Below are 112,914 nucleotides of genomic sequence, written 5' to 3'. Positions count from 1 at the left end.
AGTGTCCGCTTAACGCCCCTAAGGTCCGTGCCGGTGGCCCTCTTGTTCGCCACCAAATGCTGAATGACGCGCTCAGCCTTCTGCGCGAGGTTCAATTGAACATTGTTACCTTTTTTGTTGGCCTCCCACATCGGCAGGCCCTCATCGGTCATATATTTCTCCACGGTATGTTGGAGAAAAGCGCGCAGAACAAACGCCGCCGACAGGGGTGTCTGCGCGAGGCGCAGACGAGAGGCCTCCCGCACGAGCGCCTGTCCCTTGGCGGTTTCCGGCTGGACAAAGCCATGCTTGGAGGGAGCCAATGTGGCGCGCGGGCCTTTGGTTCTGGTCGTTTTCTTCTTGCCCGTGCCCTTTCCCTTGCTGTCGCTTGATTTGGAAAGGCGCGGGCGCTTCTTGCCATCGTTGATCTTCACGTCGCGGAAGGCGGCACTGTTCTTGCTTGGCTTGCCAGAGGGGTGCAGCCGCTTGGGCAAGGCATCGAAATAGGTCTCGATCTCCGATGCCTTGTTGTGGCTCCGGGTGTCGATCTCCTTGTCGTGAATACCCTGGAATATGGTCGATAGGACATCCAGAACGAACTCAGCCTGGCGGTTGAATACAGGTATCTTCTGGCCATCCTTCTCAGTGGTGGACATACCCAACCAATCCCGGCCCTTCTTCGACTCCAAGAAGCGGGAGAGAACACTTGGTTTCGCTTCAACCTCCGCCCGAATTTGTGCCCAATCGTCATCGCTGAACGTCGAATTGCGCTCCACGAAGTCAATTACATCGAGGACCGTGCGGTCATTCTGGAAGCGCTGTATTTCCAGCGTGCCCCACGGGATGCGCGACTCGCCCTCCATGCCCCGTCCATGGCGACGCAAGATCCACTCGTTCGCATCGGCCCGGCTATCGAACTTGGCGCAGCTAATTAGTTCTGCCGAGGCCGCATCGAAATCTTCGGCGGCCTTCACGAGACGCTTTACGATGGTCTCGCCCAGCCCAGTGCCATTCAGGACCGCCGGTTCATGGAGCACCTTCAGCGCCGCGAGGCGGCGGTTGCCGTCCACAACAACCCACTCGTCACCATCACCCTCATCTACGATGTAGAATGAGTCGCCCGGATCGAGGCCATGCTCGCTGATGCTCAGCATCATCGTGCGGAAGTGGCCAGTATCCAGCCTGACTATAGCTTCAAGCGCCTCCGCTTGTGTCTCCACACGACCAATACGCGGATTTTCGAGGTCGAGTATAAGGTCATCAACAGACAACTCTTCTCTCGCCATAAGCCCCCCTGATTTCAGCTCAACTGTGCGCGTTGACCCGAATTAGGGGAGCGCCGCTCAAACTGATAGACGGCTCGGCCGAGCATTGTCTACCGCTACGACAGCCCGAATGCTCGGATGTAGCTTACACCTTTCGATTGCCTCTCCGCATGTTAAGCCCCATTGTGACCACGGAGCTGCCACGCACGGCTCTGGGGCGTAGTAACCCCGAACACAGCGGTTGGACTGCCCGTAGCAGTCCGACACATCCTTGACCCTATGGTCGGGGAGCCTGCGACGTATGTCCAGGGCTCTCGGGCCTAAAGGTCGTAGGGACCGACTGTGTTCGGTTTACTAACTCCCCGATCACCAGAGGATCAGGTGTGAAGTCGAAAGCGGGGGCGTACCGCCATCGACTTCCGGGGAGACGCACCATGCCAAGAGGTGCGAGACACATAGAGACCGGAACACTGCGCCCAGGGCGATGGGGATACTCGCTGGAAATGGATGGCGGCGGGGTATGGCAACTCGACATTACTAGGTCGGCTCGCCGCTATCTCGGTCAACGCGTAACCGTCGAAGGGGTCCGGTCAGGTTTTGACCTAATTGATGTTCACCGCATCCGACCAGTTGCAGGAAACAGAAAGCAACGAGGTTTCTGGCAAAGCCTGCTTGGCTCGCAATCAACATGATCGCGTTGCGTTGATTGTTATCCGACCATAGCCAACGCCTTGAGACTGCCCGCCGCCTTCATCGCCGGGGCCTGCCGGAGCTGCATGACCCTGCCGAACCGACCGGACAGCGCGTTGCCCGCGTTCATCACCTGCCGCAGCGCCGAGTCCGTGGCATCAAGCTGAGCGCTGTCCACCGGGGCGAACGTCGAGGCGGCGCGCTGGCGGATGGTGCCATGCGTCTCGTCATCAAGCCCGGACAGGAACGGTGGGGCATGGATGACCGCCGCGACGGTCGTGCGATCGTCGCGCGCGACGGCCTTGTGGATGAAGCTCAGTCGCTCCTCTGGCTTGGTCATGCCCTTGATGTGCGCGCGCACCTCCGCCGCGAGCGACAGGCCCTCCGGCGTCCGGCGGTGCGGATGGTCCAGCGCGCTCTCTACGCGGCTCGCCAGCTTGTCGCGATAGCCGCGCAGCTCGCGCACCCTGCGGTCGATGGCGGGCGCGATCCGGTCCATCGCCCTCTCGGCGGCCTTGATGAACTCCTCGGCATCGACGACGCGCGTGGGTGTGCCGTCGATCATGCGGACGTTGTCTGTCATCTGGCTGCGACCGCCCTTGGCCGCTGGGTGCTGGCGGCGCACGGCGGGATCGGCGATTGCCTGCAAGTCCCGCTCCGCGTCGGCAAGACGGCCGATGCCGTCGTATACGAGCCGCAACGCCTCACGCGCGGCGGCCAACGCGGACGTGCCGAGCGTGTCCGGCTCGTTCAGCGCCGATGCGACGCCCAAGAGGCTGTCGGGGTGGTAGTCGAGCGGAACGTCCGCCCGAACGGGTGTGCTGTCTTCGGTCATGTACTTCTCCTTTCAATAGAGGCCGGTGGTCCGGTTGAAGCGGGCAACTTGCAGGGGTGAGTTGACGAGGTATCGGACGGCGTCGGCGAAGTGGTCGTTGGCGGACGTATCCACGTCCTCCATGCGCACGTCGTCGCGCGGCAGCAGCGGCAATGTCTCAAGCGCCAGCCGGCATCGCTCCGAGAACCAGAGGCCAGGCGTGTCCGGGTCGTCCTCGCGCGCGGCGGCCATGAGTGACTTGACCTTCACCCAGCCGCTGATGCGGTCCTTCTGCGGCTTGGTCAGTGACAAGCCGTGCAGCGCTAGCTGCTCAAGCAGCGTGTCGTTTTGCAACCCCCGCGCGTCATCACCCACGCCGCGCGGACGGACGCCCCAGCGCTCGCAGGCGGCCAGCACCTCCTCCGCGACCATCTGCGGCGGCCAGCCCTTGCCGAGCGAGGGATCGTCGGAGCGGGCGGTGTGCACCTCGTCGACGATGATCCACGAACCCTTCGGATAGACCCGCCCGCCGGGGCCGATCAGGCCGGGCCGCATGGGATGAAGCGCGAGCACGGCGGCGGTCGGCGCGGTCCAGCCCCAGTCCAGCGAGACGCAGCTGTAAAAGCCATGCTGGCTTATCGACCCGGATGGGAGCCGGAAGGTGCTGTCCGGGATGATGCAGTGATCGCCGAATACGTCGGCAAAGAACGCCCCGGCCAGCTCCGCCCAGTTGTTCTCTAGCCACGCTGATGCCAGCGCCCGGTCGCCACCGGACGATGCGATGATGGACCGTGCGTAGCGCTCCGTGTCGATGGTCGGATTGTCTAGGTAGGTGGAGGGCGCGTAAACCCATCGCGATCCGTCATCCAGCTCGTAAGGCCGCCACGGCGCGCGCCCGGTTACATGCATTCGCGCGATGGTCGCGTGCAGCGGTCCGCCGGGGTTGCCGAGCACGATCATCCGCGTCGGGACGCCCGCCGGGCCGCGCAGGTTGGCCTGTAGCATGTTGATGTGCCGCAGCGTCGTGAAGTTGGTGATCTCATCGACCGCCAGCAGGTTCGCCTCCTGCCCCTGCCACTTCGCGACGTCCTTCGCACTGGACAGGTTGCCGAGCGTGACCACCGCTCCGTTCGGACAGCGAATGATGAAGTCGGCACGGTTGGAGTTGACCCCGCCGGGGAAGGCGTCCCGAAACAGCGCCTCAATATCATCCCAGAGATTGGCGAGGCTCTTATAGGTCGCGCGCAGAATGAGAACGCGGGCGTTGTCGGCGTGCTGAACGCAGTGGCGCAGCGCCAGCAGGGCGAGCGCCGTCGTCTTGCCTGATCCGCGACCGCCCAGCAGCGCTAGGTTCAGATGCTCCGGCACGGACAGAACGCGGGCCTGCCAAGGCGTCGGCTCGGTGAGCTTAGGCGTGTTCATCAGTGCCTCTCTCCGCCTCTAGGGGTCCCCGCCCGCCCTGACCGGGGGAGGGGCCAGAGGAACCCTCCCCCTCGATCATGGTCGCGTAGGCGCGCTCATCCATCGCGCCGGGCAGGTTGATCTGCACGGCGACCTTGGGCGCGGCGTCGGTCTGTCCGTTCTCGCGGTAGCCGTGGCGCGTCTTGAGCAGGAACATCGCGGCGGCGACGTTGCCCTTGCGCGACGCGGCCAGCAGGCTGTGCACCAGTTCATGCTCCAGTCCGCCCAGCCCGGCGGCCAGCGCCTCCTCCACCTCCACCTGCCGCCTGCGGCACTCACGGAAGACACGGCCCGACATGCCCAGCGAGGAGGCGATAGAGGCTATTGGATGGCCGCCGCGCGCCATCGTCTCGATCACCTCAAGGCCGGGCTGGTGGATCGTGACCTTCCCGTCCAGTCCGCGCGTTGTCGGCAATGTCTCGGCAGTATTGTTCATGTTATGTTCCATAGCTCATTTCGCGGTGCATGACCGTCTGTTTCACCGTCTTTTCTTGCTGACGCGGCGGCGGATGCAGCGGCTTTCCGGGGCGCGGCGTGGCGAGAGATACTGACTGTCCGTCAGCGGGTGGGGAATTGGGGCGTCGCGGTCCCCTTTTTAGGGCGCACGAGGGTGTGTCAGGCGGGTTTATTAGTCCCTCGGCGCAGTGATGGACGTTCCCCCCGTTCCGGGTGCCGTTCCGCCCAAGGGGGAACGTGAGATCGCTGGGAAGTCCTAGGCTACAGTAACCGTTCCCCCCGTTCCCCCTTATTCTGAAGCAAGGAGGTAGAGAGGCAGGGGATACGATAGCCCTCTGGGCAGTATAGCAAACCGGCCGGAACGGGAGGAACGGGGGAACGCTTGCCAGAAAGTGCTGGCAGCTCGGAGACTTAGGTGTTCCCCCTACCCCGTTCCCCCTGTGGGCGGTCATGCACATCAGCCCAGCTCCCGCCCCGTATCGGTGACCACGGCGCGCCCGCCATCAGGTCGTCGCACGAAGAGCTGGCGAGCCTGCTCCTCTGACGTGCCCTTCGCGTAGGCGTGCTCTGGCCCATCGCCGAACCGCAGCTTCTTCCGCGTCCAGCCCAGCTCCCGCATCGCCTCGCCAAGACGCGCGTTGTGCTCCTGCGTTCGCTGCCCAGACGGGATATCGAGAATGTCCCAGGCATCTGCCGCGCGCAGCTTCCCGGTTCGACCATCCAGCGCCCGCGCGAGGATATCCACGTAGGGGTCTTCAACCCGCCGATCCTCCTGCGCGGCGGCGGCCATCGGCCACAGCTCGGGATCGAGGCGGATCGCCTCCCCACCCTCCTCTATTGCCGCCGCCTCGGCCCACAGCTGATCGCGATCCCGGCGCAGCGCGTCGAGGTCGAAGGCCGCTATCCTCACCGGCCAGAACCGCCGGTTGCCGGTCGCATCTCGCAGGTAGCGCTCGCTGTTAGTCGAGCCGACGATTATACACTGGCGTGGCACCTCCTCCGCGAACCGAGCGTAGGCCGCTCTGGCCCGGTCGTTCTGCCGCGATAGGAGCGCCTTCAAGTGCTCGACGTCGCCCCGCCGCAATCCTTTCAACTCAGCGGCCTCGACTATCCAGCGCCCGGTGACACGCTCTATCACAATCTTGCTGTCGGCGTTCAGCGGCAGGTCGTCGGTGAACCAGTCGTCGCGCACCGCCATCACAGCCAGCGCCGACGACTTGTTCGTGCCCTGCTCGCTCTCGAAAACCACCATCTCGTCGAACTTGCAGCCCGGCTTTCGGATGCGCCGCACGGCGGCAACCAGCATCAATCGCCCAACCGCGCGCACATAGGTGCTGTCGTCCGCGCCGCCGTAGTCGATGAGCCATCGGTCGATGCGCGGCGTGCCGTCCCACACCAGCCCGTCGAGATAGTCCCGAACCGGGTGGAAGGCCGCGCGACGCGCGGCATCGACCACGACGTCACCGTAGAATTCCTTGCTTGGGAGGAAGCCAAAGCGCTCCTCGGTCAGAAGCCGTAGCCGCCGCACCGCTCCATCATCGAGCGCGGGGCCGAAGCCCTCCAGCCCCTCGACGAGGGTGCGGTCCTGAAACTGGTCATAACTCAGTCGGACGCCGAGGCGAGCGAGGGCGACGCGAATGTTCTGCTGATTGGCGAGCCGGACACCCTTCTCGGTTACGATGAACTCCGTGTTGTCTCGCGCCACCTCCTGGCGAGCGCGCGCAATCTGCCGGGCAGCGTAGCGCAGCGCCCCGCGCCCCTTGTCGAGAACACTCGCGGAGATGCCAAAGTCAGGGTCGGTGAGCACCGCCATTATGGTCTCGTCCGGCACCTCGCAGCGAACGAGCTGGCAGGCGACGTCGAAGAGCCATGCCGAGCGGCTGTCGTCGTGTTCCTTCGGATGGTCAGGATCGCGGCCCTGGACAACGACAACCTTCACCCGGTCGGGGACGCCCCAATCGTCCAGATCATCCACTGTCGCGAGCGGTGCAGCGGGCGACGGTATAGGCGCGTCAGACGCAGCACCTCCACCGCCCGGCGGCACGCTGTGCGGCAAGTTCTCCGGCGCGACAGTGCCCGGATCGTCGCGAAGGACCGTCGCCAGCGCGCCGGTCTTGCTGTTGCGCGTAAACGGCACGCGCGCGACCCGGTCGATGTTGTGACAATGATCGCCGCCGAGCATGTCGGCCAGCGCGTAGTTGATGGCCTCGACCTCGTCGGGCGGCGCGCGACGGTTCAGCCGCCACAGCGTCCAGAGGCCGCGCCCCGACGAGATGATGATGTGGGGCGATGGCGCATCGAGCTGGTCAATCCGGCGCAGCGTCTCCGTGCGCCACTCCTCCAGCTCATCCGCTGCGGTGACATCGCCCGGCGGGTCGATGTCTACCCACGCCCAGCGCGCTCCAAGGCAGTCACCCTTCTTTGGCTTGCCGGTTACCGCGTCGCGCAGCTCAGCCAAGGCAAAGTAGAGGTCGCCATGCGCGTTCGCCGCGAGGAAGTCGCGGGCCGCCTCTGTTGTGGGCAATGCGGGGTGGAGGCAGCGGCCATCGCGAAACGACATAACCGATGGCGGCGCGAAGTGGCGCGCAACGAAGTCGGCGGCGGCAGAGGCGTCGATGCGGGGCGGCTTTACATCGGCCATAAGCGCAGCATCCTCTCCGCCTCCCGGCGAACCACCGGGATGATACCGGGCGGCAAGTGCTGGGTGAGCGCGGCTGGCGGCGCGTCGCAGCGGTGTTGCACGCGGCTGGCCCAGTCCAATCCGGCGGCCTCAAGCTCGCCCTCGAACACAACCTCGGCAAAGGCGGCGGCCTGTCGGGCGGCATGGTCTACCGCGAACGGCAAGTTGCTGATTTCGGGTCGTGCCCAAGGCCGGTATTCAGGGTTCAGCTTCGTGGTCTTGGTCCGGCCCGGCTCGCCCGCCCCCTCATACGGGGCGGGCACATCTCTCTTAGCCATGCTCCTCTCCATCGGATCGAAGCCACGCGTCGAGATCGTCACGGTGGTAGCGGACGACGCGCGCGCCAACCTTGTGGAAGCGGGGGCCGGTGCCCTTTGCGCGCATGTCTTCCAGCCCGCGCACAGAGAGGCCGAGATAGGTAGCCGCGTCGTCGGGCGCGAACCATGGCGATAGGATGGGCGGATCAGCGCGAAGGCGCTCCGTCACGATCTCTGCGACGTGACCCGCGATCTTATTCCAGCTTTCGTCAATCTGTTGCACTTCACCCTCGTTCGCTTCGGCAGACGCCAAGATTTGGCTATGGGGCGGCAAGGGATTTGCCGCTGTTCTCCCTTTCTGCCGATGCGAACCGAACCCCCGCAGGTAGCTCTATTCGGGCATCGAGTGCGGCACGGAGTGGCCTGCAACTGAGAATGAATTTAGGTCGCCACGCCTCGCGCGGCAAGAGGTTTCACGAGGTCATACGTTAAAACTGATTAAGTGGACCGGAGAATACTTTCCTTTTATGTTGCCTTTTGTGTCGGCAACTATGCCGCTATTGCCTCCCAGCCGTCAGCGAGGAACCAACACGCAGTGCCAGCACTGTCGCACAGCACAGCATCGTGCCCCTCGGGCCACGAAATATCGTTCTCTGCATCCTCGACGATGGCAGCCGCCTCAGAGCGAGTCACGTGGGCACGGACGACGGTTGCATTACCGTCGCGCTCGGCGCGCAGCTCGAAGCGCTCGTCCTTTACCGGGACCTGCGCCATAATGTGCGCCGATATCCGCTCCTGCTCAGCGACAAGGCGGGGCCACATACGGTCACGGTCGCCGTAGCCCATCGTGACGTCCTGCGTCTTGTGGTTCAGGAGCCGCTTCAACGTGCGCTCGGATACATCGACCCACTCTGCCGCGATGGTATAGGTCTGGCGAAGCTGCTTGCCCCACTTCGCAAGCTCCGTCCTGTCCTCCTTCCACTCGCTCAGGTGGCCGCTGCGGCTCTTGTTCGCCGGGAAGATGAAGGTCGCCGACTGACGCGGGCACAGCTTTCTCCCAGCCTTCCGCGCTCGGATAAGGCAGGCAAGCATCGGGCGAGATAGTGGAATGTCGAAGGCACGATCCGGCCCGCCCTTAGGCTCAGTTATGCGCAAGGCACGCCGCCGAACGTTCAGGTCCGACCAGCGTGCCTTGCTCAAAGCGTCAGGGCGGGAGCCGGACAGCAGTGTGAACAGGTGAAACTCGCGCCGAACCTCATTGCTAAGGTTGCCGAGCTGAACGAACCAGTCGCGCAGCTCCTCCTCGCCCATCCCATCCTTCGACCGCTGCTCGCGGTTGAAGCTGATGACCTTACCCCATGCGATCAGCGGCAGGGTCGGGTCGAGCTTCGCCTGCGCATAGTTATAGAGCCGCCGAAACGCGCGCCCGAAGTGATTGGCGGCGTAGGGGCCGTTGTCGCGCGTGACGGCGCGGTGCCGCTCCACCACCAGCCTAGGATTGTCAGCGAACTTGCGCAGCGTCACGTCCCGCCAGTCGCCCATCAGCCGGTCGATCGTCTTCTGGTATCCCTCGACGGTGCGGGGGCGCGACCCCTTCGCGGGTAGCTCATAGTCTCGCATATGCTCCCATGCCTCGCGGACGGTCCACTGCTTGCGGCGCTCCTCGAAGCGCCCAGCGACTTGTAGCGCGCCCAGCTCGGCCTTCGCCCTCGCCCGCGCCTGCTTCACGGTCAGCTCGCCATGCCGACCGAGTGCGAGCTTCTTCGTCCGCCGACGGCCCAGCTCGTCGCGGACGTCGCACTGGACGGTGAAGGTCTTGGCGCGCTTGCCGACGACGACGTAGAAGCCGGGCAGCGTGTCGCGCTGGACATATGGCCCAGCGCTGGGCGGCGGCAGGCTGGATACAAGGCTATCGGTAAGTTCGATCCGCTCGGTCATGTGTGGCTCCATCAAGACGGTTTCTAAGACGGTCGAGACGGTCCACGGATCAGCGTGGCCATTCCCGGCCACGCCTCGTTATTGCCACTATGTGCATGAAAGACAATCGTTTTCTGCCGCATCGCGTGGTGATGCGTGCCAAGGCAGGGAGCCTGATTTCGTTCTCTTAATCAGCGGGTCCTAGGTTCGAGCCCTAGTGCGTCCACCATTTTTTCAAGCACTTACGGATGATTGCGCGGCTCGTTTCTCCGCGTGGGTCCCAGTGGGGTCACAGAGCCGGATCATACGCCCACCGCAGTACGCCCAGGTATCGGAAATCCAGATACCTCGGCCATTGAAGTGCCGGCGGGCACGAAGAATGCGCATCCTGGGTCCGGAATAGGTGTGCAGGCTCACTTGCTGCACAAGCTATCCGCCCTACGTAGTTCAAGCCGTTAGCGGCAAACCAACGCGCTCTCCGGGTCATCTAACCCCCTGCCAATATGTCCACGTCGCATCAGGGTGCCGACAAATATTGCAGAACATAGTTGGTCGAAGTGCTGACCCATCCCAGTTCGAGATGGTTGACCGCGACCGTGACGCTGCCGCCATGCGTCGTCATGCCCACGGTGTCGCGGCAGCTCGCGATGAAGACCACGCCGTCCGACGGTCCGGTATGCTCGTTGTGGAGCAGTGCGATGTCGGGCTGGTTGCCGCAGATGTTGTGGATACGCACATTGCTGGGCGATGGCGCCTGGCGGATCACGTCGACCAGCGAGCGCGACAGATAGGCCGACAAGCCCGGCCCCGAGCTGTAAAAGCCCTGGCCGCCATGAAAGGTCGTATACCAATCCTGTTCGTAGGTGGGCAGGCCATAGGTTCCGCTCCAGTCCTTCAGCAACTGGGCCGATCCCGGAAAATAGGCCGAGCTGTAAGTCCATTCCGGGCCCGAGCGCCACAGGCCGTAGCAGACCAGCTTGTCATGCGGTGTCGGCCCGTTGATGACCCCACCGCAGGCCGGATACACCGTCAGGCTGAATGTCCATCCGTGGCGGAAAGACAGATCGATGCCGTTGTTCGCCGACCCGAGCAGGATCAGGCGGCGGACGTCGCCGCGATAGGCCGTGCCCCAGGATTTGCGGACGCTGGAGACATACATCCGCGCATTCGACGCGGCTTTGGACCATGCGACGACGTCGACCTGGCCGGCACCCGTTCGGGATTTGATAATGGCGATCGCATCGGCAATCTGTTCGGACCAGAAATAGCCATCGCCATTCTTGTGCGGCAGGCCGAGCGCGAAGACGCGGTAGCCACTGCTCGACAAGTCCTGCATCAGGCCGGTGGAGGGGCAGCTTGAACGGCCACATCCGTAGCTGCCCGCTTCGTTGGGATCGGCCCAGGCGATATCGGCATCCTGATTGGCGCCATGTACGAGCAGGACCGGCACCTTCGTTCCCACATTCCAGTTGGGCGCGTAATAGAGCAGAAAGCGCGAACTGTGCGGCCGGGCGGTTCCGAAGAAGGTCGCACGCTGTCCGGATTGATCGCCCCGACCGTCGCTCGGGAAACTTTCCTGGGTGAAGGCCGTGAGATTATCGCGCCACCGTTCGACCCGTACCCATCCATTGTCGATCCCGTTGGAGAAGGTGGCTTCCAGGGTGGTCGATCCAGCGGTGGCGGGAAGCCCCCATGCGAGCGCACATAGGCTCAGCAGTAATGTCCATATCCGTTTCATCGTCGCTCTCCCTTTAAGATGTCCTACTGTGTCGGTGGCTCCATCATTCGATGCAGATAGTCGGCGATCATGCGGCGGGTGGCCTGCGCGATGTCGAGGACCCCGAACGACAGGAAGGCATGGATCGTGTCGCGGGCGCAGTGGTGGACACTGTCGATGCCGGCCGACCGTAGCTTTTCGTGATAGGCGATCGCTTCGTCCCGCAAGGGATCGAAGCCCGCCGTCACGATCATCGCGGGGACCAGATCGTCGGGAACCGGCGCCAATAGCGGCGAGATGCGGGGATCGTGTGGCTCGGCGACATTGCCGGCGAGGTAGTTCTCACGCGCAAATTCGATCGCTTCGGCCACGAGAAAGAAGTCGCCGCCGCCAAATCGGGCGCGAGACGGAAAATGGGTATGAGGGCTGGCGATATCGGTCATCGGATAGATCAGCACCTGGCAGGTCAGCTGCGGGCCGTTACCGAGAGCAGCTTCGCGCGCGAGCACCGCGGCAAGATTGCCTCCCGCGCTGTCGCCGATCACGGCCAAGCGGGCCGGATCTCCGCCCATCGATCCGCCTTCCCGATAGAGCCAGTCGAGCGCGCTTCGGGCATCGCGCAGCCCGGCGGGAAAAGGATGTTCGGGGGCGAGCCGGTAATCGAGGCTTAGGATCGCGACCCCACTGAGCGCAGCAAGCGACCCCACCAATCCGTCGTATGCGGATATCCCGCCCAACGACCAGCCACCGCCATGCAGGAACAGCGCCAGGGGCGTGGCTGCATCGGCGGGAACCGCCGGCCGGTACAGCCGGGCAGCCCGCTCACCGTCGCCGCCCGGCACTGCGAGATCGATAACGTCTCCCGGCGCGACGTCACGGTCAGGCCCGCGAAACCGATCGAAAACGGTATCGGCGAACGCGCGCGATGCCGCCATCCCCTCGGCGGCAATGCGATCGGTCCATTCGCTGCGCATGGCGTCGTAGCCACGCAGCAGCGCCCAGGATTGCCGATCGAGCGATCCCTGTTCGTCAGGACTGTTTTGCGACATCAGAATCGCAGGATAAAGCGCAGATCGTATGTGGCCGGCGCGCCGTAAAAGCCGAGCTGCACGCCCGGGAAATCCGCCAGGTTGAACCCCTGCACACGCACGGCGTTGTCGGTGAGATTTTCCACACCGGCGCGAAGTTCCCAGCGCTCGTCGCGGTCGCCAAGCGCCACGAATCCGTTGATGCGTTCATAGCCGGGCTGACGCAGCACCGGGGAATCGGTGATCTCCGTAGCAACCTCGGACCGGTAGGATCCGTCCACGTGGATAGTCAGCGCCAGGTTATCGGAGATCGGCCGCCGCCAGGTGGCGCCAAGGCTCGCGTTAGAATCGGGTGCATTCACCGGACGTCGATCGCTCACATCGGTGACCGCGCCGCCGACCAGAATATCGAATTCGCGATATTCGGCATCCAGCAGGCCGAGCGATCCGGTCAAGGTCAGTTCATCGGTCGGGCGCGCGGTTAGCTCGAATTCCGCGCCATAGGCGCGCGAGGAGGCAGCGTTCGTGAACAGGCTGACGAATACGCCGGTTACGGGATCGGACCCGAAGGATGTGACCTGCACATCGGTGTAGTCATTGTAGAAGAAGGCCGCGTTGAGGACGAGGCGCCCGTCGAGCCAGCTGGTCTTCGCGCCGCCCTCGTAGCTCCAGACATATTCGGGGCGGAAGGGACGGAACCCGAAATCGGTATTGGCACGCCCATCGAACCCACCGCTCTTGAACCCGCGCGAGGCGGACAGGTATACCATCGCATCGGGGCTCACCTCATAGCTGATCGAAGCGCGCGGCGTGAACGCCTCGAAGCTCGCCTCACCGGAGATCGGCGTTCCGGGCACGCCCACCCCGGTCAGGAAATCGGGCGTATTCTCGATCACCGAGACACTCGGATCGAAGAAATTCTCGAAGAGCCGGGCCGAACTGCGATCTTCCCAGGTATAACGGGCGCCCGCCGACAGATTGAGCCGCGGCGTCAACGCGTAAGTGAGATCGGCGAAGATAGCGTAGCTGTCGGTTACCTGGCGGGTCTCGGCAAGGCTGGAGGTCGGGAAACCGAAAGCGGTAACCGGAAAGCCGAACAAGGTTGCAGCCCCATTGTCGACGCCCGAAAATGTCGTGTCGTCATCATGGAAGTAGTAAAGGCCCGCGGTCAGGCTCAGCCCGCCCGGGTCCTCATAGGTAACACGCAGCTCCTGGCTGAACTGCTCCTGTTCCTGAAGCAGCAAGATATCCAGAATGGGCAGGGGCGAACCGTCGGTATCGAGATTCAGGTCGAAGTCGAACCACCGAAGGGCGGTGATCGACTCCAGAGTTACCTTGTCGCTAGCCTCGAACCGGCTGGTCAACGCAACCCCATAGCCGGTCTGATCGCTCAGACCGTTGGCATTGACGTCTACGCGATAGGGGTCGTTCGATGCCGGGAATGTCACATTACCGGTTCCGTCGAAGCCCGTGATGGACGTCTCGCGAACCGGGCTGCGCGAGGTATCCGGCCGGTCGATCCGGACATCGCCGCTGAGCAGGAACTCGATTCTGTCGGTGGGCTCGAACAACAGGCTGACACGCCCGGCGAGGGTTTCGACATCGCCGTCATCGCGTCCCGTTACGCTGTTTTCGGCATAACCGTCGCGCTTGGTATAGGCCGCTGCCAGCTTGCCTTTGAGCCCGTCACCCGCGAGCGGACCGCTGATCCGGCCCCTGGCCGTGACCATTCCGAAATTGCCGACACCCGCCTCCATATAGGCGGACAGATCGTCGGTCGGTCGGGTGGAAACGAACTTGATCGCGCCGCCGATGGTGTTGCGTCCGTAAAGCGTGCCCTGCGGCCCGCGCAGCACCTCGATCCGCTCGACGTCGAACACTTCGAGAAACGCCGCTTGCGACCGGGCGATGAACACGTCGTCGACATAGACGCCGACGCCCGGGTCGGCGAAAGCGAGGGAGTCGTTCTGGCCGACCCCGCGGATATAGATGACGGCATTGCCGGCATCCCCCTGATCCAGATAGAGATTGGGCGTGGCGTACTGGATACCCGACAGCGTGTCGGCCTGAAGATTGGCAAGGCTTTCCGCGTCGAACGCCGAAATTGCGATGGGCACGTCCTGGAGCGACTCCTCACGACGCCGTGCGGTTACGACGATAGTATGGCCTTCCTCGGCGCGCGGCTCGGCGGATTGCATCTCCTGCTGTGCCATGGCCGGCACCGCATGCGCCATTGCCGAAGTGGCGCACAGAGCGGCCAGCAGACGCGCGCGTCCTCTTGCGTTTTTCATCATGTCCTCCCCGTTCGGCCGCGCATGTCGGCGGCCGTTATCTCGTGGAGAAACTGCAGCGAGTATGGCTACCGAGTCGAGGACGCGCTCGCGCAATCATGCAGGACATTTTCGCTCAAGACGTCTGCCGCGAACCGCGCTGGAGTCGTTCCGGTCCATTGCTTGAAAGCGCGAGAAAAACTGCGACCATCGGCGAAGCCGAGGAGGTCGGCCACGGCCTCCGGCGACCGTCCCGCTTCCAGCAATCGCCTGGCCCGGCGATCGAGTGTTTCGGCCCGTAGTTGCCGGAAATTGCACCCGCTTTCGAACAGTCGTCGACGCAATGAGGCAACGCTCATGCCCAGGGCCCGTGCCACCTGGCTCTGGTCATCCATGCCGGTTTCGAGCTTGCTGCGGACGCGTGTTACGAGGTCGCGGCGCTTCGTGGTCACAGGCCCATCCGGCCTGGCGAGAACGGCCAGGATCCGATCGTAGACATCGATCGAGTTGAGCGTCTGGCCCCGAGCGGCGGGGGCGAGATCGGCTGCCGTGCCGACATATTCCAGCATATAGGCCGGTGCTCCCAACCGCACAGGTACCGACCAGTAACCGAGCATGCCATCCGCGCCGCGGCGCGCCCGGCGACTATGGACTGCGCGAAGATGCGGCGTCAGTTCACGCCCTGCCCATAGCGACAGCAATGTGTGAACGAAGATCATGACCCCTTCCATCACCGTTGCGCGCATCGAGGGGCCGTCGTCGAAGGCGAAGGGAAACTCGGCATCGTCGATCCGGTAGAGGATGCGGCTCCCCTGCCGCTCGATGCGATTGTAGTTCCCGCCATGAAGCAGGTTGTAGGTTTGCGCGGACAATCGCATGGCATCGCCGAGGCTGGCCGCGTCGCGAATGCGTTCACCGACAAGATTGGTGGCGCCCAGCAATAGCGGGCGAGTCGACAGGGCGCAGGTCTCGTCCTCGATTTCCGCCAGCCTGATCCGCATCATCTTGAAGTATTCATACGGCGTAAGATCGGGATCGATGGCCTGGCCATCATGCACCGGATCGTGATGCTTATCCTGAACCATCAAAGGTCGCCTCGACATCGCAAAAGGCTAAGTCAGCGCCTTGCAGGCGTCAATTGCCGACGAGCTCGACCGCATATGTCATGCCGGATCACGCTTCATTCCGGTATTTCAGGAAGTAAGCGGGGAAGCGCTGCGCAGGCCGATTTCATGGTGCCAGCGAAATGACCCATTTCCATCGGTATGGGAAAGCCTACGCGGCATGCCATATAGACGGTCAACAGGTTCGAGCCCGATTGCGTTGACCAACCGCCTTTCGTCTTCCTAGGCACAAAACTAGCGCCGGGAAGCGCTCGTCACATTCGATGTGAATCGCTATTGGAAATCACATTGTAATGTGATAGCGCTGGCGACATGAACACGATCGAAAAAGTACGCACGCTCGTTTCGCAAGGGCTTATGACCCGCGCCGGGCTCGCCCGTGCCGCGGGACTTCATGCCAATACCCTGCGCGATTGCAGCGAGGAAAGCTGGAACCCGACCGCCGAAACGCTCGCGAAACTCGAGGCCTTCCTTGAAGCCAACGACGAAACACCGGTCATCGTCGGCGCCGAGGAAATCATCGACGAAGCGCGCAACGGCCGCATGTATATTCTGGTCGACGACGAGGATCGCGAGAACGAAGGCGATCTCATCATCCCGGCGCAGATGGCTACGCCCAGCGCGATCAACTTCATGGCGACCCATGGTCGCGGACTGATCTGCCTGTCGCTCGACCGCAAGCGGGTCGAAGCTCTCGGCCTCGAGCCCATGAGCCGCGACAATCGGGAGAGCATGCAGACTGCCTTCACGACCTCGATCGAGGCGAAGGAAGGCGTTACCACCGGCATCAGCGCGGCCGACCGCTCGCGCACGGTTTCGGTCGCCATCGATTCCACCAAAGGCCCCGACGATATCGTCACCCCCGGCCACGTTTTCCCGCTCACCGCGCGCGATGGCGGCGTCCTGGTTCGCGCAGGTCATACCGAAGCCGCGGTCGATATCTCGCGGCTCGCCGGACTCAATCCCTCGGGCGTCATCTGCGAGATCATGAACGAGGACGGGACCATGGCCCGGCTCGAGGATCTGATCGGCTTCGCACGCAAGCACGACATGAAGATCGGCACGATCCGCGACCTGATCGAATACCGGATGCGCCATGACCACCTCGTCGAGCGGGTCGGCGAGGACAGCTTCGAATCCGATTATGGTGGCGACTGGCGCCTGCTGACCTATCGCAATACGGTCGATGGCAGCGAAAGCTATGTGCTGCAGAAGGGCCACGTGGTCGAAGGCAAACCCACCCTCGCCCGCGTGCATCCGATTTCGATCTTCGATGACGTCCTCGGCAAACCCGGGCCGCGCAAGCGCACGCTCCAGCGCGCCATGCAAGCGGTGGGCGAACATGGTGCAGGTGTCATCGTCATCATTACCGGGCGCCCGGCTTCGAACAGCGGGTACAGCGAGAACGATGCGCGGCGCAATGTGGGCATCGGCTCGCAGATTCTCGCCGATCTCGGGATCGAGGACATGATCCTGCTGAGCAATTCGCAACCCAATGTCGTGGCGATCGAGGGCTATGGCCTCAACATCGTCGACCACAAACCCATTCCGGAGTGACCTGCATGGCCCGTTTTCTCATCGTCGAAGCCCGTTTCTACGATCGTCTCAACGACATGCTGATCGCCGGCGCGCGCGCGGCGCTCGAAGCGAAAGGTCATGAGGTCGAGGTGCTCACCGTTCCCGGGGCGCTCGAAGTGCCGGGCGCGATCGCGCTCGCATCCGAGAGCGATCAGTACGACGGCTATGTCGGCATCGGCGTGGTCATCCGCGGCGAGACCTATCATTTCGAGATCGTCGCCGGCGAAAGCGCGCGCGGGATCATGGCGCTGACGATGGACGGCATGGCGATCGGCAACGGCATCCTCACGGTAGAGAACGAGGACCAGGCGCTTGTCCGTGCCGATCCCGAACAGAAGGACAAGGGCGGCGAGGCGGCACAGGCGGCGATGGCGCTGCTCGATTTGCAGGGCAAGTTCGCGGCCTAGGCAGCGCCGTCGAGAAACTCCTCGAGCCCCAGCGGCGCGAAGGGGCCGATAATCAGCTGTTCGAAGACGCCGATGCCTTCGGCGCCATCGCTGCCGGTCACACGCATCGGGACCTGGACGTGCAGATTCTCTGGGGCCAGCGGGTCGAGGTCGACAAGTTCGATGTCCTCGCGCTGCACCTTGAGCGGGCCGTGGTACATGCCGTGGCCCCATTCGGGATGGGTGTAGCCGAGACCGCGCATCTGGAACCGGCCGAGCGGTTCGAAGGTCACCTGTTCGGGCGCGCCGCGCAGCGCCAGCGAAAGCGTGCCGCCCGAGGGCCAGCGCGTACCCGCCTCGAGCCGCGTGCGCATGCTGCCGTGGCCTTCGGCGACATCTTCCGCCGCTGCGCCCTCCCCCGCCCAGGCCGCGCGCGTATTCCACGCATTGCCATGTTCATCATTGTTGACGTGGAAGAACAGGCTGCCTGCAGGAAAGTTGATCGGCGTCCATTGCCAGAAAAAACCCGGCATGGGCGCGCCGGGCATCGGTTGCATGTCACGCGCTCCAACCGGGCGGACGCCCCAGCTGCGATCGCGCGTACCCATCGTGCCGTCGGCCAGCTCCTGCTTGTCGCCATCGAGTTCGATCCAGCCCCGGTAGCGCCCGTTCTGCGTCAGCCGCGTATAATCCATGAAGGCGCGTGGACCGATCCGGTGCGTAAAGCGCGGTTCCTCGATCGGAAAGGCGCGGCCGGTAAAGGTGATGTCGGCCGCCATGCCATCGAATGGTTCGAGCCGGATGCGCAGGATATTGAGTGCCTCGATGATCTCGACCGAGATCGGCCCCGCCGCCATTGCCATGCGCTCCATCCCCAGCTCGGCGCTGGCATGGACGCAGTGCTGCACCCCGTCGCGTATGACCGTGAAATGCGCATCGATCACATCGAGATGGGGATAGATGCCGAGCGCCGCGGCAAAGAATCCGCTGCCGTCCGGCGCATAGCCGTTGAAGAAATAGCGGTCGTAGAAATTCCGATCGGTGCCGGCATAGGCCACCGGCTCCGGCGTCTGGTGGATCGGATAATCGTCACCCCGGCTCAGGACCACTAGGTCGCCTCCTTCAATGCCTGGATACTATCGCGTGCCAGGGCCAGCGAACAGGCCCCGCGCGCCATGGAGAGAAAATTGGCGTCGCCGCGCTCGGTCCGCTCGACGAATGCCGAGCTGAAAACGGCGGTCGAGACACCGTGCAGAATGCCGAGCCGATAATCCTGCTCGATCTCGTCATGCGACAGCGGGACACCGCGCGCCCGCATTTCCGCGCGCCACAGGTCGAGCAACTCGCGCTCGTGATTGCGCCACAGGCCCTCGCCCACGCCGCAGCCGAGGAAATAGCCGACATCGATCATCGGCCTACCGACCGCTACGGTCTGCCAGTCGAGGATGGCGATGGGCTCGGCACCGCCGCGAATGTCGAACAGCATGTTGTCGAGCCTGAAATCGCCGTGAACGAGGCATTGGGGCGGGTCATCGCGCTCGAACCAGTGCGCGCTTGCCTCGCCCAGTTGGTCGCAGATTGCCATGTATTCGGGCTCGAGCGTATCGGCATAGCGTTCGCGAAAGATCGCCTGAGCTTGCGGATACATGCTGCCGAGCCGCTCGCGCAGATCCGGCGGCGGGGCGAGCCATTGGGCGGCAAGCAGGTCCTCCCTCCCCCAGCTCGGTGCGTGGATGGCGGCGGCCTGGCGGATCGCCGCGCGCGCGTCACCGATCCCGCATCCCCTGATCTGATCGCCCTGCCGCGCCGGTCCGACATCCTCGAAGAGAAGGACGAACGCGCCTCCGGTTTCGTCGACCTCGGCGAAATGCACTTGCGGCACCCGCACGTGAAGGAGCGGCGCAGCCTGGCGATAGAATTCGACCTCCTTCCGATAGAGCCCGAACATCGCGGCGGTCCCGCGGCTGGTCGCATCGGCGGCGGGGAACTTGCCGGCTATCGTCTTCGGCACATCCTCCCCGGACAGGTGAAAGCGCACGCTGTCGCCCACCTGACCGGTGCCGATCGGCTCCCAGCGGACGTGAGACACTTTCGCGCCAAGCACACCGCCCAGCCACACTGCATCGACCTCGTCCGGATGTACCGGAAATCGTTCCAAGCCCCTCTCCCACAAAGAGCAATCGGCGGAACGCTAGCCGGCACAAAGCGTCGTGACAATCATGCAGGAAGAAACATCATGAACGGTCCCTTCGAATGGGCCGCATCGATCGGAACGGTGCTTGCCGCATCCATGATCGCCTTCGACATGGGACGCCGCGCGACCGCCTGGGGCTTCGTCCTGTTCTGCGTGGTCTCGACCCTGTGGATCTATATCGGACTGACCGAAAACGCGATACCACTCGCCGCGATGAACGGCGTCCTGCTGCTCATCAACGCCTGGGGCGTATGGCAATACTGGTTCCACCCGAAAAACAGGACTTGAACCTCCGCGGCGGCGGAAAGCTCAGGCTATCGGCGCGATCGGGAACGACGCCCCCACCTTCGTGGGGATTCGCGCGTTAGGCGCCAATCCGTCCGAAGCATTCACGCCCGGCAAAATGCGCGCTGTCGCCCAGCTCTTCCTCGATGCGGATCAGCTGGTTGTACTTGGCGAGCCGATCCGATCGCGCGAGGCTGCCGGTCTTGATCTGTCCGCAATTGGTCGCGACTGCCAGATCGGCGATCGTCGCATCCTCGGTCTCGCCCGAACGGTGCGACATGACCGTGGTGTAGCCCGCGCGGTTGGCGATGCTCACGGCATCGAGCGTCTCGGACAGCGTGCCGATCTGGTTGACCTTCACCAGCAGCGAATTGGCGAGACCCTGGTCGATGCCTTCGCGCAGTCGCTGCGGATTGGTGACGAACAGGTCGTCGCCGACCAGCTGGACGGTATTGCCGATGCGGTCGGTCAGCGCCTTCCACCCGTCGAAATCGTCCTCGGCCATGCCGTCCTCGATCGAGCGGATCGGATAGTCGCGGCACAGCTTGTCGAGGTATTCGGCCATCTCGTGACCGTCGAGCGATAGCTTCTCGCCCGAGATTTCGTATTTGCCGTCCGCGAAGAATTCAGTCGAGGCGCAATCGAGCGCGAGAGCGATGTCCTCGCCCGGCGTGAAGCCCGCCTGTTCAATCGAGGCCATGATGAAGTCGAGCGCATCGCGCGTGCTGGCGAGGTCGGGGGCAAAACCGCCCTCGTCCCCCACGGCCGTGGACAGGCCTTTTTCATGCAGCTTCTTCTTGAGCGTATGGAACACCTCCGCACCCCAGCGAACGGCTTCGGCGAGGCTGTCCGCGCCGATCGGCATGACCATGAACTCCTGGATGTCGATCGGGTTGTCGGCATGTTCGCCGCCGTTGATGATGTTCATCATCGGCACCGGGAGGACATGAGCCGAAACGCCGCCGATGTAACTGTAGAGCGGCAGGCCCCGCGCGTTGGCGGCCGCCTTGGCCACCGCCATGCTGGTGCCGAGAATGGCGTTGGCGCCGATGCGGCCCTTGTTGGGGGTGCCATCCAGAGCAATCATCGAGAGATCGATATCGCGCTGGTCTTCCGCATCGAAGGCGCCGATCAGCAGGTCACGGATTTCGGCATTCACCGCGTCGACTGCCTTGCTGACGCCCTTGCCGAGATAGCGTGCCTTGTCGCCATCGCGAAGCTCGACCGCTTCATGCGCGCCAGTCGAGGCGCCGCTCGGCACTGCCGCGCGACCGAAGCTGCCATCGTCGAGCAGCACGTCGACCTCGACAGTGGGATTGCCCCGGGAATCAAGAATTTCGCGGGCGTGGATGTCGATGATCGCGGTCATGGTTGCTGGCGCTCCGGGACAAAGGTGTTGTAATATGCTAAAACACCCCCAGGTGGGGAGTCGGCAGCGCTCTATGCGTCGGAACATTGCGGCGCAAGTTGCGTTGCAACATCGATGGCCAGTCAGGCGAACGAATACGAATTGAGGGCAAGGACGAGTACCATGGCAGAAACCACCGCAGGCGGCGCCTCGGGCAAGCGCAAGAGCGCAGCCGCCAAGAAACCCGCAGCCAAGAAATCGACAGCCGCCAAGACGCCGCGCAAGACCGTGGCGAAAAAAGGCGAAGCGAAGGAGACCGCCCCCGTGACCAATACCGCAAAAACTCCGCAAACCCCGGATCATCGTACCGAAGCCAAGTCGCGCTTCAATGCGGCCCTGGAAGAAGCCAAGGCCGGTGCCGCCGCGCTGAAGGCCGAAGGGAAGGACCGCGCGGTCGCCTATCGCGACCAGGCCAAGGGCAAGAGCGACGACTGGGTTGCCGATGCCAAGGCCTATGGCGACGAAGCCAAGGTCAAGGGCCGCGAACTGGCGACCGAAGGCAAGGTCAAGGCCGGTGAAGGCCTTCGTTCGCTGAGCAAGCTGGTGAACGAAAACGCTCATCAGGTCGATGAAAAGCTCGGCGCGAAATATGGCGATTATGCCCGCAGTGCCTCCAAGTCGCTCGATGGCTATGCCACCAGGCTGGACGAAAAAAGCGTCGACGACCTCGTCGAAGACGGTCGCCAACTCGTGCGCAAGAGCCCTGGCAAGGCGCTCGGCATCGCGGCGGTTGTCGGCTTCATGCTTTCACGTCTATTCCGCGGCTCACGCTGAGCGACTGTCGACGGGGGTATGAATGCGGGAAGACGAAAACGAGCGGGCCGACGACCATTCCGGTCCGCTCGATCTGCCTGACGAACATGAGCCCCCCGAGACGGAGGAGGATGACGACCAGCAATTTTCGCTGACCGATGACGTCCTCGCGCTGCTCGAAGACGGCAAGACCTATGCCGAGGCGGAGTTGCGTTACCAGAAGAGCAGAGCGGGCTTCATCGCCAATCGCGTGAAAGGCGCCGTAGCTTTCGGGCTCGGCGCCTTTGGCGTCTTACACCTCGCCCTGATTGCAGCGACCGTCGGTCTGGTTATCGCGCTGGCGCCCTTGATCGGTCCATGGGGCGCAACTGCCATCGTCACCCTCGCCCTCATTGTCGCCGGAGCGATCCTGTTGCGCCTGCTGAAAGGGCGTATCGACGATATCCGCGACGCCTTCGAGGAGGATGAGACGGAATGAGCTATCGGCGCACCCGCATGCTGGAAGACAAATATCTGCGCGATTCCGCGCGCGCCTTGGTCGAAGCCGATATCGAACATCTCAAATCCGATTTCGCGCACAAGGGATTGGCCGAACGTGCGCTCGACCGAATGAAGGAGGGTGCCACCGATCTCTATGAAGAGGCGGTTGACGTCGCCGAGGACAACAAAGGCGCGCTGGCGGCGCTCATTGCGGCAATCGTAGTCTGGTTCGCCCGCAACCCGATCATGGAATTGTTCGGACTGAATGCGGAAGCTGACGACGATTGCGATGAACTCGAAGGTGAGTCGGAACGTTAAGTCGACGAAAACCGTTGGTCTTGCGAACACGAATCCCGGAGGAAACCGATGGTCGATACAGCCGAAAACAATGTCACCCCGATCAGTGCCGACAGCAAGTTGAGCGATGAGGAAAAGCGCGAGCAACTGCGCGCGCGGATCGAAGCGGGCGAACAGCGCAACGAAGAACGCAGCCTTGCCGATCAGGCCAAGGATGCTGCCGACAGCGCCCTCGAATTCACCAAGGCGCATCCGTTCGCTGTCGTGGGCGGCGTATTGCTCGCCGGGCTTGCAATCGGCGCGATGACGCGCCGTGGGCGGCGCCTCGGGCGCCGTGGCGGCGTGTTGGCCGGCCTCGCGACCGACGCCGCAATGGCCTATGGTGCACGCATGATCGACGGCGTCCTGGACGGTGCGCAATATGCTGGAGACCGGATCGAAGATATCGGCGACAGCGCCTCGACCACCGCGCGCGGTCTGCGCCGCGACGCCGCCTACAAACTCGATGTCGCGGGTGATGCGCTACGCAGCTCGGGCCGTAAGGCCACTCGCAAAGGCAGCCGTGCCTATCGCGCTCTGCGAACCCGTATCACGCATTGAGCGAACGCATCCGACCGAATGCCATAGCGGCGCGACAGGCTTGCCTGTTGCGCCGCTTTCGCTATGTGGCGCAGCCAATCCTCCCTCCCCCAAGAGAAAGATATCCCGATGGAAGAAACCGAGAGCAAGCAGACGCTCTATCTGGTGATGGGTGGCCGGGTTGCCGACCCGCGCAGCGTTACCTTCGCCGATCCCGAAAGCATTCACGTGGCCGGCGTATTCAGCAGCTACGATGCAGCTGTCGACGCCTGGCGCTCGAATGCCCAGCGCACGGTCGACGATGCCGAGATGAAATACGTTATCGTCCACCTGCATAAGCTGCTCGACCCCGGCGCCTGAATAGCCCCATGGCCTATTCGATCAGGCCATATCGGGACGACGACGCCGAGGCGCTGGCCGAGGTAAATGCCGCCGCGATCGCGGAGATCGGCCCGCACGCCTATTCGACCGAGCAAGTCGCGGCATGGATGGCGCGCCATCCCGGTGCGGAACGGTACCGGGAACGTGTTGCCGCGGGCGATGTAATCTTCGTGGCCGCCGATCGGGACGATCGACCGGTAGCCTATGCGCTGATCGAGGCGAACGGCCATCTCGATCATCTCTACAACCATCCGGATCATACGCGCCTGGGTCTGGCCACGCAGTTGCTGGCAAGGGCCGAAATCTACGCGCGGGCGCATGGAATCGAGAGGCTCTACACGGAGGCGAGCGACCTCGCCCGCCCCGCATTCGAGCGGGCAGGTTATGTCGTGACCGATAAACGCGAATTCACCATCGCCCATGATGGCCGGGATGTCCCGATCCACAATTGGGCGATGGAAAAGGCGCTTAGATGAATTCGATCTTGTCGATGAGGTAGAACTTGTCGCCCGAGGGTACGGTCACCTCGACCTCTTCCTCGAGCTGCTTGCCGATCAGTGCACGACCGATGGGCGAGCTGTAGCTTATGCGGCCCTTGGCGGCATCCGCTTCGGTCTGGCCCACGATCTGGTACTTCACCGGCTTGTCGTCTTCGTCGAGCAGCGTGACGGTCGCACCGAAGATCACCTTATCACCGCTGAGCGTGGTCGGATCGATGATCTGCGCACGGCTGATCTTGTCCTCGAGCTCGCCGATCATCGCCTCCACCTGCCCCTGGCGTTCCTTGGCGGCGTGGTATTCGGCATTCTCCGACAGGTCGCCATGCGCCCGCGCTTCCTCGATCGCATCGACGATCTTCGGGCGCTCGGCACGCAGGGCTTTCAAGTCTGCCGTGAGCTTTTCGTAGCCCTCGGCCAGCATCGGCACTTTTTCCATCGGACCCCTTTTGTCCTTCCTGTTCCGGCCAACCTCCGGGACAATTCGAACCTGGTCCGCCGGAATGCGGAACCCAATCGGTTCGGATGTCGGGGGGTGAGCTGAGTGTTCGTCGTCAGCTATAATAGTCTTGCAACGAACGCACTTCAAGCTGGTCCGGCGAAACCTCTGCTATTGCTTGCGCGACGGCAAGCGATGCGGCGGCCGTCGTGTAGTAGGGAAGCTTCTTTTCCAACGCGGCCTCGCGGATCGATTTGCTGTCGAGCAGCGACTGCCAGCCCTCGGTGGTGTTGAAGATCAGCTGCACTTCGCCGTCGATGATGGCATCGACGATGTGTGGGCGCCCTTCGGCTACCTTGTTGACCGGTTCGACGTCGAGGCCCTGTTCGGCAAGGTAGGTCTGCGTGCCGCCGGTGGCGATGACCCGGAAGCCCTTGTCGAGCAGCGTCTTCACCGCGGGCACGATCAGCGGCTTGTCGCTATCCTTGACCGAGACGAACAGCGTGCCCGATTGCGGCGGCGTCATGCCCGCGCCCAGCTGCGATTTGAGGAAGGCTGCGGCAAAGCCGCGGTCGATGCCCATGACTTCGCCGGTCGACTTCATCTCGGGCGACAGCACCGGATCGGCGCCCGGGAAACGCGCGAAGGGGAACACTGCCTCCTTCACCGCCATGTGGTCGGGATAGAGGTCGAACGGCTCGAATGTGTGCAGCCCCTCGCCCGCCATAACGCGTGCGGCGACCTTGGCGATGGGCTGCCCGATGGCCTTGGCGACGAAGGGCACCGTGCGACTGGCGCGCGGGTTCACCTCGATGAGGTAGACCTCGCCGTCCTTCACCGCGAACTGCACGTTCATCAGGCCGCGCACCTTCAGCGCCTTGGCGAGCTCGGTCGCCTGGCGGGACATTTCCTCGATGATCTCGGCAGGCAGGCTGTAGGGCGGCAGCGTGCAGGCGCTGTCGCCCGAGTGCACCCCGGCCTCCTCGATGTGCTGCATGACGCCCGCGATGCGGACCTCGAAGCCGTCGGCGACGACATCGACATCGCACTCGATCGCATCGCGCAGATACTGGTCGACCAGCACCGGGCTGTCGCCCGAGACGTTCACCGCCGTGTTGATATAATCGTCGAGCTGCGCCTCGCTGTCGACGATTTCCATCGCCCGTCCGCCGAGCACGTAGCTCGGGCGCAGGAGTACCGGATAGCCAATCCGTGCAGCCACGGCGGCGGCCTCGTCGCGGCTCTTGGCGATACCGTTCATCGGCTGCATCAGCCTGAGCTTGTTGACCAGCTTGGCGAAACGTTCACGATCTTCGGCAAGGTCGATCGCGTCGGGGCTGGTGCCGAGGATCGGGATACCTTCGCGCTCGAGCGCGGCCGCCAGTTTGAGCGGTGTCTGCCCGCCGAACTGGACGATGGTGCCGACAACCTCGCCCTTCGACATTTCGACGCGCATGATTTCGAGCACGTCTTCTTCGGTCAGCGGCTCGAAATAGAGACGGTCGGAAGTGTCGTAATCGGTCGAGACGGTTTCCGGGTTGCAGTTGACCATGATCGTCTCGAACCCGGCTTCGGCGAGCGCGAAACAGGCATGGACGCAGCAGTAGTCGAACTCGATGCCCTGCCCGATGCGGTTGGGTCCGCCGCCGAGGATGACGATCTTCTTGCGGTCCGACGGCATCGCCTCGTCCTCGGGCTCGCCGAAGCTGGGCGCCTCGTAGGTCGAATACATGTAGGGCGTGATCGCCTCGAACTCGGCGGCGCAGCTGTCGATGCGCTTGTAGACCGGATAGACCCCGAGCTTGCGGCGCAGATCGCGCACTTCCTGTTCGCTGGTCGCGCCCGCCATGGCACGCAATGCGTCGTGTAGCAGGCCCGAGCGCTTAGCCTGGGTTTCGCCCAGACCGCCTGCGACGCCGACCGAGCGCACGGCCAGCGTGGCAAGGCGCTTGTCGGAGAAGCCCATGGCCTTGAGGCGGCGCATTTCGGCTGCATCATTGGGCAGGCCGTTGTGGCCGATCATCTTCTCTTCGTAGATGATTGCCTCGATCTGGCGCAGGAACCATGGATCGAACCCGGTGATGCGCGCCACCTCCTCCACCGTGAAATCCTCGCGGAAGGCCTGCGCGATCTTGAGGATGCGGTCTGGCGTGCGCTGCGATAGCGAAGCGGTGATGACCTCGCGGCTGACGCCCTCGAACTCGGCGATGCGGTTGAAGCCGTCGAGCCCGGTTTCGAGACCGCGCAGCGCCTTCTGCATGCTTTCCTGGAACGAGCGACCGATCGCCATGACTTCGCCGACCGACTTCATCGCGGTCGACAGTTCGTTCTTCGAACCCTTGAACTTCTCGAAAGCGAAGCGCGGGATCTTGGTGACGACATAGTCGATCGTCGGCTCGAAACTCGCGGGCGTCGCGCCGGTAATCTCGTTCTGGATCTCGTCGAGCGTGTAGCCAACCGCCAGCTTCGCCGCGACGCGGGCGATGGGGAAGCCGGTGGCCTTCGATGCCAGTGCCGAGGAGCGCGAGACGCGCGGGTTCATCTCGATCACGATCAGGCGGCCATCCTTGGGATTGACTGCGAACTGTACGTTCGAACCACCTGTTTCCACGCCGATTTCGCGCAGCACGTTGATGCTGGCGGTGCGCATGATCTGATATTCCTTGTCGGTCAGCGTCAGCGCCGGCGCGACGGTGATGGAATCGCCTGTATGCACACCCATCGGATCGACATTCTCGATCGAACAGATGATGATGCAATTGTCCGCGCGGTCGCGCACCACCTCCATCTCGTATTCTTTCCAACCGAGGAGCGATTCCTCGATCAGGACTTCGGTGGTGGGCGATGCATCGAGACCTTCACGCACGATGCGATCGAACTCGGCCTTGTTGTAGGCGATGCCGCCGCCCGTGCCGCCCAGCGTGAAGCTGGGGCGGATGATCGCAGGCAGGCCGGTGCGTTCGAGCACCGCAAAGGCCTCGTCGACCGTGTTCGCCACCCCGCTGCGCGCGCTTTCGAGGCCGATTTTGTCCATCGCTTCGCGAAAGCGCTGGCGATTCTCGGCTTTGTCGATGGCATCGGCATTGGCGCCGATCATCTGCACGCCGAATTTCTCAAGCACGCCCTGGTTTGCAAGGTCGAGCGCACAATTGAGCGCCGTCTGCCCGCCCATCGTCGGCAGCACCGCGTCGGGTCGCTCCTTCTCGATGATCTTGGCTACGATCTCGGGCGTGATCGGCTCGACATAAGTCGCGTCGGCCATTTCCGGATCGGTCATGATCGTGGCCGGGTTGGAATTGACCAGGATGACCCGGTAGCCCTCCTCCTTCAGCGCCTTGATCGCCTGCGTGCCCGAATAGTCGAACTCGCAGGCCTGGCCGATTATGATCGGACCGGCGCCGATGACGAGGATCGAGGAGATGTCGGTTCTTTTGGGCATCAGAGAGGAACTTCCGAAAGCGTTTCGAGACTGGGCGTATCCTGCGCCAGCGGCGAGGCGGGTGGCGGGAGGACGACGGTGAAATCGGTATGCAGCCGCGCGAGCCGGCGATAATCCGCCTTGCTCACGCCGCTGCGACGCGGAAAAACGCAATCGCGACGGATCGAGACGATATCGTCGCCCGTCCGCACTGCGATGTAGGTCAGCACATGATAGCGCAGCGGGCCGGTACCACGCATGGTGACGTCGAGCTGGCGCACCTGCTCGCCATCCTGTTCATGCCGCTCGATCTCGGTCAGTCCGCGTGAGGAGAGGCGGTCTTCCTGTGCCGCGTGAACCCCGTCGAGCGCAAATAGCGCTGCCGAGAAAGGCGACCATCCCGCGGTTGCGCGGCAATCCATGCGGCCGGCCACGGGCCCGGCGGCGGTTTCGTACTGCATCGGACGCCAGAAGGTTGCGATCACGGTGCCATCGACACCTTCGAGCCGCTCGATCCCGCCGTCGCCGGTGAAGGTGACGCCGGGCGTGAGCTGCACTTCATGTGGGTCGGGCTCTTGCGCGACGGCAGCCGTCGCCAGCCCCACCGCAAAAAGGGCCGCGACACGCATCAGACGCGGGCCTGCGTGCCCGAATAGTCGAACTCGCCGGCCTGGCCGATGGTGATCGGACCGGCACCGATGACGAGGATCGAGGAGATGTCAGTACGTTTCGGCATTAGGAATCCAGACCAATGAGAAGAGCGATTAGTCGGGTTGCTAGCTCGCCTATCGATTTATCAGCAAAAGTTTTTGCGAGGTAACGAAGTGTTGGGAGAACGAGTGCCCGCAATCGAGAAACCCGGACACGGCTCGCAGTCATCAGCGTATTGGCTGCTTCAATCTCACCCCGGATTAGATCGTCGTTTTCGGCTGTCTCTTCGGCGAATGAATTGCTTTTATCAATTTCACGCCCGAGCATTTTGAGGTTCTCAGCAACCGCCGAGAACTTCTCCGGCTCATGCAGCCGAGACAGGATCAAATCCGCATCTGGGGCAGGTTCGTAATCATCAATGTCCACCCCGCGCTCTTCGATCAAGCTCTCAGCCTTTGCGATCCCATGTTCAGTCAAAGCAAATAGATCTGATTTGAGAACGTCCGAACCGCCCTGCTCGACCAACTTTTCGGCTATCAACGCATCGAGTGACCTCTGCACAAACGCACCGGACGCCGAAGGCGGTAGCGCCTCCGTTATAGCTGGGATACTGAACCAAAAACCTTCATGATCAGAGGTCAGCATGTAATCATAGAGGATAAGTAGAATATCGTCCTTCAGTTTAGCGATGCGGATAGCCATCACCCCAACATCCCCACGAATCTCTCGAACAGGTAGAAGCTGTCCTGCGGGCCGGGGCTTGCTTCGGGGTGGTACTGGACGCCAAACGCCTTCTTGCCCTTGATCGCAATGCCGCAATTGGTGCCGTCGAAGAGCGAGACGTGGGTCTGTTCGACCGTTTCGGGCAGCGTCTCGCCGTCGACCGCGAAGCCGTGGTTCATGCTGGTAATCTCGACGAGCCCGGTGCTCTCGCCCCACCCTTCCCCGACGCGCTGGACGGGGTGGTTGGCGCCGCGGTGGCCCTGGAACATCTTGGCGGTCTTCGCACCCGCCGCGAGGCCGAGCATCTGGTGGCCGAGGCAGATGCCGAACAGCGGCACATCCGCCTCGAGCAGCGCCTTGATCACCGGCACGGCGTATTCACCCGTCGCCGCCGGATCGCCCGGACCGTTCGATAGGAACACGCCGTCGGGGCTCAAGGCCATGATTTCGTCGAAGGAGGTGCGCGCGGGCACGACCGTGACCTTCGCTCCCACCTTCACGAGATTGCGGAAGATATTGTCCTTCGCGCCGTAATCGATCGCGACGACATGCGGCTTCTCCGCCCCGCCCTCGGTATAACCGAAACCGAGTTGCCAGTGGCCGCCGGTCCAGTCTTCCTGTCCCTCGCGCGTCACGCCGGGGACGAGGTCGAGCCCTTCGAGCCCGCTCCATTCGGCGGCCTGCTTCTTCAGTGCCTTGAGATCGAATTCACCCCGCGGACTGTGCGCGATCACCGCATTGGGCGCGCCCGACAGCCGGATGCGGCGAGTCAGCGCACGGGTGTCGACCCCCGACAGGCCGATCTTGCCATGATCCTTCATCCATTCGACGAATTCGTTCTGCGCGCGGAAGTTCGAATGCGGGGTCACTTCCTGCCGCGTCACGCAGCCGACCGCACCCAGCCCCCGACTCTCATGGTCTTCCTCGTTCGCGCCGACATTGCCGATATGCGGGAAGGTGAAGGTGACGATCTGGCTGTCGTAGGAAGGATCGGTCATCACTTCCTGGTAACCTGTCATCGCGGTGTTGAAGCAGACCTCGCCCACCGCCGAGCCGCTGGCGCCGAAGCCCTTGCCCCAGATGACGGTGCCATCTCCCAGCACCAGGACTCCCGTGGCATCTTTAGGTTGCGCGTGCGAAGATGCGGACAGGGCCATGGGCGCTCCGGGTAAGAGGGTTTCCAGCGATGTTGCTAAGCCTCAGCCGCTAGAGCCGTGGACCGGTTCCGTCAAGCGGAACACTTGGCTTTGCGCCAGCTTCTTCTAAATGTGGCGCCAACCATCCACAGCTTAGCGCAAAGAGGCAGCATGCTCCGCGAAAAAATCCAGTCCGAGACCGTCACCGCCATGAAGGCCAAGGACAAGGACCGCACTGCCGCGCTCCGGCTGATCGGCGCGAAGATCAAGGATCGCGATATCGAACTGCGCACCGCCGACAAGAAACCCGAGGACGACGAGATGGTCACCGACGTGCTGCTCAAAATGGCCAAGCAGCGCCGCGAATCGATCGAAATGTACGAAAGCGGCGGCCGCACCGAACTTGCCGAGAAGGAAAAATCCGAACTGGCGGTGATCGAGGAATTCCTGCCCAAGCAGATGAGCGAGGAGGAAACCCGCGCCGCGATCGCCGCTATCAAGGAAGAGCTTGGCGCCGAAGGGATGAAGGACATGGGCCGGGTGATGGGGGAACTGAAAGCCCGCCATGGCGCTACCCTCGACATGAGCAAGGCCAGCGGCCTCGTAAAGGAAGCACTGTCATGACCAAGACGCCCGTCGCCCTCTCCTTCGCACTCGTGCTTGCCGCCTGCGGCTCCGGCGCGGACGATCCGCCGACCGACCTTGAAACGGCAGCGAGCGATGGCGAAGCGGAGGCGTTGGCGCGCAATATCGAAGCGGTCGACTTCCTCGATCTCGAGTTGGGTGCGAAGATCGTCGGCCCCCAGGGCACCGAAGTCGAAACCGCGCTATCCAATCCGGAAGGCAATTTCGCCGATATGCGCAGCTATGTCGCCTGCCCGGCGGGCATGGCCGAATGCGACCCGGCAACCGCGCCCGAGGGCACGGTCTATACCTATGTCCATGTGGTCTATCCCGGCGAGGACAACGAGCCCGACAGCGGCAGCGGGGAAGGCGCCGATTCTTCGGATGTCGAGCGCGCGACCGCCTTCCGCATGACGCGTCCCGCCACCGGATTCACCGGCGCGGTCGGCTATTCGAAGGACGAAGCGATGGCCGCGATCGGGGCCAAGGCCGATGTCGTCGTCACCTGCGACGACGGTGCGCTGGTGTGGACCGTCAGCGCCGGCGATGGCGGCGACCAGTGGGAACAGGCCGAACCGCTCACCTTCTGGTGGCAGTCCACCGTGCCCCCCGCCGGTCCCGCACCGGCCTATGCGATCAATGCCAATTACACCCGCGCGACCGGCGCCGGGCCTTATCCCGGCGATGCTCCGGGCGCGGCCAACGCCTGCAACGCCCCTGCCCTGTGAGGCGAGGAAGGATGTCCTGACGATGCGCCTGTCGACGATTGCGATCTCCGCCGGGGTCTTGATGCTCGCCGCCTGCGGGTCTGCCGAACCCGAACCCGCGCCCACTCCCTCGCCAACCATCGCCGCCCCCCGAACCCTTGTCGGTGCCGATCTCGACCTTTCGACGCTGGGCGCGAAGATCGTCGGGCCGCAGGGGCCGGAAGTCGAAACCGTGCTGAGTGCCGGCAATCGCCAGATCGGGACGCTCGTCAGCTATGTCGCCTGCCCCGCGGGAGTGGCGGCGTGCAATCCCAGCGAGATGCCCGCAGAAACCGCCTATACCTACGTCCACCGGATCACGCTTGCCGACGCGGACGAGACCGCCGAGGCCGCGCCTACCGATGGTCCCGAGGTGGTCGAAACTGCGCCCACCCTCTTCCGCACGATCCGCAAGGCAAGCGGGTTCAACCAATCGATCGGTTATTCGACCGCCGAAGCCGAGGCCGCGTTGGGCGATCCCGATGCAATTTCGATCAGCAGCGACAATGGCAGCCTGATTTGGCGCGTGGTTCGTGGATCCGGATGGAAGCCGGGCAGCACGATGACTTTCTGGTGGCAGTCCACCCTGCCCCCGCAGGGGCCGGCAGAAGCCTATCTCCTCGAGATCGAAGGCAACCAAGTCGCCGCCACCGGCCCCTTCCCGCCTGAGGATAAGCCTGTGGAGGGTTCGCGTAACTAATTGCTAGGGGCCCTCGACTTCGCTCGAGGCGAACGGCACACTGGTTGAATCCCAAAACATCCGTTCGTGTCGAGCGCAGTCGAGACACACTGGCCTGGATATCCGCGATGCCCTTTTGGTGCTACATTTTGAAATGCGCTGACGGGAAGTATTATACCGGCCATACCGACGATCTCGAGCGCCGCATCGCGGAACATCACCATGGCGGATACTGCAAATTCACGACTCACCGTCGACCGGTGACATTGATTTGGGCCGACGAATTCCCAACGCGTGACGAAGCTCTCGAAAGCGAATTGCGCGTGAAGAAATGGTCGCGTGCCAAGAAGGAAGCGCTCGCGGCAGGAGATTGGGATCGACTATCCTATTTCGCCAAACCGCCGCGCGAGCGTGTCTCGACTGCGCTCGACACGAACGGAGATGGGTGAGCCGTGCTAAGCCCCCAATGGCTCGACGAATTGCGCATGCGGACCACCTTGTCCGCAGTGATCGGTCGTACCCTGCGGCTGACCAAGGCCGGGCGCGAGTTCAAGGCGTGTTGCCCGTTCCATAATGAGAAGACGCCCAGCTTCTACGTCAATGACGAGAAAGGCTTCTACCACTGCTTCGGCTGCGAGGCGCATGGTGACGCGATCCGCTGGCTGACCGACCAGCGCGGCATGCCCTTCATGGACGCGGTGAAAGAGCTGGCGGCGGAAGCCGGAATGGAAGTCCCCGCGCCCGATCCACGTGCCGCGCAACGGGCGGAGAAGCGTGCCAGCCTGCACGATGTCACCGCCGCCGCGCAGGAGTGGTTCGAAGGCAATTTGCGCGGGGCCGAGGGTGCGCAGGCGCGCCAGTATCTCGGGCGCCGCGGCTTTTCAGATGCCACCATTCGCGAATTCGGCCTCGGTTATGCGCCCGAGGACCGGCAGGCGTTGAAGCGGGCGCTGAGTAGATTCGAAGAGCCCATGCTGATCGAAGCGGGCATGCGGATCAGGATCGATGACCCCGGATCGGGGTCCAGGGCAGGCAACGAACCCTACGACCGGTTTCGCGGGCGGCTGATGCTGCCGATCCACGATACGCGCGGGCGCGTGATCGCCTTCGGCGGCCGCATCCTCGACAGCGAGGCCAATCCCAAGGCGCCCAAATACCTCAACAGTCCCGACACACCGCTGTTCGACAAGGGGCGCACGCTCTACAATCTCCACCGCGCCGCGCCCGCCGCGCGGCAGAGCGGGCGCATCATCGTGGTCGAAGGCTATATGGACGCGATCGCGCTGGCGAACGCCGGTATCGGCGAAGCGGTAGCTCCGCTTGGCACGGCGCTGACGGAAAACCAGATTGAATTGTTGTGGCGCCAGGTCGAGCGACCGATCCTGTGCTTCGATGGCGATAATGCCGGCCAGCGCGCCGCAATGCGGGCAATCTCGCGCGCGCTGCCGATGCTGCGCCCGGGCCATTCGCTGTCGATCGTCCGTCTGCCTGCCGGTCTCGACCCGGACGACCTGCTGCGCGAGCAAGGCGTCGGTGCGCTGGAGGATTTGCTCGCGCGACCTGCCAGCCTGCTCGACACGCTGTGGGAGTTCGAGAAGTCCTACGCCCCGCTCGATTCTCCGGAAGAAAAGGCGGGTCTCAAAGCGCGCCTGCTCGACCACGTAGACAGCATCCAGCATCCCGATATCCGCGCGCTCTACAAGCGCGAACTGCTCGAACGGTTTTCCGCTTTCGCTTTCCCGCCCAGAGCGCCGCGCGAATTCCGGCCTCGGGGTGAATGGAAGAAAGGCGGGATCAGGCAGCCGGCGCCCACGCTTTCGCCCGATGCGCGGGATAGTTTGACTCGCGCGATGAAGGGCGGTGCACGCGACGCATTCACCCGCGCCGTCATTGCGGGACTGGTCAAGTTTCCCGACCAGATCCTGCGCCACGAGGACGCGCTTTCCGATCTCGCGCGGCGTGACCAAAATGTCGGCCCCGCGCTCGATTCGTTGCTTGAAGCCGCCGAGACGCTTGATTTGTCCGCGCAATCGACCATATCGCTCGAACGAGGCCTTCCTGCCCCACCGGAAAAAGCTCATTTCGCCTTCCTCGATGAAGGCACAGACCCAGGTGACGCGCGCGAGGATCTGGCCGAGGCCGTGTCGCTGCTGGTCGAAAGGCCGGCGCTGGAATCCGCCCTGGCGGAAGCAACAGCGCGTTTCGAACGCGATCCGGAAGGTTCCATCGCCGAACAGGCCCGATTGCGCGAGCGGTTGCTGGCACTAAACGAGCGGTTGAAGCGTTTCGGTCGCAGGAAAGCTGCGGCAGACGGCGAATCGGATGCATGATCTTGGCGGGAACGCGGCCCGCCGGAAGTATTAGACTGGATTTGAAATCTCTATGGCCACCAAGTCGAAGACCAAGGACGACGGCGACGCTCCCCTGATCGATCTCAACGAAGCGTCGGTCAAGAAGCTCATTACCAAGGCGAAAAAGAAGGGTTACGTCACTTACGACGAGCTCAACGACGCCTTGCCGCAGGGCGAAATGAGTTCGGACCAGATCGAGGACATCCAGTCAGCGCTATCCGACATGGGCGTCCAGATCGTCGAAAGCGACGAGGAGGCCGAGGCCGCTGCCGAAGAGGCCGCCGAGGTCGAGGAAATCGCCTCCGACGCCAAGAAGGATACCAAGGCCGCGGCCAAACCCGCCGCCAAGAAGGCCACCGGCGGCGAACGCACCGACGACCCGGTGCGCATGTATCTGCGCGAAATGGGCGCGGTCGAACTGCTCAGCCGCGAGGGCGAAATCGCCATCGCCAAGCGGATCGAGGCCGGCCGCGACATGATGATCATGGGCCTGTGCCAGAGCCCGATCACCTTCCACGCCATCATTCAGTGGTCCGAGGCGTTGAACGCCGAGGAAATGCAGCTGCGCGAGATCCTCGATCTCGACGCCATGCTCTCGAAAGAACCCCCGCCCGAAAAGCTGGAAGAGGGCGAGGACGAAGACGACGACGGCGAGATTTCCGAAGAGACCGCCGGTCCCACGATCCGCGACGATGACGACGACGGCGATTCGGACGAAGACGGTGAGGACGGCGAAGAAGGGTCGTCCAAGAGCGACGATGACGAGGAAGAGGACAACACCATGTCCCTCGCCCAGATGGAGGCTGCGCTCAAGCCCGACGCCATCGAACGCTTCGCCCGCATCACCGACCTGTTCGGCAAGTTCGAGAAGCTCCAGAAGGAGCGGGTCGATGTCATGGCGAAGGGTGAAGCATTCTCGCCGGCCAAGGAAAAGAAATACGAGGCGCTTTCCGAACAGCTCACGGCCGAAGTCGAAAGCGTCCAGTTCCACGCTACCAAGATCGAGTTCCTGGTCGACAACCTCTATGCCTTCAACCGCCGCCTGACCGCGCTGGGTGGCCAGATGCTGCGCCTGGCAGAGCGGCACAAGGTCAAGCGGATCGACTTCCTCGATGCCTATATCGGCAACGAACTCGACGACAGCTGGCTGAAGGAACGCGCCAAGAAGGACAAGAAGTGGGCCGCCTTCGCCGAGAAGGAAGCCGATGCGGTCGAGCGCATTCGTGCCGAGATTTCGGACATCGCGGCGCAGACCGGCATGGCGCTGGAGGAATTCCGGCGGATCGTGAACAAGGTCCAGAAGGGCGAGCGCGAGGCGCGCATCGCCAAGAAGGAAATGGTCGAGGCGAACCTGCGCCTCGTGATCTCCATCGCCAAGAAATACACCAACCGCGGCCTGCAGTTCCTCGACCTGATCCAGGAAGGCAACATTGGCCTGATGAAGGCGGTCGACAAGTTCGAATACCGCCGTGGCTACAAGTTCAGCACCTACGCGACATGGTGGATCCGCCAGGCGATCACCCGCTCGATCGCCGACCAGGCGCGCACGATCCGCATCCCCGTCCACATGATCGAGACGATCAACAAGCTGGTGCGCTGTTCGCGCCAGTTCCTGCACGACCAGGGCCGCGAGCCGACGCCCGAAGAGATGGCGGAAAAGCTCTCCATGCCGCTCGAGAAGGTGCGCAAGGTGATGAAGATCGCCAAGGAACCGATCAGCCTCGAAACGCCGATAGGCGACGAGGAGGACTCACACCTCGGCGATTTCATCGAGGACAAGAACGCAATCATCCCGGTCGATGCGGCGATCCAGGCGAACCTCAAGGAAACGGTCACCCGCGTCCTCGCCTCGCTCACCCCTCGCGAAGAACGCGTGCTGCGCATGCGTTTCGGCATCGGTATGAACACCGACCACACGCTCGAGGAAGTCGGCCAGCAGTTCTCGGTGACCCGCGAACGTATCCGCCAGATCGAAGCAAAGGCGCTGCGCAAGCTCAAGCATCCGAGCCGGTCGAGAAAAATGCGCAGCTTCCTAGACCAATAGGGGACAAGCCCGACCCACGGCGCCACATCTTTGGCCGCGAGCCGAAGGCCTTCTGCCTTTCTCGGTGATCGCTGTGATTGTCGGGAACAACCCGCTCAGTAAGCGATTGCGTGATGTAGATGGACGGCGGCCCGCAAGGCGAGTGGAGCCAGCCTCGGGGGACACGCGCATTCTCGACACCGTTTCAGCAATCGACTTCGAGGAGCTCCTTGCGAGTTCGCCCAATCCCTATGTCCTGTTCGACCGCGATTACGCGATAGTCTGGATGAACGAGGCCTACCTCACGGTCACCATGCGCGATCGTGAGGAGATTATCGGTCGTAACTTGTTCGAAGCTTTTCCGAGTGAGGGCGAAAGCTTTCGCAAACTGAACGGATCGCTGCGCCGCGTAATCGAGACCGGGAAGTCCGACGAGATTGCGCATATACGCTATGACATCGCCAACCCCTACGGCACCTACGACACGCACTACTGGAGCGCGACCCACACACCGTTGTGCAATCCCGACGGAAGCGTGGCATGTATCCTCCAGCATACCGTCAACATCACCGAGCTCGAGGAATTGCGCCGCCTACGCGATACCGCAGGTGTCGTCGAACGCGCTCGAAGCGTGGAGAAGCGGTATCAGAGCGCCGCGGACGAATTGGTTCGCGTGAAGAACCTCATCGAGCAAGCACCCGGTTTCGTTGCGGTCCTTACCGGCCCGGAACACCGATTTCTCCTGGCCAACGCCGCTTATCGCTCCCTGCTCGGCAATCGCGAACTGGTGGGACGCACCGTATCGGAAGCAATCCCGGAAATCGTGGAACAGGGGTTTGTCGATACACTCGACAAGGTCATGAATACCGGCCGCCCTTACTTCGGGAACCGCGAACTTGTCGCGCTGACCCAGCCCGATACGGGAGCAAGACAGGAATTCCATCTGGAGTTCATCTTCCAACCCATTTCCGAACCCTCGGGCGACGTGACCGGCGTCTTCGTCCAGGGTTACGACGTCACGGAGGAAGTAGAGGCGCAGGACCGCCAGAAACTGCTGATCAACGAGCTGAACCATCGGGTAAAAAACACGCTGGCGATCGTACAAAGCCTGGCCCAGCAATCCTTTGGTAAGCTTGGGGAGAGGGCAGGCCTCGACATCTTCCTTGCACGATTGGCAGCTTTGGCCAGCGCGCATAATCTTCTGACCGACTGCAACTGGAAAATGGCCGATCTGGAAACGATCGTCCAGCAGTCACTGGCCGCTACGGCCGGCAGCGACACGACGCGTTATTCCGTAGAGGGGCCAATCGTAACCCTCCACCCGCAAGAGGCGGTCGCACTGGCCATGATAATCCACGAGCTGGCAACCAATGCCCTGAAATACGGCGCGTTATCCAACGATAAGGGACGCGTAGCCATCGACTGGGAATTGCACGAAGCGGACGGTTCGCCACGCCTCATCCTGGATTGGCGCGAAAGTGGCGGCCCACCTGTCGAGCAACCCGATCAACCGGGTTTCGGGTCGCGCCTGATTTCACGCGGCTTCGGCAATCGCGATGATCGGGTTTCTCTCGAATACAACCGCGACGGGCTACATTGCCACTTGGAGGCATCGCCATGAATTTCGATGGGCGCCATGTACTGATTGTCGAAGACGAGCCGATCATTGCGTTCGGACTCGAGGACATGCTGGTTGCCGAAGGTGCGAGTGTATCGGTCGCGACAGCGCTGGACGAGGCCGAGGATTTGCTGGCCGATATCAAGCCTGATTGGGCTATTCTCGATGTCAACTTGCGGGGCACGAAGAGCTACGGTTTCGCATCCGACCTTGAGGGAAGAGGCATCGGCTACATTTTCGCCACCGGTTATGGCGATGCGGAGCATCCTCCCGATTTCCAGCGGGTTCCCACCATCACTAAGCCCTATTCTATCCAGCATATCCGCGATGCGATCACGCGCCTGACCTGAACTCCACCGGAGTGACCCGTGGATGACCACTCAAGACGGTGGATTGCCGGTCCGTAAATCCCTATGTGGCACCCATGCGTATCGCCATTGCCTCCGACCATGCCGCCATCGACCTCAAGGCCGAGCTGCGCGACTGGTTGATCGAGCAGGGCCACGAGGTCGCGGACCTTGGCCCCGAGACCACCGAGAGCGTCGATTATCCCGACTTCGGCTACAAGCTGGCGAGCGTCGTTGCAGATGGCACAGCCGAGCGCGGTGTCGCGCTGTGCGGCTCGGGTATCGGTATTTCGATGAGCGTCAACCGCAACCCCGCCGTGCGCTGCGCGCTGGTCTCGGAACCACTCTCCGCCAGCCTCGCGCGCGAACACAACAACGCCAACTGTATCGCCATGGGTGCGCGCCTGACGGGCAGCGACATGGCCAAGGCGTGCCTTACCGCCTTCCTCGATTCCGAATTCGCCGGCGGTCGCCACCAGCGCCGCGTCGACAAGCTTTCCAATCCGGAGATCTGATTTGGCCACCCAGCCCGCAAACACCGACCGCGACCCGATGGACCGTTTCTGGCACGACACGCTCGCCGAGGCCGACCCCGAGATCCACTCAGCGATTCGCAAGGAACTTGCCCGCCAGCAGGACAAGATCGAACTGATCGCGTCGGAGAATATCGCTTCCACCGCAGTGCTCGAAGCAACCGGTTCGGTGTTCACCAACAAATATGCCGAGGGCTATCCGGGCAAGCGCTATTACGGCGGCTGCGATTATGCCGATGTGGTCGAAACGCTGGCCATCGAACGCGCGAAGCAGCTGTTCGGATGCAGTTTCGCCAACGTCCAGCCCAATTCGGGCAGCCAGATGAACCAAGCGGTGTTCCTTGCGCTGCTGCAGCCGGGCGACACCTTCATGGGTCTCGACCTCAATTCGGGCGGTCACCTTACCCACGGCTCGCCGGTCAACATGAGCGGCAAGTGGTTCAATCCGGTCAGCTACGGCGTGCGCAAGGACGACGAGTTGATCGACATGGACGAAGTCATGGCGATCGCGAAGGCCAACAAGCCCAAGCTGATCATCGCCGGCGGCACGGCCTATTCGCGCGTCTGGGACTGGGCGGCGTTCCGCAAGGTGGCGGACGAGGTTGGCGCCTATCTGATGGTCGATATGAGCCACATTTCGGGGCTCGTCGCGGGCGGCGCACATCCCTCGCCCTTCCCGCATGCGCATGTCGTAACATCGACCACGCACAAGAGCCTGCGCGGGCCGCGCTCGGGCGTAATTCTGTGGGACGACGAAGAGCTGACCAAGCCGATCAACATGGCGGTGTTCCCCGGAATGCAGGGCGGCCCGCTGATGCATGTTGTCGCCGCCAAGGCGGTCGCCTTCCGCGAGGCGCTGCGCCCCGATTTCAGGGATTATGCAAATAGTGTGGTCGAAAACGCCCGCGCGTTGGCCGAGGGCATCGAGGCAAACGGCCTGCGCGTTGTCTCGGGCGGCACCGACAATCACTCGATGCTGGTCGACCTGACGCCCAAGGACGTCACCGGCAAGGCCGCCGAAGCCGGGCTCGATCGCGCGTGGCTGACCTGCAACAAGAACGGCATCCCCTACGACACCCGCAGCCCGTTCGTGACTAGCGGCATCCGGCTCGGCACCCCGGCCGGCACCACGCGCGGTTTCGGACCTGACGAGTTCCGCCAGATTGGCGCGCTGATCTGCGAAGTGGTAGACGGTCTGTCGCGCAATGGCCCCGAAGGTGATGGCCAGGTCGAAGAGCAGGTGCGCGGAAAGGTCGCCGAATTGTGCGCCGCTTTCCCCGTCTATCCCGGCCGCTAAGGAGACAGACGATGGACGACAAGGAACCCCAGGGGCACGAAAACCGGTATCAGGATCACGATCTGGTTTCCGACGCCGGTGACGAAATCAAGGGCATGGCCAAGCAGGGTCTCAACCATCCGTCTACCAAGCCGGTTCTGACCGGTGCCGCAGTCGGTGCGATCGCGGGCGGCATCCTGCCGGTCGTGACCTGGCCCATCGGCCTCGTCGCGGGCGCGGGCTTCATGCTGTACAAGCGCCTCCGACCGTAAATGCGCTGCCCATTCTGTGCCCATGACGACAGCCAGGTAAAGGACAGTCGTCCCACCGAGGATTCGACCTCGATCCGCCGCCGCCGCCAATGTTCGAGCTGCGGCGCACGTTTCACGACCTTCGAACGCGTGCAGCTGCGCGAGGTGACCGTGGTCAAGTCGGGCGACCGTCGCCAGCCCTTCGATCGCAGCAAGCTCGAGCAGTCGATTTCGCTCGCCTGCCGTAAGCGCGACGTGCCGCAGGAACGCATCGACCAACTCGTATCGGGCATCCAGCGGCAGGTCGAAACTGCCGGCGAAGCGGAAGTGCCGTCGCAACGCATCGGCGAGATGGTGATGGATGGGCTCAAGGGTCTCGACAGCGTCGCCTATATCCGCTTCGCCAGCGTATATCGGGATTTCAGCGAGGCGCGCGATTTCGAGGAATTCGCCAGCACCGTCCATGAAGCGGCCGCCAATGAGCGAGGCTGACACCCGCAAGCCGATCGTGGTGCTGGTCCGCCCGCAACTGGGCGAGAATATCGGCAAGGCTGCGCGCGCGATGCTCAATTTCGGCCTGACCGAAATGCGGCTGGTCGAGCCGCGCGACGGCTGGCCCAACCCTTCCGCGGGGCCGGCAGCATCGGGCGCCGATACCGTGCTCGAACGCGCGCGGGTCTATGCCTCGACCGCCGAAGCGGTCGCCGATTGCGCGCATGTCTACGCCACCACGGTCCGCAAGCGCGGCGTGACGAAACCGGTCGTCACGCCCGAGGAAGCGAGCCGCGAGATGGCAGGGGCGCAAGGGCGCAGCGCGATCCTGTTCGGCCCCGAACGCTCGGGGCTGGAAACCGAGGACGTGGCGTTGGCCCGCGCGATCCTAACCGTCCCGATCAATCCCGAATTCGGCTCGCTCAATCTCGCCCAGGCGGTGATCCTGTGCGCCTATGAATGGTCGAAGCACGAGGCGTTGGTGCAGCCCACGCAGGAAGAGCTGCTGCCCCCCGCGCCGCAGGAGGACCTCGACGGGCTCATCGCCCATCTTGAGGCGATGCTCGAGCCAAAGGGTTATTTCCGACCCGAGTCCCGCGCCGAAGCCACGAGACGCACCTTACGCGGTGTGTTGACCAAACCGGGCTGGAACCACCTCGAAGTACGCACCCTGCGCGGTGTGCTGTCCTCGCTCCAGCGCGAGCCTAAGTTCTGATCCGATCCCATTCGACCAGTTCGTAGGCGATCGAGGTCTCGACGAGCTCTTCCCAGATCTTCACAATCCCGTCCGCAGGAAGTCCCCTGCCCTCCGCATCCGCACGGGCGTTGGCGATAACCTCCGCCTTGCGCCCTTCGTCGCGCACCACGCTGCGGTCGGTCTTGATCCGGGCGGCGGCCCGCATGTAGCCGAAACGGCGGTCGAGCAGTTCCATCAGCTCGCGGTCGGTGGTATCCACCCCAACACGCACTTCGGTCATGTTCGTGCAGTCTTCAGGCAGTTTGAATTCGTCACTCATGGCACTGCGCCCTGCCGCGCTTGAACCCGCTTGTCGAGCGCCTATGTTACCGCTTGACGCGCTGCACGATATTGCTAGGAGCGCGCCTTCGCGAATTGGCTCCGCACCCCGGTGAAGCGGAAGCCGCGCTGATCGACGATCAGCGGTGCTATGCCGGGTTGGATGGTCACCGATGGGGTGGCCCAGCAAATTGAAGGAAATATCTATGACGAAGCGCACCCGCGCCAAGTACAAGCTCGACCGCCGGATGGGTGAAAACATCTGGGGTCGCCCGAACTCCCCGGTCAACAAGCGTTCCTACGGCCCCGGCCAGCACGGCCAGCGCCGCAAGGGCAAGATGAGCGACTTCGGTCTGCAGCTGCGCGCCAAGCAGAAGCTCAAGGGCTATTACGGCGACGTCACCGAGAAGCAGTTCAAGCGCACCTACCAGGAAGCCTCGCGCATGAAGGGCGACACCGGCCAGAACCTGATCGGCCTGCTCGAACAGCGCCTCGATATGGTCGTATATCGCGCCAAGTTCGCGCCGACCATTTTTGCCGCCCGCCAGATCGTGAGCCACGGCCACATCTACCTCAACGGCGTGAAGACCAACATCGCCTCGGCCCGCGTGAAGGTCGGCGATGTCGTCAGCCTCGGTAGCAAGGCGAAGGAAATGGCGCTGGTCATCGAAGCGCAGAGCCTGCCCGAGCGCGACATTCCCGACTACGTCGCGCCCGACGGCAACGACAAGGTGACCTTCACCCGCGTGCCGAAGCTCGACGAAGTGCCCTATCCGGTCACCATGGAACCGAACCTCGTGGTCGAGTTCTACTCGCGCTAATAAGCCGCAAGGAAAGCGAGATTGAAAAAAGGGCGGTCCCTAGCGGGGCCGCCCTTTTCGCATAGCGGTATGGCGGGCGTCAGTAGCGACTCGCGATCTGCAGGGATTTCCAGACCATCGCGACGATGGCGACGGTGATCGCCCCGCCCCAGAACCAGTAGGGCAGGAACAACGCATCGGCGATCCGCCCCGTGTCCGAGAGGACCAGATGTCCCCCGACATAACCGCCCGGGCTGAACAGGTAGCCAAGGTCCTGGTAGACGCTCACCGCTCCTTGCACGCCGAGAAATTCGACCGCGATCCGCTGCCATTTCTCGTTTCCGCGCAGCGCTATGTAAAGCGAGACGACCGCAATCGCCGGCAGCACGATCCATCCGACGATCGACCGGACCCAGATCAGCGTGGAAACTGCAAGCGCCGCCCCCAGAGCCAGCAACACCCACCGGGTAGCGCGTCGCGAACGGGAGGCGATGATCATCAGGCACCCGGCGATCGTCGGACCGAGCAGTCCGGTGGCAGCCACGATCGCCTGCCCGATACCCCACATGCGGCCCGAATACTCGGCAAATCCCGAACCGTTTGCGTAGATCACGAGCCGTTCGAAATCGGCGCCCAGCGCGACCGCTGCAAGCCCGTGCGCCATTTCGTGAAACCACGTTGCCAACAGCGTAAACGGCAGGAGGGCGAGCGTTCCGATTTCGGTCTGCCAGGCGATGATCGTCAGCACCGCGATGGCGACGATATAGCTCTGCTCGCGTTGGATCGTAGGTTTCACTTCGTCCTCCGCGTAGGGTAGGCCCCACTTGGCGGGCACGACGAGCGACTGGGTGTTTTTCTCCATGTCCGGCAGACTATATCCGTCCTGCCTTAACGCAAGTAATCCATGCGAAAATCGTTTGCGAAAGCCGAAAAGCGACCTTCGCGGATGGCATCGCGCATGGCCTGCATCAATTGCTGGTAAAAGGCGATATTGTGCTCGGTCATCAGCATCGCCCCGAGGATTTCCTGCGATTTGACCAGGTGGTGCAGGTAGGCACGCGTGTAGGTCCCGCAGGTGTCGCAGGCGCAGCGGCTGTCGAGCGGCTCCTGGTCTTCGGCAAACCGCGCATTGCGCAGGTTGATGGGGCCGTTCCAGGTAAACGCCTGCCCGTTCCGGCCCGAGCGGCTAGGCAGCACGCAGTCGAACATGTCGACGCCGCGCTCAACCGCGCCGACGAGGTCGTCCGGCTTGCCCACCCCCATGAGGTAGCGCGGGCGATCTTGGGGTAGCTGACCGGGAGCGAAATCGAGCGTGGCGAACATCGCCTCCTGCCCCTCGCCCACGGCGAGGCCGCCGATCGCATAGCCGTCGAAACCGATCTCGGTCAGCTTCTCGGCGCTGATCCGGCGCAGTTCCTCGTCGAGCGCCCCCTGTTGGATGCCGAACAGGGCGGAGCTCTCCGCATGCTCGCCGCCCATATCGAAACCGTCGCGACTGCGCCTGGCCCAGCGCATCGACATTTCCATGCTCGCCGCGATTTCGTCGCGCGGACGGTCAGCGCGCGGGCATTCGTCGAAGGCCATCACGATATCGCTGCCGAGAAGTCGCTGGATCTCCATGCTGCGCTCGGGCGTAAGCATGTGTTTCGACCCATCGATATGGCTGCGAAACTCGACCCCCTTCTCGGTCAGCTTTCGCAAGTCCGACAGGCTCATCACCTGGTAACCGCCACTGTCGGTCAGGATCGGCCGGTTCCAGTTCATGAACTTGTGCAGGCCGCCGAGCTTGGCCACGCGCTCGGCCCCGGGACGCAGCATCAGGTGGTAGGTGTTGCCGAGGATGATGTCCGCGCCGGTCTTGCGCACGGTTTCGGGTTTCATCGCCTTGACCGTGGCGGCCGTCCCGACGGGCATGAAGGCAGGCGTTCGAATATCGCCGCGCAGCATCTCGATCCGTCCGGTGCGCGCGGCACCGTCGGTCGCATCGATGGTGAAGCTGAAACGTTCGGCCATGGTCAGAAGCCGTAGATAAGCGTTGCGCGGGTCAGCGTGTCGGTCGACACCTTCCCGGCCGGCGGGTTGCTGTCGTAATCGAGCTGGTAGGACATACGCGCACGCAGACGGTCGCTGACCTGGAAGTTCAGTCCGGTCACCAGGTTGACCGTCGTGTTGGCGCTGTCGATCAGGACCACGGCTTCGCCGCCTGTCTCGGCGACGGCGCTCGCATCCTGGGTCAGCGTCAGCCGTTCGAAGATTCTCCAGTCGAAATCGAACCCGGCAAGCGCGGCGATCCGGCTGTCGTTGCGACCGTCGGTGAACTCGGTGACCCGATAGGCGGGGCCGGCCTTGACCGAGAGGCTCAAACTGTTGTTGTCGAGGACCTGGTAACCGAGGCCGCCGGATATGGCGTAGCGCGCATCGACCCCCTGGATCTGATCGCGCTCGAATTGGGTGAGCCCATAGGCGAACACGCTTTCGTCGAATTGCCAGCGTGGCTCATAGGACAGGAAGAGCTGTTCCCGGCTGGTAACGCCGTTCTGTCTCTGGAAGTCGAAGCGAGCGCGCAGGCGATGCGACCAGTCGATCCCCTCTCGCTTGAGTTTGAGGCCTGCGGTGACGCCGACCGTGTCGCTGTTGCCGCTGGACTGGAAGCCGCCAAGCTCGCCCTCGCCCTTCCACATCTCGAACAGGCCGGCGCTGCGGATCGCCTGCTCCTTTGCCTCCGCAGCGGCTGCCTGTTTCGCTGCAAGCGCGGTCTGGAATGCGCCCGCGATTTCCTCGATCTCCGCCGTGTCATCGGGCCAGGTCGCGCGCGCAAGATCGAGCACGGTCTTCACCTTGGCTTCGTCGCCGGTCGCTATCGCGGCGTCGATCATCGCCTGCGCGCCTTCGGGAAGCTCGGCCTGTGCAGGCACGGCGGCACCGGCCAGCAGGAGCGGGAAAAGCATCGGGATCAATCGCATGCCGCGCGCCTAGCCTCTTGTCGGCCCGCTCGCCAGTCCGCAATCGAATGCAAGCCTTACGCGCGCAGGCGCCACCCGGTCTTGAAGATATAGCCGATCACGCCGACGCAGAAGGCCAGGAAGCCCAATGTGATGCCGAAGCTAAGCCAGATATCGACATCGCTGCTGCCATAGAAGGTCCAGCGAAGTCCGCTGACCAGATAGACGATCGGATTGGCCAGAGCGATCGTGTCCCACGGCTCGGGTAGCATGTCGATCGAGTAGAAGGTCCCGCCCAGAAAAGTGAGCGGGGTGAGGAACAGCATCGGAATGATGCCCAGTTTCTCGAAATTGTCGGCCCAAATGCCGAGGATGAAGCCGAACAGGCTGAAAGCCGCCGCGACCAGCATGATGTAGAATACCGCCAGCAGCGGATGCGCGATCGAATAATCGACGAACAGGCGCGCGGTCAGCAGGATGATCGTGGCGAGGATGAGGCTCTTGGTCATCGCCGCACCGACGAAGCCGATCAGCGTTTCCGCCACGCCAACGGGGGCGCTGAGCAGTTCGTAAATCGTGCCCGTGAAACGCGGCATGTAGATTCCGAAGCTCGAATTGCTGGTTGTCTCGCCCAGCAAGGTGAGCATCAGCAGGCCGGGAATGATGAAGGCGCCGTACTCGACCCCGCCGAGGTCGGGCATGCGATTTCCGATCGCCGCGCCGAAAACGATGAAATAGAGCGACGTCGTCAGCACCGGCGCGAGTACCGACTGAAAGGCGGTGCGCAGAAAACGCATCAACTCGCGCGTGTAGATCGACCAGGTGGAGCGCCAGGAGATCATGCCGCGCCCTCCCCCTCGCCCAGCAGCGACACGAAGATCTCTTCGAGGCTGCTCTCGCGCGTGTCGATGCCGGTGTAATCGATCCCGGCGGCGATCAGTGCCTTGGTCAGATCGGCAACCTCCGACTTGCCCAGTCCGGTCCCATCGCCTCCCCGATAGCACAGCGAGGTGCCGCCCTGTTCCAGTTCGACGGGAAAGCGCCCGATTTCGGGTGGCAGCCCCACCAGCGGCTTGGCCAGCGTGATATGCGCCTCGGTCCGGCCAAGCCGCTTCATCATGGCTTCTTTCTCGTCCACCATCAGCAGCTTGCCGCGATTGATGATCCCGACGCGGTCGGCCATCATTTCGGCCTCTTCGATGTAATGCGTTGTCAGAATGATAGTGACGCCGCGTTCGCGCATTTCGTCGATGATCGCCCACATGCCCTTGCGCAGTTCGACGTCGACGCCCGCGGTGGGCTCGTCGAGAAAAAGCAGGTCGGGTTCATGCGCGAGTGCCTTGGCGATCAGCACGCGGCGCTTCATCCCGCCGGACAGCGCCATGATCCGCTCGTCGCGCTTGTCCCACAGGCTCAGGGATCGCAGGATCTCCTCGATCCGCTCCCGGTCCGGTGCCAGCCCGAACAGCCCGCGCGAATAGCTTACCGCGCGGTGGACCGGCTCGAACATATCCGTGCTGAGTTCCTGCGGGACGAGGCCGATCCGGCTTCGCGCCTTGCGCCAGTCGCCCGCCATGTCGTGGCCGAAGGCGCGGATCGTGCCCGATGTCGGCCGCACCAGTCCGCAGACCGCGCCGATCAGCGTGGTTTTGCCCGCGCCATTGGGCCCGAGCAGCGCGAAAATTTCCCCCTTGCGAATGGTTAGATCGACGTCATCGAGCGCTTTCAGCCCGCCGGGATAGACCTTCGACAGGCCGGAAAGTTCGAGAATCGAATCCACGCGCTCCTAGCTAGCGGCGATCCAGTTGCCGTGGAACCCCGGGGGGATCACATGCGGGAGATGGACCGCCGCAATCAGTTCGAGGCTGGTCGCATCGAGGATTTCGAGCGCACTGGCGCCTTGATTGCGGTCGATGACGTAGCCCATCACCCACCCATCGCCTTCGGGCGCATCCAGGCTGCGCGGCGCGAACACGAATTCGCCGGGAATGCGCCCCTCGCCGAAATCGCGCTGCACGCGCTTTCCCGTTTCGAGGTCGTGGCGGTAAAGCGGCATGGGCGCGACGAATTCAAGGTCGCCATCCTCGGGCAGGCCGGTCACCCAGAGATAGCGATAGGCGCGCGTGAAGAAGCGTTCGTCCGGGCGAGGAAACTCCTGGCCCGAAGGATCGATCGTCTTGCGCTCGACCTTTCCGCCCTTTCCGTCGAGCGTCCAGCGTTCCAGCCCGAGCGACTTTCCATATGGTCCCGGCATGTCGCCATCGAAAATGGTCTGGTAGGCGCACAGGTCGATCACCACGCGGCCATTTGTATCTTCGAAGCTGTTGCCGACATGGAAGACATAGGCCGGATCGACGGCATGCCAGACGATGTCCTCGCTCGACCCGCCACGCGGCAGCAAGCCGACGCGGGCCTCGTGCTCGCGGTTCCAACGATAGGGGAACTTGTAGCCGGCCAGCAGCGCCGAGACCGAAAATGTCACCGGCAGGTCGAGGATCACAACGTAGTTCTCGGTCAGGGCGCAATCGTGGATCGAGGGACCGTTGCGCACCGGGATGGCGGTTTCGCGCTGGACCGTGCCGTCGGCGGCCATGACAACATGGCGGATCGTGTCCTGCGAGGTCGCCTCGTAGCAGATCGCGTGGAATTCGCCGGTCGCAGGGCATTGGTGCGGATGCGCCGTGAAGGAGCCGGTCAGCCCGCCGCCGAAGTCGGAATAGGCGACCGATTCGAGATTGCCATCGAGCTCGACCGGAAAGCTGCTCGCTTCGACCAGGGCCATGATCTTCCCGCCGATGTCGAGCACGTTGGTATTGACCGTATCGCCGAAGCCGCGACGCGGGCCGCCGACCGCGGGCGGGCCGCCCTTGCCTTCGAGTTCGCGCGAGCGGATGAACCGGTTGCGGTACCACTCGGCCTTGCCGTTCTTCAGCCGCACACCGTGGACCATCCCGTCACCGATGAACCAGTGGTGCCCCTTGGCGCCATCGCCGTAGGGATTGGGACCGATCCGGACATAGCGACCGTCGAGCTCCGGCGGGATGGTGCCGGTCACTTCGAGATCATCAAGCGTGAATTCCTCGGCGAGCGGCGTATGGACACCGCGCAGGAAAGGATTGGTGTCCGCGCCGGGCAGCCGCGCCCGATTGATCGTCGACACAGCCTGGATCGCGGGAGTGACTGCCTTGCGGATGGTTTTCTCGATGACGCTTGCCATGACCGACTCGCTCCGGTTAAAGTAAACACTGTAAACATAGAGGTCATGGTAACAGTGTCAACATCGCCTGCCGCCTACCATCACGGGAACCTGCGCGACGCGCTGCTGGCCGCTGGGCTGCAGGCGCTCGAAGGGCCCGGGGGCAAAGCCCCCTCGTTGCGCGAACTGGCGCGCGCAGTGGGTGTTTCGCCGACGGCCGTCTATCGCCACTTTCCCGACAAGCACGCGCTCGACAAGGCGCTGGCGAGAGAGGGACTGAAGCTGCTCGGCAACGAGCAGGCGGTCGCCGCGAAGGAGGCAGGGGGCGGCGCTGCGGGATTTGCCGCGACGGGCCGTACCTACGTGCGCTTCGCGCTCGCCCATCCCGCGCTTTTCCGCCTGATGTTCACGCAGGGCCATCCGGTCGGCGATGGCGAAGCGCCCGACGAGGCGCGCGCGCTGCTGACCGCCAATACGCAGGCGCTGGCAAGCGATCCGGAACGCGCGGAGCTTCTCGCTCTCCAGGCATGGTCGATCGCGCATGGCATCGCCATGCTCATGCTCGACGGGCGGATTCCAGCCGATGATGCGCTGATCGAGCGAATGCTCGATACCAAGAGCGTGTTCCCCTGATCAGGGCAGCAGCAGCGAGGAATCGCCGTAGCTGTAGAAGCGATACTCATTCGCGATGGCATAGTCGTAAGCGGCCATCATCCGTTCGCGGGTCATCAAGGCACTGACCAGCATCATCAACGTCGATTTGGGCAGGTGGAAATTGGTCATCAACCCGTCGACCGCGCGGAATGAATAGCCGGGCGTGATGAAGATATCGGTGTCGCCCGCAAAGGGCCGGATAACGCCATCTTCGCCCGTCGCGCTCTCGAGCAGGCGCAGACTGGTCGTGCCGACCGCGATCACCCTGCCCCCGGCCTTGCGCGCGGCATTGAGGCAGTCGGCGACATCGGGCTCTATCCGGCCCCATTCGGCATGCATCGCATGATCGTCGGTATCCTCGGCCTTGACCGGAAGGAAGGTTCCCGCGCCCACATGCAGCGTCAGCGTTTCGCGCGCGATCCCCGCCGCATCGAGCGCAGCGATCAGTTCGGGCGTGAAATGCAGCGCGGCGGTCGGCGCGGCGACCGCACCGTCTTCCTGAGCGAACATGGTCTGGTAGTCCTCGCGATCCTGCTCGTCGGTCGCGCGCTTGCCCGCGATATAGGGCGGCAGCGGCATCCGCCCCGCGCGTTCGAGCAGCACCTCGACCGGCTCGTCGCCTTCGAAGAAGAGCACGAAGCTGCCATCGGCGAGCCGTTCTTCGGCAATCGCCGTTACTCCCCCGCCGAATTCCGCGACGTCGCCGATCCGCAGGCGCTTGGCATTGCGCACGAAAGCCTGCCATCGGCGCAAATCGATCCGCTTGTGCAATGTCGCGCCGATCTTCGCCTCGCCCCGGCGCCCCTCGAGCTGCGCAGGAATGACGCGCGTGTCGTTGAAGACGAGCACGTCGCCGGCACGCAGCAGCTGCGGCAGGTCGCGCACGCCGCAATCTTCGAACGGGCCCTCGCCCCGCACCACCAGCATACGCGCGGCATCGCGCGGGCGCGCCGGACGCAGCGCGATGCGTTCGGGCGGAAGTTCGAAATCGAAAAGGTCGACTTTCATGGCCAGCGCCGCTTAGGGACGCGGCCCGAAAGGCGCAATTGCTATTCCTGGATCGGTGCGTTCAGATCGTCGACGCTGATCTCGTCGGCCACGCGCGGTGCGGTATTGACCGGCACCGGCTTGTTGTCCGCCGCGATCGACGCCTGGACGATACGCGTCGGATTTGCAGGCGGCTCGCCGCGCTGGATCGCGTCCACCGCCGCCATGTTCGAAATCACCCGCCCGAAATTGGTATAGGTATTGTCGAGGTTGAAGCGGGGGTAGAAGACGATGAAGAACTGGCTGTTCGCACTGTCGGGGCTGGCCGCACGGGCCATCGACACCGTACCGCGGACATGCGGCATGCGGTGAAATTCCTCCGCGATATCCGGCAGCTCGGACCCGCCGGTTCCGGTGCCCGTCGGATCGCCGGTCTGCGCCATGAACCCATCGATGACGCGGTGGAAAATCACGCCGTCGTAAAAACCCTGGCGGGTGAGCGTCTTGATCCGCTCGACATGGTTGGGCGCCCAATCGGGTTTCAGCCGGATCGCCACCCGTTCGCCATTCGACAGATCGAGCAGTAGAATGTTCTCGAGATCTTCGTTCACATTGAAATTGACCGGCGTGAACACGCGGGTCTCGGCGGTCGCGGTCTCATCCTGCGCCTGGGCGGCGAAGGGCGTCGCGGCAAACGTAAGCGCGGCAGCAAGGGCAAGCGAAGTCTTGAGCATCGTCATTCCGTAGCAATGTCCTGGATTGCGGACCCTCTAGCGAGGCGTGACTGTCCGTTCAATGAATAGGTTAGGCGTGGCTCTCAGCCCCCGCGCCGACCGATTTTCTCGACCCGCGCTTCGACATCGGCGCGCACCGCGGGCGTCACGAATTTCTCGATCGGCCCGCCATAGAGGGCGATTTCCTTGACCAGGCGGCTGGCGATGGGCTGGAGTTCGACATCGGCCATGAGAAACACGGTCTCGATCTTGTCGTTGAGCTGCCGGTTCATGCCGGTCAGCTGATATTCGTACTCGAAATCGGTGACGCCGCGAATGCCGCGAATGACGATCCCGGCGTTCATGCGCTCGGCGAAATCCATCAGCAGCGAATTGAAGCCGACCACGCGTATGCTGTCAGAGGCTACGCCGGCGACCTCGCGCTCGACCATCGCGATGCGTTCGTCATCGTCGAACATGGGCGATTTGGCGATATTTGTGGTAACGCCGATGATCAGCTCGTCGACGAGCTTCGCACCGCGCTCGATAATATCCATATGGCCGAGCGTTATGGGGTCGAACGTGCCCGGGTAGATTCCGATGCGCTTGGCCATCAATGATCCCTCTTCACGATGAAATGCGCGAGATCGACAAGCAGGCGCGCGTCTTCACCATGTCCGGCCAGGTGCCGTCCCGCCTGCTCGACAAGCATGGTTGCCTGCGAGCGGGCCTGCTCGACCCCCATGAGAGTGACGAATGTCTGCTTGCCCTGCCCCTCGTCCTTGCGCAGCGCCTTGCCGGCCTTCTCTTCGTCGCCTTCCACATCGAGCAGATCGTCGGCGATCTGAAAGGCAAGCCCGATGTCGCGGGCATAGGCGCGCAGATGCGTCCGCCCTTCGGGGGGCACGCGTCCAAGCACTGCGCCCATTTCGACACTTGCCGCCAAGAGCGCACCGGTCTTGAGTTGCTGCAGGCGTGTGATCTGGCGCAGGTCATAGTGCTGTTCTTCGGACACGATGTCCATCATCTGTCCGCCGGCCATGCCGTCATGACCGCTGGCGCGCGCGAGGGTCGCAACGAGTTCGGCGCGCACGAAGGGGTCGGTGCTGGTATCGGGCTGGGTCAGGATGTCGAAGGCGAGCGCATGCAGGCAATCGCCCGCCAGGACCGCGGTCGCCTCGTCGAAGGCCTTGTGGAGCGTGGGCTTACCATGCCGCAGCTCGTCGTCGTCCATGCAAGGCAGATCGTCATGGATCAACGAATAGGCATGGATCGCCTCTACCGCGCAGCCCGCATTGATCGCGGCATCGCGATTGACACCGAACAGGTCCGCCGTCGCCGCGAGCAGCAGCGGACGCACGCGCTTGCCACCGCCGATTGCCGCGTAGCGCATGGCTTCTACCAACCTGGCCCTGGTATCCTGCGGCACCGGGAGGAAAGCGTCGAATGCGCTGTCGATCTCGCCCTGAATCCGTTCGAAGGCCTCGCCAAGCAAGTCGGGCATAGCCGCCACGACCGTCACGCGTTGCCGTCCGCATCGAAGGGCTCGGTGCGCGCGGGCTTGCCATCGGCCCCAGCAACGATTTTCTCGATCCGCGCCTGCGCGGTATCGAGCCGCGCCTGGCATGCCTTGCGCAGCTGTTCACCGCGTTCGTAAAGGTCGATGCTTTCATCGAGCGGGACGTCGCCGCTTTCGAGCCGCCGGACGACGCTTTCGAGTTCGCGTAACGCCTGCTCGAAACTCAGGTCGGAAATTTGTGACTGATCCTCTGCCATCGCGGGCCAGCATTGACGGCCCGCCTGCGTGCGGTCAAGTAAGCCCCAGAGGGGGACGCGATTATGACGTGGATTGTCGCAGCGATCGCCGCTGCACTGGTTTTCGGGGCACTCGATGCGGTCTGGCTGAGCTGGGCGGGACCCAATTTCTACCGGCCCAGGCTAGGCGATATGCTGGCCGACAGTTTTCGCATGGCACCCGCGCTGGTGTTCTACGCCGCCTATATCGCCGCCATAGTCTGGTTCGCCGTGCGCCCCGGCCTTGCAAATGGCCTTGGCACCGCCGCGCTCAACGGCGCGCTGCTCGGCGCGATCTGCTATGCGACCTACGACTTGACCAACCAGGCGACTTTGCGGACCTGGTCGACCACGGTCACGATTACCGACATCGCCTGGGGCGCCTTCGCCACTGCCGTAGCGGCGAGCGCGGCGACATATGCCGCCGAGAGGTTCGCATAGCCGATGTTCATCGGCCACTTCGCCCCTGCCCTTCTGGCCCGCGGAGTCACTGACGAAGCGCCACGGCTCGGGGTTTTGTTCATTGGCGCACAACTCGTCGACTGGGCGTTCTTCGCGCTGGCGATCATCGGGATCGAAAGGATGCGCGTCGTTCCCGGTATTACCGAAATGAATGCGTTCGACCTGTACCACATGCCCTATACGCACAGCCTGCTCGGCACCGCATGCTGGGCACTGGCATTCGCCGCGGTGGTTTGGTTCCTCTCGCGTAATGTCGTCGCGGCGACCTGGGGCGGAATCGTGGTGCTCAGCCACTGGCTGCTCGACCTGTTGACCCATCGGCCGGACCTTACCATCGCGGGCGGCGAAGCGCGCTACGGTCTCGGCCTGTGGAACCTGCCTTCGATAGCGATGCCGCTCGAGATCGGCATCGTCCTGCTGGCCTACTGGTTCTACATCAGCCGCACCAAGGGCCCGCTGATCCCGCCGCTGATCCTGCTCTCGGCGATGCTGCTCTTCCAGGCGATCGACTGGTTCGGCCCACAACCCGTGCGGTCGGGATTCGGCCTGTACTTCGTCGGCATGCTCGCCTTCGCCTTTTTGACCGCACTTGCCTTCTGGGTGCATTCGACGCGGTGGCACAAAAACAAGGTGGGACTGGCGGTGCCGACCGTGCGGCGCTAAGCGCGCGCGCATGGCAACTGTCGAATCCGCAATCACCCCCGAGGTCGTCGCACAGCACGGCCTCAGCCCCGAGGAATACGAACGCGTCCTGCACGCGCTGGGCCGCGAGCCCAATCTTGTCGAGCTGGGCATTTTCTCGGTCATGTGGTCCGAGCATTGCAGCTACAAGAGCTCGCGCCTCCACCTGAAGAAACTGCCGACCGAGGCGCCGTGGGTGATCTGCGGTCCGGGCGAGAATGCGGGCGTGATCGACATCGGCGACGGGCAGGCCGCCATCTTCAAGATGGAGAGCCACAACCACCCGAGCTACATCGAACCCTACCAGGGTGCGGCGACGGGCGTCGGCGGCATCCTGCGCGACGTCTTCACCATGGGCGCGCGACCGGTCGCCAACGCCAACGCGCTGCGCTTCGGGCGGCCCGACCACCCCAAGATGCAGCATCTGGTCAAAGGCGTGGTTTCGGGCATCGGCGGCTACGGCAATTGCGTCGGCGTGCCGACCGTGGCGGGCGAGACCAATTTCCATCCCGCCTATGACGGCAATATCCTCGTCAATGCGATGACGGTGGGCGTCGCCGATGCCGACAAGATCTTCTATTCGGCCGCGACCGGGGTCGGGAACCCGATCGTCTATGTCGGTTCCAAGACCGGACGCGACGGAATCCATGGCGCGACCATGGCGTCTGCCGATTTCGAGGAAGATGCCGACGCGAAGCGCCCGACGGTGCAGGTGGGCGACCCTTTCACCGAGAAGCTCCTGATCGAGGCCTGCCTCGAGCTGATGGCGACCGATGCGATCGTTGCGATCCAGGACATGGGCGCGGCGGGGCTGACATCGTCCTCGGTCGAAATGGCGACCAATGGCAAGGCGGGCATCCGGCTCGACATGAACAAGGTCCCCTGCCGCGAAGAGGGCATGACGCCCTACGAGATGATGCTGAGCGAGAGCCAGGAGCGGATGCTCATGGTGCTCAAGCCCGGCAAGGAAGAGATGGCCGCAGCCATCTTCGAGAAGTGGGAACTCGATTTCGCGGTCATCGGCGAAGTCACCGACACGCAGCACATGGTGCTCGAATTCGGCGGCGAGGTCGTGTGCGACATCCCGCTCGGCCCGCTCGCGGCCGATGCGCCCGAATACGACCGCCCCTACCTCTCGAAGGAAGACTACACCGCCTGGGCCGGTATCAAACCGATGGCCGAGCGACCGGACACCGACGATGTTGGCGGCGATTTGATGAAGCTGCTCGCTTCGCCGAACCTGTCCTCGCGCAAATGGATTTCGGAGCAGTACGACAGCCAGGTCGGCGCGGACACGCTCCAGACCGGCGCCGATGCGGGCGTGGTCCGTGTGCACGGCACCAAGAAGGCGCTGGCGATCAGCACCGATTGCACCCCGCGCTATGTCCATGCCGATCCCTATGAAGGCGGCAAGCAGGCGATTGCCGAGGCCTATCGGAACCTGTGCGCGGTCGGCGCGCGTCCGCTGGCGGTGACCAACTGCCTCAATTTCGCCAATCCGCAGCGCCCGGAAATCATGGCGCAGTTCGTTCATGCTCTCGAAGGCATGGGCCGCGCCTGCCGTGTGCTCGACTTCCCGATCGTGAGCGGCAACGTCAGCCTCTATAACGAAAGCAAGGCGACCGGCGGCGGCTCGGCCATCCTGCCAACGCCCGCCATTGGGGGTGTCGGCCTGATTGACGATTACGATCGCATGATGACGATGCCGTTCAAGGCCGAGGGCGAGGCAATCTACCTCATCCACGCCGAGGAATGGGCCACCGCCGACCCGGAGCGTTCGCACCTCGGCAAATCGCTTTGGCTATCCGAAATTCACGGTCGCGACGAAGGTCGCACTCCACCGACAGACCTCACGGTCGAGAAGAACGCGGGCAAGATCGTCCTGCAGCTGATCGCCGACGGTCTCGTCAGCGCGGTGCACGACGTCTCAGACGGCGGTCTCGCCATCGCGCTTGCCGAAATGGCCATGGCCGGCGGCATTGGCGCCGATGTCGAGTGGAACGAGGAGTATTCGAAGGCTGCATGGTGGTTCGGTGAAGACCAGGGCCGCTATGTCGTGACCGTCCCCGATACGCAGGCGCTCAACGAGGCGCTCGCCAAGGGCACGGAGAACGACGAGACCGCCTCGATCGGCTTCCGCCGCATCGGCAAGACCGGCGGCAATACGCTGTTCGGCAAGTCGATCGACGAGATGCGCAGCGCCCACCGCAGCTTCTTCAGCGAGTGGATGGAGGCGTGACGACCCTCGAGGGCGGCTGTCATTGCGGCACGATCGCAGTGAAGCTTGAAACGCCCTCGAGCGTGGGTGCCATCACGCCGCGCATGTGCGGTTGCGGTTTCTGCCGCAAGCATCCCGCAAAATGGTTCGCAGATTCGCATGGACGCCTGACGCTGTCCTTCGCAGCCGAACCGACGCGCTATCGGTTCGGCACCAAAACTGCGGATTTCCTGCTCTGCGCCCAATGCGGCGTGATCGTCGCAGCAATCTGTACGATCGAGGATGCGGCATATGGGATTGTGAATCTCAATTGCTTCGAAAGGACTGGCGGGTGGCCGGAACCGGATGCTCTGAGCGATTTCGATGGCGAGGGTACGGGCGATCGTCTCGCGCGCCGCGCTCGCAACTGGATGCCGGTCACTTTGCCGAATATGTGATCGACGGAGGGTGAGCGCCCTCTGTCTTCATGGGATTCGCCTGATGGAATGGAGTCGACCAGATCCGGCGAATGGTTCAAGAGGCCTGGCATGACCGCTGGATATTCCGGAACACCGCTCGCCAAGAAGCTCAGCCTGCGCGACGGCCAGCGTGTATGGTTCGACAGCATGCCCGAAAGTGTGCAGGACGAGATCGGCGAATATGCACTCGAACTGACTTTTGTCGGCGGTCCCGAAGAAGGCCCCGACGCTGCGCATCTGTTTGTCACCGAGCGCGCAGATCTGGCGGCCAAGCTGGCCGTCCTGAAGGAGCATATGGCACGCGACGGCCATGTCTGGGTGAGCTGGCCCAAGCGGGCATCCAAGGTCCCGACCGATATTACCGAGGACACCATTCGCGATGTCGCTCTGCCGATGGGGCTGGTCGATACCAAGGTCTGCGCGGTCGACGAAGTCTGGTCGGGGCTGAAGCTGGTCATCCGCAAGGAACTGCGCTGAACCGATTCTCCTTTCCATATCGGCGGGTTCCGCCCTAGAGAGGTCTCAGGGTCGCGCTCGCCAGAAGGGGAGACGGCGACATGAGCAATCGGACATGGCTGGGACTTTGTGCAGGGGCCGCGCTGGCATTTACGGGCGCCACCGGGGCGCTCGCGCAGATGTACGAGAAGATCATGCTGGTGAATTCGACCGGCTATACGATCGCGCAGATCTACATCTCGCCCGCAACGTCGGATAGCTGGGAAGAAGATGTGCTCGACTGGGACGTGCTCGACGACGGGCAGCAGTTCGAGGTCGATTTCCGCCGCGCCGAGAATACCTGCGACTGGGATCTCAAGGTAGTCTACAGCGACGGTTCGGATGCGATCTGGCACGGGCTCGACCTGTGCGAGGACTGGCACTTCGAACTGTTCTACAATGCGCGAACCGGGGATACCCACCTGACCGCATCGAGCTAGGGGTCGAGACACTCGCAATCATGCGGTAGGAACAGTGTCATGCGCGATCATGAAACCGTTCCCTATTCGCTCCCCCGGATCCCGGACGAGGAAAGCATCGCCCGGGCGCAGGCCTTGCGCGACAGGCTCAAGCAGCGGCGCACCTGCCGCTATTTCTCGGACGAGCCGGTTCCGCGCGCCGTGATCGAGGCAGCGATCGAGGCTGCGGGAACGGCGCCCAACGGCGCCAACCACCAGCCCTGGCATTTCGCAGTGGTGTCATCGCCCGAAAAAAAACGTGCCCTACGCGAGGCGGCGGAAGAAGAGGAGCGCAATTTCTACGCCGGCAAGGCCAGCGAGGAATGGCTCGAGGCGCTGGCGCCGCTGGGGACCGACGAGGACAAGCCCTTCCTCGAAACCGCACCTTGGCTGATCGTCGTGTTCGCCCAGCGCAAGGGCGGCATCGAGGAAGACGGCAAGACGCAGAACTACTACGTCAACGAAAGCGTCGGCATCGCCTGCGGCATGTTGATCGCGACGCTGCACGAGGCGGGGCTCGCCACTTTGACCCACACACCCTCCCCCATGGGATTCCTACGCGAGCTGTGCGGGCGTCCCGATCATGAAAAACCCCTGATGGTTATTGTGGTCGGCCATCCCGCAGAGGGAGCGACCGTGCCCGCCCATGCGCTGAAGAAGAAGCCGCTGGAACAAATCGCCAGCTGGCTCTGAAATGCGGGACTGGCGGGGACGACAGAGGTCCATGCGGTTCCAATCTTCCTGAGATTCCCGCTTATGCGGGAAATTGCCCCTGACGTCAGGCCGCGGCCATCTCAGGCGCCTTGCGCGGGGCGAGAAGATCGTAGGGATCGATCCCTTCTTCGCGCCATACACGATGGCATTCGCGATAGAGATCCGGTTCGGGAATGTTCAGTTCGGCGCGCGCCTGCCGCAGATCCTTGCCCAGCAATTCGCGGATCGACAGCTCGACCAATGGCGGACAGGCCCGCCCGGTCCGATGGGCCTGGCGCACTGCTTTCATGACCGGCGCCTTGCTCTTGACCAGCTTCTTGAGATGCAGCGACCCGGCATAGCCCAGCAGTAAATGCCCCTGGCTGGGGCTCTGGCCGTGGGTGAACAGCAGCACGCATTGTTCGCCCAGCGCATCTCGGCCATAGCCGGTCAGCACATGCATGAGATCGTGCGTGTCGCGCTGGCGATAGCCAAACCACTGAATGAGATCGTCATAGGTCGGGCGCTGCGCCTTCTCCGACTCTTCTACCAGACCTGCCGCAGACAGGCCTTCGCGTTCCATAAAGTCGCAATAGGCATGTGCAACCGAGCCTTCCGGCAGCTGGCGCAGCGCTTCGTGATCGTCGAGGATCGGAGGAAGGAAGGGCTCGCTGGCACGGAGCGCCTCGCCATGCGGGCTCAGCGTCAGAGCGCGCACCCGGGGAATGAACTGGCCGGATGGCAACGCGTCATAGATCTTGAATACCTCGACCGTGTTCTCCTTGTCCTTCAACAGCTCGCGAAAGTGTTTGAACGCGGTCACCGGCCGATAGCGCGCCTTGGGGCGGCGCGGATGACGCAGCGGCGTTCCATCGCGAGCGGTTTCGAAGTCGGCGATGTCGAAGGCGCTGCTAGTCATGGGCTTGTTCATAGTGGGTAGGTCCTTAACAGAAACTCACCCTACAGGATTGGACAAGCGCGCCAAGTTTCACGCATTCGCGACCTCGTCGGTCCATTCGCTTTCCGGAATGCCGAGAAGTTTGAGGATCGACGTCAGGCTCTCCCCGGCGATGCGCCCGTTCGCGGCCTCGCGCGCCTTGGGCTTGGCCCGATAGGCAACGCCGTAATCCGCCGCCGCCATCATCGGGATGTCGTTGGCCCCGTCACCTGTGGCGAGCACGCGCGCGCCCTCGCCCAGTCGAGCACGTTCCTCCTGCAGCGTCGCAAGCTTGGTCGAGGCATCGCTGACTGGGCCGGCGAGCAGCCCGGTCAACGCTCCGCCTGTGACGGCAAGCCGATTGCCTACGACGCGTTCGAAGCCCAGCTGATCGGCCACCGGATCGGCGAAGTGGTGAAAACCGCCCGTCACCAACACGGTCCGACACCCCCGGTTGCGCAACGTCGCGACAAGCGTGCGGGCACCCGCCACCGGGCGGATGCGTTCGCCCAGACAGCGATCGATCGCACCTTCCTCCAGCCCCTCGAGCAGGCCCACTCGCTCCCTCAGCGCGCTTTCGAAATCGAGCTCGCCCTGCATGGCGCGCTCGGTTATTGCTGCAACCCTGTCCTTGATCCCGGCAAAATCGGCGAGCTCGTCGATGCATTCCTGCCCGATCATGGTCGAATCCATATCCGAGACAAATAGCCGTGGGACCTCGATCTCGTGGTCGGCCACCAGCAGGTCGCATTCTCCGAAATGCTCGATGAGCGTGGCGGTCAGCGCAGCATGATCGCCCTGCGGCAGCGAGAGCTGGAGCACGTCGCCGCAGAAATCGAGCATGCCTGCCATCGCCACCGGCATGTCCGCCGCGGCGCAGGCCTCCATCGCCGCGTCGAGCCGTGTTTCCACGCCGTCCATGTCTGCTATCAGCCGGGCGATGAGCACCAATATGTCTCCAGATTTGCAACCGGTCGCGCTCATTGCAGGGCCGACCGCTAGCGGCAAGAGCGATCTCGCGGTCCAGCTCGGACAGAGGCTCGGGCGCGATGGCCGGCGCGGTGTGGTGATCAATGCGGACAGCCAGCAAGTCTATCGCGACCTGCGCATCCTGTCCGCGCGCCCGACCGAAGAGGAAATGGGCGGGATCGCGCACCGCTTGTTCGGCACTTGGGACGGAGCCGAGGCGTGCTCGGCAGCGGAATGGGCGGAAGCCGCCAAGCGCGAAATTGCCGATGTGCATGCCACCGGAGGCGTGCCGATCCTGTGCGGCGGGACCGGGCTTTACATCCGCACGCTCCTCGATGGCATTGCGCCGGTACCCGAAATCGATCCGGATATCCGGGACAGCGTTCGCGCGCTCGGTCAGCCCGATGCGCGCGCGGCGCTGGAGCAAGAAGATCCCGCTGCCGCCGCCCGGCTCGCCCCGGCCGATGTTTCACGCACGACGCGGGCTCTCGAGGTGGTGCGTTCGACAGGAAGGACGCTGGCCGAATGGCAGGCCCTCAAGCGCGGCGGCATTGGGACCGCGATCGAATTGCACCCGCTGGTGCTCCTGCCGGAGCGTGAGTGGCTGTTCACGCGGTGCGATCTGCGCTTCGAACGCATGATGGATACCGGAGCGATCGAGGAAGTCGAAGCGATCGAGGCGCGCGGTCTCGATCCCTCGCTTCCCGTGATGCGCGCAATCGGTGTGCCCGAAATCCGCGGCTTTATCCAAGGCAATCTATCGCGTGCGCAAGCTATCGCTGCTGGCCAGACGGCCACGCGTCAGTACGCCAAGCGGCAGTATACCTGGTTCCGCAACCAACCGCCGGAGGCGTGGCCGCGCGCTGATAACAAAACTATCGTGGAGTGCGATTATTTTGTTTCTTTGTTTCACTCAGGTGGTTGACCACGCAATCTATCGGGCGTATTCGGGAACCAGTCGGCCCGGCGCTCCAGACCCCAGCGCCGGGCCGATTTGTTTCTCTCAAATGCCCGAAACGGGTCGGAGGGTGGAGTGAGTACCGAGCGCAGCGGCGCCGCAATCCTGATCGAATGCCTCAAGCGGCAGGGTGTCGAATTCGTTTTCGGCTATCCCGGCGGTGCGGTGCTGCCGATCTACGATGAACTCTTCGCCGACGATGACATCCGCCACATCCTCGTTCGCCACGAAGCGGGCGCAGCGCATGCCGCGGAGGGCTATGCCCGCTCGACGGGCAAGCCCGGCGTGGTGCTGGTCACCAGTGGCCCGGGCGCAACCAATGCGGTCACGGGCATTGCCGATGCCTATATGGATTCGATTCCGCTGGTGGTGATCACCGGCCAGGTGCCGACCGCGCTCATCGGGACCGATGCGTTCCAGGAAGCCGACACGGTCGGCCTGACGCGCCACTGCACCAAGCACAACTATCTCGTGAAAGATCCCGAGCGGCTCGGCGCGACGATCGAGGAGGCCTTTCGCATCGCCACGACGGGCCGCCCCGGCCCGGTTGTCGTCGATATCCCGAAGGACGTGCAGATCGCGCTGGCGAGCTGGGATTCGCAGGACGACACACCCCTGCCCTCGCATCGCTACCAGCCCCGCATGGTCGGCGCGGCGGACGAAATCGCCGAGGCCGTGGACATGCTCGCCAAGGCCGAGCGTCCGGTGCTCTACACCGGTGGCGGGGTCATCAATGCAGGGCCCAGAGCAAGCGAATTGCTTCGCCAAATCCAGAACATGACCGGCACGCCCGTCACCAGCACGCTGATGGGCCTCGGCGCCTTTCCCGCCGACCATCCCGACTGGCTCGGGATGCTCGGCATGCACGGCACTTTCGAAGCCAATATGGCGATGAACCGCGCCGACCTGATCGTGGCGATCGGGGCGCGGTTCGACGATCGCGTTACCGGCCGCCTCGATGCCTTCGCTCCGCAGGCGAAGAAAATCCACATCGACATCGACCGCGCGAGCATCAACAAGATCGTGCCGGTAGATCTCGGCATCGTCGGCGACTGCGCGCATGTGCTTGAACAGCTCGTGGAAGCCTGGGGCGGTCGAAAGCCTCAAGACCTCTCGGAATGGAAGGCCCGCATCCTCGGCTGGAAGGCGCGCGACTGCCTTGCCTATCCCGAACGCGGCGGCGATCTTATCATGCCGCAAAAGAGCGTCGAACGGCTGTTCGCACTGACGAAAGACCGCGATCCGATCATCACCACCGAAGTCGGCCAGCACCAGATGTGGGCGGCGCAGTATTTCGGCTTCATGGGCCCGAACAAGTGGCTCACCAGCGGCGGCCTCGGCACGATGGGTTACGGACTGCCCGCAGCCATCGGCGCTCAGCTGGGCAATCCCGACAGCCTGGTGATCGACATTGCAGGCGAGGCCAGCATCCAGATGAACATCCAGGAACTCGGCACAGCGAGCCAGTACCGCCTGCCGGTCAAGATATTCATCCTCAACAACGAATACATGGGCATGGTCCGCCAGTGGCAGGAGCTTACCTATGAGAGCCGCTATTCGAACAGCTATTCGGACAGCCTGCCCGATTTCGTGAAGCTCGCCGAAGCCTATGGCTGGAAGGGAATCCGGATCGAGGACGATAGCCAGCTCGACGTCGGAATCGAGGCGATGCTCGCGCATGACGGCCCGGTGATGGTCGATTGCCAGGTCGCGAAGGAAGCCAACTGCTTTCCGATGATCCCGAGCGGCGCGGCGCATACCGACATGTTGCTCTACGGCGACCAGGTTGGCGGCACTATGGACGACGAAGCGAAGGCGCTGGTGTGATGGGTATGGAGCAGAGAATCCCGCCGCAGTTTGCGGATCGCGCGGAACGCCGAGTGTGGTTCACGCGCGAGGACGCCGAAAGGCTGCTCGACTGGATCGAGGACAGCGGCCAACGGTTCTTGGGCATGGATGTCGCGCAGAAGCAGGAGGGCGATGCCTGGATCCTTCTGCCCGACAGCCTCGACCTCAGTCGCCAGACCGAGAATTTCGAAGCCGTGCGCCGCGGTCGCGATTTTCTCCGTGAGTACGACGGCGAAGGTCGCATGTTCGAGCCCGTGTGGCAGGACCGAAAGAAATGAAGATCGCGCAGCAGGCCGAAGAACGGCATGTCCTCAATGTCATCGTCGACAACGAGGCGGGCATTCTCGCGAAGATCGCCGGGCTGTTCACGGCGCGTGGCTACAATATCGACAGCCTGACGGTGGCCGACATATCCGAAGACCACGCGATCAGCCGCATCACGATCGTGACGCGCGGGCCGGAGCCCGTGATCGACCAGATCCGCGCCCAACTCGAACGGCTTGTACCCGTGCACAAGGTCATCGACCTGACCGAGGAAGGCGCGCATGTCGAACGCGAGCTCGCACTGGTGAAAGTCGCCGGCAAAGGCGACAACCGAGTCGAGGCACTGCGCATCGCCGAACTGTTCCGTGCCAATGTGGTCGACACCACGACGCAAAGCTTCGTTTTCGAGATTACCGGCTCGCCGGACAAGATCGCAAGTTTCATCGCCCTGATGCGCGAACTCGGCCTCGTCGAGGTCGGCCGCTCGGGGATCGTGGGAATGATGCGCGGGGTAGGCGCGGAGTAGGACATTTCGCCGCTCGCCATACCCGCAAGGGCGGGGTTCCCGCTTAACCATTGCGGCAGAGCGACAAACAAGAATGTGGAACCCCCGACTTCGCGGGGGGTGACGATAGAAGGACAAGGGACCAAAAACGTGCAAGTTTATTACGATGCCGATTGCGACCAGCAGCTGATCAAGGACAAGAAGGTCGCCATTGTCGGTTACGGCAGCCAGGGCCACGCCCACGCCCAGAACCTGCGCGACAGCGGAGTCGGCGAAGTCGTCATCGCTCTGCGCGAAGGATCGGCGACGGCGAAAAAAGCCGAAGGCGCGGGCTTCACCGTGAAGACCGTCTCCGAAGCCGCCGAATGGGCCGATGTGCTGATGATCCTCGCGCCCGACGAGCACCAGGCAGCCATCTATGCGGGCGAAGTCGCTGGCAAGATGAAGCCGGGCAGCGCGCTCGCCTTTGCCCACGGCCTCAACATCCACTTCGGCCTGATCGATCCGCCCGCCGACATCGACGTGATCATGATCGCGCCCAAGGGGCCCGGCCACACGGTGCGCGGAGAATACATCAAGGGCGGCGGCGTACCCTGCCTGATTGCAGTGCATCAGGAAAGCAGCCAGTCGGGCGACAACGGCTTCGCCAAGGCACTGGCCCTGTCCTACGCCAGCGCGGTCGGCGGCGGTCGCAGCGGGATCATCGAAACCGACTTCAAGGAGGAGTGCGAGACCGACCTCTTCGGCGAGCAGGCGGTGCTGTGCGGCGGGATCACCCACCTCATCCAGGCCGGGTTCGAAACGCTGGTCGAGGCCGGATACGCGCCCGAAATGGCCTATTTCGAGTGCCTCCACGAAACCAAGCTGATCGTCGACCTGCTCTATGAAGGCGGCATCGCCAACATGCGCTATTCCATCTCGAACACCGCCGAATACGGCGACATCAAGACCGGCCCGCGCATCATCACCGACGAGACCAAGGCCGAAATGAAGCGCGTGCTGGCCGATATCCAGTCGGGCCGTTTCGTGAAGGATTTCGTGCTCGACAACCAGGCCGGTCAGCCCGAACTGAAGGCAAGCCGCAAGGCGGCCGCCGCGCATCCGATCGAGCAGACCGGCGCACAGCTGCGTGCAATGATGTCGTGGATCGGCGCCAACAAGCTGGTCGACAAGGACAAAAACTGAGCTAGGGTCGCGCTCATGGAGGGAGAGACCATGAGCGCGCCCGACACCCTGCCCTTTGCCTGCCAATGCGGAACGGTAACCGGCGTCATCGAACAGGCGAGCGCGCGCGAGGGCGACCGTGTGGTCTGCCACTGCGTCGACTGCCGCGACCTCGTACGGTACCTTGGACAGGAGTAGCGCGTTCTCGACGATCTCGGCGGCACCGACCTCTACCAGTCGCGCTGTGCACGGGTGAAGCTGCATTCGGGCCGGGACAAGCTCGCCAGCCTCTACATGACGGAGGGCAAGACGCTGCGCTGGTACGCCAGCTGCTGCAATTCGCCGATGTTCAACACCTATGCCAACGGCAAGGTGCCTTACGTAACCACGATCCTCGCCAATGCCGATCCGGCGCGCCGCGATGCGTTGCTCGGCGCTCCTGTCGGGCATGTCTTCGCCGAACAGGCGACCGGCGATGCAAGCGAACTGGAGCTCATGCCCTTCAGCCGGTTGATGCGGCGCTTTTTCGGTCGGATGATCAGGGATCTCCTGGCTGGCGATAGGCGACGCAGCGCCTTGTTCGATCCGAAAACGCTCGAACCGATCGCCGAACCGATCAGGCTCTCGCCCGAACAGCGCAACAGCCTGTCTTAGTGTGATCGCAATTTGCGATGGTCGCGGCGGGAACAGGCGTTTCCCGCCGGTTTTTCGTTTGTGAGCACCAACAGGAGGTCAGACGTGAAAAAGACGATCATCGCCGCGGCGCTTGCGGCCAGCGCAACTCTCGCCGTAACGGCCATTTCCGCGCAGGAGCGACCGCAAATCCCGGGTACGACGGACGTCAGCCGTGTCGAGGCCGGTACCTATGCGCTCGATCCCGCTCACACGCTGGTCGGCTGGCGGGTCAGCCACTTCGGTTTCAATGACTATTTGGGCGTATTCGGCGATATCGAGGGTACGATGACGCTCGATCCAGCGAATATCGAAGCGTCCGAATTCGACATCGCGATACCGATCACGAGCGTCGCCGTGCCGAGCGCGGAATTGAGAGATCACCTTCTGCGTCCCGGCCAGGATGGCGCCGAGCCCGATTTCTTCGGTCCCGATCCCGATGCCGCGCGCTTCGTCTCGACTTCGGTCCGGCAGACCTCCGATACGACCGCGGTCGTTACCGGCCAGTTGACCATGAACGGTGCGACCGGCCCCGTAACCATGCTGGTCGAGTTCTCCGGCGCCGGCCAGAACCCAATGAACCAGAAGTCGACAGTCGGCTTCCACGCGCGCGCCACGATCGACCGCACTCAGTGGGGCATCGACTATGCCGCGCCGATCGTCGGTGCCGAAGTCGATCTCGACATCAGCGCCGCCTTCGAACGCCAGTAGAGTCCTCTCGACAAGCGCGTCGCGACGCGTCACGACCCGTCGCATGCGCTTGTCAGACTGTCACAATATCGACGATTTCCGCCGCCTTGCCCGGGCCAGGCTGCCCTGGCCGGTGTTCGACTATATCGACGGGGCGGCCGACGACGAGATTACCAAGGCGCGCAATACCGGCGCCTTCGACGAAGTCGATCTGGTGCCCGACGTGCTCGCGGGCGTCGCCGAGATCGACACTTCCTGCACGATCATGGGCCGCAAGAGCGGATTGCCGCTCATGCTCAGCCCCACCGCGCTCCAACGCGCCTTCCACCGCGATGGCGAACGGGCGGTGGCCAAGGCTGCCGAGAAATTCGGTGTGTGGTTCGGCATCTCCAGCCTCGCCACGCATTCAATCGAGGAGATCGCGGCGCTCACCGGCGGGCCCAAGCTGTTCCAGCTCTACGTCCACAAGGACAGGGGGCTGAACGCCAGCATGATCGAACGGTGCCAGGCGGCGAACTTCGATGCACTCGCGCTGACGGTGGATACGATCGTTTCGGGAAAGCGCGAGCGGTGCCTGCGTTCGGGCTTCACCACCCCGCCGCGGTTTACCGCTAGCGCGCTGTGGAGTTACGCGACGCGGCCGCGCTGGACGCTGGACTATGTCTTCGGCCCCAAGTTCCGCCTGCCCAACCTCGACGGGCATGTGCAGGAAGGCACGGGCAAGGCGGTCAGCATCCAGGATTATTTCAACACTATGCTCGACACCGGCATGGACTGGGACACCGCGGCGCGCATCCGGCAGGATTGGGGCGGCACCTTCGCGTTGAAGGGCGTGATGAGCGCCGCCGACGCACGGCGCGCGGTCGAGATCGGCGCCGATGCGATCTGGATTTCCAACCACGGCGGCCGGCAATTGGACGGCAGCCGCGCGCCATTCGACCAGCTGCGCGAGATCGTCGATGCGGTAGGCGGCGAAATCGAAATCGTCCTCGATGGCGGTGTACGGCGCGGGACGCATGTCTTGAAAAGCCTCGCCGCAGGCGCGACCGCTGCCTCGGGCGGGCGTCTCTACCTCTACGCGCTGGCGGCGGCAGGCCAGCCCGGCGTCGAGCGCGCGGTCCGAATCCTCAAGGAAGAGATAGAGCGCGGCATGCGCCTGATGGGGGTGACGTCCGTCGACCAGCTGACACCCGACCGCCTCCGCTGGCGCTAGCTTTCAGCCCCGGTCATTGCGAGGAGCCGCAGGCGACGCGGCAATCCATGACTCTTAGCTTGCCGTGAGCTCGGAAGATGGATTGCCGCGCGGCTTCACCGCTCGCAATGACTGAAACCGAGGTTCAAACCATCTTGGCGAAGCAGGCGCGCAATTCGTCGACGAATAGCTCCGGCTGCTCCCACGCGGCGAAATGGCCGCCTCGGTCGAGCTCGTTCCAGTAGACGAGATTGGTCAGCGTGCGCTCCACCCAGGCGCGTGGCGCGGGCAGAATTTCCTTGGGAAACGCGCTTGCCCCGGCGGGGATGGTCACCTTGCCCTGCCCGATCTTGCCGAAGCTTTCCCAGTAGAGCCGCGCCGCCGAAGCGCCGGTCGCGGGAAGCCAGTAGAGCATGATGTCATCGAGCACCTGGTCCATCGACAGCGTATCCCAGGGCGATCCGGCATTGTCGGTCCAGTAATGGATCTTTTCCAGGATCCACGCGGCGAGCCCGATGGGGGAATCGACGAGCGAATAGCCGATCGTCTGCGGCCGCGTGCTCTGCTGCTTGGAGTATCCCGAGTCCCATTCCTGGTAGAAACCGAGCCGTTGCATCGCCTTCAGGACTTTCGGATCCTTGCTCTGCATGTCCTCCGGCCCCGGACGCCCGATAGGCATGTTGAGGTGGATACCCTTGCACCCTGTCGGCGCAAGCTGACCTATGGCGGTGGTCACAGCCGCGCCCCAGTCGCCGCCCTGCGCGACCCATTGGGTGTAGCCAAGCCGCTGCATGAGCTCGACCCAGGCGCTCGCGATCCGTTCCACACCCCATCCGGTGCCTTCCGGCTTGCCCGAGAAGCCATAGCCCGGAAGCGAGGGTGCGACGACATGGAACGCCATCGCATCAGGGTCGGACGGCTCCGCCAGCTCGTCGATCACGCCCAGGAATTCGACCACCGATCCCGGCCAGCCATGGGTTATGACCAGCGGCATCGCATCCTCGCGCGAGGAATGCTTGTGCAGGAAATGGATGTCGAGACCATCGATCTCGGTCACGAACTGACCGATCGCGTTGAGCCGCGCCTCGCAGCGCCGCCAGTCGTATTCGATCCTCCAGTAGGCGACGAGTTCCCTCAGAGCCGCAAGCTTGGTCCCCTGAGACCAATCTTCGACCGGCTCCTTCTCGGGCCAGCGGACGTGGTCGAGCCGGTCGGCAAGCGCCACCAACTCGCCTTCTGGAATGTTCAGCTCGAATCGCCGCACCTCGCTCATATCTACTCTCCCGCCGCCTTCTTCGAGGCCGCCACGACACGGCCGGCGTCGGCAAGCAGGATGGTGCTGGTCGCCTTGGCCAAGACCGTACCGGTCGCATCCTTGAGATGTCCCTCGTAGAAACTGGTCCGCTTGCCGTGCCGTTCGACCCACGCCTCGGCAATCACAGGGCCGGGCCGCGTGGGCGCGAAGAAACTGACCTTGAGTTCCAGCGTCATGGGTACGATGTCCTGCCCGTTCCTGGCCATCGCCGCATGCGCCATCGCTGCATCGATCCACCCGCTGATGAAGCCGCCTTGCACGACCCCGCCCGAATGGCACTGTTCGCGCTTGGCCTCGTACTCGAGACTCGCCCGCCCTTCGGGGTTCGTCGAAACGATGCGGATCAACCCCATCGTCTCGTACAGCGAATGCGCTTCGGCCATGCTCTCTCCCTTCGTGAAACAATATGTCTCGCGATGCCCAAGCTTCTTTTGCTTTACAACCCCGGTAAGGCGCATCATAGCAAGAGCCATGCAACGTGCACTCGGACTGATTATCCTGCGACTTACACGCCCTTGGGCGTGATAGCTTGCGTGCCTGCCCGGGTGCGCTGAGCGCCCAGGGGACCCCACCGCCGTCGCAGAATTCCACAAGCTCCGAGATTTTCCCATGCCCATGCTCCGCGAACCGAGCAGCAAATATGCGCCCTTCCCGCAGGTTCCCCTGACCGACCGGCATTGGCCCACCCGCACGATCACCGCGCCGCCACGTTGGCTGTCCACCGACCTGCGCGATGGCAATCAAGCGATCGTCGACCCGATGGATGCGCATAAGAAGATCCGCTTCTTCGACCTGCTGGTCGAGGTCGGCGTGAAGGAAATCGAGGTCGGCTTCCCCAGCGCAGGCGCGACCGAATTCGATTTCATTTCGGGCCTGGTCCGGTCGGGCCGGATACCGGACGACGTGGCGGTGCAAGTGCTCACCCAAAGCCGCGAGGATCTGATCCGCACCAGCTTCGCCAGCCTGACGGGTGCGAAACAGGCCATCGTTCACCTCTACAATGCGGTCAGCCCGGCCTGGCGCGAGGCGGTTTTCGGCATGACGCGGGAACAGGTGCGCGACATTGCCGTGCAGGGCGCAACAGTCATGCGCGACGAAGCGGGCAAGCAGCCCGATACCGACTGGCACTTCCAATATTCACCCGAAACCTTCTCGACCGCCGAGCTCGATTTCAGCCTGGAGGTTTGCGAAGCGGTGATGGAGGTGCTGGCACCGACGCCCAAGCATCCGATTATCCTCAACCTTCCGGCGACGGTCGAGGCGGCGACGCCCAACATCTATGCCGACCAGGTGGAGTACTTCATCCGCAACCTGCCCCATCGCGAGAGCGCGGTTATCAGCCTGCATACTCACAACGATCGCGGCACGGGCGTCGCTGCGGCGGAACTGGCGCTGATGGCTGGCGCCGACCGCGTCGAAGGCTGCCTGTTCGGCAATGGCGAGCGCACGGGCAATTGTTGCCTCGTGACGATGGCGCTCAACATGTACACGCAAGGCGTTGATCCGAAGCTCGATTTTTCGGACATCGACCGGGTCATCGAAACCGTCGAATATTGCAACGAATTGCCCGTACACCAGCGCCACCCCTATGGCGGCGAACTGGTCTATACCGCCTTTTCCGGCAGCCACCAGGATGCGATCAAGAAGGGCTTCGCGGCGCTCGAAACGCAAAACGATTCGCATTGGCGCGTACCCTATTTGCCGATCGACCCGGCCGATCTCGGACGCAGCTATGAGGCAGTGATCCGCGTCAACTCGCAATCCGGCAAAGGGGGCTTTGCCTGGGTGCTCGAACAGGACCAGGGTCTCAAACTGCCCAAGAAAATGCAGGCCGATTTCAGCCCCCACGTCCAACGGATGGCGGACGAACTGGGCCGCGAACTCGACGCTGCCGACATCTGGAAAGCATTCAGGCACGCCTATCACGTCCAAACCGCCGACAAGCATTTCCAACTTGTCGATTACGAAGAACGTCGCGCCAACGACGGCACCCGCCTATTCACCGGAACGATAGCGGTAAAGGGACAGGAGCAGACCGTTTCGGGCCGCGGCAACGGCCTGATCTCGTCGGTACTGACGACCATCGAGGACGCATTCGGCCTGCAACTCGAAGTGATCGACTACACCGAGCACGCTTTGACCACCGGCCGTGACAGCCGCGCTGCCGCCTATCTCGAGTGCCGCGACGCCAACGGTCGTACCATCTGGGGCTGCGGGATCGACGAGGACGTCGCCACGGCGAGCGTCAGGGCGGTGTTGAGTGTGGCCAATTCTGCAGTCGAAGCCGGTTAGTTCGCTACAGCGAAAGGAGGCGATTTCTCGTCGCCCGACGAGATGCCACCGTAGCGCCCCATGTCCTGTGCATAGCGCAGGCAGTTGCGACCCGCTGCCTTGGCCGAATAGAGCGGTCCGTCGGCAGCCTGCATCGCCATCGAAGAACTGCACCGTTCGGCGATCCGCGCGATGCCGATGCTGGCGGTGACGTTGAATGTCCCACCGTCATTGTCGGTCATGACATGCCGCTGAATTGCCAACCTCAGGCGTTCGCAGATTATCGAGGCGTGTTCCATCGCCGGGCCCACCGCGATCATTCCGAATTCCTCTCCGCCGAGACGTGCGAAGAAGCAATCATCGGTGGCATTCTCGCGCATGAGCTGGGCGATCTGCTTGAGCACGAGATCGCCGACCGCGTGCCCGTACGAATCATTGACGCGCTTGAAATGGTCGAGATCGACCAGCGCGAAAGCGAAGGGTTGCTCGTCTGCGAATTCGAGCTGGGCCTCGAGGATATCGAGAAGCGCCCGGCGGTTGGGAAGCCCGGTCAGCGAATCGGTCCGCGCTTCCCACGAAGCCTGGAGCTCTTCGAGCTTGCGTTCGGTGACATCGCGGATTGTCACGACGAACGTGGATGCCTGCTGTTTCGACGGCTCGATCGCACGCAGCTTGGCTTCGAGCCAGCGAGTCTGGCCACGCCTTTCGACCGAGCGCTCCATAATTTCCGTATGTCCCGGATATCGCGCCGCGGAATCGAGCGTGCCATCCACTATCGCCCGGTCGTAATCGCTGAAGAAAGCAGCCAGATGCAGTCCCTCCACTGCATCGCGTCCACTGAGGCGGTTGGAAGCGGGCGAAGCGAAACGGATCATGCCCTCCCGGTCGAGGTGCAGCAAAGCATCGTCGGAATGGTCCGCGATCAGGCGCTGCATGGCCTCGCGGTCTGCAAGTGCTTCCATCAGGCGCTGACGTTGCTTGAGCGCGACTGCCAGCGGGAAAGCCATTAACAGCAGGATGCTGAGATAAAATTGCAGGAACAGCGCCTTTTGCCACAGCGGGATCCCGAGTTCCGCGAAGACGCCGACACCCATGCCCAACGATCCGGCCGCGGCCACCGATATGATAAGCACAGCGATCGAAGCGCCGAACCGCTCCAAGCGGAAACTGGCAACGACCAGCGGAACGATCGGAAGAAAAAGCGACGGCACGGTCGATTGCAGGAAGGCGATCGCCGAGATTCCCAGCGTGAGCAAGATCATGGCGATGAAAGGCAGGACCCGACCCGGTTCGCGCACTCGCGCGAAGTCGGGTTTCTTGTAGGACGCAAGCAGCAGAGCCAGCGGGAGCACCAGCAATGTCCCGAGACCGTGACCGACCAGCCATGAGAAGGCATGATCGTGCCAGCCCCCGCCTACGATCCGGGTGACCAGGATACCGCCGGGGATCGCTGCCGCGGAAGGCCCCACGATCCCTGCCAGAAGTCCCAGCGAGACGACGCCGCCCTCGCTCTCGATATAGTCGCGCTGCGGCCGGAACCGTACAAGCAGCCAGGCGATGAGCCAGGCTTCGAATATGTTTATCAGGGCGAGAGGGAATGCCCATTCCGGCCCGAATCCGAATAGGCTGGTCGCAAGCGTGCTGAGCACGATGAGGACGGCAGCCGCAACGAAATGCTTGCTACGCGGGATGGAGAGAAACAGCGCGGCCGCGATTGCGGTGCCGGGCCATACGAGTGCCAATCCACCTGCAAATCGCGTCCAGAAGATCGTCAAGGATGTTACGGCGAAGAATATCGCCGCATAGACGGCAATCCGTCCGATTGGAAACGTCATTCGATCGGTCACCCCCTTAGGACGGCGTTAGCCGGGCAGGGTTAACGGCACGAAGGACCATGGATGAGTAAAATCACCTAGTGGGCGCCGCCGAGGGGATATGATCCGTGAGCTTGCTCGATCGCCATGCCGAAGAATCGCCCGGAAGGTTGAACCTGCTTCCCTCACCGCTCCATCGAACACAATTGGCAATCAGGGCGGTCGCCCCCTAATTTCTCTTGTCAGACCTCCGCTCCACGTGTTCCATCCCGCAGGCCTCGCTTGCGGGGCTTCGACATGTGACCTTAACGGCAGCGAAGGGGAGTAAGCAGCCGATGAGTGAGGATATCCTCGAATCCGAACTGCCGATTATCGATCCGCACCACCATTTGTGGGACTTGCGACCTCTGGTGTCGGCCTTTCCCGAGCCACGTCACGATTTCATCGAAGCCATTGCCGGCGCGGCCTATTACACCTTCGACCAACTGCATGCGGATACGCACACCGGTCACAACATCGTCGGTACGGTATTCATGGAATGCGGCGCCTTCTACGATGCGAGCCGAGACGAGGCAATGAAACCCGTCGGCGAAGTCGAATTCGTCAATGGCGTGGCGGCGCAGGGGGCCAGCGGACTCTATGGCGATTACCGGCCCTGCGCGGCAATTGTCGGACATGCGGACCTGACGCTGGGCGATGCGGTCAAGCCGGTAATCGAGGCGCTGGTGGCCGCAGGTAATGGCCGCTTCAAGGGCATCCGCCATGCAGCGGCCTGGGACGCGGATCCCGAAGTGCTCGGCCCGCCCTTCCATGCGCCCGAAGGGCTATACGGCTCGGACGAATTTCGCGCCGGCATGGCAGCTTATGCCGAGTACGGCCTCACATTCGACGCCTGGCTGCTCGAGCCGCAACTCGGCGACGTGCTCGATCTGGCCAGGGCCTTTCCCGATCAGCAGTTCATCCTCGACCATTGCGGCACGCCGCTCGGCATCGCCTCCTATCGTGGCAAGCTGCACGAGCGCTTCGACAGTTGGCGGCGCTCGATCCATGCCATCGCCGAATGCCCCAACGTGGCCGTCAAGCTGGGCGGTCTCGCCATGGCATTTTGTGGATTGCCGGACGAAGGCCCTGCAAAAGGTTACGGCTCGGAACATGTGGCAGGGCTTTGGCGCCCCTATATCGAAACTTGCATCGAGGCGTTCGGAGCGGATCGGGCGATGTTCGAATCGAACTATCCCGTCGATCGCTGGGGGGCCAGCTATCCGGTGTTGTGGAATGCGTTCAAGCGGCTCGCCAAGGGGCATAGCGCGGAGGAAAAACGCGCTCTCTTCGCCGGTACGGCAGCCCGGATCTACGACATCGAACACATCCTGCCCGACGCTTGACGTTTACGTAACGTCACCCTCGACAAGCGGGTAAACGCACCATACGCCCGCCTCTCACGACATCAGAGAGGATCTGCCCGACATGACCCTGCCCGCCCCTTTCGACAGGCTGCGCCTGCCCGTCATCGGTTCGCCGCTGTTCATCGTCTCGGGGCCGGAACTCGTCATCGCGCAGTGCAAGGCGGGGATCGTGGGCGCCTTCCCGGCGCTCAATGCCCGTCCGCAGAGCCAGGTCGACGAATGGCTGCACCAGATTACCGAAGAGCTCGCGGCGCACAATCGCGACAATCCGGATCGCCCGGCGGCCCCTTATGCCGTCAACCAGATCGTCCACAAGTCGAACGACCGGCTCGATGCGGACATGCAGACCTGCGCCAAATGGCAGGTGCCGATGGTCATCACCTCGCTCGGGGCGCGCGAGGAAGTCTTCCAGGCGGTAGACAATTGGGGCGGCATTACCTTGCACGACGTCATCAACAACCGCTTCGCGCGAAAGGCGATCGAGAAGGGCGCGACCGGCCTGATCCCGGTTGCTGCGGGTGCCGGCGGACATGCCGGCGTGCTCAGCCCATTCGCCCTGATGCAGGAAATCCGTGACTGGTTCGACGGCCTCGTCGCGCTGTCGGGCTCGATCGGACACGGCCGCTCGATCCTGGGCGCACAGGCGCTGGGTGCGGATTTCGCTTACATCGGCTCCCCCTGGATCGCCACTACCGAGGCCAATGCCGACGAACGCTACAAGCAGGCCATCGTAGAAGGCAGCGCCGATGGCATCGTCTACACCAATCTCTTCACCGGAGTGCATGGCAATTACCTGCGCTCGAGCATCGAAGGCGCGGGCCTCGATCCCGAAAATTTGCCCGAGAGCGATCCCAGCAAAATGAATTTCGGCAGCGGCGGCAACACCAAGGCCAAGGCGTGGAAGGATATCTGGGGATCGGGCCAGGGTATCGGTACGGTCAGGGAAAGCGCTCCCGTCGAAGACACCGTCGCTCGCCTTGAGCGTGAATACGTCGCGGCCAAGGAAGCACTGGCCAAGGCGACCGCTTAGGGCGCAGTCGCGCCCCACAAGACTTCGGCCATCGCATCGAGGTCGGAGAAATCGATTCCCCTTCCGAGCGGGTCCCTGCGGTTGAGCCGCAGCGGTTTGCGTTCGTCGAGCAGCCGCCGACGCAGGGCGCGCTGGAGCACGGCGAGCCGCATCAGCGCCATCTGCGCCGCCCCGTGCGGGTCGGCAAGATTCTGGCGCGACCATTGCCTTTCGACGCTGCCAACGCGTTCGATGACCATCTGGTTGTAATTGCGATGCGGCCCCCGGTGAAGCGGTAGCGCGAGCCGCAGGGCGGCTTCTTCGCTCGCTGGCAACAGCAGACCGTTCAGGCGAAAATCGTCGAAGCCGATTCGATCTGCGCCCAGAATATCGAACAGCGGCTCGAAACACGCCTCACCCAGCAATTGGCGGGGTAGGAGATGATGCCTCTGCAGACCGGGATCGTGTTGCGGCGAACCGCGCCGGTTGACCGCCCGAAACGGGAGACGTTTTCGAGGGATCGTTGCTTGGTTTGGTGCCCGTCCCTTCACGAGAGCCTAAGCGCGGGTGATCCGGATAAGTCCTGCGTCGGGATCGGGTACGAGCAATAGCGTGTCGCCGGCCTCGGTTACGAATTCGCGGCTGGCCGACAAGCATTCGCGACCTACCAGTTCGTGTACGACACGCACGGCGAGACGCGTTGCCGCGGTTCTATCGGTGCACAAGCCGGGCTCGATCGCCATTTCGCTGCCGATAAAAAAATCCAGCCCCTCGGTGGTCAGCGCCCCTCGCTCGTCGAAGCGCATACCGAGCATGCCGAGAGCGGGGAACGGCCCGCCGGCAAGCCAGGCATCGACAGTCCGGGCGAAGAATCTCGGAGCAATCGCCGAACGCGCGGGTGGCCAGCAGACGGTCCTGATGCCGTCGAGTGACCTGGTCAGTGCGGCACCCAGGCCCAGGAGTGTGCGCACGATGGGCAGAGCCTTCGCACCATGCGCGATATGCGGACCGGGAAAGAGCCCGAGCGCTTCGCCCGACGCCTCGCTTTCGACTTCGCAATTGAACAGATATTCGATTTCCGGAATGGCGATTCCGGGCCCCGGACACATGCCGAACAGGTCGAAGGTCAATCCATCGGCAAGCAATTCGAGCCAATCGGAATCGTCTTCCGAAGGATCCTTTCGAACCACGACATGCGGCGCATGCGCAGCGATGGCGGGATCGTGGCTGATCGAGATGCGGGGGTGATGCGCCAATGCCGCTCGAATGGTTTCGCGGTCGGGCCGGCTCCCATGTTCGAACAAGAGCACCAAGCCGCGCGCGGCCGGCGCATGCTTTCTGCCGCTTCGCGCGTGGTCCATCACCGTTTGCCGCCGCCCTTCTCCCCCATGACCGCAACCTTGACCGCAATCCGATACCCCGTCGAGTCCGCATGGGGTTTATGATCGAGATCGGATGAACTTCAGAAGATGCCCTGCGCAATCCCTTCGGCCAGCGCCGCTCCGAGTTCGGCCGCCCTGTCCAGCGACGCTTCATCGACCGTCTTCGGGGCCAGGATTTCTTCCGGCTCCTGCGCATCCATCATCTCGATCCACGGTTCGGTCACGCGCTTGAGCCGCCAACCCGTTGCGATTCGATCGATCTGCCGCTGGGCGCCTTCCCCATCGGAACCGGCGGCGATGACCGTGGCATAGGGTCTGCCTTCGATCCGCCCGAGGACGGGGTAGTAGCAGCGGTCGAACATCTCCTTCATTTCACCGCTCATGCTGGCTAGATTTTCCGGGCAACAGAACAGATACCCGCCGGCCGCGAGGAGATCTTCCGGCGAGACGTCGGCGGCGCGCATTAGGCGACCGCCCTCCCCCGAACCCCGGTTTGCCGCGCGAGCGATCTGTTCGCTGGTTCCGGTACGACTGTGCCAGATGATGAGCAGTGGGTCTGTGGACATCGATGAAGCATCGCCAGCGCCTGTCGATTGTCAATCGGCGGAACTATCGCCGCCCGCACGCAGCAGCTATTGTCGACCACATGGCATCGCAGGCCCTCTCGCATGTTTTCGGGGTTTCCTCTTCTCTCACCGGTCGCGCCTGGCGCTGGCGGGGGGGGAATATGGAATTGGGTAGCCGATCCGCATTGGAAGACGATATCGTCCGGCAGCTCTTGCTGTCGCGCGGGGTCGAGCCCGAGGATCTCGAGCGCCATCGTAATCCCACACTTCGCAATTTCCTGCCCGACCCATCGGTGTTCCGTGACATGGATGTTGCCGCAGACCGGATCGCGCAGGCGGTCATCGCGGGCGAGACGATCACGATCTACGGCGATTACGACGTCGACGGGGCGACCAGTTCGGCATTGTTGATCCGCCTGTTGCGCGATCTGGGAACGGAGGCGGGATACTACATCCCCGACCGCCTGCTCGAAGGCTATGGCCCCTCCGGCGAGGCGCTGGTCAAGCTCGGCGAGGCCGGTTCCAGCCTGATCGTGACAGTCGATTGCGGGGCCATGGCGCACGAGGCGCTTGGTATGGCGCATGAAGCCGGCATCGACGTTATCGTGGTCGACCACCACAAATGCTCCGCCGAACTTCCCAAGACGGTCGCTCTGGTCAATCCCAACCGGCTGGACGAAGAAGACGAGGCCGCGGCGCATGGCCACCTCGCCGCTGTCGGCGTCGCCTTCCTGCTTGCGATCGCATTGGTCCGCACCTTGCGTGAACGCGGCTTTTTCGCGCAGCGCAAAGAGCCCGACCTGCTGTCCCTGCTCGATGTCGTGGCGCTGGGTACGGTGGCCGATGTCGCCGCTTTGCACGGCCTCAACCGCGCATTCGTTTCGCAAGGCCTCAAGGTTATGGCCCGGCGCGACAATATCGGCATGGGCGCGTTGATCGATGCGAGCCGGCTCAAGCGCGCTCCCGCCTGTTCCGACCTCGGCTTTGCCCTAGGACCGCGCATCAATGCCGGCGGACGCGTAGGCGAGTCCACTCTGGGTGTTCGCCTGCTGACCACGCAAGATCCCGAGGAAGCGCGCGAAATCGCCGCGCAATTGTCCGCCCTCAACGAAGAGCGCCGCACGATCGAGGCGGCGGTACAGGAAGCGGCTGAAGAACAACTGGCAGCGCAACACAACCGTGCCGTCCACCTGCTCGCGGGCGAAGGCTGGCACCCCGGTGTGATCGGCATCGTCGCCGGCCGGATCAAGGAAAAGACTGGCAAGCCCTCGCTGGTGGTGGCCCTCGATGGCGAGACCGGCAAGGGTTCCGGGCGCTCGGTCGCCGGGGTCGACCTTGGCGCTGCGATAATCCGCGCACGCGACGAGGGATTGCTGGTCGCGGGCGGCGGACATGCGATGGCCGCCGGACTGACCGTGGCCGCAGACAAGGTCGACGCGCTCGCCGAATGGCTCGACGCGGCACTCGAAAGCCAGGTCGCGCGCGCCTCGGCAAACCGCGCAATGGCGCTCGACCTCGCGGTCGCCCCAGGCGGATTGACGCCCGAGTTGGTGCAGTCGCTCGAACAAGCCGGACCCTATGGCGTCGGCTGGCCCGGTCCGCGCGTCGCCGTGGGACCGGTCCGGCTCGTCAAATGCGATATCGTGGGGATGGACCATGTTCGCCTGATCGCGGCCGGCGACGATGGCAAGAGTTTCAAGGGCATCGCCTTTCGCGCCGCCGACAGCGATATGGGTCAAGCCCTCCTGCACGGCTCGCGCGGTCGCCGACTGTGGCTTGCGGGGCGGGTCAAGATCGACGATTGGGGTAGCAGACCGCAGGCCGAGCTGCACCTCGAGGATGCCGCCTGGGCCGATTGACGAAAATGCACGCATTCGAGGGTTGACGGCCCGCACCCCCGCGCCTAATTGGCCCGCCACGCCACCGACCCGCCAAGCGGGTGTGGCCCGTTCGTCTAGCGGTTAGGACGCGGCCCTTTCACGGCTGAAACACGGGTTCGATTCCCGTACGGGTCACCACGGTGGCGGTATTGCCTTGGCAATCCGCGAAAAGCGCCACGCATGTGGCCCGTTCGTCTAGCGGTTAGGACGCGGCCCTTTCACGGCTGAAACACGGGTTCGATTCCCGTACGGGTCACCACCTTCCCCAAGTTTCGAAAAGCCGCTGGCGCGCAGTGCCGCCCCTCGCTAAGCCGCGCGGCCATGAGCAAGCGAAGCTTTCCCTGGTCCGGATTCGTGCTGGCAGTCGCCGCCTGCACGATCCTTGCAACGCTAGAGATCGACCTCGTCTATGTCGGCCTTGTCCTGATAGTCTGGATCGGCTCGCTCTATCTCGTTGCGGCGCGTCCGCCAGAGGTCAAAGAAGTGTCGTCGGGCCGTGCCTTCACCCGGGACAATATGGCCGACCTTTTCGAGCACTCCGAGACGCCCGTCGTAATCACGGAGCGCGACCGCGTGGTCATCGCCAATCTCTCGGCGCGCAAGCTGTTGGGCGGCCACATCGTCGGACAGGACGTGCGAATGGCGCTGCGCCAGCCGGAAGCCATCCGCCTGCTCGAGCGCAATGCAGAAGGCGGCGCGGTGGTCCGCGGCCTCGCCCGCCGGACCGACATCTGGCGGATCAACCGCAAGACCCTGCCAGGCGAACTCGCCGTCATCGAGTTCGTCAACAAGACCGCCGAAGCCGATATCGCCCGCGCGCACACCGATTTCGTCGCAAATGCCAGCCACGAATTGCGCACGCCGCTGGCCGCGATCATCGGCTACGTCGAAACGCTGCGCGAAGATGTCGAGAACCTCGATCCCAAGATGGCCGACAAATTTCTCGGCACGATCCAGCGCGAAGCCAAGCGTTTGCAGGACCTCGTCAGCGATCTGATGTCGCTGTCTAGGATCGAAGCAGAAAAGCACGATCTACCCGAACACACGCTCGAATTCGCCAAGCTCGCAGAACGCGCGGCACATGATGCGGCTGGTGGAAATCGCAGCAAGTGGCTCGATTTCGAAGCGACGGGCGAATTCACGATTCGCGGTGACCAGCAGCAGCTCGAACAACTCGTTCGCAACCTGGTCGACAACGGCTTCAAATATGGCTCGCCAAGCCAGCCCGTTACCGTCCGCTTGCATCCCAAGGGACAAAATCGCCTGCGAATGACGGTCACCGACCGCGGCGATGGAATTGCGCCCGAGCACATTCCCCACCTCACCCGTCGGTTCTATCGCACGGATCCCGGCCGAAGCCGCGCCTCGGGGGGCACGGGCCTCGGGCTCGCCATCGTCAAGCATATCGTCGAACGCCATCGCGGACGGTTGGACATCGACAGCACGCTTGGCGAGGGCACGCGCGTCACGGTTACCCTACCGCTGGAACGCGAGGAGGCAGAAACTTGATCCGACGCAATTGGCTGTTTTTCATGCGGTTGTATCAGACGTCACAAAGTCAGTGCCGAAGTGTCACATTAATGTAATTTAGTGGTCATAGAGGCGTCGCCGAAACGCAACTTTCCCTTCAAAGGAACCGCTTCGATGACCCGTACCCACCGCCTCTCCGTGGCGGCTGCGGCGCTTTGCTGCACCATGGCCACACCGGTGCTTGCTCAGGATGCAACCGTTTCGGCCGAAGAATTGGCCCAATTGCGCGATCAACTCGCCGCGATGAGTGCCCGTGTCGACCAGCTTGAAGATGCGCTGGAATCCGCCAAAGCCGCGAACGAAGCGCAGGACGCGACCATCGCTGCCCACGCAGAAGCCGTGGCAGCGAAGCCCGACCCCGTCGTGGCGACCCTTGAAAAGCGCGACGGATGGAGCTTCAAGCCGCGAGGCCGCCTGATGTACGATGCAGGCTGGACCGATGCTCCTGAATCGACCGGCGCAAGCGATGGTTTCGGTAACGAAGTTCGCCGCGCACGCCTCGGCGCATCGGGCGATATCCCTGGCGGTTTCGGTTACAAATTCGAGGTCGATTTCGCCGGTAACGAAGTCGAGGTCGCCGACGCCATTCTCTCCTACGAGGACGGCCCGATCAAGATCGCCATCGGCCATCACAACAATTTCCAGTCGCTCGAAGAGCTGACCAGCAGCCTGCACACCACCTTCATCGAACGCGCCGCCTTCACGGATGCCTTCGGTTTCGAACGTCGTATCGGCGCTTCGATACAGTACGCCAATGGCCCGCTGCTCGCACAGGCCGGTGTTTTTACCGACAATTTCGACGACACCGACAGCAAGAATCGCGGCGTCGACGCACGCCTCGTCTTCATGCCCAAGGCCGGCGATGCGCAGCTGCATTTCGGCGGCTCGTTCCATTACAACGATATCGACGATCCCGCGGCAACCGTTAGGTACCGCCAGCGTCCGCTGGTGCACTTCACTTCGGAGCGGTTCGTAAACACCGACCGGCTTGGCGCGGATAGCGAAATGGGCTTCGGCCTCGAAGGTGCCGCCGTTGTGGGTCGCTTCCACGCTGCGGCCGAGGGGTACTGGCACAAGGTCGATATGCCGGGCATGGCCATCGATCCGACCTTCTTCGGCGGATATGTCGAGGCGGGCGTGTTTCTCACCGACGATTCGCGTGGATACAAGGGCGGCAAGTTCGACCGCACCAAGCCGAATGCCCCGGTCGGCGAAGGCGGCATGGGCTCGGTTCAGTTCAACCTGCGCTTCGACCACCTCGATCTCAACGATGCCGGTATCCTCGGCGGAAAACAGGCAGGCTATTTCGCCTCGCTGATCTGGAAGCCGACCGACTATACCGCATTCATGGTCAACTACGGCCGGCTTGACTACACCGACGCCGTGCTGGCCACGTCCACTGGCGACACGTCCTATGGCGTGGATGCTGTCGGCCTGCGCGCCCAGATCGACTTTTGACCGCTGGCCCTCATGCGATCGAAACCCGCCATATGACGGACCGGGTCAGATTATTGTCGCAACCATGTAACATTGAGTCGCTTTTGCGCCGCTAGCTACAAACCCAAGAGGCATCTCATGACCAAGACCAAATCCCTTATCTTCGCTGCGGTTTCGGCCGCTGCTCTCGCCGCATGCGGCAGCAATGGCGGTGACTCCGCGTCGCGGGATTCGATCCGCGCCGTCGGCTCGTCGACCGTCTTCCCCTTCGCCAAGGCGGTCTCGGAAGCCTTCGTGCGTTCGAATCCCGAATTCAAGTCGCCGATCATCGAATCGACCGGCACCGGGGGCGGCATGAAGCTGTTTTGCTCGGGCGTCGGCGCCGACACTCCCGATATGACCAATGCCTCGCGCCGCATGAAAGCGAGCGAATTCGCCGACTGCCAGGACAATGGCGTGACCGATGTGATCGAATTGCAGGTCGGCCTCGACGGAATCGCTTTCGCTTCGGCACAGGGCGGCATCGAGATGAACCTGACGCCCAAGCAGGTTTACGAAGCGCTTGCCGCATCGCCCTATGGCGGCGAGCAGACCAACCAGACCTGGTCGGATGTCGACCCGTCGCTGCCCGACCAGCCCATTCTGGTCTACGGTCCGCCCTCGACGTCGGGCACCCGCGACGCGTTGAAGGAACTCGTCCTTGAAGCCGGTTGCGAGACCAATGAGGACTTGGAGGCTCTCAAGGAGAGCGACGAGGATCGCTACACCCAGATCTGCACCGAAGTCCGTTCGGACGGCGCCTATGTCGACCAGGGCGAACAGGACAATCTGATCGTCCAGAAGATCGAGGGCAATCCCAACGCCGTGGGTGTCTTCGGCTACAGCTATCTCGAAGAGAATGCCGACAAGGTGCAGGGCCTCAACATGAATGGCGTCGCCCCGACCTACGAAAACATTTCGAGCTTCGAATATCCCGGTGCCCGTCCGCTCTACGTTTACGTCAAGAAGGCACACCTCGATGCGATCCCGGGCCTGAAGGAATATCTCCTCCAGTGGACCAAGATGTGGTCGAAGGATGGTGATCTTGCCAAGATCGGCCTTGTGGCTTCGCCCGATGACGTTATGGCGGCCAACCTGAAGGCAGCCACCGAGTTCACGACGCTCGACGGCGCGCAGCTCAAGTAAGGTTGAATGTAACGCATGTCGCCAGCTATCCTGCTCTTCCTGGCCCTCGGGCTCGGGCTCGCCGGATGGTTGGCGGCTCGCGCTCGTGCATGGACCTTTCGGCGCGATAGCGCCAACGGCAGAATCGCCAGTCTGCCGAATTATCACGCGTGGTATGTCGCGCTCTGGATCATTCTTCCCGTCCTGGCATTCGTCGCGCTGTGGAGCGTGATCGCGCCCGGCCTTGTAGGCCAATCGGTACTGGCCAGCCCGGCAGCTGCCGATCTTCCCGATTTCGGGTTCCAGCGCCAGACCATTCTCAATGAAGCGCGCGCCGTTGCGACCGGCGCCGCTCCGGCCGTGTTCAACCCACAAGCCGCCGCGCTTGTCGAACCCTATCGCGAGGCGCTGTCGCATTACAATCTGATCGGGATTGCGGTCACCGCACTGATTGCGTTTCTCGGGGGGACCTATGCCTTCCTCCGCCTGAAACCCGATTTCGCGGCGCGGACCAAGGTCGAACGGATCGTGATGGCGATCCTGCTGGCCGCCTCGCTGGTGGCGATCCTGACCACGATCGGTATCCTTGCAAGCCTCGTATTCGAGACCGCCCGCTTCTTCGGGATGGTTTCGCCGATCGACTTCCTGTTCGGGACGCATTGGGGCCCCGACCCCATGGCCAATCCGGACAATCCCGATCCGACCCGCTACGGCGCCGTTCCGCTATTCTGGGGTACGCTTTTCATCGGCGCGATAATCGCGATGATCGTGGCGATCCCGCTCGGCTTGATGAGCGCGATTTACCTCACCCAATATGCCAATCCGACGCTGCGCAAGTGGATCAAGCCGACGCTCGAGATTCTCGCCGGCGTTCCGACCGTGGTCTATGGGTACTTTGCCGCACTCACCATTGCGCCTGCGATCCGCGACATCGCCCTCTCGCTCGGTGCAAGCAATCCCTCGACCGAAAGCGCGCTGGCGGCCGGCCTCGTCATGGGTGTGATGATCATTCCTTTCGTCTCCTCGATGGCCGACGACAGCATCACCGCGGTCCCGCAAGCAATGCGTGACGGCAGCCTTGCCATGGGCGCAACCACCAGCGAGACCATCCGCCGCGTTCTTGTGCCCGCTGCACTGCCCGGCATCGTCGCCGGGATCATGCTCGCCATCAGCCGCGCCATCGGCGAAACGATGATCGTGGTGATGGCCGCCTCGACCGCCGCCAACCTGTCGGCCAATCCTCTCGATCGGATGACCACGGTGACCGTCCAGATCGTCAAGATGCTGACCGGTGAAGGCAGCTTCGATCACCCGGCAACGCTCAGCGCATTCGCACTGGGATTCGTGCTGTTCATGGTCACGCTCGGCCTCAACTTCATCGCGCTCAGCGTGGTCAAAAGGTATCGCGAAGCTTATGAGTGAGCGCGTCGCCCCTACCCGCACGCCCGCCTTCGAGGCGCGGCTCAAGAAACGCTATGCTGCCGAACGGCGGTTCAAGGCTATCGGCCTGACCGCGATCCTGTTCTCGGTTGCAGTGCTCTTGTTCCTCCTGGCGACGATGACCTTCAACGGGATCGGCGGTTTCCAGCGAGTGGAACTGCAGGTTCCGGTGGATTTCACAGAGGCCGGGATCGCGGTCGACCCTGCATCCATGGAGCAGTCCGGTGCCCTCGCCACGCTAGAAGCGCAGGGCCTCCGCGATGTCGTGCGCTTCTTCGCGGAAGAGGAATTGGGCGAGGAAGCGGCGCAGCAAGTCGGCTCGCAGGCCTGGCGCGATGTGGCTGCGGCGATCATGGCCGATCCGTCGATCCTGCGCGAGGAGGTAACTTTCTCTCTCCCCGCATCGGCGGATCTTGCCTCGGGTTATGAGGGCGAAGGCTCGCAAGATATGCAGGCGCTCGCGACCCAGCTCTACGAACGCGGCCAGATCGAGAAGAATTTCGATGGCGGGTTCCTGACCCGCTCGGACGCGACCAATCCCCAGCAGGTCGGCATCTGGGGTGCGCTCAAGGGCTCGATGCTGACGATGATCGTCACGCTGCTCTTGGCCTTCCCGATCGGCGTCCTCGCGGCGCTTTACCTTGAAGAATATGCGCCAAAGAACAAATGGACCGACTTCATCGAGCTGTCGATCAACAACCTCGCGGCAGTTCCCTCGATCATTTTCGGCCTGCTCGGTCTCGCCGTATTTCTGACCCTGTTCCCGAACCTGCGATCTGCGCCGGTCATCGGCGGGATGACGCTCGCGCTCATGACCATGCCCGTAATCGTGATTTCGGGCCGTAACGCAATCAAGGCGGTGCCGCCCAGCATCCGCGACGGGGCACTCGCGGTGGGCGCATCGCCCGTGCAGGTCGTGTTCCACCATGTCCTGCCGCTGGCGCTGCCCGGCATCCTGACCGGCACGATTATCGGTATGGCCCGCGCGCTGGGCGAAACCGCCCCGCTGCTGATGATCGGCATGCGCGCATTCGTCGCCACCCCGCCCGACGGCTTCACATCGCCGGCCACGGTGCTGCCTATGCAGATTTTCCTGTGGTCCGACGAAATCGACCGCGGCTTTGTGGAACGCACCAGCGCGGCGATCATCGTGCTATTGCTGTTCCTGCTCGTTATGAACGGGCTCGCTATCTACCTGCGCAACAAATTCGAGAAAACCTGGTGACCGTAGTCCACGACAACCTCGAGAAGACCGAAGCGAAGATGAGCGCGAAGGGTGTCTCCGTCTTCTACGGCGACAAAAAGGCGATCGACGACGTTTCGATCGACATCCCGACCGAATACGTCACCGCGTTCATCGGCCCGTCGGGCTGCGGCAAATCGACGTTCCTGCGCACGCTCAACCGCATGAACGATACGATTCCCACGGCGCGGGTCGAAGGCGAGATCGATCTCGACGGCCAGGACATCTACCGTTCGGGCATGGATGTCGTGCAATTGCGCGCGCGTGTGGGAATGGTGTTCCAGAAACCCAATCCCTTCCCCAAATCGATATACGACAATATCGCCTATGGGCCGAAGATCCACGGACTGGCCGAAGGCAAGGACGAACTCGATGCGATCGTCGAGAAGTCGCTCAAGCGCGCCGGTTTGTGGGAAGAGGTGAAGGACCGGCTGCAGGACAGTGGCACTGCCTTGTCGGGCGGTCAGCAGCAGCGCCTGTGCATCGCGCGCGCCATCGCGGTCGATCCCGAAGTCATCCTGATGGACGAACCCTGTTCGGCGCTGGATCCGATCGCAACCGCGAAAATCGAAGAGCTGATTGCCGAACTGAGCGGTCGATTCGCGATCGTCATCGTGACCCACTCGATGCAGCAGGCTGCTCGGGTCAGCCAGCGTACTGCGTTCTTCCACCTGGGAAAAATGGTGGAATATGGCCGGACTTCTGACATATTCACGAATCCGCACGAGCAGCGCACCCAGGATTACATCACGGGCCGCTACGGATAAGATTATGAACTCGATGCACGAACACACTGTAAAGGCCTTCGACGAGGACATCACCCGTCTGCGCGGGCTGATCGCCGAAATGGGCGGCCTTGCCGAAGCCGCGATCGCCCGGTCCCTCGAAGCGCTAGTCAAAGGCGACGACGAGCTTTCGGACAAGGTCATAAAAGGCGACAAGAAGATCGACGCTCTCGAGAGCGAGATCGACAAGCTCGCCGTGCGGATCATTGCCCTGCGTGCGCCGATGGCCGACGATCTTCGCGAAGTGATCGCCGCACTAAAGATCGCTGGCGTCGTGGAACGTATCGGCGACTATTCCAAGAATATCGCCAAGGCGAGCAAGCAAATCGGCGGCAATCGCAAGCAGTTCGAGCCGCTTACCCTGCTTCCGGCCATGGCCGAGGTCGCTGCGGAAATGGTTCACGACGTGCTGACCGCCTATGCTGCGCGCGATGCCGAACTGGCGCGCGAAGTGATCGCGGCGGACGAGAAGGTCGATGCGTTCTACAATTCGATTTTCCGCAACCTCGTCAGCCACATGGTCGAAAATCCTTCGACCATTTCGAGTGCTGCACAGATGCTGTTCATCGCGCGCAATCTCGAGCGTATCGGCGACCATGCGACCAATGTCGCCGAAATGGTGCACTTCGCGGCAACCGGCAACTATCCGGTCGACGAGGATGGTTGACACAAAATTGTAGTGCGGAGGTCATAAAGCCTTGCAGACCGAAGTTGAAACTTCCCGGAAAGGCAAGGACTTGCACGCCGCCAAACTGCTCCTGGTAGAGGACGATCCGGCCCTCTCCGAACTGCTCGAATATCGCTTCACCAACGAAGGCTATCAGGTCCGCACGACTTCCGATGGCGATGAAGCTCTGCTGCTCGCTTCCGAGGATGTTCCCGACCTCGTCATCCTCGACTGGATGATCGAGGGGACCAGCGGGATCGAGGTCTGCCGTCGCCTGCGCCGCGACAAGGAAACCGCGCACGTCCCGATCATCATGCTGACCGCGCGCGAGGCCGAGGACGATCGCGTTCGCGGACTCGATACCGGGGCCGACGATTATCTGACGAAGCCCTTTTCGCCGCGCGAATTGCTCGCCCGCGTTGCTGCCGTGATGCGCCGCATCCGCCCGGCGCTTGCGGGCGAAAGCATCGAAGTGGGTGACATCACGCTCGACCCGGTGGCGCACAAGGTGACACGGCGTGGCCGCACGCTCCAGCTCGGCCCGACGGAATACCGCCTGCTCAAATTCTTCATGGAAAGTCCGGGCCGCGTATTCAGTCGCGGGCAATTGCTCGACGGCGTGTGGGGCACCGAGAGCGAGATCGAACTGCGCACGGTCGATGTCCATATCCGCCGCCTGCGCAAAGCCATCGAGATCGAGGGGGCCAAGGATCCCGTCCGCACGGTCCGAAGCGCCGGATACTCGCTCGAAGCTTAGATCGCCGGTTCAGCACGGAAACAGGTAGCTTGCCCTAACGTTCTTCGCTTACGGAGAACACGTATGTTCGAGAAGCCCCTTGCCGCCCTGATGGCGTGCTGTTGCACGGCCGCGGTCTTAGCATGCATTCCCGCGGTCCAAGAAGGCGACAGCACCGAAGGCGAGCTCGCCTCGGGTGCGGGCTCTTCGCCGGCTCCCTCGGCCGTGCCAGTCGCCAGCAGTCGCGAAATCGAGGGTAAATGGGACATCGTCAGCTTCGACGATTACGAGCCCGCGCGGCTTCGCGGCGCGACCCGTGTCGCCTTTGCCGATTTCGGCGACAGCGGAGTCTCGCTGCGGATCGAATGCAATTATTCGGGCGCAGCAGGCGTAGTCGTCGATGGCAGGTTCGAACCCAGACCCGACGAAGGCATTCAGACCGCCATGGGCTGCGGCGAAGAACGCGAGGCGCGCGATGCTGCGCTGTTCGGCTTCTTCCGGAAATCACCGACGGTCGAGCGACTGCCAGACGGCAAGCTCCTCCTGAGGGCAAACGGGAAGGAACTCCTGCTTCAGCGCCCAGACGAGCGCAGGCTCGAATTCCTGCCGCGCCCTGCCGAACTCGAAGGCAATTGGCGCATGGTCGGCGTAACGCGCTATCTCGACGGCAACGGCTATGCCGGCATCGGCCTGTCGGACGTGCCCGGACGCGTGCGCTTCGCCGATGGCCGGGCCAGCTACACGCGCTGCGTGCAATATGATTTCGCCTACAGCTATTCCGAAGAGGGGCGTCTACTGAAAACCTCTGGCCCTGCCGTTCCGTCCACACCGACGGATTGCAACGAGCTTGGCGAAAAGCGGCAGGGTTCGGCCGAGATGCCGGTCCAGTGGGATGCGCTGAGGGTTCTCCACGCGAGTCCGCTGGTCGAATGGGCCGGACCGGAGGAGATCCTCATATCGACCGACAGTATCGGCCTGGTGCTATCGCGCGCTCCGTAATGGACGATGGAACAGTCGGACGATCGCTTTGAAACCAACGAGGTCGATTGCGCTTCGCCCGGCTAGCGACACACCCCACGCCAGCGCGGGCTCATATCGAAATGGAAATGGTCGGCATGCGCGGCGTTGTAGTCGGGCGAGAGGACGGTGGCGAAGCTGCCGCAGGCCCCGTCGCGCACCTCGCGCAGGAAGCGCGCCTCGTCGCCCTCGCCTCGCCAGTCGCGCAGCACGCTGATGCGCGTGCCATCCTCAAGCACGAAACCGGCGATATCCAGCGCATTGGCGGTGGCGTGCTCGCTCCACGGACCCTCGTCGCGCCCATAGAGGCGGCGGCAGGAATAGGCGCCAAGGTGCTCTATTTCGGCAATTCCCGAATCGAAGATGCGTCGTGCTGACGGGTCGAGAAAGTCTCGTTCCCACAGGAGCAGCGCGATCGCGGCCGGACAGGTGACCGGCGTGGTCGCCGGCGAGAGCGGTAAGTCGCCGAGCCGGGTGCGGTCCTCTCTGCGGCACGCGCCCTCGCCCGCCGGTTCGAGCACCTCGTGCGCGATATCGCTGCGTTCGAGCACCGCGCGGCATGCGCGAACGTCGTCGCGCAGCGCGCGCAGCTTGGCCTCGGTCGCCCAGCCCACCGGGTGGCGCAGGTCGAGCGGAGCCCAGGGATCGTGCTGCGGATGTGCGGCCAGCCATGCGCGTCCGGCAAGCAGGCAGGCTGCGAGTATCAGCAGCAGGACCATGCGCCGGTCGCCGGCGAATGTCCCGATACTCCGCGATATCGTCAGCTTCACAACCCGCTCTCCAGCAGTTCGGCCAGAACCAGTGCCGAGATCACCAGGAACAGCGCTCCGATGCCACGATCGATCCAGCGGCGGGTCGCGGCGCGCTCCATCAGGCGCGCGAGCCGTTGGCCGGCGACGATGTAGAGCGCGCCGATCGGCAGATCGATCGCCAGCGCCAGCACCGCTAAAATCACGATCTGCGGGCCGATTGCCGAGCCTGGATCGACGAAGGGCGGGATGATCGCGACCATGTAGATCAGCGATTTAGGATTGCCGATGGCGATGAATATCCCGTCGCGAAAGGCATGGCGCGATGGCTGCCGGGCGGGTGATGGCGCGTCGCCCTCCGGATGGAAGGAGTGGCGGATCGCCTGCACGCCGAGCCAGGCGAGATAGCCGATCCCGGCGAAGGCCAGCATGCGGAAGGCGAGCGGATAGGTCGCCGCCAGCGTCCCGAGCCCGAATGCGGCCAGCACCCACCAGGCGAGGTAACCGATCTGCATCCCCAGCAGCGCCGCCCAGCCCGAGCGCGCGCCGCGCCAGATCGCCTGCCCCATGACGAACAGCATCGACTGCCCCGGCACCAGGCTGGTGGTCGCGGTCACCAGCGCGAAGGCGACGAGCTTCTCGGCATCGATCATGTGGCGGCCCCTAGTGGAAGTCGCGGCTCGGGGGAATGATCCTCACGTCGCGCGGGTGCCCGCCCCGCCATCCGCATTCGCGATTGCCCGGCGGCGGTTCCTCCCACGGTTCGACGGGTCGATAGGGATCGTCCTTGCCTTCCCTGAGATTGTCGCGCGGATTGACCTTGGCAGGCAGCGGCGAGGTGACATGATCGGCGCGTGCGACCGGCGCATCGAGCATGTCGTCGGACAGGCGATAGAGCTGATCGGTCGCATCGGTCATGTGCTGCGCGATGACGTGGATTACCTCGTCGTCATATTCGACCCGTCCACGCACCTCCATCAGGCGCGAACCCATCACCACACGGCGCTGTTTTTCCTTGAGATCCGGCCAGACGACGAGATTGATGACGCCGGTTTCGTCCTCCAGCGTGATGAAGCACACGCCCTTGGCCGAACCGGGCCGCTGGCGGATCAGCACCACGCCTGCGACATGGACCATGGAGCGCAGCTTGCGCGCGCGCAGGTCGCAGGCGCGCACGAAGCCGCGCTCGGCCAGGCTGGCGCGCAGGAAGGCCATCGGGTGCGCCTTCAGGCTGAGGCGCGTGGTCTGGTAATCCGCCACGACTTCCTCGCTGAGCGGCATCTGGGGAAGCCGCGTGCGTGGGGCCTCTGCGCCCTCGTCGCGCGCTGCAGCGGCAGCGAACAGCGGCAGATCGGGCGCGCCGACGATGCTGCGCGCATCCCACAGGGCCTGGCGCCGCGAGAGGTTGATCGAACCGAAGCAGTCCGCGCTCGCAAGCCGCTCGATATGCGCCGGACCGATGCCGGCACGGTCTCTCAGCGCCGCGACGTCGGCGTAGCGCCCGCGTTCCTCGCGTTCGGCAATCAGTCGCGCCGCCACGGCTTCGGGCAGGCCATCGACCTGTCGTAGACCGAGCCGCAGGGCGATGTGGGTGTCCATCCTGCCCCGCCCCTCCCGTTCGTCATCCCCGCGAAGGCGGGGATCCAGATAAGCGTACGCTAAAGAATTAGCGTTAGATGGGCCCCTGCCTTCGCAGGGGCGACGGGAAGCAGGAATTTCTTCGTCAATCTCTTCCAGCGTGCACTCCCACTGCGAGCAATTCACATCCGCCGGCAGCACCGTCACCCCGTGCTCCACCGCATCGCGCACGATCTGTGCCGGGGCATAAAAGCCCATCGGCTGCGAGTTGAGCAGCGCGCAGCCGAAAGCGGCGGGGAAGTGGCATTTGAGCCAGCTCGACACATAGACGAGATGTGCGAAGCTGGCCGCGTGACTTTCGGGGAAGCCGTATTCGCCGAAGCCGCGGATCTGGTTGAAGCAGCGCTGCGCGAAGTCGCGATCGTAGCCCCGGTGGACCATGCGCTCGACCATCATGTCCTGCAATTCGTCGACCATGCCGCGGCTGCGGAAGGTCGCCATGGCCTTGCGCAGCCGGTTGGCCTCGAGCGAGGAGAATTTCGCCGCGTCGAGCGCGATTTTCATCGCCTGTTCCTGGAAGATCGGCACGCCCAATGTGCGCTCGAGAATGCTTGAAAGCTCATCGGGCGGACCATGCCTGGGGCTCGGGGCCGGTATGACCACCTGTTCCGCCCCGCGCCTGCGTTTGAGATAGGGATGCACCATATCACCCTGGATCGGCCCCGGGCGCACGATGGCAACCTGGATCACCAGGTCGTAGAATTCACGCGGACGCAAACGCGGCAGCATGTTCATCTGCGCTCGGCTTTCGACCTGGAACACGCCGAGCGAATCGCCCTTGCGCAGCATGGCATAGGTTTCAGGGTCCTCGCGCGGGACGCTGGCCAGCGTCAGCGGGCGATTGTGATGGTCGTCGAGCAGGTCGAGGCACTTGCGGATGCAGGTCAGCATGCCCAGCGCCAGGACATCGACCTTGAGGATGCCCAGCGCCTCGATATCGTCCTTGTCCCACTCGATGAACGTGCGCTCGGGCATGGCGCCATTGCCGATCGGCACGGTCTCGGTCAGCGCGCCTTCGGTAAGGATGAACCCGCCGACATGCTGGGATAGATGGCGTGGCATACCAATCATTTGCTCGGTCAGCTTGAGGACACGTCGCAGGTGCGGATCGGTCACGTCCATGCCGGTTTCCGCCGCGTGGCGTTCGCTGATCTCGCGGCCCCACCCCCCCCAGACGGTCTTGGCCAGCGCGGCGGTGACATCCTCGGTCAGCCCCATCGCCTTGCCCACCTCGCGGATCGCCATGCGCGGGCGATAATGGATCACCGTGGCGCACAGGCCCGCGCGGTGGCGACCGTATTTGCGATAGATGTACTGGATCACCTCCTCGCGCCGCTCATGCTCGAAATCGACGTCGATATCGGGCGGCTCCTTGCGCTCTTCGGAGATGAAGCGGTCGAACAGCAGCGCATGCTTGGCCGGGTCGACACTGGTAATGCCGAGGCAGTAGCACACGGCCGAATTGGCCGCGCTGCCGCGCCCCTGGCACAGGATGGGCGGGTCGACCCCGCGCGCATAATCGACGATGTCCTTGATGGTGAGGAAATAGCGCGCAAGCTCGAGCTTGCCGATCAGCGCCAGCTCGCGCTCGAGCGTCTGGCGCACGCTGTCGGGCAAGCCGCCGGGATAACGCCACTCCGCCCCCTTCCAGGTCTCGCCTTCGAGGAATTGCTGGGGGCTCTGCCCGTCGGGGTAGATTTCCTCGGGATATTCGTAGCGCAGCTCGTCGAGGCTGAAATTGCAGGCATCGGCGACCTCGCGCGTGGCGGCGATGGCGTGCGGCCAGCGCTCGAACAGCCGGATCATGGTCTCGGGCTGCTTGAGGTAGCGTTCGCCATTGCCGTGGAGCAGATACCCGGCGGCGGCGACCGTGGTCTTGTGCCGGATCGCGGTCATCACGTCCTGCAACGGCCGCCGGTCGGGCGTCGCATAATGCACATCGTTGGTAGCGAGGATGGTGAGGCCATGCGCGTGGGCAAGCGCGTCGAGCCGCTCGATCCGGGCAATGTCGCTGTCGGTGTAGAGGAAGGCCGCAGCGATATGGCGCAGTGTGGGGAGCTGGGCGGCAAGATGGGGAAGGATGTCGGCCAGACTTCCGTCCATTGCCACCTTCTCCACGTCACCCCGGCCCCCGAGCCGGGGTCCCGCTTCTTCTGGTTCAGTGCTGGAAGAAAAGCAGGGCCCCGGATCAAGTCCGGGGTGACGGAAGGGGATGATGTTGCTTTCGATTTCGATGGTGAAGCGCTGATCGAGATCGCGCGGCGGGAGGAGGATGAGTTGCACGCCCTCGGCATGCGCGGCGAGCATGGCGAGGCTGATATCGCAGGCGCCCTTCTCCTGCCATTCGCCGTCGAGCGTGCGCATCCGGCCCGCCGAAATCAGGCGACACAGGCGGCCATAGGCGGCGCGATCGGTGGGATAGACGAGAAAGGCGAGACCCTCGACCGTTTCTATCCTGCAGCCGATAAGCGGCTTCAGCTTCAGCGTTTTTGCCTCTGTATGGATGCGCACCACGCCGGCCATGGTGTTGGCATCGGCGATCCCGATCGCGTCATATCCCAGCCTGCGGGCCTGCAGCACGAGATCGACCGCATCCGAAGCCCCGCGCAGGAAACTGAAGCAGGAGACGAGGCCCAGTTCGACGAAAGGGCTGCGCGGCGGCGCATCGATGCCGTCCGGGTCGAGCTCGATCGTCCGCTTGGGTATCTGGAGGTCGTTTTCGGGCATGGCGGACGGGCCTCGAGGCCGCCGTCATCCCTGCGAAGGCAGGGATCCATCCACCCTCGCGCATCGGCGAAAGCTTGGCTGGACCCCCGCCTTCGCAGGGGTAACGAGGGACATTAGGGGTTTCATGGCGCAGATAGTTCCGCGAGCCGCTCCCTCATCGCGGCGAGATCGGCATCGAAGAGGCGCGCCTGTTCTTCTCGCGCAGGCCCCTCCAGGCGCAGCAGGTAGGAGGGGTGCGCGGTGATCCACAGCTCGCTGCCATCCTCGAGCGGGATCGGCTGCCCGCGCACCTTCGCAATGCTCACCGTCTTGCCCAGAATCGCGCGCGCCGCACTCGCACCCATCGCCAGCACCAGCTTCGGCTGCACGATCGCGCGCTCGCTTTCGATCCACCAGCGGCAAGTGTCGATCTCCTTCGCACCCGGGTTCTGGTGCAGCCGCCTTTTGCCGCGCTGGACATATTTGAAGTGCTTCACTGCATTGGTGACGTAAGATCCGCGCCGGTCGATCCCGGCCTTTTCCAGATGCATATCGAGCAATTGTCCGGCCGGGCCGACGAAGGGGCGCCCCGCCTGATCCTCCTGATCACCCGGTTGCTCGCCGACGATCATGAGTGCTGCGTCCTGCGGTCCCTCGCCCATCACCGCATGGTTGTCGAGCTGGCCGATGGGGCACTTGCGGCAGGCGTGGATGGCTTTGTCGATGGTTGCCAGCGTGTCGGGCCGTTCCTCGAACTCCAACGCACCTTCCTCGACCATAGCGCTTTCCCGCTTCTGCGCGCCCGCCACCAGCTCGGGGATGAGCGCGGCCTCCGGCATGTTCTTCCAGTATTTCCTGGGCATTTCCTTGAGCATCGCGCCGACCTTCAGCCGCGCGGGGTTGAAGATCGAGGCGTAATAGCTGCGCCACAGGTCCTCCATCGGATCGCCACCGGGCGCATCGCTCCGCTCGGCGGGCGGGCCCTCGGACATGGTCTCACCGTCCCAATGCAGGCTTCCGCGCGGGGTCAGGATCGACCAGCGCATGTTGGCAAAGCGCCGCATGAAGAAGCCAGCATTAGCGCGCAAAATATGGTGATCGGGTTCGAACCAGGCCACGTAATGCTCGCCCGCCTCGCTATCCTCATCCTCGTTCTCGACCAGGCGGAAGCGGACGAAGGCGTGCATTTTGTGGCTGTCTCGCCGCACGTTCTTGGCGAGGTCTTCCACCCGCCGCACGTCGGGGTCGGCCTTGTCCTCCATGATGCGCGGGGTCGCCTGCAGCCGCCACAGCAGGCGATAGAGCAGCGCGAAACGTTCGGGCTCGGAATGGAGGATGGCGTTGCGGGCCAGGCTCACGAAGCGCTTGCTTGCGCGGACCTGGCGGGCGTCGTCGGACGGTACCGGCATGCGCCGCTCCCCATGCGTAAAGAGATCGCCGCTGCCGCTTGGCTCGACCCAGGCGATGCGATCTGGCGGGATCTCGCACTGGACCAGCGCGCGCGCCCGCTCGCGCCAGAAGTCGAAATCGTCCGCTTCGGGCAGGTGCACCACGTAATAGATACCGAGCTTGACGTGTTGGAGTGCGGTCATAGCCACCTCCATTCGCTTCGAGCGCAGTCGAGAGGCATTCGGGCAGAGTGTCTCGACTTCGCTCGACACGAACGGAAGGAAAGAACGAACCTCATGCGGCAAACAGCTCCAACTGCTCGGTTTTGGGCGCGAGCAGGCTGCGCAAATCGGCGCGGTCGGTGAGGGTCACGGGCCGCCAGTCGACGGTGCAGATGAAGGGACGCACCTTTGTGATCGACTGGGTCAGTCGCGCCACATCGTCGAGCCGCAAATTGCGGTGGCGGCGGCTGGCGAGGATCCTGCCCACCGCCTTCACGCCAAGTCCCGGCACGCGCAGCAATTGCTCCTTGCTCGCGCGGTTCACATCGACCGGGAATTGCTCACGAAACTTCAGCGCCCAAGCGAGCTTGGGGTCGATATCGAGCGGCAGATTTCCGTCCGCCTCGGTCGCCTGCATCACCTCGGCCGGTTTATAGCCATAGAAGCGCATCAGCCAGTCGGACTGGTAGAGCCTGTGTTCGCGGATCAGCGGCGGGCGTTTCAGCGGCAGCACCGCGCTGGCATCGGGGATCGGTGAGAAGGCGCTGTAGTAGACCCGGCGCAAACCAAAGCTGTCGTAAAGCCTGCTGGCCTTGCCGACGATGTCCGCATCGCTCGCCGCATCGGCCCCGACGATCATCTGGGTCGACTGGCCCGCGGGCGCGAAGCGCGGAGCGTGCTTGAATCTTTTGTGCGCGTCTTTCAGCTCAGTAATGTCGCTTTTGACCTTCCCCATCGCGCCTTCGATCTGGCGCGCATCCTTGTCGGGCGCGAGACGGGTAAGCCCACTGTCGGTCGGCAGTTCGACATTGATCGACACGCGATCAGCATAAAGCCCCGCCTGGTGGACGATCTCGGCATCCGCCTCGGGGATGGTCTTGAGATGGATATAGCCGCGAAAATCGTGCTCTTCCCGCAGGATGCGCGCGACTTCTACCAGCTGTTCCATCGTGTGATTCGAGCTCTTCACGATGCCCGAGGACAGGAACAGCCCCTCGATATAATTGCGCCGGTAGAAGGCCAATGTGAGGTCGACCACCTCCTGCGGCGTGAACCGCGCGCGCGCCACGTTCGAACTCTTGCGGTTGATGCAGTAGTGGCAATCGAAAATGCAGTGGTTGGTCAGCAGTATCTTGAGCAGGCTGATACAGCGACCATCGGGCGCATAGGCGTGGCAGATGCCCATCCCCTCGGTCGAGCCGATCCCCTTCCCGCCCATCGAATTGCGCTTGGCCGTACCCGACGAGGCGCACGATGCATCGTATTTCGCCGCATCGGCGAGAATTTCGAGTTTCTGGAGGATGGTTCGCGCGGACATTCGTTCCTTATATGTTCCGCCGCGGGATTCGCCAATATCAAAAGCTATTCGCTCGACGGGAACCGAAATTCGATTCGCGCGTAAATGCGACGCGGACCGGGCCCCTCTGGCGAGCTTTTGCTCGTGATGTCGGACGTATACTGGGGGGTTAGCCATATTCTCACATGCTGCCCTTCGGTGCCCATCCGGGCGTCAATCAATCCTGAGAAGGGAAAGACATGACCAAGATCTTGCTTACGACTATCCTTGCCGGCAGCTCGCTGGCTCTTGCTGCATGCAGCGAAACGACCACGGAAGCCGGAGACGGCAGTGCAACCGCCGAAACGGCGGTAGCAGCCGACCCCATTACCGAAGCCGAGGTCGAAGCGGCGCAGCAGGCCTGGGGCGAAGGCATCGTGGCCATCGGCCAGACCTACACCGAAGAAGGCGACTATCGCGCCCGCGCGCAGGAACACATCGCCACGCACTATGCCTATGGCGACGACCAGACGATCCTGTTCAAGCCCACGCTGGCTGCGGAGGATCAGTTCCGCGAGAATGACGGCGAGGCGCTCAGCTATTTCGTCGGCACCGAAGGAACCGAAGACGGCGGTTTCGCCATCGCACCCTATACCGGGGTTCGCTGGGAAAATAATGGCACGGTCATCTCCGATAGCGGCGACATGGCCGTGGCGATGGGCAATTACTATTTCACCGGTACCGACGGCAACGAAACGAAGGTGGAGTATTCCTTCGCCTATGAGCGCGGCGATGACGGCGAGCTCAAGATCGTGCTCCATCACAGCTCGCTGCCCTACAGCGCGAACTGATCGGAGTTTTTCACGCCAAGGGCCGCTCTTCGGGGCGGCCCTTTCTTTTCGTCTCAGGCACACAATCCCTGCAGGTACCAGTCGGGCGCACCGCCGCGCCCATCACCGACGATACCCTGGCGGTAGATCCAGTAGCGCCGCCCTTCCCCATCTTCGATCCGGTAATAATCGCGCAGGCGCGCCCCACGCCGTTCGCGCCACCATTCGGGCGCGATGCGCTCGGGCCCTTCCACCCGCGCAACCTCATGCACCTGCCCGCGCCAGCGAAAACGCTGCGGATGGCCGTCGGGCGTTGCATAAAGCACCGCGATCTTCTCAGGATTATCGAGCAGTTTGAGCGGCCGTGCATGGAAGGCCAATTGCCCCTGCGAAGCCGGTTCGGGTTCGAGCGGCGGCTGCCAGCGCTGCGCGCGCTCGGGGATATAGCTGGCGAAGGGCACCGGGCGACTGACCGCCTTCGCGCCAAGACGGACCGTCAGCCGGTCGATACAGGCGGCAAGGCTGGTGCCCCGGGTCTCCGCCGCGGTCTCGATATCGCTCTGCTCCAGAGCAAGCGGCTCGGCCCAGCTGGCGCGCAGGCGCAGCATCTCGATCCCGAATCCTGCGTCGATATCGTCGAGACGTGCGGCGAACAGGCGGACGATATGCGCCGGATCGCGCGTGGCGGCGGCCATTTCGAGACGGCGCACCACCACCTTGCCATCGACTCGCCACAGCTGCAGTTCGAGTCGCCGCGCACCCTTCCCCTGCCCTTCGAGTTCGCGCGCCATGTCCGCGGCAAGGTCGGCCACCACGCGGTCGAGCAATGCCCGGTAGCGGATCGGCTCCAACAGCCGGCGCTGGACCAGCGGTATCTGTTGCGGGACGACGGGCAGCAGCGGCTCGGGCACGCGACCGAGCAACTGGTCGAGACGGATCAGCGGATTGGCGGCGGGCGATTTGCGGTTGCGGAACCGCCGCTGGATCGCATCGCGCCCAATGGTGGCGATCTCGCCCATGCGTTTGAGGCCGAGGCGGCGCAGCACCGTGACCACGTCCTCGTCGAGGCGAAGCGCGGCCACGGGCAGGTCGGCCAAGGCCCGCTCGATCGCATCGTGCCCCTCCACGATCGCGGCATCGGGGCCGTAGTGCGCCAGCGCCCAGGCTGCACCGGCGGTAGGCGCGATGGCGGCGCGAATGGACAGTCGGCGCTTGGCGAAGGCCTCGTGGACGTCGGCCAGCAGATGTTTCTCGCCACCAAAGAGATGCGGCACCGAAGTCACGTCGACCAGCACGCCGTCGGGCGCATCGAGCGCCGACCACGGTCCCCAGCGTTGCGCCCAGATGGCGAGATCTTCGAGGAAAGTCAGATCGCCCGCCGGATCGGAAGGCGCGGTGGCGATTTCGGGACACAGCGTGCGCGCATCGGCGAGCATCATGCCCCTGCGCGCACCGGCAGCGGCCCCGGCGCGATTGACCGCCTCGATCCGCGGCCCATGCGCGGTATCGCCGATCAGCACCAGCGGCCCAGAATCGAGGGCAGCCCCGCTCTCGCCCATCGCCATGCTCCAGCGATCCATCGCCAGCGCGGGAAGCCAAATCGACAGGATGCGGCGGGAACGCGATATGCCCGCAGGCGGCACGCTCACGCCCGGCGCGGCGGGTGTCGCAGGCACAATCCCGCCGTCCAGTCGGCCATCGCTTCGTCGGCCTCGCGCCGGGCCTTGCTCGCAGTGAGAGAGCCCTGCTCCTCAGCCAGCACCCACTCGCCTGGCGCATGCGAACGCGCACGGAACAGTTCGGCCCGCCAGCGCGGCGCCCCGGGAGCCTGCGCATTCCAGTGCGGCGACAGCGAGGGGGCCGAGGTTATCTCCCACCGCATGCGTGCAGAGGACAGGTCGCGCGCCGCATCGATCCGGACGAGAAAAAGCGGCACGCCGTGCTTCTCGCTCGCCAGCGTCAGGCGGCGCGAGGCGGTGAGATCGAGCGGCTTGGGATTGCCCGCGATCTCCCCCACCACGAAGGCGAGATCGCGGCAGCGCAACCCTTCCTCGAGCGCGAAGAGCGCATCTTCCGCCTTCTCCGCCAGCACATGGATGACCCGCGCCTGCAATTCTTCGGGCAATCCCGCACGGTAGGGACGTCCGACCCGCCGCACTGCCTCGCGCGTCTGGACCCACAGTACGCTACGCCGGTCCTGCGCTTCGCCGACATCCTCGCGCGGCAGGCTGCGCCAATCGTCGAGCGCCAGTGCCAATGCCGCAGCCGCCCCCACCCCCTCGCACGAGGAAGCAAAGACTTCGTTGTGCAGCGCCAGCCCCTGATTTGCCGCCAACCCCGGTCGCCAGCGTGCGTTGCGCCGCGCGGACAGCGCAGCGACGTCTTCGAAGGCCATGAACGGCAATGAGGCAAGCTCTGGTCGGGACATAGGGAAACGACTCATTCGTTCTCATTATGTTCCATATCGGATCGATTCGCAATTCGTCCTTCCATCACCCCGCCCCAGCGCAACCGGAGGAACATCCGCGCCCTAGCAGCCGTTTGAAAAACAAACGCTATCACGAAAGGACGTCACCCATGAAATATTCCGCAGGCAACCCCGACACGCTGAAGGAGAAATTTTGGCTGGCGCTGGCCGACTCGCCGTTTCTCTTCCTCGAACTCGACGGACAATCGGACACTTCAGTGCCGATGACCGCCCAGCTCGATAAGGATGCAAACAGCGCAATCTGGTTCTTCACGAGCAAGGGCAGCAGCTTCGCCAAGCTGGGTAAGGCCACCGCCAGCTTCGCCGGCAAGGATCACGACATGTTCGCTCGTTTCGACGGCATGCTGTCAGTCGAAACCAGCAAGGAACGCTTCGACCAGTTCTGGAACAATTTCGTCGAGGCCTGGTACGATGGCGGGAAGGACGATCCCGACATCCTGTTCCTGCGCATGGATTTAGGCGATGCCGAAATCTGGAGCGGCGAATTGGGCATGCTCAACACCGCCAAGATGGCGCTCGGCATGAATGTCCGGGATGAAGCCGAAGAACGCCACGTCGAAAAGGTCGATATCTAGCGCGACCTCACGGCCAACCGATTGCACAGGGCCGCTCCCCAACCGGAGCGGCCCTTTGCGCGTCAGGAGCCGAGAATGCCCGGGAACAGACCGGTCACCAGGATGATCGAGACTGCCAGGGGGCACAACCAGGCGATCAGGAAGCGCCACAGGCCGAAGGCCCAGGGCGACAGTCCGGTTGTCGTGCGCAGCAGGTTCTCATCCGCCTTCCACCCGATGAAAATCGAGGTCAGCAGCGCGCCGACCGGCAGCATCACCTTGCCCGTAAAGCCATCGACCGTGTCGAGGATATCGGTGTTCTCAAACAGTGGCCAGAAACCCAACGGGCGGACATCGGCCCAAACATTGTACCCGAGCAGGCAGGCGATCCCGATCAGGAATGCGCCGCCGCCGAAGATCAGCGCCGATTTCGGGCGGCTCCATCCCCGCTCGCCGATCCCGTAGGCGGTCGGCACCTCGAGCAGCGAAATCGAGCTGGTAACCGCCGCGACGAGGATCAGGACGAAAAACAGGAACCCGAACAATGCACCACCCGGCATCGTCTGGAACGCGAAGGGCAGGGTCTGGAACACCAGCGTCGGCCCTGCCGCCGGATCGAGACCGACAGCGAAGACGATCGGGAAGATCATCAGACCAGCCAGCAGCGCAACGCCGGTGTCCATGACCGCGATTACGCCCGCGGTGGGCCCAAGCCCGCTATTCTCCTTGATATAGGAACCATAGGTAATCAGCCCTGCCACACCCAGCGAGAGCGAGAACAGGGCCTGGCCCAGGGCGGAATTCATCACCTGCGGGGTCAGCTTCGACCAGTCGGGAGTGAACAGGAACGCCAGCGCATCGCCGATATCGCCCTCGATCGCGCCATAGATTACGAGCCCGACCAGCAGGACGAAGAACATCGGCATGAGATAGGTCGCCGCCTTCTCGATCCCCGAGCTCACCCCACGCGCAACGATGTAAAGGGTGAGGCCCATGAACAGCAAATGCATGCCAAGCAGCAGGCTCGGGCTGGCGAACATATCGCCCAACCTTTGCTGAATCTGTTCCTGGCTCTCGCCTGCAAGCGCGCCGCGGAACGGGTCGCCTGCCGCGATTGCGGAGACGAGGTCGCTTCCCATCACACCCGCGTAATAGAGGACCCAGCCGGCAACCACCGAGTAGAAGGAAACGATGAGAAAGGCCGCCAGCGCACCGACCGCGCCGAACACCGACCAACTCGGCGACGACTGCGATTGTGCCGCCACGCGGCGGATCGATCCGACAGCGTCGGTCTGCCCCACCCTGCCGATGAAGATTTCCGACAGCACCAGCGGCAGGCCCAACAGGAACACGCAGCCGATGTAGACGATCACGAAGGCCCCGCCCCCGCTTTCGCCCGCCAGTGTCGGAAAGCGCCAGATATTGCCCAGCCCCACCGCGGCGCCGACCGCTGCGAGGATGAATGCCGTACGCGAGGACCAGCCCTCGCCCGTCGAAGTCGTGGTGGCGACCATGTTCAGATTGTTCCTCTCCAGGCGCGGTGATCCCTGCCGCGTGTCAGATGCGCGCTCTTAAACACGCAATTCCGCAGAATTCCAAGCTTCGCTTTGCCATCGTCCACGCGCTTGCTAGTGGAGCGCCATGTCGACCACATTCAAGCTCGATACGAGCACCAGCCGGGCCAACCCCACTCCGCAGCCGATGAAGCGCCTGACGGTGCCGAAAATTCGCGCCCACAAGGCCGATGGCGAGACCCGCGAACCGCTCGTCATGCTGACCGCCTACACCGCCCGGCAGGCACAGCTGCTCGATGCGCATTGCGACATCCTGCTGGTCGGAGATTCGCTGGCTCAAGTGATCTACGGGCTGCCGACGACCATTCCGGTCACGCTCGATATGATGGCCAACCATGCCGCCGCCGTCGTTCGCGGAAGCTATCATTCGGTTGTCGTGGTCGACATGCCGTTCGGCTCCTACGAGCAATCGCCGCAGCAGGCCTTCGAAAGCGCGACCTTCCTGCTCAAGCAATCGGGAGCGGCAGCGGTCAAGCTGGAAGGTGGCGAGCAGATGGCCGAGACCGTCTCGTTCCTCAACCAGCGCGGTATCCCGGTGATGGGGCACGTCGGCCTGACACCCCAGGCCGTGAACGTACTTGGCGGTTATGCCGCGCGCGGACGCGACGATGCGGAAGCGAAGAAGATCGTCGGCGATGCCAAGGCGCTCGATGAAGCCGGAGCCTTCGCCATCGTCCTCGAAGGCGTTCTCGAACCGATCGCGATCGAGGCGACGAAGGCGGTATCGTGCCCGACCATCGGCATCGGAGCTTCGGCCGAATGCGACGGGCAAGTCCTGGTAACCGAAGACATGCTCGGCATGTTCGAACGCGTGCCCCGCTTCGTGAAGAAGTACGAAGACATCGCGAGCGTGATCGAAAAGACCGTGGCCCAATATGCAGGGGAAGTGCGCTCGCGCAGCTTCCCGACGCAAGACCAAACCTACCAGCCCAAGGGCTGATTTCAGGAATCCCTTTCCATAGCTACGCTTCGGCGTGTCTGCGGCTTTCTGCTCGTCTTCACTCTATTCCGCCTTAGCCTCTCCGTCTGGTACGGTTTGCCTTTCGCCTTCCTCGCGATAGTGGGAACGGGCACCGGGCTGATCGGCGCGGTCCTATCGGGCTCAGCTTCTGGTGGTCGGGGCGCCATGAGCGGCGGCATCAGCCGGATGCTGATGCGCCAGCCGAGTAGCGATCGGTGCCGCCACAACCAGTTGGCAGAAGTGATAGAGCAACAGCGCGATCACGATGAAACCCGCTTGTTCGGGCGCAAAAAGTATCGTGGCCAAGGGCGCGCCCACTGCGGCGCTTTTCTGCGCTCCCGCAAACAGAAACGCGATCCGGTCCGCACGCACCAGACCGAGAGCTCCGCCGGCAATCCATGCGCCGAGATTGGCCAAGACAAGAAACACCCCGACGAGCAAACCGATCAGCACCCAATCGTAGCCATCCACTCGCGACCAGATCCCCTGCTCGACCGCGCCCGAAAAAGCGACGTAGATAGCCGCCGATATGGCGAAGCGATCCACCCAGGCGATCTTCGGTTTGTGGCGCGAAATGAACTCGCTGGTGAGATTCTGGACCGCCTGGCCGAGGGCGAAAGGCAGGATCAGCAGCAGCATGATCTTGCCGATCACCTCCATTCCCACCGCGCCGCTCCCGCTGCCTCCGAGCGCCAGGAAAATCGGGACGGTCACGAAGACCCCGAGGATGTTGAGCAATGCCGCGCCGACGACCGACAGTGCGACATTGCCTCCAGCGAGCGCGGTGTAGGACGTGGCCGATTGCACGGTGGAAGGAAGCGTGCCCAGATAGAGGAAGCCTAGCGCAACCGATGGAGTCAGCCAGCCTTGTCCCAGGGATGCGAGCGCAAGCCCCATGAGCGCCATGGCACCGAAAACCCACAGGACGAGCGGGAGGAGAAAGCGCCAGTTGGCAATTCCGACGGCGATATCGCGTCGCGCAATCCGCATGCCGTTGAGCAGGAACAGGATGAAGATCGCCGCATTGGCGACGCTCTGTGCCACCCCCCTAGCTTCACCCGTCGCCGGAAGGAGCGCGGCCAGGCCTATGGCGGCCACGAGCATCCGCAGCATGGGGTCGGCAAATAGCGTTCTGAAAGCCATGCGCTGCACCTGCCGCTGCCTTGTAAGCTTGTCGAGACCTTCAACCCGTGCCCAGCGATCGCAGCTTGGCCTCGAGCTCGCGCCTAGCGGCTTCTTCTCTTTCGGGCAGGGCAGCAATGAGAGCCGAAATCGCCAGGGGATTCATCGGTTGCAAGTCATGCGCCGCCAGCGCGAAATCGAGCGCAGTTTCGCGATCATCGAGTTGCAGCGCACCAACGCTTCGTGCTGCGAGCACCCACGGCACCCGCACCATGCCAAGCCCCATCGAATGATCGAGAAGTCGGATAGCCCGCTCCCAGTCGCCCTCTGCCGCCAACGCATCGGCAAGGATTGCTGCGGCCTCTCCGTTCATCGGATTGTCGCGCACATAGTCTTCGAGCAACTCGCGCGCGCTTTCCGGGCTGTCCTGCGCGCCTGCAAGCCGCAAGGCTAGCGGCCACGGTCGCCGTACTCGCGCAGACCGAGCATAGGCCTCGCGCGCGGCACGCTTGTTCCCGCGCGCGAATTCGGCATCGCCGAGAATGGCCTGAGCGTCGGCCGAGCCGGGAAAGCGTTTTGCGAAATCGCGTGCCCTGCGAACCGCCGCAACCGCTTCTCGTCCGGCGATGGCACTGCGCACATAATCGCGCGTTTCGAGCCCGCCGCCGTTACCGCTACCAGAAATCGCCAGTAATTCATATGGGGTCATGCTGGGCAGTACCGACAGATTGGCTTGCCCGATAGCCGCGAGGTCGAGAAACATTGCCGCGCGCTCGCGATTTCCCAGCGCCTCGTAAGCGCGCCCCACCAGGGTTCGCAAATAGGCGGAGCCCGAACCGCTCGAAGCAGTGGTGGCAAAGCGATAGACCAGCTCGCGTTCGCCGCCGTCGCGTGACAAGGCAAAGGCGAGAAGATCGCGGATACGGGCGTTGTCGGGCTGCCGCGTGTATAAGCGGTCGAGGGCCTGCGCCGCGCTGGCGTAGTTTCCCTTTTGCAGGTCGATGATCGCCGACAGGAGGTGCGCCGACGCAAGATCATCACGCTGCAATCCTGATTTCGTCAGCAGATTCCGCGAAAGGCGGAACTGGCCACCGCGCGCTGCGATGACCGCCTGGACGAATAGTCCCCGCGGTGTTGCCGCAGCCGAGCCATCCTCTTCCCGCAGAACCTGCAATGCCTCGTCCGCGCGCCCTGCATCGCCGAGCGTGGCGGCATACTCGACCCGTAAATCGATGTTGTCAGGCTGGCTCTCCAGGGCTCTTCCCAGCAGCTCTGCACCCTTTATCAGCCCCTCTGCATCGCGCGCCAGCTGACCGCGAAAACGAAGTGCCTCGCCATTGTCGGGATCGATCGCAAGCGCGCGTTCGGCTGCCTCAATCGCTTCCAACTGCTCACCGCCACGATACCGCAACCGCCCGATATCGACCCACAATTCTGCATTGTCCGGCCTGACCCGATAGGATTGGTCGAATGCGGCACCTGCTGCCGGAAGGTTTCCCTCGGCCATTTCCAATCGGCCAAGCAATCGGAATCCACGGGCCCTTGTCTGCTCCGAGAATTCGCCCGGGGCGAGCCACTCGCGCGCCACCTGCAAATTTCCGGCGAGCAGTGCCGCCTCACCGAGCAGCGCAGCGAGTTCCTCGCGCGGCGTGCCTTCATCCAGTGCGCGATCCAGAAACACCTGCGCTGCAAGAAAATCACCGCGCGCAAGTTCGATCCGCGCGCTCTCAACGGCCGGTCGATCCGGAACGGTCTCCTCGCACCCTCCGAGCGCCGCAAGCGCAAGCGCGAGTGCAGCAATCAGCTTCAGGTCACGTCTGGAGATCATATTGCTTGAGCAAGTCGTACAGCGTCGGCCGACTAATGCCGAGCAGCTTGGCCGTGTTGGATATATTGCCCTCGCTACGCGCCAAGGCCTGGCGGATCATTCGCCTGTCCGCCTGCTCGCGCGCCGCCTTGAGATTGAGAGCGATGTCCGCACCTTCCTCGTCGGTCTGCGCCAGATCGAGATCTTCGGCGGATACCAGCTTGGCGTCCGCCATGATCACCGCTCGTTTCACCCTGTTCTCCAGCTCGCGAACGTTGCCCGGCCAGTTCCAGCCGTCGATGGCGGCAAGGGCATCTGGCGCGAAACCCTTGACCTGCGGATTCATCTCCTTCGCAAAGCGCGCCAGAAAATGCTTGGCAAGCAGTATCGCATCGCCCGGCCGTTCGGCCAGCGTCGGCACCTTCACCACGATCTCCGCCAGCCGGTAGAAAAGATCTTCGCGAAAACTTCCCTCGCCGATCATCACCTCGAGATCCTGATGCGTGGCGCAGACGATGCGGGTATCGACGGGGATCGGCTTGCGACCGCCGATGCGCTCGATCGTGCGTTCCTGCAGGAAGCGCAGCAGCTTGACCTGCAGCGGGAGCGGAATGTCGCCGACCTCGTCGAGAAACAGCGTGCCCCCGTCGGCCAGTTCGATCTTGCCCTCGGTCATCTTGACCGCACCGGTAAATGCGCCTTTTTCATGCCCGAACAGCTCGCTTTCGAGCAGGTTTTCGGGAATCGCTGCGCAATTAATGGCAATGAAGGCACCGTTGCGGCGGTCGCTGGAATCATGAACCCCACGCGCGAGCAATTCCTTGCCCGTACCGCTTGCGCCGAGGAGCATCACCGAGACGTTGGTCGGCGCAACACGCTCTATCGTACGCGCGACCTTGGCCATTTCCGGCGCGGCCGTCACCATCGAGCCGAGCACCGTGCGATCCTCACCGACCTTCTCGGCCAGGCGGCGGTTCTCCTTTTCGATCTGATGCAGGCGAAAGGCGCGCTGCACGATCAGCCCCAAAGTGTCGATGTCCACCGGCTTCTGGTAGAAATCGTAAGCTCCCTGTTCGACCGCACGCAGAGCACTCTCGCGTGCACCATGCCCCGATGCGACGATGACCTTGGTGTCGGGCTTCATCGCCATGATCGCTTCGAGAACCGCGAAACCCTCGCTCGTCCCGTCAGGATCGGGCGGAAGGCCGAGGTCGAGCGTGACAACCGCCGGTTCTTCGGACCGCAATGCGGCAAGCGCCGCCTCGCGGGTTCCCGCGATTACGACGTCGAAATCGTCATAGGCCCATTTCAGCTGTGCCTGCAGGCCCTCGTCGTCCTCGACGATCAACAGTTTGGGCTTGGATTGTGCCATCAAGCGACCTCGTTTTGTCTATTGGTTCGGCCGCGTCCGATGATCGATGCAGCCGCTTTGAGCGGCAGGCTGACGGTAAACCGGGACCCGAGACCCTCGCGCGACTGCACATCGAGCCGTCCGCCCATCGAACGAATCAGTTCGCGCGCCTCGAAGGCGCCAATGCCGAAACCGCCGGTTTTCGAGGAGACGAACGGCTTGAACAATCCATTGCGTAGGAATTGGGGAGACATGCCGCAGCCATTGTCGATCACCGTCACTTTCCCCGATACGCCGTCGCTGTACGCCTCGATCATGACCGCGCTGTCCGCTTCGCTGGCATCGACCGCATTCTGGACGAGATGGACCAGTGCCTGATCGAGCGCTTCTCGATTGCCTTCTACTTTCACCGGCTCCGCTCGAAGCATGGTCACCGGATGCGTCTTGTCCAGCCGATCCGCGACCTTTTGTGCCGCTTCGGCCAGATCGAACTGACTGCTCTTCTCGCTCTCGGGGGTACCATACCGACCCAGGCGTGCGAGCAGCGAATCGAGCTTGTCGGTGCTGTTGCGCAGCGTCACCAGCATGTCCTTGCGGAATTCGGGTTTGTCGGCGTGTTTTTCGGCATTGCGCAGCAAGAGCGACATCTGGCTCGACAGGTTCTTGATGTCGTGCATCACGAAAGCCATGCGACGGTTGAACTCGTCGAAACGGCCGGCTTCGAGCAGCGCGGCCTGACCGGCCTGTTCCGCGAGGTAGCTCGCCAGTTGGCGCCCCACCACGGCCAGAAGATCGAAATCCTCCCAGTCGAGTTTGCGCGCGACGACCGGACGCGCAAGCACCGCCAACCCGATAAGTCGGTCGAAATGAAGCAGCGGCACGGCTGCCCAGGCGCGCCTGTCTTCGCGCATCCAGTCGGGAACCAAGGCCTGTTCGCCATGGTGGTCGATGCCTTCTCGCACTTCATCCAGATCGACGATGAGCTCGCTTCGCTCGAGGACGTAACCCAGCGCGGCAGGTGCTGCGCGCGCGGGGATATCGCTGTCCGGCCAGCGCCAATTGGCAGCGATCTCGAACCCGCTGTCGTCGTCGGGCACCAGCAATATACCCGACGGACTGTCGGTGATATCCGCCAGCGCCTTCACCGCCCTTTCCTGCAGCGTCGTGTTGTCGAAGCCCGTCGAACCGATCGTGCGGGTAAACCGGATCCATTCGTTGCGATAATCGTAGCGATGTTTGAACAGGTGCTTGATTGCGGTCACCCGCAACCATCCGCGCAGACGATTCGAGGGAAGCCAGATCAGCGCCAGCGCGCCAGCCGCGATGATCAGGCCGACCTGCGTCATGCGGGCCAAATCTCCGGTCAGCATGTCGAGCGAGCGGGCCAGCGCCAGCATCAGACCGAAATAAGCGCCGATCACCAGGAGCGAAAGGAAGCGAAAGGTTGCCGCCCGCGACGGGCGAAACTCGAGCTTGGACGAAGTGCCGGTATATCCCAGCGCAAAGGGTACGGCCACGACCGCGGCCGCAATGCCGCGCAGAGCCGCCAGTTCGGCCGGCACCGATCCAACAATGTAGCCGATCGTGAAGTAATTGAGATCGAAGGCCCACAATCCGGCCAGCGCCGCGACATTCCAGCGCAAAATCAACCGCGACGAGGCTGCCGCACCGACATAGAGATTATGCAGCAGGACAAGCGCGCCCACCGCAACCATTACCCGGAACAGCGCCGCCGTCTCGAAAATCAGCTCGGCAATCTCTCCGGTCACGGCATAGCGATACGCCAGCAAGAGCAGCGCGAATTGAAGCACTTCGACGAAAGCGAGCGCGGCCACTGCCGGACGCACGACCCTGAGCGTTTCGTCGCGACCATCATTGGCGAAAAGCCGGAATAGCGTGAATAGCCATGCCAGATTGCGCGCGATTTCGGTCAGTTCTACGATCGGCTTGCCGGGTTCGAAACTGGCGGCGGCGAAACACCAGTTGGCGGTCAGGGCCAGCGCGACGATTGCCGGTGTGCGATCGCTGCGGGCCTGGTCGCCCTTGCGGGCAATCCAGATGGCCGCAAGCGCGCAGACGATGGCGCCGAGCGTATAGGCCACATAGGATAAGCTTGCCATCCAGCCCATCACCGCGCTCCATCCGGCCAAAGTATCACGCGTGCGGTTTGCAGCAGGATGAGAATGTCGAGGAAGGGCGTGTAATTCTTGGCGTAATAGAGGTCGTATTCAAGCTTGTGCCGAGCATCCTCCGTACTTGCGCCATAGGGATAATTGATCTGTGCCCACCCGGTGATCCCGGGCTTCACGACATGCCGCTCGGCATAATAGGGCAGTTCCTCTTCCAGATCGACGACGAAGGCCGGCACTTCGGGTCGCGGTCCGACGAAGCTCATTTCGCCCTTCAGCACGCTCCACACCTGCGGCAACTCGTCGATCCGTACCGTTCGGATCAAGCGGCCTATCCGCGTGACCCGCGGATCGTCCTCTTCCGCCCACTTCGCGCCCGAATCGTCGGAGCCCACGCGCATCGAGCGCAGTTTGACGAGCGTGAAATGCTGACCGTACAGCCCGACGCGGGTCTGCCGGAAGAAGGCCGGTCCTTTGCTTTCCAGCTTCACCAGAAGCGCGAAAATGCCCATTAGCGGCAAACCGACTACCAAAATCAGCAGGCTGACCACGATATCGAAGACACGTTTGCCGATGCTCGACAAGCGCCGACCGGCGGAGAAGCCGTCGGAAAAGATCAGCCAGCTTGGATTGAGTGTGTCGAGATCGACGCGGCCCATTTCGCGTTCGAGGAAACTCGAAAAATCGCTGACCTGAACGCCCTTCGTCTTCACTCGCAGCAAATCCTTGAGCGGCAACGAATTTCGCCGTTCCTGCAGGGCCAGGACGACTTCGGTGGCGCCCACGCGCTCGACGAATTTACCGAGATCGGAAATGGTTTCGCGCGGGACGGCCGCGTGAAGCGTGGGCGGAGAATCTCCCATGGCGATGAAGGCCGCCACTGTAAATCCGCTCTCCTCGCGGTGCGAAAGCTTGAGCAATCGTTCGGCGCGTTCACCTGCGCCGAGAACGATGACCGTCCGGCGGAAGGCCTCGATTCCCAACAATCTGCCGGAAAGAATACGATTGGCGATCAGGACGACAATCGAGATGCCCATTGCGTAGAGCAGCACCGAGCGCCACAGCGCCGAGCCGGGAAACATGAAATTCATCAACGAAATCGCAAGAACGCCGAGGCTTACAGCCACCAGCAGCCGTGCGGTCGCAAAGCGGATCGAGCGCAGGGCTTCGGGCCCATAAGTCCCCACCGCGATCATCGCCAGCCAGATGACGCCCGCGAAACCGCCAATTTCGAGCGCACGATCGGAAAAGTCCCCGACGCTCACCCCGATTTGCGCCACGCGCAGACGCCATGCGGCCTCGCCCGCCATAGCGAGCAGCGCAAGGTCTATCAGGGACAGCAGCACGACATTGTGGGAAATGTAGTGCTTGAAGAGGCGGATCATCCGGACCGGCTCGCAAATTGCTAGTGTCGGAAATCTTGACTAGCAGAGAGGGATGAACCGTCGGTAAATTTTACAGTCGAAAAGAAAGGGCGACACGCGCTATGCATGCCGCCCTTCTGAAATGATTTTAACGCGTTAGTTAGCGACAGCGTCTTCGACTGCCTCGCCCGCATTCTGGGCTGCGTCGCCGACCTGGTTGGCGGCCTCGCCAACCTCGTTAGCCGCATCCGCGATCGCGTTGTCTTTTGCCACTTCCGCGCTGTTCATCTGGGTGAAGAAGAAGATGCCGATAATCGCAATGGCGACGACCAGCATGATCAGCACCCAGTTCGTCCCTCCGCCGCGGTTGGCGCCATCGGTAACGACGGTGTGCGTCGTATGGGTATTGCCGGAAGAATCGGTCGTTTCGGTAATGCGTTCTTCAGTCATGTAAATTCCTCCCTGCGATGGAGATCATGCGCCCGAAAACGCCTTTACGCATAGGCCGGTTCCCCGATCGCGACG

General features: G+C 63.2%; 110 protein-coding genes, 2 tRNA genes and 1 pseudogene (1 of these 113 running past the window's edge). 59 read left to right on the top strand and 54 right to left on the bottom strand.

Annotated elements, in window-relative coordinates; genetic code table 11:
- Positions 1–1,265 carry the 5' portion of a hypothetical protein gene (locus ASS64_RS01615; protein ID WP_067688786.1) on the bottom strand. Its footprint begins 142 nt before the window's first position, so the window shows 1,265 of its 1,407 coding nt (coding positions 1–1,265); it begins with the start codon at positions 1,263–1,265; its stop codon lies beyond the left edge, outside the window.
- A gap of 413 nt (positions 1,266–1,678) precedes the next feature.
- Here ASS64_RS01615 and ASS64_RS16905 point away from each other — a divergent pair, with 413 nt between their 5' ends.
- Positions 1,679–1,936, top strand: a complete 258-nt coding sequence (locus ASS64_RS16905; RefSeq protein WP_255356005.1) for a DUF5818 domain-containing protein — start codon at positions 1,679–1,681, stop codon at positions 1,934–1,936.
- Between the two features lie 17 nt (positions 1,937–1,953).
- On the opposite strand, the gene ASS64_RS01610 is transcribed toward ASS64_RS16905, so the two are convergent.
- From ASS64_RS01610 to ASS64_RS01555, 11 genes are all read right to left on the bottom strand, one after another.
- Complete coding sequence (locus ASS64_RS01610; RefSeq protein WP_067688783.1) at positions 1,954–2,769, bottom strand: hypothetical protein; 816 nt, start codon at positions 2,767–2,769, stop codon at positions 1,954–1,956.
- A gap of 12 nt (positions 2,770–2,781) precedes the next feature.
- Positions 2,782–4,170: a phage terminase large subunit gene (locus ASS64_RS01605; protein ID WP_067688780.1), complete on the bottom strand. Its 1,389-nt coding sequence runs from the start codon at positions 4,168–4,170 to the stop codon at positions 2,782–2,784.
- Positions 4,157–4,645: a hypothetical protein gene (locus ASS64_RS01600; protein ID WP_234002283.1), complete on the bottom strand. Its 489-nt coding sequence runs from the start codon at positions 4,643–4,645 to the stop codon at positions 4,157–4,159. Before ASS64_RS01600 ends, ASS64_RS01605 begins: the two co-directional genes overlap by 14 nt.
- Before the next feature lie 477 nt (positions 4,646–5,122).
- Positions 5,123–7,306, bottom strand: coding sequence for a virulence-associated E family protein (locus ASS64_RS01595; protein WP_067688776.1), 2,184 nt, complete (start codon positions 7,304–7,306; stop codon positions 5,123–5,125).
- The gene (locus tag ASS64_RS01590; protein WP_067688772.1) at positions 7,294–7,623 is read right to left on the bottom strand and encodes a hypothetical protein; all 330 of its coding nucleotides are present in this window, start codon (positions 7,621–7,623) and stop codon (positions 7,294–7,296) included. Before ASS64_RS01590 ends, ASS64_RS01595 begins: the two co-directional genes overlap by 13 nt.
- Positions 7,616–7,915: a helix-turn-helix transcriptional regulator gene (locus ASS64_RS17095; protein ID WP_369815332.1), complete on the bottom strand. Its 300-nt coding sequence runs from the start codon at positions 7,913–7,915 to the stop codon at positions 7,616–7,618. The genes ASS64_RS01590 and ASS64_RS17095 overlap by 8 nt, the downstream gene beginning before the upstream one ends.
- Before the next feature lie 236 nt (positions 7,916–8,151).
- Positions 8,152–9,540 carry an integrase arm-type DNA-binding domain-containing protein gene (locus ASS64_RS01580; RefSeq protein ID WP_198147613.1) on the bottom strand — a complete coding sequence of 463 codons (1,389 nt, stop codon included), beginning with the start codon at positions 9,538–9,540 and terminating at the stop codon, positions 8,152–8,154.
- Between the two features lie 496 nt (positions 9,541–10,036).
- Positions 10,037–11,257 carry a triacylglycerol lipase gene (locus tag ASS64_RS01570; RefSeq protein ID WP_067688766.1) on the bottom strand — a complete coding sequence of 407 codons (1,221 nt, stop codon included), beginning with the start codon at positions 11,255–11,257 and terminating at the stop codon, positions 10,037–10,039.
- Positions 11,258–11,280: 23 nt separating this feature from the next.
- Complete coding sequence (locus ASS64_RS01565) at positions 11,281–12,285, bottom strand: alpha/beta hydrolase (RefSeq protein ID WP_083508108.1); 1,005 nt, start codon at positions 12,283–12,285, stop codon at positions 11,281–11,283.
- Positions 12,285–14,555: a TonB-dependent receptor gene (locus tag ASS64_RS01560; RefSeq protein ID WP_198147612.1), complete on the bottom strand. Its 2,271-nt coding sequence runs from the start codon at positions 14,553–14,555 to the stop codon at positions 12,285–12,287. Before ASS64_RS01560 ends, ASS64_RS01565 begins: the two co-directional genes overlap by 1 nt.
- 68 nt (positions 14,556–14,623) lie before the next feature.
- Positions 14,624–15,619: a helix-turn-helix transcriptional regulator gene (locus ASS64_RS01555; RefSeq protein ID WP_067688758.1), complete on the bottom strand. Its 996-nt coding sequence runs from the start codon at positions 15,617–15,619 to the stop codon at positions 14,624–14,626.
- 351 nt (positions 15,620–15,970) lie between these two features.
- Between ASS64_RS01555 and ribB the strand changes: the two genes are divergently transcribed.
- Both ribB and ribH read left to right on the top strand, forming a co-directional pair.
- Positions 15,971–17,215, top strand: a complete 1,245-nt coding sequence (gene ribB / locus ASS64_RS01550) for a 3,4-dihydroxy-2-butanone-4-phosphate synthase (protein ID WP_067688755.1) — start codon at positions 15,971–15,973, stop codon at positions 17,213–17,215.
- Between the two features lie 5 nt (positions 17,216–17,220).
- Positions 17,221–17,643, top strand: coding sequence for a 6,7-dimethyl-8-ribityllumazine synthase (ribH, locus tag ASS64_RS01545; RefSeq protein ID WP_067688752.1), 423 nt, complete (start codon positions 17,221–17,223; stop codon positions 17,641–17,643).
- Here ribH and ASS64_RS01540 read toward each other — a convergent pair.
- Together ASS64_RS01540 and ASS64_RS01535 are read right to left on the bottom strand one after the other, a co-directional pair.
- Complete coding sequence (locus tag ASS64_RS01540; protein WP_067688749.1) at positions 17,640–18,731, bottom strand: hypothetical protein; 1,092 nt, start codon at positions 18,729–18,731, stop codon at positions 17,640–17,642. The two genes, ribH and ASS64_RS01540, sit on opposite strands and share 4 nt — an antisense overlap.
- The gene (locus ASS64_RS01535) at positions 18,731–19,780 is read right to left on the bottom strand and encodes a phosphotransferase family protein (protein WP_067688746.1); all 1,050 of its coding nucleotides are present in this window, start codon (positions 19,778–19,780) and stop codon (positions 18,731–18,733) included. The genes ASS64_RS01540 and ASS64_RS01535 overlap by 1 nt, the downstream gene beginning before the upstream one ends.
- Positions 19,781–19,858: 78 nt before the next feature.
- Between ASS64_RS01535 and ASS64_RS01530 the strand changes: the two genes are divergently transcribed.
- A complete protein-coding gene (locus tag ASS64_RS01530; protein ID WP_067688743.1) occupies positions 19,859–20,104 on the top strand; it encodes a hypothetical protein in 246 nt (81 codons plus the stop codon).
- A gap of 76 nt (positions 20,105–20,180) precedes the next feature.
- On the opposite strand, the gene eno is transcribed toward ASS64_RS01530, so the two are convergent.
- Positions 20,181–21,470: a phosphopyruvate hydratase gene (gene eno / locus ASS64_RS01525; RefSeq protein WP_067688740.1), complete on the bottom strand. Its 1,290-nt coding sequence runs from the start codon at positions 21,468–21,470 to the stop codon at positions 20,181–20,183.
- A 162-nt stretch (positions 21,471–21,632) separates the two neighbouring features.
- Here eno and ASS64_RS01520 point away from each other — a divergent pair, with 162 nt between their 5' ends.
- The 6 genes from ASS64_RS01520 to ASS64_RS01495 all read left to right on the top strand — a co-directional run bounded on the left by ASS64_RS01520 (position 21,633) and on the right by ASS64_RS01495 (position 24,475).
- The gene (locus tag ASS64_RS01520) at positions 21,633–22,283 is read left to right on the top strand and encodes a hypothetical protein (RefSeq protein ID WP_067688737.1); all 651 of its coding nucleotides are present in this window, start codon (positions 21,633–21,635) and stop codon (positions 22,281–22,283) included.
- Positions 22,284–22,305: 22 nt separating this feature from the next.
- Complete coding sequence (locus tag ASS64_RS01515) at positions 22,306–22,740, top strand: phage holin family protein (RefSeq protein ID WP_067688734.1); 435 nt, start codon at positions 22,306–22,308, stop codon at positions 22,738–22,740.
- A complete protein-coding gene (locus ASS64_RS01510) occupies positions 22,737–23,060 on the top strand; it encodes a hypothetical protein (protein WP_067688730.1) in 324 nt (107 codons plus the stop codon). The genes ASS64_RS01515 and ASS64_RS01510 overlap by 4 nt, the downstream gene beginning before the upstream one ends.
- 48 nt (positions 23,061–23,108) lie before the next feature.
- The gene (locus ASS64_RS01505) at positions 23,109–23,639 is read left to right on the top strand and encodes a hypothetical protein (protein WP_067688727.1); all 531 of its coding nucleotides are present in this window, start codon (positions 23,109–23,111) and stop codon (positions 23,637–23,639) included.
- A 108-nt stretch (positions 23,640–23,747) separates the two neighbouring features.
- Positions 23,748–23,978 carry a DUF4170 domain-containing protein gene (locus ASS64_RS01500; protein ID WP_067688724.1) on the top strand — a complete coding sequence of 77 codons (231 nt, stop codon included), beginning with the start codon at positions 23,748–23,750 and terminating at the stop codon, positions 23,976–23,978.
- Positions 23,979–23,986: 8 nt separating this feature from the next.
- Positions 23,987–24,475 (top strand): GNAT family N-acetyltransferase, encoded by a 489-nt coding sequence (locus ASS64_RS01495; RefSeq protein WP_067688721.1) that lies wholly within the window; start codon positions 23,987–23,989, stop codon positions 24,473–24,475.
- Here ASS64_RS01495 and greA read toward each other — a convergent pair.
- From greA to carA, 5 genes are all read right to left on the bottom strand, one after another.
- Positions 24,468–24,935, bottom strand: coding sequence for a transcription elongation factor GreA (greA, locus tag ASS64_RS01490; protein ID WP_067688718.1), 468 nt, complete (start codon positions 24,933–24,935; stop codon positions 24,468–24,470). The two genes, ASS64_RS01495 and greA, sit on opposite strands and share 8 nt — an antisense overlap.
- A gap of 115 nt (positions 24,936–25,050) precedes the next feature.
- Positions 25,051–28,374 carry a carbamoyl-phosphate synthase large subunit gene (gene carB, locus ASS64_RS01485; RefSeq protein ID WP_067688715.1) on the bottom strand — a complete coding sequence of 1,108 codons (3,324 nt, stop codon included), beginning with the start codon at positions 28,372–28,374 and terminating at the stop codon, positions 25,051–25,053.
- Positions 28,374–28,982, bottom strand: a complete 609-nt coding sequence (locus tag ASS64_RS01480; protein WP_067688712.1) for a hypothetical protein — start codon at positions 28,980–28,982, stop codon at positions 28,374–28,376. Before ASS64_RS01480 ends, carB begins: the two co-directional genes overlap by 1 nt.
- Positions 28,983–29,088: 106 nt before the next feature.
- Entirely contained in the window at positions 29,089–29,706 is a 618-nt protein-coding gene (locus tag ASS64_RS01475; RefSeq protein ID WP_067688709.1) for a hypothetical protein, read from the bottom strand.
- On the bottom strand, positions 29,706–30,884 hold the full coding sequence (carA, locus tag ASS64_RS01470) for a glutamine-hydrolyzing carbamoyl-phosphate synthase small subunit (RefSeq protein WP_067688705.1): 1,179 nt from the start codon (positions 30,882–30,884) through the stop codon (positions 29,706–29,708). Before carA ends, ASS64_RS01475 begins: the two co-directional genes overlap by 1 nt.
- Positions 30,885–31,034: 150 nt before the next feature.
- Here carA and ASS64_RS01465 point away from each other — a divergent pair, with 150 nt between their 5' ends.
- From ASS64_RS01465 to ASS64_RS01405, 13 genes are all read left to right on the top strand, one after another.
- Positions 31,035–31,487 (top strand): GatB/YqeY domain-containing protein, encoded by a 453-nt coding sequence (locus ASS64_RS01465; protein ID WP_067688701.1) that lies wholly within the window; start codon positions 31,035–31,037, stop codon positions 31,485–31,487.
- Positions 31,484–32,215, top strand: a complete 732-nt coding sequence (locus tag ASS64_RS01460) for a hypothetical protein (protein WP_067688699.1) — start codon at positions 31,484–31,486, stop codon at positions 32,213–32,215. Before ASS64_RS01465 ends, ASS64_RS01460 begins: the two co-directional genes overlap by 4 nt.
- Before the next feature lie 22 nt (positions 32,216–32,237).
- Positions 32,238–32,933, top strand: a complete 696-nt coding sequence (locus ASS64_RS01455; protein ID WP_067688696.1) for a hypothetical protein — start codon at positions 32,238–32,240, stop codon at positions 32,931–32,933.
- 107 nt (positions 32,934–33,040) lie between these two features.
- Complete coding sequence (locus tag ASS64_RS01450; protein WP_067688693.1) at positions 33,041–33,361, top strand: GIY-YIG nuclease family protein; 321 nt, start codon at positions 33,041–33,043, stop codon at positions 33,359–33,361.
- A 3-nt stretch (positions 33,362–33,364) separates the two neighbouring features.
- Complete coding sequence (gene dnaG, locus ASS64_RS01445) at positions 33,365–35,242, top strand: DNA primase (protein ID WP_067688691.1); 1,878 nt, start codon at positions 33,365–33,367, stop codon at positions 35,240–35,242.
- A 52-nt stretch (positions 35,243–35,294) separates the two neighbouring features.
- Positions 35,295–37,307 (top strand): RNA polymerase sigma factor RpoD, encoded by a 2,013-nt coding sequence (rpoD, locus tag ASS64_RS01440; RefSeq protein WP_067688689.1) that lies wholly within the window; start codon positions 35,295–35,297, stop codon positions 37,305–37,307.
- A 142-nt stretch (positions 37,308–37,449) separates the two neighbouring features.
- On the top strand, positions 37,450–38,907 hold the full coding sequence (locus ASS64_RS01435) for a sensor histidine kinase (protein ID WP_234002281.1): 1,458 nt from the start codon (positions 37,450–37,452) through the stop codon (positions 38,905–38,907).
- Positions 38,904–39,254, top strand: a complete 351-nt coding sequence (locus ASS64_RS01430; protein WP_067688686.1) for a response regulator — start codon at positions 38,904–38,906, stop codon at positions 39,252–39,254. Before ASS64_RS01435 ends, ASS64_RS01430 begins: the two co-directional genes overlap by 4 nt.
- A 74-nt stretch (positions 39,255–39,328) precedes the next feature.
- Positions 39,329–39,766 carry a ribose 5-phosphate isomerase B gene (gene rpiB / locus ASS64_RS01425; protein WP_067688683.1) on the top strand — a complete coding sequence of 146 codons (438 nt, stop codon included), beginning with the start codon at positions 39,329–39,331 and terminating at the stop codon, positions 39,764–39,766.
- 37 nt (positions 39,767–39,803) lie between these two features.
- Entirely contained in the window at positions 39,804–41,081 is a 1,278-nt protein-coding gene (glyA, locus tag ASS64_RS01420; protein WP_067690282.1) for a serine hydroxymethyltransferase, read from the top strand.
- 11 nt (positions 41,082–41,092) lie between these two features.
- Entirely contained in the window at positions 41,093–41,332 is a 240-nt protein-coding gene (locus ASS64_RS01415; protein ID WP_198147611.1) for a hypothetical protein, read from the top strand.
- Positions 41,333–41,803 (top strand): transcriptional regulator NrdR, encoded by a 471-nt coding sequence (gene nrdR, locus ASS64_RS01410; protein ID WP_067688681.1) that lies wholly within the window; start codon positions 41,333–41,335, stop codon positions 41,801–41,803.
- The gene (locus ASS64_RS01405; RefSeq protein ID WP_067688678.1) at positions 41,790–42,518 is read left to right on the top strand and encodes an RNA methyltransferase; all 729 of its coding nucleotides are present in this window, start codon (positions 41,790–41,792) and stop codon (positions 42,516–42,518) included. Before nrdR ends, ASS64_RS01405 begins: the two co-directional genes overlap by 14 nt.
- Here ASS64_RS01405 and ASS64_RS01400 read toward each other — a convergent pair.
- Positions 42,508–42,819, bottom strand: coding sequence for a chorismate mutase (locus tag ASS64_RS01400; RefSeq protein ID WP_067688675.1), 312 nt, complete (start codon positions 42,817–42,819; stop codon positions 42,508–42,510). The genes ASS64_RS01405 and ASS64_RS01400 overlap by 11 nt on opposite strands.
- A gap of 205 nt (positions 42,820–43,024) precedes the next feature.
- Between ASS64_RS01400 and rpsD the strand changes: the two genes are divergently transcribed.
- A complete protein-coding gene (rpsD, locus tag ASS64_RS01395) occupies positions 43,025–43,639 on the top strand; it encodes a 30S ribosomal protein S4 (RefSeq protein WP_067690276.1) in 615 nt (204 codons plus the stop codon).
- Between the two features lie 79 nt (positions 43,640–43,718).
- On the opposite strand, the gene ASS64_RS01390 is transcribed toward rpsD, so the two are convergent.
- From ASS64_RS01390 to ASS64_RS01365, 6 genes are all read right to left on the bottom strand, one after another.
- Complete coding sequence (locus ASS64_RS01390; RefSeq protein ID WP_083508106.1) at positions 43,719–44,480, bottom strand: M50 family metallopeptidase; 762 nt, start codon at positions 44,478–44,480, stop codon at positions 43,719–43,721.
- Positions 44,481–44,506: 26 nt separating this feature from the next.
- Positions 44,507–45,631: a tRNA guanosine(34) transglycosylase Tgt gene (gene tgt, locus ASS64_RS01385; RefSeq protein ID WP_067688672.1), complete on the bottom strand. Its 1,125-nt coding sequence runs from the start codon at positions 45,629–45,631 to the stop codon at positions 44,507–44,509.
- 2 nt (positions 45,632–45,633) lie between these two features.
- Positions 45,634–46,566, bottom strand: a complete 933-nt coding sequence (locus ASS64_RS01380) for a YdiY family protein (RefSeq protein ID WP_083508105.1) — start codon at positions 46,564–46,566, stop codon at positions 45,634–45,636.
- A gap of 71 nt (positions 46,567–46,637) precedes the next feature.
- Complete coding sequence (locus ASS64_RS01375; RefSeq protein WP_067688666.1) at positions 46,638–47,402, bottom strand: ABC transporter permease; 765 nt, start codon at positions 47,400–47,402, stop codon at positions 46,638–46,640.
- On the bottom strand, positions 47,399–48,340 hold the full coding sequence (locus tag ASS64_RS01370; RefSeq protein WP_067688661.1) for an ABC transporter ATP-binding protein: 942 nt from the start codon (positions 48,338–48,340) through the stop codon (positions 47,399–47,401). The genes ASS64_RS01375 and ASS64_RS01370 overlap by 4 nt, the downstream gene beginning before the upstream one ends.
- A 6-nt stretch (positions 48,341–48,346) precedes the next feature.
- Positions 48,347–49,777, bottom strand: a complete 1,431-nt coding sequence (locus ASS64_RS01365) for a carotenoid oxygenase family protein (RefSeq protein WP_067688657.1) — start codon at positions 49,775–49,777, stop codon at positions 48,347–48,349.
- 45 nt (positions 49,778–49,822) lie between these two features.
- Between ASS64_RS01365 and ASS64_RS01360 the strand changes: the two genes are divergently transcribed.
- A complete protein-coding gene (locus ASS64_RS01360) occupies positions 49,823–50,389 on the top strand; it encodes a TetR/AcrR family transcriptional regulator (RefSeq protein WP_067688654.1) in 567 nt (188 codons plus the stop codon).
- On the opposite strand, the gene queA is transcribed toward ASS64_RS01360, so the two are convergent.
- The 5 genes from queA to ASS64_RS01335 all read right to left on the bottom strand — a co-directional run bounded on the left by queA (position 50,390) and on the right by ASS64_RS01335 (position 53,886).
- Entirely contained in the window at positions 50,390–51,418 is a 1,029-nt protein-coding gene (queA, locus tag ASS64_RS01355) for a tRNA preQ1(34) S-adenosylmethionine ribosyltransferase-isomerase QueA (RefSeq protein WP_067688651.1), read from the bottom strand.
- A 41-nt stretch (positions 51,419–51,459) separates the two neighbouring features.
- Positions 51,460–52,131, bottom strand: a complete 672-nt coding sequence (locus ASS64_RS01350; protein ID WP_067690271.1) for a peptidylprolyl isomerase — start codon at positions 52,129–52,131, stop codon at positions 51,460–51,462.
- Positions 52,132–52,214: 83 nt separating this feature from the next.
- Complete coding sequence (coaD, locus tag ASS64_RS01345; RefSeq protein ID WP_067688648.1) at positions 52,215–52,724, bottom strand: pantetheine-phosphate adenylyltransferase; 510 nt, start codon at positions 52,722–52,724, stop codon at positions 52,215–52,217.
- On the bottom strand, positions 52,724–53,614 hold the full coding sequence (locus ASS64_RS01340; RefSeq protein WP_067690269.1) for a polyprenyl synthetase family protein: 891 nt from the start codon (positions 53,612–53,614) through the stop codon (positions 52,724–52,726). The genes coaD and ASS64_RS01340 overlap by 1 nt, the downstream gene beginning before the upstream one ends.
- Positions 53,615–53,628: 14 nt before the next feature.
- Positions 53,629–53,886 carry an exodeoxyribonuclease VII small subunit gene (locus ASS64_RS01335; RefSeq protein WP_067688645.1) on the bottom strand — a complete coding sequence of 86 codons (258 nt, stop codon included), beginning with the start codon at positions 53,884–53,886 and terminating at the stop codon, positions 53,629–53,631.
- A gap of 63 nt (positions 53,887–53,949) precedes the next feature.
- On the opposite strand from ASS64_RS01335, the gene ASS64_RS01330 reads away from it, so the two are divergent.
- The 7 genes from ASS64_RS01330 (at position 53,950) to ASS64_RS01300 (ending at position 59,369) form a co-directional block, all read left to right on the top strand.
- Positions 53,950–54,345, top strand: coding sequence for a DUF2177 family protein (locus ASS64_RS01330; protein ID WP_067688642.1), 396 nt, complete (start codon positions 53,950–53,952; stop codon positions 54,343–54,345).
- A 3-nt stretch (positions 54,346–54,348) separates the two neighbouring features.
- Complete coding sequence (locus ASS64_RS01325; RefSeq protein WP_067688640.1) at positions 54,349–55,029, top strand: hypothetical protein; 681 nt, start codon at positions 54,349–54,351, stop codon at positions 55,027–55,029.
- Positions 55,030–55,039: 10 nt separating this feature from the next.
- A complete protein-coding gene (gene purL / locus ASS64_RS01320) occupies positions 55,040–57,286 on the top strand; it encodes a phosphoribosylformylglycinamidine synthase subunit PurL (protein ID WP_067688638.1) in 2,247 nt (748 codons plus the stop codon).
- Positions 57,283–57,702, top strand: coding sequence for a GFA family protein (locus tag ASS64_RS01315; RefSeq protein ID WP_157075045.1), 420 nt, complete (start codon positions 57,283–57,285; stop codon positions 57,700–57,702). The genes purL and ASS64_RS01315 overlap by 4 nt, the downstream gene beginning before the upstream one ends.
- Positions 57,703–57,792: 90 nt before the next feature.
- Complete coding sequence (locus ASS64_RS01310) at positions 57,793–58,200, top strand: DUF3052 family protein (RefSeq protein WP_067690266.1); 408 nt, start codon at positions 57,793–57,795, stop codon at positions 58,198–58,200.
- Between the two features lie 80 nt (positions 58,201–58,280).
- On the top strand, positions 58,281–58,658 hold the full coding sequence (locus tag ASS64_RS01305) for an argininosuccinate lyase (RefSeq protein ID WP_157075044.1): 378 nt from the start codon (positions 58,281–58,283) through the stop codon (positions 58,656–58,658).
- Positions 58,659–58,697: 39 nt separating this feature from the next.
- Positions 58,698–59,369 carry a nitroreductase family protein gene (locus tag ASS64_RS01300; RefSeq protein WP_067688629.1) on the top strand — a complete coding sequence of 224 codons (672 nt, stop codon included), beginning with the start codon at positions 58,698–58,700 and terminating at the stop codon, positions 59,367–59,369.
- An 85-nt stretch (positions 59,370–59,454) separates the two neighbouring features.
- Here the strand turns inward: ASS64_RS01300 and ASS64_RS01295 are convergent, their stop codons facing one another.
- Complete coding sequence (locus ASS64_RS01295) at positions 59,455–60,300, bottom strand: Coq4 family protein (protein WP_234002280.1); 846 nt, start codon at positions 60,298–60,300, stop codon at positions 59,455–59,457.
- A 57-nt stretch (positions 60,301–60,357) separates the two neighbouring features.
- The gene (gene serB, locus ASS64_RS01290) at positions 60,358–61,254 is read right to left on the bottom strand and encodes a phosphoserine phosphatase SerB (RefSeq protein ID WP_067688626.1); all 897 of its coding nucleotides are present in this window, start codon (positions 61,252–61,254) and stop codon (positions 60,358–60,360) included.
- On the opposite strand from serB, the gene miaA reads away from it, so the two are divergent.
- The 9 genes and pseudogenes from miaA (at position 61,247) to ASS64_RS01250 (ending at position 68,589) form a co-directional block, all read left to right on the top strand.
- Positions 61,247–62,200: a tRNA (adenosine(37)-N6)-dimethylallyltransferase MiaA gene (gene miaA, locus ASS64_RS01285; protein WP_067688623.1), complete on the top strand. Its 954-nt coding sequence runs from the start codon at positions 61,247–61,249 to the stop codon at positions 62,198–62,200. The genes serB and miaA overlap by 8 nt on opposite strands.
- 108 nt (positions 62,201–62,308) lie before the next feature.
- Positions 62,309–64,060 (top strand): biosynthetic-type acetolactate synthase large subunit, encoded by a 1,752-nt coding sequence (gene ilvB / locus ASS64_RS01280; protein ID WP_067688620.1) that lies wholly within the window; start codon positions 62,309–62,311, stop codon positions 64,058–64,060.
- Entirely contained in the window at positions 64,060–64,359 is a 300-nt protein-coding gene (locus ASS64_RS01275) for a hypothetical protein (RefSeq protein ID WP_067688617.1), read from the top strand. The genes ilvB and ASS64_RS01275 overlap by 1 nt, the downstream gene beginning before the upstream one ends.
- The gene (ilvN, locus tag ASS64_RS01270; RefSeq protein WP_067688612.1) at positions 64,356–64,871 is read left to right on the top strand and encodes an acetolactate synthase small subunit; all 516 of its coding nucleotides are present in this window, start codon (positions 64,356–64,358) and stop codon (positions 64,869–64,871) included. Before ASS64_RS01275 ends, ilvN begins: the two co-directional genes overlap by 4 nt.
- Before the next feature lie 129 nt (positions 64,872–65,000).
- Complete coding sequence (ilvC, locus tag ASS64_RS01265) at positions 65,001–66,035, top strand: ketol-acid reductoisomerase (protein WP_067690260.1); 1,035 nt, start codon at positions 65,001–65,003, stop codon at positions 66,033–66,035.
- 30 nt (positions 66,036–66,065) lie between these two features.
- Positions 66,066–66,212 carry a hypothetical protein gene (locus ASS64_RS16900; RefSeq protein ID WP_234002279.1) on the top strand — a complete coding sequence of 49 codons (147 nt, stop codon included), beginning with the start codon at positions 66,066–66,068 and terminating at the stop codon, positions 66,210–66,212.
- 15 nt (positions 66,213–66,227) lie between these two features.
- Positions 66,228–66,668, top strand: a pseudogene (locus tag ASS64_RS01260) (DUF6151 family protein); the annotation flags it as partial.
- Positions 66,669–66,752: 84 nt separating this feature from the next.
- Positions 66,753–67,397 carry a YceI family protein gene (locus ASS64_RS01255; RefSeq protein WP_067688610.1) on the top strand — a complete coding sequence of 215 codons (645 nt, stop codon included), beginning with the start codon at positions 66,753–66,755 and terminating at the stop codon, positions 67,395–67,397.
- A gap of 43 nt (positions 67,398–67,440) precedes the next feature.
- Positions 67,441–68,589, top strand: a complete 1,149-nt coding sequence (locus ASS64_RS01250) for an alpha-hydroxy acid oxidase (protein WP_067688607.1) — start codon at positions 67,441–67,443, stop codon at positions 68,587–68,589.
- Positions 68,590–68,713: 124 nt separating this feature from the next.
- Here ASS64_RS01250 and ASS64_RS01245 read toward each other — a convergent pair whose 3' ends face one another.
- Together ASS64_RS01245 and ASS64_RS01240 are read right to left on the bottom strand one after the other, a co-directional pair.
- On the bottom strand, positions 68,714–69,841 hold the full coding sequence (locus ASS64_RS01245) for an epoxide hydrolase family protein (RefSeq protein WP_067688604.1): 1,128 nt from the start codon (positions 69,839–69,841) through the stop codon (positions 68,714–68,716).
- Between the two features lie 2 nt (positions 69,842–69,843).
- Positions 69,844–70,266, bottom strand: coding sequence for a PaaI family thioesterase (locus ASS64_RS01240; protein WP_067690257.1), 423 nt, complete (start codon positions 70,264–70,266; stop codon positions 69,844–69,846).
- Positions 70,267–70,492: 226 nt separating this feature from the next.
- On the opposite strand from ASS64_RS01240, the gene leuA reads away from it, so the two are divergent.
- On the top strand, positions 70,493–72,175 hold the full coding sequence (gene leuA / locus ASS64_RS01235; protein WP_067688601.1) for a 2-isopropylmalate synthase: 1,683 nt from the start codon (positions 70,493–70,495) through the stop codon (positions 72,173–72,175).
- On the opposite strand, the gene ASS64_RS01230 is transcribed toward leuA, so the two are convergent.
- Positions 72,172–73,989: a sensor domain-containing diguanylate cyclase gene (locus tag ASS64_RS01230; RefSeq protein ID WP_067688598.1), complete on the bottom strand. Its 1,818-nt coding sequence runs from the start codon at positions 73,987–73,989 to the stop codon at positions 72,172–72,174. The genes leuA and ASS64_RS01230 overlap by 4 nt on opposite strands.
- A 314-nt stretch (positions 73,990–74,303) precedes the next feature.
- On the opposite strand from ASS64_RS01230, the gene ASS64_RS01225 reads away from it, so the two are divergent.
- Both ASS64_RS01225 and ASS64_RS01220 read left to right on the top strand, forming a co-directional pair.
- Positions 74,304–75,353, top strand: coding sequence for an amidohydrolase (locus ASS64_RS01225; protein WP_067688595.1), 1,050 nt, complete (start codon positions 74,304–74,306; stop codon positions 75,351–75,353).
- 82 nt (positions 75,354–75,435) lie between these two features.
- The gene (locus tag ASS64_RS01220) at positions 75,436–76,404 is read left to right on the top strand and encodes a nitronate monooxygenase family protein (RefSeq protein WP_067688593.1); all 969 of its coding nucleotides are present in this window, start codon (positions 75,436–75,438) and stop codon (positions 76,402–76,404) included.
- Here ASS64_RS01220 and ASS64_RS01215 read toward each other — a convergent pair.
- From ASS64_RS01215 to ASS64_RS01205, 3 genes are all read right to left on the bottom strand, one after another.
- Positions 76,401–76,934 carry an AHH domain-containing protein gene (locus ASS64_RS01215; protein ID WP_234002277.1) on the bottom strand — a complete coding sequence of 178 codons (534 nt, stop codon included), beginning with the start codon at positions 76,932–76,934 and terminating at the stop codon, positions 76,401–76,403. The genes ASS64_RS01220 and ASS64_RS01215 overlap by 4 nt on opposite strands.
- 6 nt (positions 76,935–76,940) lie before the next feature.
- Positions 76,941–77,744 (bottom strand): hypothetical protein, encoded by an 804-nt coding sequence (locus tag ASS64_RS01210; protein ID WP_067688590.1) that lies wholly within the window; start codon positions 77,742–77,744, stop codon positions 76,941–76,943.
- Positions 77,745–77,845: 101 nt separating this feature from the next.
- Positions 77,846–78,229 (bottom strand): flavodoxin family protein, encoded by a 384-nt coding sequence (locus ASS64_RS01205; RefSeq protein WP_369815331.1) that lies wholly within the window; start codon positions 78,227–78,229, stop codon positions 77,846–77,848.
- A gap of 182 nt (positions 78,230–78,411) precedes the next feature.
- Between ASS64_RS01205 and recJ the strand changes: the two genes are divergently transcribed.
- From recJ to ASS64_RS01145, 12 genes are all read left to right on the top strand, one after another.
- Positions 78,412–80,190: a single-stranded-DNA-specific exonuclease RecJ gene (recJ, locus tag ASS64_RS01200; protein ID WP_067690251.1), complete on the top strand. Its 1,779-nt coding sequence runs from the start codon at positions 78,412–78,414 to the stop codon at positions 80,188–80,190.
- Positions 80,191–80,274: 84 nt separating this feature from the next.
- Positions 80,275–80,349: transfer RNA gene (locus ASS64_RS01195), tRNA-Glu, on the top strand.
- Positions 80,350–80,395: 46 nt separating this feature from the next.
- Positions 80,396–80,470, top strand: a tRNA-Glu gene (locus ASS64_RS01190).
- 62 nt (positions 80,471–80,532) lie between these two features.
- Positions 80,533–81,720: a cell wall metabolism sensor histidine kinase WalK gene (locus tag ASS64_RS01185; protein ID WP_067688584.1), complete on the top strand. Its 1,188-nt coding sequence runs from the start codon at positions 80,533–80,535 to the stop codon at positions 81,718–81,720.
- A 135-nt stretch (positions 81,721–81,855) separates the two neighbouring features.
- On the top strand, positions 81,856–83,199 hold the full coding sequence (locus ASS64_RS01180) for an OprO/OprP family phosphate-selective porin (RefSeq protein ID WP_067688581.1): 1,344 nt from the start codon (positions 81,856–81,858) through the stop codon (positions 83,197–83,199).
- Between the two features lie 117 nt (positions 83,200–83,316).
- Positions 83,317–84,363 (top strand): substrate-binding domain-containing protein, encoded by a 1,047-nt coding sequence (locus tag ASS64_RS01175; RefSeq protein WP_067688578.1) that lies wholly within the window; start codon positions 83,317–83,319, stop codon positions 84,361–84,363.
- Positions 84,364–84,378: 15 nt separating this feature from the next.
- On the top strand, positions 84,379–85,764 hold the full coding sequence (gene pstC, locus ASS64_RS01170; RefSeq protein WP_067688574.1) for a phosphate ABC transporter permease subunit PstC: 1,386 nt from the start codon (positions 84,379–84,381) through the stop codon (positions 85,762–85,764).
- The gene (gene pstA, locus ASS64_RS01165; protein ID WP_067688570.1) at positions 85,757–87,007 is read left to right on the top strand and encodes a phosphate ABC transporter permease PstA; all 1,251 of its coding nucleotides are present in this window, start codon (positions 85,757–85,759) and stop codon (positions 87,005–87,007) included. Before pstC ends, pstA begins: the two co-directional genes overlap by 8 nt.
- A 38-nt stretch (positions 87,008–87,045) precedes the next feature.
- Positions 87,046–87,792: a phosphate ABC transporter ATP-binding protein PstB gene (gene pstB, locus ASS64_RS01160; protein ID WP_234002319.1), complete on the top strand. Its 747-nt coding sequence runs from the start codon at positions 87,046–87,048 to the stop codon at positions 87,790–87,792.
- Positions 87,793–87,805: 13 nt separating this feature from the next.
- Entirely contained in the window at positions 87,806–88,477 is a 672-nt protein-coding gene (phoU, locus tag ASS64_RS01155; RefSeq protein WP_067690248.1) for a phosphate signaling complex protein PhoU, read from the top strand.
- A 70-nt stretch (positions 88,478–88,547) separates the two neighbouring features.
- Positions 88,548–89,234 (top strand): phosphate regulon transcriptional regulator PhoB, encoded by a 687-nt coding sequence (phoB, locus tag ASS64_RS01150; protein ID WP_067690245.1) that lies wholly within the window; start codon positions 88,548–88,550, stop codon positions 89,232–89,234.
- Positions 89,235–89,297: 63 nt separating this feature from the next.
- Positions 89,298–90,212: a hypothetical protein gene (locus ASS64_RS01145; protein ID WP_067688564.1), complete on the top strand. Its 915-nt coding sequence runs from the start codon at positions 89,298–89,300 to the stop codon at positions 90,210–90,212.
- A gap of 62 nt (positions 90,213–90,274) precedes the next feature.
- Here ASS64_RS01145 and ASS64_RS01140 read toward each other — a convergent pair whose 3' ends face one another.
- The 5 genes from ASS64_RS01140 to ASS64_RS01120 form a co-directional block, all read right to left on the bottom strand.
- Complete coding sequence (locus ASS64_RS01140) at positions 90,275–91,000, bottom strand: extensin family protein (protein ID WP_234002276.1); 726 nt, start codon at positions 90,998–91,000, stop codon at positions 90,275–90,277.
- Entirely contained in the window at positions 90,997–91,632 is a 636-nt protein-coding gene (locus ASS64_RS01135) for a LysE family translocator (RefSeq protein ID WP_067688558.1), read from the bottom strand. The genes ASS64_RS01140 and ASS64_RS01135 overlap by 4 nt, the downstream gene beginning before the upstream one ends.
- Before the next feature lie 10 nt (positions 91,633–91,642).
- Positions 91,643–95,344 (bottom strand): error-prone DNA polymerase, encoded by a 3,702-nt coding sequence (locus ASS64_RS01130; RefSeq protein WP_067688556.1) that lies wholly within the window; start codon positions 95,342–95,344, stop codon positions 91,643–91,645.
- A gap of 122 nt (positions 95,345–95,466) precedes the next feature.
- Positions 95,467–96,915, bottom strand: a complete 1,449-nt coding sequence (locus ASS64_RS01125; RefSeq protein ID WP_067690242.1) for a UdgX family uracil-DNA binding protein — start codon at positions 96,913–96,915, stop codon at positions 95,467–95,469.
- A gap of 91 nt (positions 96,916–97,006) precedes the next feature.
- The gene (locus ASS64_RS01120; protein ID WP_067688553.1) at positions 97,007–98,251 is read right to left on the bottom strand and encodes a putative DNA modification/repair radical SAM protein; all 1,245 of its coding nucleotides are present in this window, start codon (positions 98,249–98,251) and stop codon (positions 97,007–97,009) included.
- A 218-nt stretch (positions 98,252–98,469) separates the two neighbouring features.
- Between ASS64_RS01120 and ASS64_RS01115 the strand changes: the two genes are divergently transcribed.
- Positions 98,470–99,060, top strand: coding sequence for a phosphoribosyl-AMP cyclohydrolase (locus tag ASS64_RS01115; RefSeq protein ID WP_083508104.1), 591 nt, complete (start codon positions 98,470–98,472; stop codon positions 99,058–99,060).
- A 53-nt stretch (positions 99,061–99,113) separates the two neighbouring features.
- Here ASS64_RS01115 and ASS64_RS01110 read toward each other — a convergent pair whose 3' ends face one another.
- Both ASS64_RS01110 and ASS64_RS01105 read right to left on the bottom strand, forming a co-directional pair.
- Positions 99,114–100,619 (bottom strand): DUF6504 family protein, encoded by a 1,506-nt coding sequence (locus ASS64_RS01110; protein ID WP_083508161.1) that lies wholly within the window; start codon positions 100,617–100,619, stop codon positions 99,114–99,116.
- Between the two features lie 65 nt (positions 100,620–100,684).
- Positions 100,685–101,434 (bottom strand): hypothetical protein, encoded by a 750-nt coding sequence (locus ASS64_RS01105; RefSeq protein ID WP_234002275.1) that lies wholly within the window; start codon positions 101,432–101,434, stop codon positions 100,685–100,687.
- A 182-nt stretch (positions 101,435–101,616) separates the two neighbouring features.
- Here ASS64_RS01105 and ASS64_RS01100 point away from each other — a divergent pair, with 182 nt between their 5' ends.
- The gene (locus ASS64_RS01100) at positions 101,617–102,102 is read left to right on the top strand and encodes a pyridoxamine 5'-phosphate oxidase family protein (protein ID WP_067688548.1); all 486 of its coding nucleotides are present in this window, start codon (positions 101,617–101,619) and stop codon (positions 102,100–102,102) included.
- A 62-nt stretch (positions 102,103–102,164) separates the two neighbouring features.
- On the opposite strand, the gene ASS64_RS01095 is transcribed toward ASS64_RS01100, so the two are convergent.
- Positions 102,165–103,595, bottom strand: a complete 1,431-nt coding sequence (locus tag ASS64_RS01095; RefSeq protein ID WP_067688545.1) for a sodium-dependent transporter — start codon at positions 103,593–103,595, stop codon at positions 102,165–102,167.
- A gap of 127 nt (positions 103,596–103,722) precedes the next feature.
- Between ASS64_RS01095 and panB the strand changes: the two genes are divergently transcribed.
- Positions 103,723–104,595 carry a 3-methyl-2-oxobutanoate hydroxymethyltransferase gene (panB, locus tag ASS64_RS01090; RefSeq protein WP_067688542.1) on the top strand — a complete coding sequence of 291 codons (873 nt, stop codon included), beginning with the start codon at positions 103,723–103,725 and terminating at the stop codon, positions 104,593–104,595.
- A gap of 162 nt (positions 104,596–104,757) precedes the next feature.
- On the opposite strand, the gene ASS64_RS01085 is transcribed toward panB, so the two are convergent.
- From ASS64_RS01085 to ASS64_RS01060, 6 genes are all read right to left on the bottom strand, one after another.
- Positions 104,758–105,759, bottom strand: a complete 1,002-nt coding sequence (locus tag ASS64_RS01085; protein WP_067688539.1) for a bile acid:sodium symporter family protein — start codon at positions 105,757–105,759, stop codon at positions 104,758–104,760.
- Between the two features lie 40 nt (positions 105,760–105,799).
- Complete coding sequence (locus ASS64_RS01080) at positions 105,800–107,566, bottom strand: tetratricopeptide repeat protein (RefSeq protein WP_067688536.1); 1,767 nt, start codon at positions 107,564–107,566, stop codon at positions 105,800–105,802.
- Positions 107,550–108,917 (bottom strand): PEP-CTERM-box response regulator transcription factor, encoded by a 1,368-nt coding sequence (prsR, locus tag ASS64_RS01075; RefSeq protein ID WP_067688533.1) that lies wholly within the window; start codon positions 108,915–108,917, stop codon positions 107,550–107,552. Before prsR ends, ASS64_RS01080 begins: the two co-directional genes overlap by 17 nt.
- Complete coding sequence (gene prsK, locus ASS64_RS01070; protein WP_067690234.1) at positions 108,917–111,025, bottom strand: XrtA/PEP-CTERM system histidine kinase PrsK; 2,109 nt, start codon at positions 111,023–111,025, stop codon at positions 108,917–108,919. Before prsK ends, prsR begins: the two co-directional genes overlap by 1 nt.
- Entirely contained in the window at positions 111,025–112,410 is a 1,386-nt protein-coding gene (locus tag ASS64_RS01065; RefSeq protein ID WP_067688530.1) for a TIGR03013 family XrtA/PEP-CTERM system glycosyltransferase, read from the bottom strand. Before ASS64_RS01065 ends, prsK begins: the two co-directional genes overlap by 1 nt.
- Positions 112,411–112,545: 135 nt before the next feature.
- Positions 112,546–112,839, bottom strand: coding sequence for a hypothetical protein (locus ASS64_RS01060; protein ID WP_067688527.1), 294 nt, complete (start codon positions 112,837–112,839; stop codon positions 112,546–112,548).
- Positions 112,840–112,914: the final 75 nt, after the last annotated feature.

Source organism: Erythrobacter sp. AP23 (genome assembly GCF_001542855.1).
Taxonomy (GTDB): domain Bacteria; phylum Pseudomonadota; class Alphaproteobacteria; order Sphingomonadales; family Sphingomonadaceae; genus Qipengyuania.
This window is presented reverse-complemented; position numbering and strand designations above follow the sequence as displayed.

What these genes read in the sequence shown, in the direction of transcription:
- ASS64_RS01295 (WP_234002280.1), bottom strand. Translation starts at nt 60,300, where the DNA reads ATGAACAAGCCCATGACTAGCAGCGCCTTCGACATCGCCGACTTCGAA.
- rpoD (WP_067688689.1), top strand. Translation starts at nt 35,295, where the DNA reads ATGGCCACCAAGTCGAAGACCAAGGACGACGGCGACGCTCCCCTGATC.
- pstC (WP_067688574.1), top strand. Translation starts at nt 84,379, where the DNA reads ATGTCGCCAGCTATCCTGCTCTTCCTGGCCCTCGGGCTCGGGCTCGCC.
- ASS64_RS01330 (WP_067688642.1), top strand. Translation starts at nt 53,950, where the DNA reads ATGACGTGGATTGTCGCAGCGATCGCCGCTGCACTGGTTTTCGGGGCA.
- ASS64_RS01505 (WP_067688727.1), top strand. Translation starts at nt 23,109, where the DNA reads ATGGTCGATACAGCCGAAAACAATGTCACCCCGATCAGTGCCGACAGC.
- ASS64_RS01225 (WP_067688595.1), top strand. Translation starts at nt 74,304, where the DNA reads ATGAGTGAGGATATCCTCGAATCCGAACTGCCGATTATCGATCCGCAC.
- ASS64_RS01250 (WP_067688607.1), top strand. Translation starts at nt 67,441, where the DNA reads ATGCGCTTGTCAGACTGTCACAATATCGACGATTTCCGCCGCCTTGCC.
- recJ (WP_067690251.1), top strand. Translation starts at nt 78,412, where the DNA reads ATGGCATCGCAGGCCCTCTCGCATGTTTTCGGGGTTTCCTCTTCTCTC.
- ASS64_RS01570 (WP_067688766.1), bottom strand. Translation starts at nt 11,257, where the DNA reads ATGAAACGGATATGGACATTACTGCTGAGCCTATGTGCGCTCGCATGG.
- ASS64_RS01555 (WP_067688758.1), bottom strand. Translation starts at nt 15,619, where the DNA reads ATGGTTCAGGATAAGCATCACGATCCGGTGCATGATGGCCAGGCCATC.
- ASS64_RS01455 (WP_067688696.1), top strand. Translation starts at nt 32,238, where the DNA reads ATGCGCCTGTCGACGATTGCGATCTCCGCCGGGGTCTTGATGCTCGCC.
- ASS64_RS01380 (WP_083508105.1), bottom strand. Translation starts at nt 46,566, where the DNA reads ATGCTTTTCCCGCTCCTGCTGGCCGGTGCCGCCGTGCCTGCACAGGCC.
- ASS64_RS01480 (WP_067688712.1), bottom strand. Translation starts at nt 28,982, where the DNA reads ATGCGTGTCGCGGCCCTTTTTGCGGTGGGGCTGGCGACGGCTGCCGTC.
- ribH (WP_067688752.1), top strand. Translation starts at nt 17,221, where the DNA reads ATGGCCCGTTTTCTCATCGTCGAAGCCCGTTTCTACGATCGTCTCAAC.
- greA (WP_067688718.1), bottom strand. Translation starts at nt 24,935, where the DNA reads ATGGAAAAAGTGCCGATGCTGGCCGAGGGCTACGAAAAGCTCACGGCA.
- ASS64_RS01275 (WP_067688617.1), top strand. Translation starts at nt 64,060, where the DNA reads ATGGGTATGGAGCAGAGAATCCCGCCGCAGTTTGCGGATCGCGCGGAA.
- ASS64_RS01340 (WP_067690269.1), bottom strand. Translation starts at nt 53,614, where the DNA reads ATGCCCGACTTGCTTGGCGAGGCCTTCGAACGGATTCAGGGCGAGATC.
- ASS64_RS01605 (WP_067688780.1), bottom strand. Translation starts at nt 4,170, where the DNA reads ATGAACACGCCTAAGCTCACCGAGCCGACGCCTTGGCAGGCCCGCGTT.
- purL (WP_067688638.1), top strand. Translation starts at nt 55,040, where the DNA reads ATGGCAACTGTCGAATCCGCAATCACCCCCGAGGTCGTCGCACAGCAC.
- ASS64_RS01060 (WP_067688527.1), bottom strand. Translation starts at nt 112,839, where the DNA reads ATGACTGAAGAACGCATTACCGAAACGACCGATTCTTCCGGCAATACC.
- ASS64_RS01145 (WP_067688564.1), top strand. Translation starts at nt 89,298, where the DNA reads ATGTTCGAGAAGCCCCTTGCCGCCCTGATGGCGTGCTGTTGCACGGCC.
- ASS64_RS01175 (WP_067688578.1), top strand. Translation starts at nt 83,317, where the DNA reads ATGACCAAGACCAAATCCCTTATCTTCGCTGCGGTTTCGGCCGCTGCT.
- carA (WP_067688705.1), bottom strand. Translation starts at nt 30,884, where the DNA reads ATGGCCCTGTCCGCATCTTCGCACGCGCAACCTAAAGATGCCACGGGA.
- ASS64_RS01130 (WP_067688556.1), bottom strand. Translation starts at nt 95,344, where the DNA reads ATGCCCGAAAACGACCTCCAGATACCCAAGCGGACGATCGAGCTCGAC.
- queA (WP_067688651.1), bottom strand. Translation starts at nt 51,418, where the DNA reads ATGAAAGTCGACCTTTTCGATTTCGAACTTCCGCCCGAACGCATCGCG.
- pstB (WP_234002319.1), top strand. Translation starts at nt 87,046, where the DNA reads ATGAGCGCGAAGGGTGTCTCCGTCTTCTACGGCGACAAAAAGGCGATC.
- rpiB (WP_067688683.1), top strand. Translation starts at nt 39,329, where the DNA reads ATGCGTATCGCCATTGCCTCCGACCATGCCGCCATCGACCTCAAGGCC.
- ASS64_RS01180 (WP_067688581.1), top strand. Translation starts at nt 81,856, where the DNA reads ATGACCCGTACCCACCGCCTCTCCGTGGCGGCTGCGGCGCTTTGCTGC.
- ASS64_RS01565 (WP_083508108.1), bottom strand. Translation starts at nt 12,285, where the DNA reads ATGTCGCAAAACAGTCCTGACGAACAGGGATCGCTCGATCGGCAATCC.
- ASS64_RS01335 (WP_067688645.1), bottom strand. Translation starts at nt 53,886, where the DNA reads ATGGCAGAGGATCAGTCACAAATTTCCGACCTGAGTTTCGAGCAGGCG.
- ASS64_RS16900 (WP_234002279.1), top strand. Translation starts at nt 66,066, where the DNA reads ATGAGCGCGCCCGACACCCTGCCCTTTGCCTGCCAATGCGGAACGGTA.
- ASS64_RS01350 (WP_067690271.1), bottom strand. Translation starts at nt 52,131, where the DNA reads ATGCTCAAGACTTCGCTTGCCCTTGCTGCCGCGCTTACGTTTGCCGCG.
- ASS64_RS01495 (WP_067688721.1), top strand. Translation starts at nt 23,987, where the DNA reads ATGGCCTATTCGATCAGGCCATATCGGGACGACGACGCCGAGGCGCTG.
- carB (WP_067688715.1), bottom strand. Translation starts at nt 28,374, where the DNA reads ATGCCCAAAAGAACCGACATCTCCTCGATCCTCGTCATCGGCGCCGGT.
- ASS64_RS16905 (WP_255356005.1), top strand. Translation starts at nt 1,679, where the DNA reads ATGCCAAGAGGTGCGAGACACATAGAGACCGGAACACTGCGCCCAGGG.
- ASS64_RS01400 (WP_067688675.1), bottom strand. Translation starts at nt 42,819, where the DNA reads ATGAGTGACGAATTCAAACTGCCTGAAGACTGCACGAACATGACCGAA.
- ASS64_RS01520 (WP_067688737.1), top strand. Translation starts at nt 21,633, where the DNA reads ATGGCAGAAACCACCGCAGGCGGCGCCTCGGGCAAGCGCAAGAGCGCA.
- phoU (WP_067690248.1), top strand. Translation starts at nt 87,806, where the DNA reads ATGCACGAACACACTGTAAAGGCCTTCGACGAGGACATCACCCGTCTG.
- ASS64_RS01185 (WP_067688584.1), top strand. Translation starts at nt 80,533, where the DNA reads ATGAGCAAGCGAAGCTTTCCCTGGTCCGGATTCGTGCTGGCAGTCGCC.
- ASS64_RS01375 (WP_067688666.1), bottom strand. Translation starts at nt 47,402, where the DNA reads ATGATCTCCTGGCGCTCCACCTGGTCGATCTACACGCGCGAGTTGATG.
- ASS64_RS01580 (WP_198147613.1), bottom strand. Translation starts at nt 9,540, where the DNA reads ATGACCGAGCGGATCGAACTTACCGATAGCCTTGTATCCAGCCTGCCG.
- ASS64_RS01245 (WP_067688604.1), bottom strand. Translation starts at nt 69,841, where the DNA reads ATGAGCGAGGTGCGGCGATTCGAGCTGAACATTCCAGAAGGCGAGTTG.
- ASS64_RS01430 (WP_067688686.1), top strand. Translation starts at nt 38,904, where the DNA reads ATGAATTTCGATGGGCGCCATGTACTGATTGTCGAAGACGAGCCGATC.
- ASS64_RS01305 (WP_157075044.1), top strand. Translation starts at nt 58,281, where the DNA reads ATGAGCAATCGGACATGGCTGGGACTTTGTGCAGGGGCCGCGCTGGCA.
- ASS64_RS01120 (WP_067688553.1), bottom strand. Translation starts at nt 98,251, where the DNA reads ATGTCCGCGCGAACCATCCTCCAGAAACTCGAAATTCTCGCCGATGCG.
- ASS64_RS01465 (WP_067688701.1), top strand. Translation starts at nt 31,035, where the DNA reads ATGCTCCGCGAAAAAATCCAGTCCGAGACCGTCACCGCCATGAAGGCC.
- ASS64_RS01515 (WP_067688734.1), top strand. Translation starts at nt 22,306, where the DNA reads ATGCGGGAAGACGAAAACGAGCGGGCCGACGACCATTCCGGTCCGCTC.
- nrdR (WP_067688681.1), top strand. Translation starts at nt 41,333, where the DNA reads ATGCGCTGCCCATTCTGTGCCCATGACGACAGCCAGGTAAAGGACAGT.
- ASS64_RS01300 (WP_067688629.1), top strand. Translation starts at nt 58,698, where the DNA reads ATGCGCGATCATGAAACCGTTCCCTATTCGCTCCCCCGGATCCCGGAC.
- miaA (WP_067688623.1), top strand. Translation starts at nt 61,247, where the DNA reads ATGAGCACCAATATGTCTCCAGATTTGCAACCGGTCGCGCTCATTGCA.
- glyA (WP_067690282.1), top strand. Translation starts at nt 39,804, where the DNA reads ATGGACCGTTTCTGGCACGACACGCTCGCCGAGGCCGACCCCGAGATC.
- ASS64_RS01610 (WP_067688783.1), bottom strand. Translation starts at nt 2,769, where the DNA reads ATGACCGAAGACAGCACACCCGTTCGGGCGGACGTTCCGCTCGACTAC.
- pstA (WP_067688570.1), top strand. Translation starts at nt 85,757, where the DNA reads ATGAGTGAGCGCGTCGCCCCTACCCGCACGCCCGCCTTCGAGGCGCGG.
- ASS64_RS01600 (WP_234002283.1), bottom strand. Translation starts at nt 4,645, where the DNA reads ATGAACAATACTGCCGAGACATTGCCGACAACGCGCGGACTGGACGGG.
- ASS64_RS01475 (WP_067688709.1), bottom strand. Translation starts at nt 29,706, where the DNA reads ATGGCTATCCGCATCGCTAAACTGAAGGACGATATTCTACTTATCCTC.
- panB (WP_067688542.1), top strand. Translation starts at nt 103,723, where the DNA reads ATGTCGACCACATTCAAGCTCGATACGAGCACCAGCCGGGCCAACCCC.
- ASS64_RS01590 (WP_067688772.1), bottom strand. Translation starts at nt 7,623, where the DNA reads ATGGCTAAGAGAGATGTGCCCGCCCCGTATGAGGGGGCGGGCGAGCCG.
- prsR (WP_067688533.1), bottom strand. Translation starts at nt 108,917, where the DNA reads ATGGCACAATCCAAGCCCAAACTGTTGATCGTCGAGGACGACGAGGGC.
- ASS64_RS01360 (WP_067688654.1), top strand. Translation starts at nt 49,823, where the DNA reads ATGGTAACAGTGTCAACATCGCCTGCCGCCTACCATCACGGGAACCTG.
- ASS64_RS01100 (WP_067688548.1), top strand. Translation starts at nt 101,617, where the DNA reads ATGAAATATTCCGCAGGCAACCCCGACACGCTGAAGGAGAAATTTTGG.
- ASS64_RS01560 (WP_198147612.1), bottom strand. Translation starts at nt 14,555, where the DNA reads ATGAAAAACGCAAGAGGACGCGCGCGTCTGCTGGCCGCTCTGTGCGCC.
- ASS64_RS01310 (WP_067690266.1), top strand. Translation starts at nt 57,793, where the DNA reads ATGACCGCTGGATATTCCGGAACACCGCTCGCCAAGAAGCTCAGCCTG.
- leuA (WP_067688601.1), top strand. Translation starts at nt 70,493, where the DNA reads ATGCCCATGCTCCGCGAACCGAGCAGCAAATATGCGCCCTTCCCGCAG.
- ASS64_RS01065 (WP_067688530.1), bottom strand. Translation starts at nt 112,410, where the DNA reads ATGATCCGCCTCTTCAAGCACTACATTTCCCACAATGTCGTGCTGCTG.
- tgt (WP_067688672.1), bottom strand. Translation starts at nt 45,631, where the DNA reads ATGGCCGAACGTTTCAGCTTCACCATCGATGCGACCGACGGTGCCGCG.
- ASS64_RS01530 (WP_067688743.1), top strand. Translation starts at nt 19,859, where the DNA reads ATGAACGGTCCCTTCGAATGGGCCGCATCGATCGGAACGGTGCTTGCC.
- ASS64_RS01135 (WP_067688558.1), bottom strand. Translation starts at nt 91,632, where the DNA reads ATGATCGATGCCGAGAAGCTCGTCGCCTTCGCGCTGGTGACCGCGACC.
- ilvN (WP_067688612.1), top strand. Translation starts at nt 64,356, where the DNA reads ATGAAGATCGCGCAGCAGGCCGAAGAACGGCATGTCCTCAATGTCATC.
- ASS64_RS01325 (WP_067688640.1), top strand. Translation starts at nt 54,349, where the DNA reads ATGTTCATCGGCCACTTCGCCCCTGCCCTTCTGGCCCGCGGAGTCACT.
- ASS64_RS01450 (WP_067688693.1), top strand. Translation starts at nt 33,041, where the DNA reads ATGCCCTTTTGGTGCTACATTTTGAAATGCGCTGACGGGAAGTATTAT.
- ASS64_RS01210 (WP_067688590.1), bottom strand. Translation starts at nt 77,744, where the DNA reads ATGGACCACGCGCGAAGCGGCAGAAAGCATGCGCCGGCCGCGCGCGGC.
- ASS64_RS01365 (WP_067688657.1), bottom strand. Translation starts at nt 49,777, where the DNA reads ATGGCAAGCGTCATCGAGAAAACCATCCGCAAGGCAGTCACTCCCGCG.
- ASS64_RS01405 (WP_067688678.1), top strand. Translation starts at nt 41,790, where the DNA reads ATGAGCGAGGCTGACACCCGCAAGCCGATCGTGGTGCTGGTCCGCCCG.
- ribB (WP_067688755.1), top strand. Translation starts at nt 15,971, where the DNA reads ATGAACACGATCGAAAAAGTACGCACGCTCGTTTCGCAAGGGCTTATG.
- ASS64_RS01510 (WP_067688730.1), top strand. Translation starts at nt 22,737, where the DNA reads ATGAGCTATCGGCGCACCCGCATGCTGGAAGACAAATATCTGCGCGAT.
- ASS64_RS01500 (WP_067688724.1), top strand. Translation starts at nt 23,748, where the DNA reads ATGGAAGAAACCGAGAGCAAGCAGACGCTCTATCTGGTGATGGGTGGC.
- ASS64_RS01085 (WP_067688539.1), bottom strand. Translation starts at nt 105,759, where the DNA reads ATGGCTTTCAGAACGCTATTTGCCGACCCCATGCTGCGGATGCTCGTG.
- ASS64_RS01125 (WP_067690242.1), bottom strand. Translation starts at nt 96,915, where the DNA reads ATGACCGCACTCCAACACGTCAAGCTCGGTATCTATTACGTGGTGCAC.
- ASS64_RS01220 (WP_067688593.1), top strand. Translation starts at nt 75,436, where the DNA reads ATGACCCTGCCCGCCCCTTTCGACAGGCTGCGCCTGCCCGTCATCGGT.
- ASS64_RS01415 (WP_198147611.1), top strand. Translation starts at nt 41,093, where the DNA reads ATGGACGACAAGGAACCCCAGGGGCACGAAAACCGGTATCAGGATCAC.
- ASS64_RS01110 (WP_083508161.1), bottom strand. Translation starts at nt 100,619, where the DNA reads ATGGATCGCTGGAGCATGGCGATGGGCGAGAGCGGGGCTGCCCTCGAT.
- ASS64_RS01205 (WP_369815331.1), bottom strand. Translation starts at nt 78,229, where the DNA reads ATGCGCGCCGCCGACGTCTCGCCGGAAGATCTCCTCGCGGCCGGCGGG.
- ASS64_RS01240 (WP_067690257.1), bottom strand. Translation starts at nt 70,266, where the DNA reads ATGGCCGAAGCGCATTCGCTGTACGAGACGATGGGGTTGATCCGCATC.
- ASS64_RS01080 (WP_067688536.1), bottom strand. Translation starts at nt 107,566, where the DNA reads ATGATCTCCAGACGTGACCTGAAGCTGATTGCTGCACTCGCGCTTGCG.
- ASS64_RS01095 (WP_067688545.1), bottom strand. Translation starts at nt 103,595, where the DNA reads ATGGTCGCCACCACGACTTCGACGGGCGAGGGCTGGTCCTCGCGTACG.
- rpsD (WP_067690276.1), top strand. Translation starts at nt 43,025, where the DNA reads ATGACGAAGCGCACCCGCGCCAAGTACAAGCTCGACCGCCGGATGGGT.
- prsK (WP_067690234.1), bottom strand. Translation starts at nt 111,025, where the DNA reads ATGGGCTGGATGGCAAGCTTATCCTATGTGGCCTATACGCTCGGCGCC.
- ASS64_RS01390 (WP_083508106.1), bottom strand. Translation starts at nt 44,480, where the DNA reads ATGGAGAAAAACACCCAGTCGCTCGTCGTGCCCGCCAAGTGGGGCCTA.
- coaD (WP_067688648.1), bottom strand. Translation starts at nt 52,724, where the DNA reads ATGGCCAAGCGCATCGGAATCTACCCGGGCACGTTCGACCCCATAACG.
- ASS64_RS01460 (WP_067688699.1), top strand. Translation starts at nt 31,484, where the DNA reads ATGACCAAGACGCCCGTCGCCCTCTCCTTCGCACTCGTGCTTGCCGCC.
- ASS64_RS01595 (WP_067688776.1), bottom strand. Translation starts at nt 7,306, where the DNA reads ATGGCCGATGTAAAGCCGCCCCGCATCGACGCCTCTGCCGCCGCCGAC.
- ASS64_RS01115 (WP_083508104.1), top strand. Translation starts at nt 98,470, where the DNA reads ATGACCAAGATCTTGCTTACGACTATCCTTGCCGGCAGCTCGCTGGCT.
- eno (WP_067688740.1), bottom strand. Translation starts at nt 21,470, where the DNA reads ATGACCGCGATCATCGACATCCACGCCCGCGAAATTCTTGATTCCCGG.
- ASS64_RS01105 (WP_234002275.1), bottom strand. Translation starts at nt 101,434, where the DNA reads ATGGCCTTCGAAGACGTCGCTGCGCTGTCCGCGCGGCGCAACGCACGC.
- ASS64_RS01230 (WP_067688598.1), bottom strand. Translation starts at nt 73,989, where the DNA reads ATGACGTTTCCAATCGGACGGATTGCCGTCTATGCGGCGATATTCTTC.